This window comes from Mesorhizobium sp. WSM4832 (genome assembly GCF_055811115.1).
In genome coordinates this window covers 51,504-157,605 of sequence record NZ_JBVVQH010000014.1, presented here as the reverse complement: position 1 = coordinate 157,605, position 106,102 = coordinate 51,504, and the positions used below count along the sequence as shown (strand labels likewise).

Sequence of the window (106,102 nt, the reverse complement as noted above, 5' to 3'; positions counted from 1 at the left end):
TTCAGCGGCCAATGCAGGCGTCGCCGGCTCTTATCGTCTCGAAAAGGCAACCCACGGGATCGTCGGTTTTCAAACGATTTGCCGACCGCACCTTATCAAATTCATCCCCCCAATCCGACCTCACGGTCTTGCTCTCTTCGACGCCGGCGACGGGTATCTTGACGGCCGAAATTGGCAACCAATATTTTTTGGCGGGCGGCCGCAATCGGCCACGCCCATTGCAAACTCAAATGTTCGTTCGACTTGGAGGATCTTATGAACGACCGGATATTCGACAGCCCTGTTTTCGTTAAGAGCGGAAACAGTCTCGTCCAGGAAATCGCGTGCCTGGAGGACGCCTTGGAATTTCTCTACGAATGGCCCAAAAACCGACGCGGCAACATCTATGAAACCGCTCTGCGCGCATGCCAAAGAGCGTTTGACGGCACCTACCCGCTGTCGGCCGCCAGGGAAGCGTTTTGCGGCTTCGCAAGGTCGGCCAGAATCCATGAGGAAGTTACAGCAGCCTTGCCCTGGATGATCGGCAACCGCGGCCAAGGTGGCGGAATGGCTGTTTAGGCAACGTGAGAGGAGGAGTTCACGATGCTATCCCAACCCTTTGAAAAGCCAGTCCGGGTATGGGTCGGACTCGGCTTTCCACGCCAGCTCAACACGGTCGCCGACGCCTATCAGTTCGCGGTCGATTGGTGTGGCAACAGCCCGGAACAGAAGGCGGCGATCCGTGCCTGCAAAGCCGCATTGGCCGGAGATGTCGACGTCGAGACTGCAAGAGGCGTTTTCATAGCCTTTGCCCGCAAGAAAGACATTCTGCTCGAGGACGGCGCAATGCCCCTGCTTTCGGGAAAAGTGCGACCGAGACACGTCTGACGTCGCTGGAAACGAGCGGCGGCCGGCCGGCCGCCGCCATCATCATCTTTACCTCATAGCGAAGACCAGACGGGGGCGCCGGATATCCCGGCGGCCTGGATCAAGATACTGAACGAAGCAGCCGGCTGGGATCGCAATCGCGCGGCTTCCGCGTTGATGTATCTGGCGGCAAAGAGGCTACGGTCCCCCTGATCAAATCTGCTCTTCGGCGATGCCGCCTTCCTCGCCAGCCAACTCGGCTGGCGGGCTCCGCCGGGTCCTTGAACAGGGCAACCGACGGCGCGGGTGGGGGGCGTTGGGGTGCCGCCGGTTACCAGGAGGAGGGGCCATGGAATGAGAAGATGCGTAGGCCCTGAGATGATAATGCCACCTCTCCGCGTTCTTGGAAACTGATTTCTGGCTTAAAATTCAAACATATATGGGAGGGAGTTTACACATGATGACCTTCGGGCGGCTGCCCGCGACAGGAACCGGATCGGCCGTGCCGCGTCATAGAGACAGGTTCTTGTCTCGATTCGGGAGTGACGTCGGTGGCCAGGTTCCTTCTTGTCGTCGCGCTGGCGCTCGCATTCGCCTGCGGTGGGACGCGAGCTGCAAAGCTGGACCTCGATGCGGTCAACCAAGCGCAATTCAGCGACGGCGAGCCCCATGGCGTCGATCCGATGCTGCTCAAGGCGCAGATCCTTCTGGATCGGGCCCGTTTCTCCCCCGGCCTGATCGACGGCCGCCTTTCCGACAATTTCACCAAGGCCGTCGCGGCCTTCCAGGCTGCGAACGGACTGCCCTCCGACGGCAAGCTCACGCGGGAGACCTGGGACAAGCTCGCGGCCACCTTCGCCGGGCCGGTGCTGACAAACTACGAGATTGCGGCCAAGGATGTGCGCGGACCTTTCACCAGGCACATCCCGGCTCGCATGGAGCGGATGGCCCATCTGAAGCGCCTCGGTTATCGCAACGCACGGGAGGAACTGGCGGAGCGTTTCCACGTCAGTGAACAAGTGCTGAGCCAACTCAATCCCAAAATCGGCTACAGGAAGGCTGGCACCAGCCTGGTCGTGCCCGACATCGGTCGAGGCGATCCTCCTGCCGGGATAGAGAGCGTCGAGGTCGACAAGGCATCCCGCCAGGTGCGCGCCCTCGATTCGTCGGGCAAGCCGATTGCGGTCTACCCAGCCTCGATCGGCAGCGAGGAAAAGCCGGCGCCGAGCGGCGCGGCGCAGGTCAGGCGCGTGGTGCACAACCCGACCTATCACTACAATCCGAAATTCGCCTTCAAGGGGGTGAAGACCAGGCGGCCCTTTACCATTGCCAAGGGGCCGAACAACCCCGTCGGATCGGTATGGATCGACCTCTCCATCGAGAGCTATGGCATCCACGGCACGCCCGATCCCGGCAAGATCGGGACGACCTTCTCGCATGGCTGCATCCGGCTGACCAACTGGGACGCCGAAGACCTCGCCGGCATGGTCAAGCCGGGCACGAAAGTCGACTTCAAGGACGAGACGGCGCAGGACGGGCAGCCTCAGTGAAGCCGGCAGGCCGCAAGCCAGCCGCAAGACCCGCTGCATAAATCCAACTTATCATGACCCCTAATTTTTGAAGGCGTTACACGGCCTTTTCTCGCCTGTAGCTTCGACCGCGATCTTTCTCAGCTCCGTCGAAAATTGGTGGTTTGATGCAGACACATGCGCGGGTGGTGATCGTCGGCGGGGGATGCGTCGGCGCAGGCATCCTCTACGGGCTGGCCAAGCGCGGCTGGACCGACGTGGCGCTGCTGGAGCGCACGCAGCTGACGGCCGGCTCGACCTGGCATGCGGCGGGGCTGATCCCGTCCTACGCCCGCAACGTCAATGTCGGGCGGATGATCAACAAGACGATCGATATCTATGAGGGTCTGGAGGCTGAGACCGGGCAGCCGGTCGGCTGGCACAAATGCGGGCAGCTGCGCATCGCCAATTCGAGAGACCGGCTCGACGAGTTCAAGAGCTATATGAGCGTCGCCGAGGTGCAGAACATGCGGGCGCAGTTGCTGACGCCTGACGAGGCGCGCAAGCTCTGGCCGCTGCTCGACAACAAAGAGATGCTCGGCGCGCTCTACCATCCCGACGACGGCCATATCGCACCGGCCGACGTGACGAATGCCATGGCCAAGGGCGCGCGCGATCTGGGCGCCAAGGTCTATCTCAACACCGAAGTCACAGGTTTCAAGCGGACGCCGGGCGGCGAATGGCTGGTTGAGACCAACAAGGGCGACATCACCTGCGAGCATGTGATCTCGGCCACAGGCAATTACGCGCGCCAGACCGGCGCGCTGCTCGGCCTCGACATCCCCGCGATCCCGATCCTGCACCAGTACTGGATCACCGAAGCGGTGCCGGAAGTGGTGGAGCGCAAGCGTGCGGGACGGCCCGAAATGCCGATCCTGCGCGACGAAGGTTTCGAAGGCTATCTGCGCGAGGAAGGCGATGGGCTGATGTTCGGCCCCTACGAGCGCACCGCTAACCTGAAGCTGTTCGCCGAGGACGGCGTTCCTTCGTGGTTCGGCGCCGATCTGCTGGAAGAGGATTTCGAGGCGGTGTCGTGGAACTGGGAGCAGGCGCTGCAGCTTGTGCCGGCACTAGGGCGCGTCGGCATCAAGGCCAACGTGCGCGGCCCCTTCCAGATGACGGCGGACGAGCTGCCGCTGATGGGACCGGCCTGGGGCCTGCCCAATGTGTGGCTGGCCGAAGGCGTGCCGGGCGGCATCCTGTGGGGCGGCACGATCGGCTATTATCTGTCGGAGCGGATCGTCGAAGGCGGCAACAGCCTCGACACTTCCGACCTCGATCCGCGCCGCTTCGGCGACTACGCCAACAAGGAATGGACGCGCAAGAAGGTGCGCGAGGCCTGGGGCACGCATGCCGAACAGAAATATCCGGGGCAGGACATGCCCGCCGCGCGGCCGCAGAAGACCGCGCCTTCCTATGACCGATTGACAGAGCTCGGCGCCGTCTGGGGCGTGCTCAACGGATGGGAAATGCCGAACTGGTTCGCGCCCAAGGGCGTCGAGGCCAAGGACCAGTATAGCTGGCGCTGGACACCCAAGGGGAACTTCGTCGGCGAGGAGGTGCAGGCGGTGCGCAACGCCGTCGGCCTTGTCGAGATGACGCCGATGACCAAGTTCGAGGTGTCGGGGCCGAACGCAGCTGCCTGGCTGGACAGGATCATCGCCAACCGCCTGCCCGCGGTCGGCAAGGTGACGCTGGCGCATCACCTCACGGCGAAGGGCGGCGTGCAGGCGGAGTACATGGTGGCGCGTCTCGGCGAGGACTCGTTCTACCTGATCTCGACGCCGCGCGCCGAGCGCTGGAATTTCGACGACCTCTCGAGACTGCTTCCCGCCGACGGCAGCGTGAGCCTGAAGAACGCCACCAACGACAGCGGATGCTTCACGGTTGTTGGCCCCAAGGCGCGAGAGGTGCTGCAGCCGCTGACCGAGATCGACCTGTCGAACGAAAGCTTTCCCTGGTTCGGCGTCAAGACCGGCTGCGTGGCTCTCGCCAGCGACGTGCGGTTGCTGCGCGTCAACTATGAGGGCGAGCTCGGCTGGGAACTCTACCATCCCCTGCCCTACCAGCGGCAATTGCTCGACGCGATCCTGAGGGAGGGCGAGAAGCACGGCATGCGGCTGGTCGGGCTGCATGCGCTGGAGTCGCTGAGGCTGGAGAAATCCTATCGCGCCATGTACCGCGACATGAACCCCGAGCTCAACGCGATGGAGAGCGGGCTGGAGCGTTTCATCCGCCTCGACAAGGGCGATTTCGTCGGGCGCGACGCGGTTCTGAAATACAAGGAGCGCAACGACCAGCGCCGCTCGGTGACGCTCAAGATCGACACTGATGGCGCAAGCTCCCTTGCCAATGAAGGGCTCTATAGCGACGGCGCGCTGGTCGGGCGCATCACGTCCGGCGGCTATGGCTACGCCCTCGGGCACGATGTGGCGCTGGCGCTGCTGCCGGAGCGGTTTTCCAGGCCCGGCACCAAGCTCGACGTTGCGATCCTCGGGGAATGGAAAGTCGCCGAAGTGATCGCGGATTCGCCCTACGATCCCACTTCGGCCAGGGCGCGGATGTAACAGTCGGAGCCTCTCGAGGCCCCGTGGAGGATGCGTTCTTTGAGGGGAGCCGTGCATGCGCATCGATCGGATCAACGTCTATTCGGCGCAGCTGCCGGTCAAAGGCGGCGTCTACCGCATGGCCAGCGCCGATGTGGAGGCGCTCGACTCGACGCTCGTCGAGGTCGTGACGGATGACGGTTTTGCCGGCTGGGGCGAGACCTGCCCGATCGGCCCGGTCTACCAGCCGCATCATGCGCTGGGCGCCCGCGCCGCGATTGCCGAAATCGCTCCCGGCCTCATCGGGTCGGAGATCGCTTCGATCAGGCTGCTAGCCAAGCGCATGGACGAGCACCTGAACGGTCACGGCTACGCCAAAGCCGCGTTCGACATGGCGTTCCTCGACCTGCTTGGCCAAAAACTCGGCGTGCCGGTCTCGACGCTGTTGGGCGGCGCGCTGACTGACCGTGTGCCGGCCTATTATTCGCTGATCGTCGGCCCGCCGGACGAGACGGCGAGGATCGCCGCCGACAAGGTAAAGGCCGGCTATCCGCGCCTGCAGGTCAAGATCGGCGGGCGTAATCTTGAGGAAGACGTGGCCACGGTCCACAAGGTCTGGGAGGCGGTCGGCTACAAGGCGCGTATCGCGGTCGACGGCAACCGGGGCCTGACGGTGGCCGCCGCGATCCATCTCGACCGGCTCTGCCAGGCGATCCCGTTCGTCTTCGAGCAGCCTTGCAACACCATGGACGAGATCGCGACGTTGAAAGGCCGCGTGACGCATCCGGTCTATCTTGACGAGAGCACCGAGGACCAGAACGCGGTGCTGCGGGCGATCTCGCTGGGCATCGCCGACGGCTTCGGCTTCAAGGTGACGCGCCTCGGCGGCCTCACCAGGATGACGACGGTGCGCGACCTCTGCGCCATCCGCTCGCTGCCGCATAGCTGCGACGATGCCTGGGGCGGGGACATCATCGCGGCGGCCTGCGTGCATTTGGCCGCGACGGTCGAGCCGCGCCGCATGGAAGGCGCCTGGATCGCTCAGGAATACATCAAGGGGCATTTCGACGCGAAGCATCCGGTCGTCATCAAGCAGGGCCACATCGCCGTGCCGCAGCGGCCGGGGCTCGGCGTGAAACCCGAGCCCGGCATGTTCGGCAAGCCGGTCGCGATATATGGGCCCTGAGCGGAAGCGGCCGAGACAAGCTCACGGTTTCGGATCGGAATGGCCGCCGGCGAGGCGATAATCATCAGCGCCGTCCCCGCTCGGCAAAGCCGAGACGGAGTGGGTGAACCACCTATGCGATTGCCGTACAAGGCTGGACGTTTCGACCTGCTGCGCGCATCGCGGATCGTTCCGCCCTGTCCTGCGTTCTTGTGACACGTAAGGAGGAAACGGCAATGGACGACGATCGGACCGAGAAGATCAGGCAACGTGCCTATGAGATCTTTCAGCGCGAGGGCGGCATCCTTGGCAATCACGAACGGCATTGGCACCAGGCGGAGATGGAGATCGACCGCGAAGCGGCGCTGCCGCTGACTGCGGACGATGCGCTGCCCGAAACGCGCGAGATCGACAGCGCGGATGTGCTGACGGTGGAGGCGCTTGCCATGCGCACCGGCATTTCGGGCGACGAGGCGCAGGAACTGCTCGACCGGCTGGGCAACGACCGCGCGGCGATCGAGCAAGCGGCACGGAGCCTGCAGGCAAAGCGGCGGAGCTGATCCGCCGACAAAGCTCAGGCGGCGGAATTCGATTGGCCGCCAGCCGCCGCCATACTCCCTTCCGGGTTGACAGGAAAAACTCATCGCTCTAATTTCGCGTTAGTGATGACTAACGCGAAATACTGGACAGCGCTCGGCGATACGACACGGCGCACGATCTTCGAACTGCTGGTCGACCGTCCCAGTTCGGTCAGCGGGCTCGCCAACGTGCTGCCCGTGACGCGGCCGGCGGTCTCTCAGCACTTGAAGGTGCTCAAGGATGCCGGGCTGGTGGCCGACACGCGCTCCGGCAAGGAGCGCATCTACCGGATCGACCCGGATGGCCTCGCGGCGTTCCGGGCGGAAATCGACCAGTTCTGGATGAAGACGCTCGCGGCCTACAAGCTGGCTGTCGAAAAACCGACAAAGGACGAGCCATGATCAAGCAACCCGGACCCGCCCCCGTAAAACATTCCGTCGTTGTCGAGGCGCCGATCGCGCGCGCCTTCAAGGTATTCACCGAGGACTTCGGCAGCATCAAGCCGCGCGAGCATAATCTGCTCGCCGTCCCGATCGCCGAGACCATTTTCGAACGACGGGCCGGCGGTCACGTCTACGACCGCGGCGTCGACGGCAGCGAGTGCCGCTGGGCCCGGGTGCTGGCTTACGATCCGCCGAACCGGCTGCTTCTGAGCTGGGACATCAGCCCGCGCTGGCAGATCGAAACCGACCTCGCCAGGACGAGCGAGTGGGAGGTCCGCTTCACGGCCGAGGCTGAAAACCGGACCCGGGTCGACATCGAGCACCGCCATATCGAACGGCATGGCCAGGGCTGGGAAGGCGTGCGCGGCAGCGTCGACAGCGATCAGGGCTGGCCGCTCTACCTGCAGCGGTTCCAGGAGCTTTTTGCCCGGGCGGCCTGACAGTAGCGCCCCGTACTGAAGAGCCTGTTGCGTTCGCTTCACAGAAATCTCGCATCCGCGAGATTGTTCATGTCCGTGTTACAAGCTCTCATTGTACTTGCATATCGACCTTCTGGTCCGGAGAGGCATGGCGATGAGGTGGAAAGCCGCGGCGGCATTTTCCCTGGTGATGTCGATAGCTGGGACAATGTGCAGCCAGGCGCTGGCCTGGGGGCCAGGAAGGGCATGCTCAACGAGACGCTGGCGGCGGACAAGTAGGCGGCGCAGACGCCCCACTCAAATCTGTCCGTATGTAGGCAACCTTCTCGCCATCCTCCTTGACGAATTCGCGCACCGGATTGTCCAGAAGCGGCAGCACCGCTTCCGATGGTCGGCAGAGCCTCGTGCCCTTCGGTGTTTCGACGATCGGCCGGTTGATGAGGATCGGATGGGCGAGCATGAAGTCGATCAGCTCGTCATCGCTCCATTTCGGGTCGGCGAGGCCGAGCTCGGCGTAAGGCGTTCCCTTCTCGCGCAGCAGCGCGCGCGGGGCGATGCCCATCGCGCCGATCAGTTCGAGCAGCCGTTCGCGGCTTGGCGGCGTCTTCAGATACTCGATCACGACGGGATCTTCGCCGCTGGCGCGGATCATGGCGAGCGTGTTGCGGGAAGTGCCGCAATCGGGGTTGTGGTAGATCGTGACCGTCATGGCTCTGCTTTCAAAGGTTGCTGGATGATCGCGGGCCGCAGCAGCCAGCCCATCAACGCAAGCGCGATCAAGGCGCCGAGCAGCTCGGCTATGATGAAGCCGGGCAGATCGAGCGGCCTGATGCCGGAAAAAGTGTCGGTCAGCGAACGCGCCAGCGCGACGGCTGGATTGGCGAAGGACGTGGACGCCGTGAACCAATAGGCGGCGGTAATGTAGAGTCCGACCAGCCACGGCACGGCCCGCCGCTCGAAGCGCAGGCCGGCGAGAATGACAGCGACAAGGCCGAATGTCGCGACAATCTCCGAGAACCATTGCGCCGGTCCGGCGCGCAGCTTCGTTGCGACTTCCAGAACCGGCAGGCCGAACATGAGATGCGCGCCGATGGTGCCGGCGATGCCGCCGATGAATTGCGCGGCGAGATAGGCCGGCAGATCGCGGGCCTGCAGCGATCGATTCAAACACAAGACGAGCGAGACGGCCGGATTGAAATGCGCGCCGGAGACCGGCCCGAGGATGGTGATCAACACCACCAGCATGGCGCCGGTCGCGAGCGTGTTGCCGAGCAGCGCCAGCGCCGTGTCATGCGTCAGCGTCTCGGCCATGATGCCGGAGCCGACCACCGTTGCCACCAGCAGGTCGGTGCCAAGGGCTTCGGCGGCGACGCGGCGCGGCAGATCGAAGGTGTTCATCGGTTGACCTTGGGCAGCGGACTTGACGGTCATTGCCGGGTCCTCTCGCCCGGCTGGCAGCAAGGCGCGGCAAGCGCCGGCGCGCAGATTTCCGGACGGCCCGAGCAGCAATCCTCCATCAGGAACCGGATCAGCCCGGACAGCGCGTCGTATTCGGCGCTGTAGACGATCGAGCGGGCATCACGCCTCGCAGTTATGAGGCCGGCGCGCTCCAGTTCCTTGAGATGGAAGCTGACATTGGAGGGCGAGACTTCGACTTGTTCGGCGAGCGAGCCGGCGGCAATGCCTTCCTGTCCGGCAACGACCAGCAGGCGCAGCAGGCGCAGGCGTGTGTCCTGCGACAGCGCGCCAAAGGCGATCAGGGCCTGACGTTCGTCCACGTTTCAACAATCCTTGAAATGTTGAAATGAGGAATAGCCGACATGCCCCCTTCCGACAATCGGAAAAATGTCGTGCCGATGGAACCCCTCCGACCTGACCATCGGCAACCTGCTGGGCGCGCTGGCCAGCCGTGCCGCGGAGCGAGCCGCTGCTGACCCAGTGAACGGCGCCGCGCGCCGCCGCTGTCTCAGAACCGGATCATGCCATTGGCCCGCAACAGGTAGTGGCCCACCAGAGCGATGGCGATCAGGGCCACCCAGACGGCTGCCCTGCTCATGCACGAAATCCCTGTTGATCAACGGCACTGAACGCGCGCCGCGGTTGCGTTCCAAATAGGCGCGCGGTTGCACACCGTTTCAGGCTGGATCAACTCACGAATTGCTGCACCGAGCGCGTCCGTGCATAATACCGTCGGCGGCGCTTGGTCGAGGCCGGCGAAATGGACGACAAAGCTGACAATCCGGGCGTCGCGGTGTTCCCGCCGCTGCTCTTTCTCGTGGTGCTGATCATAATGCTGGCGCTACGCTACATCTGGCCGCTTAGGATCGGAGGCCGGCCACTCACCATCGTGCTGGGCATAGCGCTGGCGGCACTTGCGATTGCGATCATTGCCTGGGGACGCTCCGTGATGTTGCGCGGCGGCACCAATGTGAACCCGACGCTGCCAGCCACCGCGATCATCACCGGCGGCCCGTTCGGCTTCACCCGCAATCCGCTCTATGTCGGCCTGATGGGGCTGCTGCTCGGGATCGGGCTCCTCTTCGACAGCTGGTGGGCCGTCGTGGCCGTCATCGTGAGCTTCCCCGTCCTGCATTATGGCGTGGTGCTGCGCGAGGAAGCCTATCTGGAGCGTAAGTTCGGCGAACCCTACAGGGCCTACAAAGCGAGCGTGCGACGCTATCTCTGAGCGTCAGTCCTTCAGCTCATTGCTGTAGAGCGCCACGCCGATGCGGTCGTTGCGCCGCCACCGCACCAAGGCACGATAAGTCGTATCGTCGGCTGGAACCTCGAGCAGGAAGCGCTCCGGGATGTCCACATCGGCAGCGACGCGCAATTCCGCGCCATGGTGGTGCTGATTCCTGACCGAGCAGCCGATCCTGACGCCACCGGCAATGATCGTGGCGTCCTTGAGCACGAATTCACGCGCATGAAGACGGCGCTCGGTTTCGGGATAATCGGCCATATCCGGCGGCTCCTCGGGCGGGGTTCTCCTCGCCACGGAAGAGCATCGTAGCAACAAGGCGTTTCCGTTCCGTTAGCGGTCTCTGAAACGACGAGCCTGATATCCCCGGCGGACCGTGCCGAAGCTTGGCAGGTCATCCGACGGATCTGTCACGCTTGAGTGTTCAGCCAGCGACGACGCCGCTCGCATGCAGCACCCAGCGGCGGCCGTCGCTACGGAACTCGGTGATCGACAGCGGCTCGATGTCGACCTTCCAGACCGAGGACAGCGGCGCGCCCAGCACATGCACCATGGCGGCACGGATCGGCACGGCATGCGTCACCGCGATGGTGTGGCCGCTCTCGCCGGCCAGGCGGTCCACCAGCGCGGCGCCGCGCCGGGCGACGGCGGCAAGCGATTCGCCGCCATGGGGTGCCGCGTCCGGATCGGAAAGCCAGGCCGCCATGCCTTCCGGGTCCTCGGCCTGCACCTCCTCGAAGCTCTTGCCGGCCCAACGCGCGAAATCCTGCTCGGCAAGCAGCGGCTCGACCGTCGCGTCAAGGCCAAGCGCCTCGGCCGTCTGGCGCGCGGCAAGCGCCGGACTTGTCCAGACGCGGTCGGCGCGGCGCAGCGAAGCGGCCAGCGAGGCGGCGCGGCCGAGGGCCCGCGGCTCCAGCGCCTCGTCGCCCGGAAACCGGCCCTTGCGCGCGGCCAGCGTCGCCCTGCTTGCGATCATCGTCAGGCGGGCGAGCATGAAAAACTCCGTGGCACAGTGAAATTAAGCCCCACGAAGCCGTGCCGGCCATTACAATTCGTTGACAGGCGAACGAAGTGCTGACAAGTGTTTTAGCGCGATACGGGATTGGAAGCCGGTGCGAGTCCGGCACGGTCGCGCCACTGTGATCGGCACCAGCCGAAAGTCAGGCCTTATCCCGCAGCATTGTTCGATCAACGGGACGCAGTATCCCACGGGAGGTCAAAATGTCCGACACCACCTTCGCCACCACCTACGGTCCGGTGCCGATTCCGGTTCGCGAGCTTCTGCCCTGGGCCATCTTCGGTGGGCTGCTGCTGATGCTGGCGATCTATTTCATCGGTGCGGAAGAAGGCGCGACGTCGCTGATCCGCGGCATGTATGTGCACGAATTCGTGCATGACGGCCGCCACCTGCTCGGCTTTCCCTGCCACTAAGGCGGTTCAGCGAAAGTTGAACTCGCTTTCGATTCTGGTCTAACGCAATTCCGGACGGAAAACCGCTACGCTGTTTTCCTGGGATTGCTTGAAGGGATTCTGACATGGTCGGAAAACTTTTGCTGCGCGGCATGCTTGTCGGGCTGGTTGCGGGGATTCTGGCATTCGCCTTCGCCCGCGTCTATGGCGAGCCGCAGGTCGACAAGGCAATCGCCTACGAGGAACAGCAGGCCCAGGCGGCCGGCGAGGCGCCGGAGCCCGAGATGGTCAGCCGCGCCGTGCAGGCCGGCATTGGCCTGGCAACCGGCGTGCTGGTCTATGGCGCCGCGCTCGGCGGGCTGTTCTCGCTGGTCTTCGCTTACGCTTACGGCCGCTTGGGCTCGCTCGGCCCACGCGGCACCTCGGCGCTGCTGGCGCTGCTAGGCTTCCTTGCCGTGATCGTGGTTCCCAGCCTCAAATATCCGGCGAACCCGCCGGCGGTCGGCAATCCTGAAACGATCGGCTACCGCACCGAGCTGTTCTTCATCATGATCGTGATCTCGATCGCGGCGATGGTGGCGGCAGTGGGTTTGGCGCAGCGGCTGTGGAATAGGCTCGGCGCCTGGAACGCCTCGATCGCAGCAGGGCTCGCCTTCCTCGTGGTCTTCGCGCTGGTGAAAGCAGCACTTCCCGACATCAACGAAGTGCCGGAAAACTTCTCGGCGAGTGTGCTGTGGCAGTTCCGCGTCGCTTCGCTCGGCATCCAACTCGTGCTGTGGACCGTTGTCGGACTGGGCTTCGGCGCGGTTGTCGAGCGCGTGGTCGCGGTGCGCGATCAGCGCGGCCCGGCACGCCGCTACGCTTGAACTCCGATGCGTTGGCTGCCACGGTTCCTCGCCCTGGCGGCTAGCTTCCTTTTGGCGGCTGCACTGCCGGTCTTACTGGCGGCACCGGCGCAAGCGCATAGCGGATCCTCCGCCCCGCCTCCCCCCGGCGTCCAGATCCCCAGTCTCACGCATGGCCAGATGGCTGTCATTGCACGCTACCGCGGCGATATCCTGGACCTGGCCCAGCGCCAGACCGTGACCGACCCGACGTTCAGGCGGCTCTACAATCACGGCAACCTGCAATTCACCTACTGCCTGTGGGGCCTGATGCCGGGGAGCCTTGGCGACGAAGAGAGCCCGTTCAACGAATGCAGCCATGCCTATCTGGCCGCCGCCAAGGCGCTGCTCACCCATATGGCGACGATGCCCTCGGCTGCGCGTGACGCGAAGGCCCTGATCTCCGACATCGATGCAGACATGGTGCGCAGCGGCGCGTCCTGGATCCTGTGCCAGTTCAGCGGCGAGAGTTTCAGCACCGGCGCGGTCGTCGAGCCCAGATGGCGGGACATGTTTTTCCACCTGCCGAGCCTCGCCGTGCTGCTTGCAACGATAGCGGCGCTCATCGCCGCCGCATGGTCGATCTTCGGCGCGAGACGCGCACGCGGCTTGACTGACTCAGGCCGACTGATCTCCTTAAGATAACAGGCGACGTAGCGCGGCTCGTTGTGCTCCGCAGAGCGCCAAGCAGCGCGCCTACTTCGAGCGCACACCATAGGCGGCAAGGAACGCTTCGACCGAGGCATCGGCGTGCCGCTCAAGGTCGGCTTTCGAGCGCGGGTTGCTTCCGGTGAACATGGCTTCGTTCATCGGGATCCAAAGCAGCATTCCAAACAAATGGCTGGCCGCCAAACGGGGATCATCGGTCTGCAACAGGCCTCGGCTGGTGAGCTTTTGAAAGCACGCCGCCACCGAGGCAAGCATGCGCTCAAAACCTTTATCGTACCAACTGCGGCCAAGCTGCGGCATCCGATCGGCGTTGGCGATAATCAGACGCCGCAGCTTCAGCAACTCGTCGTTCATCAGCGTCGTGGTCAATCGCCGGGCAAGCTGCTGCAGGCCGCCTTCCAGGAATTTCGCCTCGGAAAGCAGCGCCGTCACGGACTCGACAACGTCGTTGGCCTGAGACGCGGTGGACTCCACGACTTCGCTGAAAAGCGTCTCCTTGTCCGTGAAATGCTTGTAGACCGTCTGCTTGGAAGCGCATGCCCTGGTGGCGATCTCCTCCATGCTGGTCCCATCATAACCCTTGGCGATGAACGCGGCCGTCGCCGCCTCGATGATTTCCCGATCCTTGCGAGCCGATCTGGTCTCAACATCAATTTTCATAGCGCCTCTCGATCAGTACTAGACGGTACCGTTCCCGCGTGATAGCTGTCCAGAGTACTAGACTGACTAGTACCGGTCAACGAACTGGAGGATTCAAACCGATGACTCAAATGCTCTTCCTCAATCTGCCGGTGAGCAATCTGCAAGCAGCGACCAAGTTTTATCTCGCGGTCGGGGGCACGCTCAACCCGCAATTCTCGAATGATCAGGCCAGCTCGATCATGTTCTCCGAATCGATCGGAGTCATGTTGCTGACGCACCAGCACTACAGCCAGTTCACGGCCCGGCCGATCGGCGACGCGAAGCGCGAGAGCCAGATGCTGATCGCGCTGACCGTCGATAGCAAAGAAGCGGTCAACGCGGTAATCGAGAAAGGCGTTGCGGCAGGCGGCCGCGCCGATCCCAATCCGGTGCAGGATCTCGGTTTCATGTTCAACCGCCACATCGAAGATCCGGATGGCAATGTCTGGGAGTTCCTGTGGATGAATCCCGCAGCCATGCAATAGACCGTCTGGGCATCCCCGATGCCGGAATCACACCACGGAAGCGACGGGCACCCGCCCCGTCGCTCTCATGTCCGGGCAATGCCGCCGTCGTCCTCGACCAGCCTTGACATCCCGGTGTCCGCCCAGCCTGCACCTGCCGAGCCTCGCCCTGCTGCTTGCCGCGATAGCGGCGCTCATCGCCGCCGCATGGTCGATCTTCGGCGCGCCGCGTATCCGTATAGCCACGGCGGAGGGGCTGACGCGACAAAGCCGACGGCCAAACCCACCAGGCATGCATCACAATTCTGCGAGCGCGTTGGTATTTCGGAGCGGCAGACGTTTTCCATTTGGGCACCTGGGCTGAACACAGGAGCAGATCATGCATGGAAAAATCATAGCCGGCCTCGCGTTTGCAGCCTCCCTTGGATTTGTCCAGCCTTCCCTTGCCGCACCTGACTGGAAGGCGGTGGCGCAGGCGCTCGGGAAATCTGGCGCAGAGGTACCAGGAGGCGTCTACCGCATCGGGCTGCCTCGTTCGGACCTGAAAGTCACTCTCGACGGAGTGCAACTCAAACCGGCCTTGGCGCTCGGCTCGTGGCTCGCATTCAAACCCATGGGCGATCACGACGCCATGGTGATGGGCGATCTCGTGTTGACCGAATCCGAGATCAGCCCGGTGATGATGAAAATGATTGAAAGCGGCATCGAGGTCACCGCGCTCCACAATCACCTGCAGAGGGCGCAACCGGAGACGATGTACATGCATGTTCTGGGGCATGGCGATCCGGAAAAGTTGGCTGCCGCGCTGCATTCGGCATTGCAGCAAAGCGGAACACCGCTCTCAGACGCACCGGCGAACGCTGCCGCTGCTTCGAAGACTGATCTCGATACGTCGATCATTGACCAAGCGCTCGGCCACAAAGGCAAGGTCAATGGCGGTGTCTATCAGGTCAACATCCCGCGCGCAGAGTCTATCAAGGATGACGGCATGGAAGTGCCGGACGCAATGGGCTCCGCGATTGCCATCAACTTCCAGCCGACCGGGAGCGGCAAGGCAGCGATCACCGGAGATTTCGTTCTGATCGCCTCTGAAGTGAATCCGGTGCTGCGAGCCTTACGGGAAAGCGGGATAGAGGTGACCGCCGTGCACAACCACATGCTCGACGATCAACCCCGGCTGTTCTTCATGCATTTCTGGGCAAATGACGACGTGGGGAAGTTGACCAAAGGGCTGAAGCTGGCGCTCGATCAAGTACATCTCAAGACGGGCAGCTAGTCTTGAGATGCTCGGCCACCGCCAGGTAGATTTCACGCTGATAATCGAACAGTCCCTGTATCATCCATGCACATGCTCGTCGTGGTGATGCCCTTCCGGCTCCGCCATGGCGAAAGGTAGATCCTCGCTGTCGGGACCGGCCGCCAATTGCAGCCTGGCGCTGAATTCATGCGGTTCGGCCGGTGCGACCAGGCTTTGCAGATAGTGATGGTCGCCGCCGACCGGAGACAGCGGCAGGCTTTCGACAGCCCCGCCGGCGCGTTCGATGGCGACGTTTGCCCGCAGGCCCTCGGCGTGACGCGAGAGCCGCAACCGCATGCGCTCGCCCTGTGGCGTATCGACGATTTCGAGCAGCCCGCTGGCGAGCTTGCCCGATACCAGGAACGGGTCAGGCACGTGATGATGCCCGCCCTCCGTCTCCGGCTCGGCAAAGCGCACCGTGGCGACGTCGAGCGCGGGAATATGCGCGAAGAGTTCGGTCTTCAGCGACGCGGCGATGTTGTTCGCGGCAGCAAGCAGCAGCCCATCATTGACCGCAATCTCCACATCGACATGCAGCTTGTGGCCAAGCCAGCGGGCCTTCGCGTCGACCATCTTTTCGATCCCCGCAACATGTTCGGCGGCATGATGAACCTCATCGACAAGCCCCGGCTCCACGCCATCCAGCATGCGCGTCAGCACCGAGCGCGCCGACTGCCAGACGATGCCGAAGATGGCGACGGTGATGAGCAGGCCGATGACCGGGTCGGCGAGCGGATAGCCAAGCCAGACGCCGATCGCGCCGATGACGACGGCAAGGCTGGTGAGCCCGTCCGTGCGCGCGTGGCAGCCGTCGGCGATCAGGGCCGCGCTGTTGATCTGGCGACCGACGCGGATGCGGAATACGGCCACCGCCTCATTGCCGAGGAAGCCGATGATGCCGGCTGCGGCAAGCCAGCCGAGGAACTGGACCGGCTGCGGGTTGAACAGGCGATTGACCGCCTCATATCCGGCGACGAGCGCGCTCGCCAGGATGATGAGCACGATGACTAGGCCGGCAAGGTCCTCGACCCGGCCAAGGCCGTAGGTGAAAATACGGGTCGGCTTGCACCGCGCCAGCACGAAAGCGATCCAAAGCGGTATGGCCGTGGTCGCGTCGGCGATATTGTGGATGGTGTCGGCGAGCAGCGCCACGCTGCCCGAAACCACGACGACGGCGATCTGCAGAGCGGCCGTTATAGCCAGGATGACGAACGACCATTTGATCGCCCAGATGCCGCGATCGGTGGTGGCGATGGTCGCATCGATCACACCATGGGTGTGGCCGTGCGGCCCGTGACGGTCGTGGCCGTTTCCGCCATGATCATGTCCGTGCGGACCGAAGCCGAGCCAGTCCAGAACTTTTTCCCACATCGCCGCCTCACAGATATTTGGTGAGCTGCTTCAGCTCCTTGAGCGTGTCCCTCGTCGGCTCGCCACCTTCGACAAGGCAATGCTCCATATGGTCGTGGATCAGCTCCCGCTTGGCGTTGCCGACGGCGCTTTCGACGGCATGGAGCTGTTGCGCGAGGTCGAGGCAGGAGCGGCCCTGTTCGAACATGGCGAGCACGGCGGCAAGATGGCCGTGCGCACGCTTGAGCCGGACGATGATATCGGGGTGGGAGCTGTGTATTGTCATGCCGATATCCTATCCTCCAGGGTAGGATGGTGCAAATGGCCAATGCGTACCGCAAGCGGACAGAATTCAATTCTCATTCATACCTGACACCCAGTCGGCGCTGACCACCAGGGAAATCGATGTCGCCGAGGGCGTTTGGCGAGCCGTCAACTACAGGACCGGCACGCTGCGCTTCCCCCGTGGGGGGCCGGGTGCGGTCGCCCTGCCGCGGGCTGCGTAAGGGCTTCGGAGCCGCGCTCCTACAATTTGTCGGGCCAGCGTTGGGCGCCGTGCATGACAGTCACGACCTCAACCGCCGAGGCCGTGACGCGATAGGCGACAATGTAGGGAATATCGGCGAACACCAGTTCCCGGGTTCCTTTGATACGGCCGGGGCGCCCCATGCCCGGCTGCTCGCCGAGTTTGTCCACCGCCAAGACGATCCGCGCGATGACCCGGCTGGCAGCGCCCGGATTGTCCTTGTGGATGTGACCGCCAATCTGGTCCACCCGCAAGGTCGCCCTGCGGGTCCAGCGGACGATGCGGCGGCTCATGAACTGGGCTTGACGTATTTGGCGACAACGCTGGCGAGTTCGTCCGGGCCGGCGAAGTCACCGGCGTCTGCCTCGGCAAGCCCGGCCTCGATTTCGGCCAATTGCCATTCCTGGCGGGCAACATATTCCTCGATCGCTTCGGCTGCCGTGTAGGATCGGGATCGATCCATCTTCAGCGCGATCTCTTCCAGCTTTTTTGCTATGTCGTCGGACACGCGGACTGTAAAGGCGGCCACGATGAACTCCTTTGGTTCATATTGATTTTGGAAGAACCTTTTCGATCCGTCAAGGTTCAGGGTGACCCGCAAAACCTTGGCCGCCTCCCGGTCTGATCAAGTCCTTTCTCGCTTCCCAAAGGCAGCGCCTCCGCGTGCGACATTGCGGCCGGATTTTCTGCAGCCGCGGGGGTCAAGCCCTCGCGGCGACAGGCAATCCAGGGCAACCAAATGCTTGTTTTCGCGTTTATTTCAGCGGCTGCTGGCGCTCATCAGCCGGCTTCGTCGGGCGAGGAACCGCGCGGAGCTGAAAGGAGATCGCAATGACACGCCCGGCAGTGGAGATAGGTGACCGCGTGGCTGTCATCGCCACGGTGGTCGAACGTGTCGGCGACCGCGTGACGCTGGAACTCGAGAGCAATGCCCATCGCTATTCAATGGTCGAGCCCAATGCCAAGCCAGGCGACAAGCTCAGACTCGAGGGCGAAGTGGTCCATGTCGACGAGGGTCTTGGACGCACGACTGTGCAGGTGCTGGGGCGCGTGACCGTCGACACCAAGTCGGTCGAGATGGTGACGAGACGTTGCGACCTCGACCATATCGGCTCAAACGTGCCTGACAATCCTCGCCCGCGCACCCAGCCGAGACCGCACGGGTGAAACCAGGACCGCAATCCTTCCCGCCTGCAACGGTGACCGCTCCTAAAGCGCGTTACGTTGAAACGGATTCAATCGACGCGCTTTAAAGTCTTTGTTTTTGATGCATGTCGGCCCCCCAAAACCGCTGCGCACTTTTGGGCGACATGCATTAGTGACGCTTGAAATACTGCACTTCGCGTTCGTGCTTTTCAGCGGCTTCGCGCGATTTGAAGGTACCGAGATTGCGGCGCTTGCCGGTTCTCGGATCGACTTTGCGCGAATAGAGGCGGTATTCGCCGGATTTCAGTTTGCGGATCATGGCGCCCTCCTGTGCGAGCCAGGACTCTAACCCGCCGGGGCCGTCGCGGGTTCCGGGCAGACCATTTCGGCAGCTCCCGGCAGAGAACAAAAACGCCGCTGTCGGTGAACCATTTCACGGACGCAAACGACCCAATGTCGGAATCGACATCGTAGCGACACGATTGAGTCGGATTATTTGTATTCAAATGACTTTCGCGACGTTATGCGAACGTTGCTGGTGTGCCGGATCTGAGGAGGGTGAGATGGTGACGGCGAAGCTTCACGGCGTTGAACTCGTCAGGGGCCAGAAGTGGACGGTGCGCGTCACCGCCTACGGCACCACGCTCATTTTCCCCTTTGAAGCCGAGCAGTATGCACGCTCCTATGCCGATGGCCAGGCCTTCCGTCTCGGTGTCGAGGTTGTCGAACTGAAAGACTGCGCCTGAAGAGGCCCAGCCGGTGATCGCCAGTGGTCTGACGACCCGCACAGCCGTATATAATAGGCGCATGTCGGCTCTCGCCTCGGCAAAGCAATGGGCGCGCGGAATCAAGCGTGATGTAGTGGCGCTGTGGATTGCCGCCCGTGATCCGCGCGTGCCCTGGTATGCAAAGGCCACCGCGGGCGCCGTCGCGGCCTATGCGCTGAGCCCCATCGATCTCATCCCGGACTTCATCCCGATCGTCGGCTACCTGGACGACCTGCTGATCGTGCCGGTCGGCATCATGCTCGCGGTCAAGCTTGTGCCGGTCAACCTGATGCAGGAATTCCGCGAAGAGGCTACGCGCCGCGAGAAACCGGTCAGCAGGGCCGGTCTCGCCTTCATGATCGCGCTCTGGGCGCTGGCGGCGCTGGCGCTCGCTTGGTTGTTCTGGCCGAAGACGGCCTAGATGCCAGCTTCGAGTTCGATTGGGCTCGACCCAACTGCATATGCGTCAGTAGCGGTGCACTCTCACACCGCTCCCGCTTGAGCGATACCAGCGCTCGCAGGCGATGCCGTCATGGTCGGCATCATGCGTCGGCCAGTAGCCGGGCTGTCCAGCACGCGCCGGAGCGAGGCTGACCAAGCGGGCTGTGGCGCAGTTGGGAAAGGCTGCGAGATGGCGCAGCAGCGACCAGGGCGAAGTGAAGTGGATGCCAATCGAGCCGTAGACGATGTAGACAGAAAGGAGGATGAACGGCGCGCCGAGCGCCATCCATTTCCATCTACCCAGCCGGCGGCGCTGATAGGCCGACGGCCAATGGAAAAACGGCAGGAACAACCCGCCCCCCTCACTGATAATCCAGCATTAAATTAGCAATCTCTTGTGTTTGACGCAAATCAGGATCATGCTTGTCGAGAGCGCGAAACGACATGCGCAACGGGTGGGTCAAAGGGGGTCCGGCTTGATGGAGTTTGCAGTCTGCTACGACCACAGCGGGTTCGATCTGGCGTGGTCGATCTTCCTCGATGTCACGGCCTTCTTTGCGCTGATGACGCCATTGGCGATCGCGCGGCTGGTCGAGATATCGCGAGAGGATGCCGTAGCCGAATTGCAGGCCGCGTGAAGGGCTGAAAGCCGCCGAGTTCTAGCCCTCGCCATCGACCTCTCGGATCGACAGGTCGCGGAGCAGCGCCGAACAGTCGATCTCCTCCTGGAAACGCGCCTGCGGATCGAACACCAGCCACGAAGCGTGGGTGCGAAGGTTTTTCAGCCTGGAATTCTTTTGCGCGCGCGCCAAGCGCTCGGCCTCCACAGTCGAGGCCTGAAAAGACCTTTCGGCCTTGTGATGGTGAGGAGCCCTCGGCATCACCGCAAAAACGCGCTTGCCCGGCCTTCGTTCCGTCGAAATGGAGGGATCGGGTGCCTCCCCGCCTTATTCATCACGGGTTCCGCGGTCGGCGGCTGGATGACCGAGCAACGGCGCGTTGCAATGATCGGTATGGGCCACGACTGCCGGCATGGCATCGCGCCACTTCCCTCGGCACCGTGGCTCACGCCATATCGAGCATGGGAAGGCAGTTGGGGTAGCCCGGCTTGCCTTGGCGGCAAAAGAGTACGGCTCTTTGACAGGCAAGCCGGGCTAAAGCGACGACCATTGGGTTTCCTTGGGGGGAGGCCGACGCAGGGACAGAGTGTCCGTTTCCAGCTACGCTCGCAATTGTGGCTGAGGTCTTATGCAGCAGCGCAAAGGTCCGAGCGGGTCCGCCGCTATATATTCGTATCTACAACGACGGATGAAAAGACAGGACCGACCACCGCAGCTGCGGCGTGTCGCTATATTCCGTGGGGCATATATCTTTTGCTCTGGACCCAGGGCTCGATTGGTGGTTGTGTCGGCGTTGCGAAAAATGATCCCGTGAATTCAGGTGGCAACCGGCCCGCGTCTTCCCCGTCGACAGGAGTGGCGCGGGCTTTACTTCTAAGAATGAGGACGCTCGTTGCGAATCCGGGCCTGCCCGCCGGCGTACGCGAACCCAACCGCCGGCCATTAACCTTCCCCACGGGCACGGACCAAGGTCGGTGTCGCAATTGCCTCCCCTCACCTATACTCTCGCTGACGGGTGGGTGAATGGTGCCGATGTTTGGGAGGTATTTAAAACGACTTGCACGAGTCTGGAGTGGGCTCTCGCTGGCCTGGCAGTTCGTGATCGCGGGCGGCATCGGCCTTCTGGCCGTGATGCTCGTGGTCGGGCTGTGGGTGACATCGCAGATCCGTGACGGCGTCTTGCACAATTCCGCCGCCACCACCGCACTCTATGTCGACAGCGTGATCGCCCCTCTGCTGCCCGACATGCGCAAGAGCCAGGAGCTCGACGACACCGTCAAGCGGGCGCTGGACGAGACGCTGGGCCAGGGCGCGCTCGGGAAGAGGCTGGTCTCGTTCAAGCTGTGGCGGCGCGACGGAACGATCCTCTACTCGAAGGACGCCGACCTCATCGGCAGGCAGGTCAAGCCCAACGCCAACCTCCTCGCCGCTTTCGCCGGCAATGTCATGGTCAAATACAATAGGCTCGAAGACGAGGAAGACGACAAGGAACGGTCGATGGGCATGCCGCTGCTGGAAATCTACAACCCGGTGCGCGAGCCCTGGTCGGGCGAGGTCGTGGCCGTCACCGAATTCTACGAATTGTCCGGCGATTTCGAGGAGTCCCTGCACTCCGCCCTGTTGTGGAGCTGGCTGGTGGTGGCGGCCGCCACGGCGGCGGCGCTTGCCCTGCTCTCGGGCATCGTTTTCCGCGGCAGCCGCACCATCGTCACGCAGCAGGAAGCGCTCGAGGCCAAGGTTTCCGAATTGCAGGCGGCGCTGGCGCAGAACTCGTCGCTGCGTCAGCGCGTTCAGCGCGCCTCGCGCCGCGCCACCGCCCTCAACGAGCGGTATCTGAGGCGCATCGGGGCCGACCTGCATGACGGGCCGGCGCAACTGGTGGCGCTCGCCGCGCTGAGGATGGACAGCCCGGCGCTGGTCGATCCGGCCACATCGAGCACGCTGCGCGAAGCCGAGATCGCCGGCATACACAAGACGCTGGGCGAAGCGATGCGCGAGATACGCGGCATCTGCAACGGGCTGGTGCTGCCGCAGATCGAGGCGCAGGCCATTGCCGATATTTTGCGGCTGGCGGTAGCCGAGCATGAGCGCCGCACCACCACCAATGTGTTGCTAACGCTACCCGAGCGCTTGCCGGAACTCGGCACCTCGGAAAAGATCAGCATCTATCGCTTCGTGCAGGAAGGCCTGAACAACGCCTTCCGTCACGGCAAGGGCAAGGGCCAGCAGGTCAGAGCCACGACGAAGGGCGGCAAGCTCCTGGTCGAGGTGCTGGATACCGGCCCCGGTTTCGATCCGGCGCGAAGCGAAGGCCTTGGGCTTGCGGGCCTCAGGGAACGTATCGAAAGCATCGGGGGGCAGTTCGAAACGCTGACCGGCCCCGGAGGAACCAGACTGGTAATCACCTTGTCTGTCGAGGAGCAACCGTGAGCACATCCATCCGCATCGCAATAGTCGACGACCACCCACTGTTTCGCGAGGGCGTGGCGCGCAGCCTCGGCGAGATAGGCGGCTTCGAACTTGTTGGCGAAGGCGCCAGCGCCGAGGACGCCGAAAGACTGGTGCGCGCCAGCACGCCCGATATTCTCCTGCTCGACATCAGCATGCCGGGCGGCGGCCTCAACGCGCTCGGCGGCATCCTTTCAGCGGTGCCCGACCAGAAGGTCGTCATGCTGACGGTGTCGGAGACCAACGCCGACGTCGCCCACGCGCTGAAGGCGGGCGCACGCGGCTATGTGCTGAAGGGCGTCGGCTCCAAGGCGCTGGCCGAGATCCTGCGCGATGTCGCCAACGGCCAGAGCTATGTGTCGCCGAGCCTCTCGGCCAGGCTGCTTTCCGATCTTCTGCAGCCGACCGGCAGCAAGCCCGATCCGCTCGCCCAACTCACCACCCGCGAGGCCGAAATCCTGAAACTGGTCGGGGAAGGGCTGAGCAACAAGGAGGTCGCCGCCCGGCTGTCGCTGCAGGAAAAGACGGTCAAGCATCACATGACCAGGGTGCTCGCCAAGCTCAACGTGCGCAACCGCACCGAGGCGGCGCTGCTGATGCATGAGGCGAGGGAGAGGAATTAGGTGTTTTAGGCAGCAGGGAATAGGCAGTAGGCAGTAGAGAAACCACCTATTGCCTATTGCCTATTGCCTATTGCCTATTGCCTACAACAAATCACCCGCCTCAAGGGACGGGGGTGACGCGCGAGGGCGCCGAAAAAGGGGTAGCTCCTCCAGGCCCTCATAAGTTCAGCAGGCGCGAGACGTCCTCCTGCGTCGCCTGGCGGTCGATGATGGTGCGGCCTTGCGCGTCCGTCATCTCGAAGCGGCCGTTTTGGACTTGCTCCTTCATGCCGTTGCTATGGATGACGGTGATCTTGTCGCCATCGATAGACAGCGTGTCGCCGGTCGCCGCGTTGCTGAAGCTGTTCTTGCCAGCGGGATTGGTCTTGCCCTTGCCGCTGTTGTTGCCCGGGCCGGCATTGGGGTTGCCGCCGCCGGCGTTGCTGTTGCCGCTATTGCCGGAATTCGAGCCGCTGGCCGAGCCCGAATTCGACCCGCCGGCGGAACCCGAATTGCCGCCACTGCCATTGCCGCCATTGCCACCGTTGCCATTGCCGGCATAGGCGGCGGATACGAGCTTGGTCACGTTGTCCGGCCCCAAAAGACCGGGCGCGACGACAAGCGCCAGCGCGGCAGCGACGTGCAGCGTGAGGTGGGCTAGCCTTTTGCAAGCGGGTTGGGGCATTCCGTGCTTTTCCTACCGGTTCCACCTCGGCATGGGCCGAAGTTCCGCTCGCGGCACAAGCAAGGCGGAACCGGGCATTTCAACGGGGCAAGGATTCACATTCCGACAGAGCGACGAAAGCGGCCCACGACCCATGCCCCGGCCAGTCGGACCATTTCCACCGTCATGGCTGACCAACGTCGCAACCGGCAAGCCGCGGCCGGGGCTTAAAGCGTATCGCGTCGAAACCGATTCAGGCGACGTGCTTTAAGCCCTAGTTCTGATGCAAAGTCGTTCTCCCAAAACCGCTGCGCACTTTTGGGCGACATGCATTGAAAAAATTACCCCCGCACGGAGGCGGGGGTAAGGTGAGTAGCCAAGTTTTATCGAAAGACGATCAGGACCGCGGAGACGAAGCAAAAGGTGGCAACCTGATTTTGCAGCGCTGACCTTCGGTCCCTTAAGATCTAATCCCGATAAAACCTCGCTCTCACAAACTGCGTCTCACAAACTCTTCAGGCGATTGAGATCGGCCATGGTGGCCTTGCGGTCGACGATGGTGCGTCCGTATTTGTCTTCCATCCTGAACCGGCCGTTCTCGATCTGCTCCTTCATTCCGTTGCGGTGCGTGACCTGGATTCTGTTGCGAGTGGCCTCGACCTTGTCGCCGGTAAGGGCGTTCAAATGACTATCGACGTCCGCGGTGCTTGTCGCGCTGGCGCTATTGTTCTTGCCGCTGTTCCCTTTGTCGCCGCTGCTGTTCCCGTTTCCGTTGTCGCCGCCGCTGTTGCCGTTGCTTCCGCTATTACCGCCGCTATTACCGCTGTTGCCCCCGCTCCCGCCATTGCCGCCGCCGTTTCCACCACCATTGCCGCCGCCGTTGCCACCACCATTGCCGCCTTTGCCGGCATAGGCCTTGGCCACGACGGGACCATCGATGGAGAGACTGAAAGGCGCGACAACAAGCGCCAACGCAGTCAGCGCTTGCAAGGCCAGCCTGCAGCCCCTGCGCGATGCGCGCATTCCGCTCTCCCCATGCCAGCCCTTCAGCCCGTCGGCCGAACTACCCCACCGGCAATGTCGCAGCATAAGCATCCCCAATCCGCTCATCATAAGGAAGTGGCCCACGACCCTTGTCTTGTCCACTCGGACTTATTGCGACATCTTTCTAGGACCTAAGTCTTATTTCAACCAGCGGATGTAGCTGGACGTGGCCCCGCGCGGATCGATTTTTCCAGGCCGGGCAACCCTTTAGACGGGCAGCGGGGCGCTGGCGCACGACCAGCTTCAGAGGAGTCAGGCCGGCGAAGGCAGCGGGCGCCGCGCCACGACCGCCGTGCCGAAGGCGGCGGCAATGACGGCGGCGATGCCGGCGCATTGCGGCAGGTTGAGCTTCTCATGCAGGAACAGGAAGCCGGTCAATGCGCCGCCCGCCGGCTCCAGGCACACCAGCATGCCGTAGACCTTGGCCGGCATGCGGGCCAGCACCAGCATTTCCAGATAGAAGGGCAGCGCGCTGGAGAACAGGCCGACAACGGCGGCGCCCGCCATGATGTGCGGGTCGGCGAGATAGGGCTCGGCCGCGCTGAAGCCGAAAGGCAGCGCCAATACCGCGGCGATCGCCATGCCATAGGCGGAGGTGCGCACGCCGAGCTCGGCGCCGGCCTTCTGGGCGAAGATGATGTAGAGCCCCCAACAGGCGCCCGCAGCGAGCGCCAGCGCCACGCCCAGCGGATCGAGCCCTCGGCTGGCGTCGGCAAAAGGCGAGAGCAGCACGATGCCGGCGACGGCCAGCGCCACCCAGACGAGGTCGAGCAGGCGCCTGGAGCCGAGCATGGCGACGAACAGCGGCCCGGTGAATTCAAGCGCCACGCAGATGCCGAGCGGAATGCGCTGGAGCGCGGCATAGAAGAGCATGTTCATGGCGCAGACGGTGATGCCATAGGCGGCAAGCCAGGGCAGGCTTTTCCGCGAGGGCAGCACCTTCCATGGCCTGAGCACCACCGCAAGCATCAGCGCGCCGATGGCGAGCCTCAGCATCGTCGTGCCTTCCGACCCCAGCACCGGGAAAAGGCCCTTGGCAAAGGCGGCGCCGACCTGCACCGACAGGATCGCGCCGAGCAGGCCGAGGACGGGTAAGGCGCCCACAGCAGGAACTGAACTGACGGCCGGCGAGGACATGCATTCTTCTCCCTTATCCCGTCCTGGCGCGACGGGATCGATAGGGCTTACTGCGAGGCACGGCACCTGTCGTGAGGCAGCGAGAGACGGTCGGCTGGGACAAGGGATGGTTGCGCCGCAGACGCCGCCGGAACCCACCGAAGGAATACATTGCACTGCGGCAAGGTCGCTGCCGCAGCGCACAACACCTTGAACTTAAAGCGATTTTAGCCAAAAGTTCGCAATTTCTTTGAGTACAAACCTCAGCGCGCCGACGTTATCCTCAATACTCTATCGTTGGTTGCAGATATTACTTTAACATACTTCACTAATAATTACCCACACTCTCGGGACTAAAGTCCTATATACTTTAGGACCACAGGGGCATCTCCTAAAAAATTCGAGGGAATTCATAACGTTCCGCGCAATGATCACGATTTTGTTTCAATCGTGAAAGCATTGTGTGTTGCGCCGCAACATCGCGGCGACAATCGTTCGCGACAGGCATAGTGGAGGATTCCGTCATACACGTGACAATGGGCATTGCGCTGACCGCTGCCGACGATCAGCATTTCGGGTGCGGCAGGCGACGCTTGCCGGCAGGGCCTTGTGTCATCCCTCCTTCGCATAACGGGAGACATGCGGCCCGCGGAAGCCACTGATGGCCAAGACGCGCGACATCCAGCTTGATTCGCTGCGGGCCATTGCCGTGACGCTGGTGCTCTACTCGCATTTCTTCGCGCCCGGCGGCTCGTCCTTCGTCGGCCATCTCGGGGTCAGGCTGTTCTTCGTGCTCTCCGGCTTCCTGATCACCCGGCTTTTGCTGGAGGCGCGTGACGCCGCCCAATTCGAGGCCGGGCCGGCGCTGCGCTCCTTCTATGCCAGGCGCATGATCCGGATATTCCCGCCCTACTTCGCGGTGCTGGGACTCGTGTGGCTCGCCTCGGAACAATCCAGGGCCTCGTTCGCCTGGCATGCGCTCTACCTGTCGAATTTCTGGTATGCGCTGCACGACGACTGGACGCCCTGGCTGCTCTGCCAATTCTGGAGCCTCAGCATCGAGGAGCAGTTCTACCTCGCCTGGCCGCTGATCGTGCTTCTGGCGCCGCGCCGGCGCATCGAGGCGATCACCATTGGCGTCATCGCCTTCTCGCTCGCCTATCGGTTCTACTGGCCGATCACCGCCAACCCGGCGCTCGCCCGGGACCTGCTGCCGCCGGCTTCGATGGATGCGCTTGGTTGCGGCGCCCTGCTTGCCGTCCGCCGCGCCAGGGGCGTAGACGCGCCGCAATGGATGCGGCTTGTCTGGCCGGCCCTGGCGGCGATGTTCCTGTTCGTCGTCTGGTCCGATCCGGGGTCGGTGAATTCGGCCTGGGAATGGCCGCGCTGGGCGCTGGTGCAGGTGCTGCCGCTGGTACCGATGCTGGCAATCGTCGCCGCGTTCTCCAATGGCCTCGGCGGCACGCTGGGCAGGTTGGCCGAACTCCCCCCGCTGATGGGGCTTGGCCGCATTAGCTATGGCGTCTACCTCTATCATTCGATCCTTCTGGCCTGTGCGGTCAGGGCGCAGTCATGGATCCCGGTCAACGTCTCGGAACAGGGGCCGGGGCGGTTCCTCGTCGCGGGCGCCGCCACGCTGGTGGTCGCCTCGCTCTCCTGGGTGTTTTTCGAGAAGCCGCTCAACGGCCTCAAGCGCTATTTTCCCTATGTCGCGCCCTCGCGCCCACGCGGCGCGAGCGAGGCCCGCCGGTTTGGCGCGGCACCGGCGCTCGATCTGCGGCCGACGGACCGCAGCCGACCATGACAGCCGCGCCCCTCATCTCCGTGCTCTTGCCGGTCTACAATGCCGAGCCCTATGTGGCCGCTGCTATGCAGTCGATCCTGCAGCAGGACTACCGCCGGATCGAGGTCATCGCGATCGACGACGGATCGACCGACAAGTCGCTGGAGATCCTCGAACGCTGCCGCCGGGACGACAGCCGCATATCCATCATCTCACGGGAAAACCGCGGCCTCGTCGCCAGCCTCAACGAGGGACTGGCGATCGCGCGGGGCGAGCTCGTCGCGCGCATGGATGCCGACGACTTCGCCTATCCCTGGCGGCTGTCGCGGCAGGCGGCGCTGTTTGCCGCGCGGCCGGAGCTCGGCTTCTGCGGCGCGCTCGTGGATACGCTGCTGCACGGCCGCGTCGCCAAGGGCCGGCTCGATCCGGTGTTCCGTCTCAGCCTTCCCGTGCTGTCGAAGTTCTTCACCATCTTCATGCACCCGACGGTGGTCTACAACCGCAGGATCATCGACGAGGCCGATCTCCATTACGACGGCGCTTACCGGCATGCCGAGGATTTCGACCTCTTCCGGCGGCTCGCCGAGCGCTATCCGGCGGCGCTGATGCCGGAAAGCCTGCTGGTCTACCGCGTCCATCCCGGCAGCGTGACCAGCCGGCACGGCAAGGAGATGCGGCGCACGCATCTCAAGATTGTCGGCGAGAACCTCGCGCGCCTCGGGTTGGCGCAGGACTGCGAGGACCTGCGCGCCATCGGCGATCGCGTCTCCTTCGAGACCGTGCGCCGGGCGGCCGCCTTCATCCGCGCGCTGGAGGCGCGGATCGCCGCATTGCCTGATCCTGCGCGGCCGAGCTTCGAGGCCGGCGCGCTGAACCTGTTCTATTTCCTCTACCAGCTGGTCAACGACGAGGAGCGGCCAGCGCTGGCGCATGAATTGCTGACGCTGACGGGGAAATGGAACGCGATACGACGGCGCGAGAAATACGCGCTCGGCCCCGGCGCCTGGGCGCCCTGGCTGAGCCAGGCCTCGATGTGGGCGGGCAAACGCGCGGATTGGGTCGCCTACCGCTTCAAATCCACGCCAGCGGCGCCAGTGCTCGCGCCTTACAGGATGGGGGCTGCATGAACGCCGAGCGCCGTCCGTTGCTGCAGCACCTTCGCCCGGCCCTGCCCGTCCCTCCCTGGCCCAGACAGCGGCCGCAGGTCTCCTTCATCGTCTGCACACGCGACCGCCTCGCCGTGCTGGAGGCCTGCATCGATTCGATCCGCGCCGCCTGCCGGGCGCATCCGGCCTTCGCGGCCGAGCTGGTGGTGGTCGACAATGGCTCGCGCGATGGCACGGCCGAGTACCTGTCGGTGACCGCTGCTACCTCCGACATCGTGCTGACCGCAATCTGCGAGCCGCGGCGCGGACTGGCGGCGGCGCGCAATGCCGGGCTGGCGCAGGCGCGCGGGCGGGTGCTGGTGTTCGTCGACGACGACTGCAGGCTCGACCGCGGCTATCTCGTCGACCTCGAGCGGCATTATGCGAGCGGCGAGAGATGGCTGATCCGCGGCGGCCGCGTCGACATCGGCGACGCGCGCGACCTGCCCTTCACCGTCAAGCGCTGCGACAAGCGCGAGCGGCTGACGCCGGCCGTCCATCCCGGTGGCTTCGTGCTAGGCTGCAACATGACCATGCACCGAGAGGTCGCCGCCCGCATCGGCCCCTTCGACGAGCGCTTCGGCGCCGGCGGGGCGCTGCGCTCGGCCGAGGACACCGACTATCTGGTGCGGGCGATGCTTGCCGGCATGGCGGTGGAATACGTGCCCGACATGACGATCTTCCACCATCATGGCCGGCGCGACCGCGTGGCGATCGACCGGCTGCACCGCGACTATCATTTCGGCAACGGCGCGCTCTGCCTGAAGCATTTGCGCCGCGCGCCGTGGCTGCTGCGCCATTTCTACTGGGCGGTCCGGGCGGCCACGCGCGAACTCGTCGGCGGCCAGCGCTTCGACCAGGAGCTCAGCCTGTCGCACTGGCCGATCGTTGCCATGAACCTCGCGGGCGCGGCGAAATTCATGGCGCTCGTGCTCACCGGACGGTCGCAGCGGCAGGCACGGCCGAGCAAGGAGGCCACCGACGCCAGGGCGGAGGCCGGCGTGCGATGAGCGGGCGCCCGACGCTATCGATGCTACGCCATGCGCTCCACCGGCGGCAGTTCGGCCTGCTGCCGATCGTCGTCGTGCTTGGGCTTGCAAGTGCTGCGCTCGAAGGTTTCGGTATCGGGCTGATCATCCCACTGCTCGGCATCATCATGGGGCATGGCGACACCGCCGGCATGGCGGGCTTCTCGGCCCTGTTGCAGAAGGTCGGCGCGGGGCTTGGCGAGCGCGAGCGGCTGATCGCGATTGCGGCCGCGATCCTTGGTTCGATCCTGCTCAAGAACCTGCTCGCCTTCGCCAATTCGGTGCTCACCGCCCATATCTACGGCAAGGCCAGCCAGGCGATCCGCGGCGCGCTCGCCGAGCGGCTGCTCAGCGTCGGCTACCCTTTCTTCCTCAAGGAAAGCCCCGGGCGGTTGCTCAACATCATCTCCAGCGAATCCTGGCGCGCCTCCGACGCCATCCAGGCGATGCTGGGCTCGATCGTCAGCGCCTCGGCGGCGCTCATCCTGCTCGCCTTCCTGATGCTGCTCTCCTGGCAGATGACGCTGCTGGTGATGCTCGGGCTGGCGCTGGTGCAGATGGCGCATATGGCGCTGTCGGCGCATCTGCGGAAGCCTAGCCGCAGCGTCGCGGCGCGCAACAGCGCCCTCGCCTCACGGATGCTTCACCTCGTTCATGCCGGCCGCCTGATCCGCATCTTCGGGCAGGAGGCGCGCGAGAAGGCGGCATTCGAGGCGGCGTCGGACGGCGTGCGCCGGGCAGCCTTCCAGCTTTCCAACCGCCAGGGCGCGCTGGGACCGTTGACGGAGGTGCTGCACGCCATGCTGTTCCTGACGGTGGTGATTGGCGCCTGGCTCGCGGGCTTGAGCTTTCCGTTGGTCGCCGCCTTCCTGATCCTGCTTTACCGGCTGCAGCCGCATGTGCGGGCGCTGCAGATGACTTGGAGCCAGTTGCAAGGGCTTTCCGGCTCGCTGGAAGAGGTGACCTGGCTGCTCGACCCCGAGGGCAAGCCAGCGGCGCCGCAAGGCAGCAGGCCGTTCGCCGCCTTGAGCAAAAAAATCGCCTTCGAGGGCGTGAGCTTCAGCTATGCAAACGAAGAACAGCGAGCGGCGGTGCTGCACGCCGCGAGCTTCGACATCCGAAGCGGCCGCTCGACGGCGCTGATCGGCCGTTCCGGCGCCGGCAAGACGACCATCGTCAACCTGCTCTGCCGCTTTGTCGAGCCGGACGGGGGCCAGATCCTCGTCGACGGCACGGCGCTCGGCGAGATCGACCCGGTCGCATGGCGGGCGCACATTGCCTTGGCCAGCCAGGAGCTGGAGCTGGTGGACGGCACCATCCTCGACAACATAATCTACGGCAAGGACACGGCGAGCGTGCAAGAGGCGCGGCGCGCCGCCGAGCTCGCCGAGGCGCATGAATTCATCGAATGCCTGCCGCAAGCTTATGAAACCGTCGTCGGCTATCGCGGCGTCAACCTGTCGGCCGGACAAAGGCAGCGTATCGCGCTCGCCCGCGCCCTGCTTCGCGATCCCGACATACTGATCCTCGACGAGGCCACCAACGCGGTGGACGGGCTTTCGGAAGCGGCGATCGTGGAAACGCTGAAGTCGCGCGCCGGCCGCCGCACGACGATCGTCATCAGCCACCACCACTCGACGATCTCGTTCTGCGACGACCTGGTGATCCTCGATCATGGACGGGTGAAGAAGCAGGCGCCGTTCGCCGAGCTGGCAGCGCGCAGCATGGATGAGTTGTATCATCCGAAGTGAGATTGCGCTCAGCCGATTTCGCCAATCTCCGAGGCTGCAGGAGCGGCGCCGGCGCCCTACCTTGTAGGGAGGTCGGACCGAAGGTGGGGGCCGGCACAGCCCCCTCCCCGCTGCTTCGCAGCGACCCTCCCCACACGGGGGAGGGTAAAGCTCACCCCGTCATGGCCAGCGGCGCAGCGCTCTTGTTGGGGATCTGGATGTCGATCTCCAGCGTCGACATGGTCGCGCCGCGGTCCATCGAGACCTGGAGGTAGTCCTGGTCGATCTGCACATGCCTGGCAATGACCGCCATGATCTCCTCGCGCAGGATCGAGACGAGATCGGGCTGGCCGCGGCTCTGGCGCTCATAGGCGAGCAGCAGCTGCAGCCGCTCGCGCGCCACCGGCGCGCTGGTGCGCCGCTTGAAGAGATCGAGGATGCTCATGCGGCCCTCCTTCCGAGCAGCCGGTCGAGGAAGCCCTTGCGTTCGAAGGGGATGACCACCGGCAGGTCTTCGCCTTCCAGGCGTCTTGCCGCTTCAAGATAGGCCTTGGCGGCGGAATTCAGCGGTTCCGAGAGCGTGACGGGCGCGCCGAGATTGGAGGCCCTCAGCACGTCCTGGCTTTCCGGGATGATACCGAGCAGCGGCGTCGAGAGTATCTCCAGCACATCGTCGATCGACAGCATCTCGCCGCGCGAGGCGCGCGCCGCGTCATAGCGCGTCACCAGCACGTGTTTTTGCACCACCTCGCCCTGCTCCGCCTTCATGGTTCGGGCGTCGAGCAGGCCGATGATGCGGTCGGAGTCGCGCACCGACGACACTTCCGGGTTAGTGACGATGACCGCCTCGTCGGCGAAGCGCATGGCCAGCTGGGCGCCGCGCTCGATGCCGGCCGGGCTGTCGCAGAAGACGTAGTCGAACACCGAGCGCAGCCTTGCGATGACTTCGGCCACGCCCTCCTCGGTCAGCGCATCCTTGTCGCGCGTCTGCGAGGCCGGCAGCAGATAAAGCGTTTCCAGCCGTTTGTCGCGGATCAGCGCCTGCGAGAGTTTCGCCGTGCCCTGGATGACGTTGACGAGGTCGAACACCACGCGGCGCTCGGCGCCCATGATGAGGTCGAGGTTGCGCAGGCCGACGTCGAAATCGACCAGCGCCACCTTCTTGCCGGTCTTGGCCACGGCGGCGCCGAGCGCGGCCGTCGAGGTCGTCTTGCCGACGCCCCCCTTGCCCGAAGTGACCACGACTACCTTGCCCATATATCCAGCCTCCATTGGCGGTTTTTGTTCTCTGGCCGTGCACCGCACGGCGGGACTCTTTCATTCTTGTTTTGGCGCATGTCGTTCTCCCAAAACCGCTACACACTTTTGGGCGACATACACCGAACCTCGCACGCGAAACCGGTCCGAAGCTTGCGGCCAGAAAACTCAGCCGAGCGGCACCACGCACAGCGCATCGTTGTCGAGGAAGGCCTGCACGGCCTTGCCGCGCGACACGCCCTCCATCTCCTCGGCCGTCGTGTACCATCCGTCGACGGCGAGCAGCTCGGCCTCGTTCTTGCGGCAGAAGATGCGCGCCGAAATATTGCCTTCCGAGCCGGCGATCGCGCGTCCGCGCAGCGTGCCATAGACATGGATCGAGCCGCCGGCGACGATTTCCGAACCGGACGCGACCGAGCCCAGCACGATGACGTCGCCTTGCGGATGGAAGACCGACTGCCCCGAGCGGATCGGCGCCTTGATCATCAGCGTGCCGGCCGAAGGTTCATGCCGCACCGTGTCGGCGCCCTGTCCGGGGAGCGCCTCGGCTTGCGCCGGCTCGATCCGCACCGCTTCGAGTCTTGCCAATTCGGGATCGACCGGCTCGTCGCTGGACAACTCAATCTGGGGAACCCCGTCTATCCGGGCAAACCTGTCTACCTGGGAAACTTGCGCCGGCGCCGCTTCCTCGCCAGCCTGCGCCCGCTCCTGTGCGGCGGCTTCCAATTCCTCCGCCCTCGCCTGGCGCGCGGCCCTGCCCAGCAGGCCCTCGGCGGTCGCCTCCTTGGCGCCGGCAAGCAGCGGCGGCAGTTCAGGCCCGAGCTCGGCGCCTTCGAGCTCGACGGCATAGACGCGGATGCCGCGTGAGCCAAGCACGCCGACAAGCGCCGCGATCTCCTCCGGCCCCGGCTGCAAGGTGTTGAGATCCAGCACCACCGGGCGGCCGTTGAAATAGCCGGGAGAATTGGCGATCCAGTGGTCCAGCCCCTCCAGCCAGTCGGCAATCGGCGCCTCCGGCGTCAACGTGAAAGCGACAAAGGAGCGGGCGCGAAAGCGGATGGATTTGTTCTGCAAAGGGGCGGCGAAGGTCACGGTCAGGCGAATCCTTACTCAATGGTTAAAGGGTGCCGGGGCAATGGTTAACAAAAGGTTAATTTCGGGGGTGCGGGCCGTTAAGGAAGTGGCGCGGCCAAGTTCTGTGGCGGGGTGGCCACACAGCCTCCCGCCGGCCGCGATCCATCGAAGACCGGGGCCCAATCGGCCGGCCATGTGAAATTCCTAATATACGAAGGCGGGCCGCGCAGGCACCATCCTGCCTGGATACTTCCATTCTCCAGGGCAAAGGGGACGAGGCATGCGCATGAATCAAACTGATACCAAACTGGCACTCGGTCGGCAGGCAAGCAAGGCAGGCGCGGCAATCGGCGCGCTGCTGCTTCTTGGCGGATGCATGATGAGCGGCAGGGACCAGACGGGCAGCATCGCATACCAGGGCAAAGACCAGTGGCTGACGACCGAGGACGCCAACAAGGCAGTCGACGCCATGGCGGCGAAGGGAATGACACCGGCGACCATCGACTGCCAGTTCGTCGACACCACGCCGGGCCAGTTGGCCTACGCTTCGAAATTCACCTGGAAGCGCGCGCCGGCAAACACCCGCTACCATTGGGAAGTCGGCGACCCGGCCTATCTCGCGAGCAACGAAGTCAAGGTCAACAGAGTCGGGCTACGGCAGGTGTTTGCGAAGGTGGTGCGGGATCCGGCGACAGGGCAGAAGGTTGGGTGCTCGATCTGGACGAGTTAGGGCTGCTGCAGACCGTGGCTAGGACGGCTAGTAGTGTCGCAGCCGAGTTGCGTTGCAGATCGGTGATCGAGCCCTCCAGCCGGTTCCCCTTGGTCCCCACCGGCGCCGCGCTTATCAATGGTTCCGCTGGCCAGAAGGGAATCATCGGCGCACAATGAAAACTCGCTGGTGCGGCGAGGACAGTCCGGCCTGATTTCTTGCTGCCGGTCGGGCTGTCCGGAAGCTTCGCTGTCGTCTTGCATCGACGCGGAAGGCGGCCCGCGGGGGACCTTCTGGCCAGCGTATTCGTACGCCCGAACGATCCGATCGACATTGCCGTCCGACGGATCCGCCAAGAACAGCGCTTGCTATGTTGCGCGCGCCAGCCTAAGCCCGGTGATGGCAAATGAAAAATTCGACCAGCCGGTGATAATTGTCGCCGATCCGGCCAGCGGCGGGCAAGAGGCAATCGGCGATGCGGCCGCCTGCCTGGACTTCCTGCTCAAGAGATGGCGCGGCAAGCGCAGCGAAAAGCACCGTGCGGCCATTCAGGCATGTTCCGATACGAGTAGCGGGCGCCGGCCACCCTCGTTCGCGCGCAAGGCATTCATCGTTGCCGCCCGCGAGGCCGCCATTCTGGTGACGCCCTAAAGCGCGCCGCGTCCAGACGGATTCAGGCGACGCGCTTAATCTTTGTTTGGATGCAGGTCGTTGTCCCAGAACCGCTGCGCGCTTCTGGGCGACACGCATCAAGGTTTGTCACGCGACCTGAAATTCCTGCTTTCAATATCGATGATGTCGCCGCAATTTTCGCACTCCATCTGGGTGTGCGTGCGAATCCAGCCCACGAGCGTCCTGGCCTGGTGATGACACCGCGGGCATTCGACGTCGATCTCGAAGTGGTCGGACTCTCGCTCTGTCATCGCAGTCCCAAGGCTGGCCTGACGCGGCATCAGCCGTTGTCAGTATTCGGCTCCCGCTCGTCTTCCTGCTCCACTGTCTTGTCTTTCACCTCCTTGGCCGCGAGCTTCGCCTCCTTCTTTGCGGCTTTCGCCTGGTCGCGCTTGTTGCGCTCGAATCGATAGTTGGGCTTCATCGCCATAGCGCTTCTCCTGCTTGGGCCATGGTAAGCTTGTATCCGGGCAAGCGGGGTCAGGAAAGACCGGCGCCGCGTCAACCCGCCCGAATGTCAAATCAGGCGGTTGCGTTCCGCGACCTGGCGTGCCCGCCGCACTGCGCCGTCGGTGTCCGCGAGCTTGCGCCTTGCCGCCTCGTCCTTCCTGATCGTCAGCCGCGCCGACATGATGCTTGAGGGTATGGCCGCCAGCTCGATCGCGATGGGCGCGGCCTCGGGGGTTTTCATGGAGCGCATTGGCATTATCCTTTCACGTAAAATGGCAGCTTTGAGCTGCCGCATCGCTTGCCTGCATGCCTGTTCCTTCGAGCTTCCCGCCTATCGGAAATTGGCGGGGGTCAATGTGTAGGCGTCCCGGCGCCCGGGTACATATGCCTTGCGGGCGGCGTTCTGGATGGAAGCGCGCAAGGCGTCGAATGCCGAAAGATATGCGATCTCGGCAGTTTCCTTGCCTTCACTACGGCGTTCAAATGTCCCCAGCGCCTCCACCTCGACGAAGAAGCGGACCTGGAACATACCGTCATGGCCGATGAAACAGACGGCGTTGCGCGTTTCATCGAAGCTGCGGCTGGGATTTGGAAAAGCGAGCGTCATGAGCGCCTCCCCTGCATTTCAGGGTGTCCAGGCGCCGACATGGCTCCGGCCCACGCCTTGCGGTCCTCGGCATTGCGGCGGTTGAGATCCAGCATGCTCTTTGTCGCCTGCATGCGGGTAAGGCCAACCAGCTGGGCGCCGTCGACATGCGCCGGAATTCCGGTGAAGACATGGTAGACAGTCCAGGAATGGTCGGCTTCGACCCGGCGGCCATATTGGCGATCCCTGAAGCCGTGGCCCGACACGCCATTATGCTGCAAACCGTCGAATTCGGCGTTGTGAGCCCACTCGGTTTCGCCATTGGCGATGGTTCTATTCATGCTGTCCTTCCTCGCCTTGCTGCGCGGCAATGATCTCCGAGTAGAGCGATGCGCCGTCGGCTTCCGAGATTGTGACGGCATCCGGCCATTGCGGCATATTCAGCGTCCTCGCCAGAAGCCGCGCAATCGCGATTGCATCATCGAGGTCGGTCGCCAGCGCCGTCTCACGACCGATGACGGCATGCGCGTCGTCGGCGATGCGCGTGCGATAGAATTCGATCACGACCTTCACCGGGGCCGCCGCGCGCAGTCAGCCCTTGCCCTTGGCCTGAACATTGCCGACGGCGCCCTTGATCTGGCTGCCGAACTGGCTCTCAGGCTTGACCGGAACCTTTGCCTGCTTCGGCTTGCGGATCTCGCGGCTCGAGCGTTTCTGTCCCTTGGCCATGTCCGAACGTCCTTTCGATGAGGGCAATGCCGTTGTCCGATGCAGACGTGCCGGCGCGTTCCAAACTGTCTTCGGTCACCACGCGCTCATGCGGTTCGCCCTCGCTGCGGATGCGATATTGCGGCGAGGTTCCCTTCGGCGGCAGTGTGCCGGTGACACGATAGATCTCGTCGGACTTCGGACCGACGCCAACACCGCCCTTCAGCCGGACCGCTTGTCCGATGTCGAAAAGACGTGCCGGGGCCCCGTGCTGGATGGGGCGTGTGTTGCGTCGCAGGAGGGTTGTCATGGTTGTCTCCGGTCCTCGACGAGCGCGGCCTCGAGCGTGGCCGGTTCGATCGGTACCATTTGCCGCGTGAACCCCTTCGCGGAGATCGCCGGCAGGTGAATGAAGGCGGCCACGCGGCGCCATGCGGTGCGCGAAGCTCCTTCGAGGGGTTCCTCGTCGAGATCGACGCGATACTCGCCGGGCGGCTGCGGCGCATCGAAGCCCGGCAGCATAAACGCCGCATTGAAGCGAATGACGGTCGGCGTGGTGCGAGTGGTCACTTGCGGCTTTCCGCGGAAACGCGCGCTGCGCCTTCCGCTCCAATTCCAGCCGAACCGCCGAAACAATGTCCGATGCTGCCAGTACATCCGTGGTCAGCGCCGGCATCATTTCAGGGTTCGAATGAAGCGAGCTGCCGCGCCGGAGCGGCGCAGTGCATTCGCTATCGAAAATTCGGAGGCGGATGGCGAGGCTTCACTGTGACGAAAGCCACCTCGACCAAATCAACGAATTTTATATATGCACCCCAATTGCGCTGCGGACAAGGCAGCGACGTCGCTTTATTTTTCTTGGTTAAATAAAAAGCCTGGCTTTGAGCCCTTAAAACGAACGGAAATTCTTTCCATCCCCACTGATATTTTCCGAGTCTCGCAATTATTCGACCAGATATTTTGCGGCATCCGGTTGTTCATTTCGGCACTCCTATCTATCGCCTGTCAGGCCGTCTATAAGAACAGGCATCGTCGCGCTTGCCGACACGGGAAGAAGCACCCCTTGAAATCCGCTCAGCCAAACAGCCACGTCATCCGGCGCGTCGCTCACGTCACCCGGTACCACCTCGATGGTGAAGGCCTGAAGCGACCGGCACTCGTCGCCGAGGCGCGCCAACGAAAGGAATATGAGCATGGCAAACCGCTACGCGCTCCGGATGGATAGGCCAAACAGCTGGACCGTCTTCGACATCTTCACCGGCCAGCCTGCCGAGGTCGAGCGGAAGGTCATGGTCGGCATCAAGACACGCCGCGCCGAAAAGCTGGTTGTCGAACTGAACATCCAGGACGTCAAACGGCGGGATGACGCCCACAGGTGATCCTGCCAGGCGGATGACTCCAAGGCTTTGCTGCGCCGGAACTGCCGATCTCCCCCTTGAGGGGGATCTCCGGCAGGACAGAGGGGGCGCGACAGAACGCGGCGCTGGTCTAGCTAGGGTTCCCCCGTCACCGCCTCTTATCAAGCCGCCAATTGCACTTCCCGCGCCGCCGCGATCATCACGCCGGCGAGCAGGTTGTAGGCCTCTGTCCAGGCTTCGCGCACCTGAGGCGTGAAAGCCTCGCCGAGGCCCGCCTCGAGCGTGTCGATCAGCGCCTGGCCGACGGTCGGATAGTGATGCTCCTCGACGCCGTAGCCGACATGGCGCCTGGCGAGATCCTGGATGGCGGGCACGATGGTTTCGGCGCGCGACAGCCCGTGCACCACGAAGCCCAGGGCCGCCATCAGCTTGGCGCCCTGCTTTTTCATGTCGGTTTCGCGAAACAGTGCCTTGAGGCTGCCGTCGATGGCAAACAGCTTCTCGTAGAACAAGGCGGCGGCCGTTTCCCTAATCGGGACGACCTCGCGAAAACTCTCCTGCACAAGCTTGATCTGGTCGGGTGTCATCGGCGCTCCTCCGCATTTGTAAGCCTGCGCGAGCATCACGCCCGGTCGTTTCGCAGGCATGCCGGTTGTGGCGCTGGTGTGTTTCCATTTGGTTTCAGGTTGTATTCGATTGGTTTCGCACGCGGCTTCAAGGTCGCTTCGCCGGCCCTTTCGCGCCCACCGTTACACGCCCTGGTTTCCGAGCCGGTCGTCCACAAGCCTGTTCGTGATGCCGGTAACCGAAAAGAGCGGCCATCGCGGCCGGGGATTGGGTCTTATTTCACGTAATCCTAATGTAAGTCAGCCTGTGTTGAGGTACACTCGCAGCTTCAAGGCGGCGCGTTGGAACAGCTTTTTGCGGCGCGCTTCAGGGTCTTGTTTTTAAGCATGCCGAAACAGCGGCATTCTTGGCCGGCATGCGTCAGGCAAAGGGATGCTCCCGATGCTGCTCGAGCGAGAGGGTCCGCTTAAAACCTTGTTGGCGACCGCGGCCAGCGCCGTCGATGGCCGCGGCGGTATCGTGCTGCTCGAAGGCGAGGCGGGCATAGGCAAGACTTCCCTGCTGCAGGAATTCGCCGGGCGGGGGGGCGCCGGCTGCCGGGTGCTGTGGGGCTGGTGCGAGGCGCTGTTCACGCCGCGTCCGCTCGGCCCCCTGCAGGACATGGCGCGGGCGCTCGACCCCGAGGTCGCGTCGTTGCTCGACCAGGGGGCCGCGCAAGAGCGGCTGTTTCCCGCGCTGCTGAACGCGCTTCAGCATGCCGGGGGAACAACCGTGCTCGTTTTCGAGGACGTCCATTGGGCGGATAACGCGACGCTCGATCTCATCAGATATCTCGGCCGCCGCATCTCCGTGCTTCGCGCCATGCTGGTGCTCAGCGCGCGCAGCGACGAACTGGTCGCCGACCATCCGCTCACGCACATAAGGGGCGACCTGCCGGCGGCATCGCTGACCCGCATATCGCTTAAGCCGCTTTCGCCCCAGGCGGTCACGACACTGGCCGAACAGTCGAGCCGCGCCGGCGCCGACCTCTACCAGATCACAGGGGGCAACCCCTTCTTCGTCTCCGAGCTTCTGGCGAGCAGCGAGGCGGAGCCCGGACATGTTCCCGATTCCATCCGCGACGCGGTGTGGTCGCGGCTATCGCGCCTGACGGGCGGCGAGCGCGAGGTGCTGGAGATGATGAGCATCGAGCCCGGCAGCGTGGAGCCATGGCTGATCCGCGCCCTTCTCGGCGCCAAGGCGGACGCGCTCGCCGACCGTTGCGTGGCCCGCGGATTGCTGCGGCGGGACGCTCAGGGGTCGCTCACCTTCCGCCACGAGCTTGCCAGGCAGGCGACGCTCGAGCGACTGTCGCCCAGTCTTCAGCGGTCGCTTCATGCCAAGGTGGAGGCGGCGATGGCAAGGCTCCCGGCGGCCCAGGCAAGCGCCCAGCTTGCACGCCGGGTGCACCACGCCGCCGCTGCCGACAACGGAGCGCGTGTTCTGGAACTCGCGCCGCAGGCCGCGGCGCAGGCCGCGCATCTCGGCGCGCATCGTGAAGCCGCAGCGCATTTGGCGACGGCGCTCAGATACGTTGCCGATGCGCCGCCGGCCGAGGCCGCCCAGCTTCACGAATCCTGGGCTTGCGAGGCCGGGCTGGCGCTTCACGTCTATGATACGATCATCGAGGCGGTGCATCGCGCCATCCAGTTCTGGCGCGAGCTCGGGCGCCCCGACAAGGTCAGTCTCAATCTGCGCAGCCTTTCGAGGCTGCACTGGCGCCGCGGCGAGGGCGATCTGGCGGAGCACTTCGCCAACGAGGCGGTGCGCGAGGTGGAAAGCCTGCCGCCCGGGCCGGAACTGGCGATGGCCTACAGCACGCGCTCGCAGCTGCATATGCTGCACTATCGGTTCGATGAGGCTATCGAGTGGGGCCTGCGCGCCATCACGCTCGCCGACCAGCTGGGCGAAGTCGAAACGCGCGTGCATGCGCTCAACAATGTCGGCACGGCACTTCTGTTCGACGACCGTCCGGGCGGCCGCGAAAGGATGGAAGAAAGCCTGGCGCTCGCGCTCGAGCACGGGTTCCACGACCATGCGGCGCGGGCTTACACCAACTATGCCGAATATGCGGTGGTCTCCAAGGACTTCGCGCTTGCCGAGCGGCTGCTCTCCGACGGCATCGTGTTCGCCGCCAGGAACGACCTCGATTCGCCGGCGCAGTATCTGCTTGGCCGGCAGGCGCAGCTGCGCATGGAACAGGGCCGCTTTCGCGACGCTGAGACAATAGCGCAGGGCGTGATGAAACTGGAGCGCCTGCCCGTGGTCATGCACCTGCCGGCGCTGACCGTGCTTGGCAGGGTGCGCGTGCGGCTGGGCGAGCCCGGCGGCCCTGCCCTCTTGCAGCAGGCGCTGGAGGAGGGACTGCCGACCGGCGAGCTGCAACGCATCGTGCCTGTCCGCATGGCGCTGACCGAGGCCGCCTGGCTTGCCGGGGACCGCGCGGCCGGCCATGAGCAGCTGACGGCGCTGGCCGCGATGGACCTCGCCAACTTCCGCCCTTCCGACCTCGGCGAGCTTGCCGTCTGGTGGCGGCGATGCGCGATGGAGCAGCCGCTGCCGGCGCCGACGACACGGATTCCGTGGCGGCGCGCGGTCGAGCTTGGCGGCGATCCGTTGGCGGCGGCCAAGGAATGGGAGCGCCTGGGCCTTCCCTACGAGGCGGCGCTCGCGCTGATGCAGGTGCGCGGCGGCGATGCCGCGACGGCGTTGGCGGACGCGGTGACAAGTCTGGAGGCGCTCGAGGCGCGTCCCGCCGCGATGCTGGCGCGCAAGCTGGCGCAACGCCTGGGCATCGCCGACCGGCTGCCGAAGATGCGCCGGGGCCCTTACACGGCCGCCCGCCAGCACCCGCTCGGCCTGACCCAGCACGAGCAGCAGGTGCTCGCCCTGATCGCGGAGGGCAAGAGCAACAAGGAGGTCGCCCGCACCCTGTCGCGATCGCCGCGCACGGTCGAGCACCAGGTTTCGGCCGTGCTCGGCAAGTTCAACGCCGCCAACCGGATGGAAGTGCTGCTCAGGCTGCGAGGCGAGCCGTGGCTGCTCGCCACCGCCGCGCCCTGATCCTTGCGAAAATGGGAGTGCGGCAGCCGAAATATGGGTGATCGTACCGATGCGCACGCAGGCCGCCGCGCGTAGCATCAGGCGACGCTCATGGACGGGGGGCTTCCTGTTCAGGAGATCGCCGAACCGAAGGAGGGATAGCGATGACCAGATATATTAGCGCATTTGCATTTGCCCTACTCACCGCGACGGGTAGCGCTGCGGCATCGGAACTGGCGCCGGCGAACGGCCACAGCATCCAGCTCGGCAGCTTCAGCGGCGCCGTCTACTACACGGTCGAGCCGGACGGCTACCGGGTCGTCGCGACCATGGCTTCCGGGGCCGAGCAGCAGCCGGTGCGGATCGTCTCCACGCTCGCGGCGGGCCAACGGATGATGATCTCCGTGCCTCAGGCCCTCGGCCAGCCATCCATCGATTTCGAAATAGTGCGGGACGGTAAGGCGCTGCTGGTCAGCGACCCGATCTTCGTTCCGGCAACCGCCTTGGAGAACGACCTGACCCTGGACAGCGCCCAACCGACGACGGTATCGGCCACCGCGCCGTGATCGGGCTGGTCCGGAGAAGGCGCCGCGTTGGGGAGGCTTCGGCTTATCTCGAATGTTGGCCTGCGGCAAAATGCTGTGCTGCGCCGTCCTGGGTCTGGTGGCCAGCGCCGGCGCGTCGGCGCAGGATGCCGCCGCTCCCGGCAAATTCTACCGGGTCGTGGACGGCAAGGTCGATGCGCGGACCTATGACGGTTTCCGGCGCTATCATGCGGGCTGCGACCGCTGCCACGGGCCGGACGGCGTGGGCTCGACATTCGCGCCGTCGCTCGTCAGCCGCTTGCCTGACGTCGACGCCTTCCGGCGCGCCGTGCTGAACGGCCAGGCCGGTAGCGGTTCGGTGATGAAAGGCTTTGCCGGCGACCCTAACTTCGCGCCCTATGTGGACGAGATCTATGCCTACCTGCAAGCGCGCGCCGACGGCGCGCTCGGCCGCGGACGGCCCGGCCGGCTGCAGCCGTAGAGCGGTTCGGATCGCGGTGCGCGAGTGTGGCGGGGCGCCGCAGGACCTGGGTTCTTCGTCCCGACGAAGTTACCGGGGCGAGCAATCTCCGACAGCCACCAGCCGCTTCGCCGCATCCGCCGCGGCGCTGCAGTAGCTGCGGTCGCCATGGATCAGGATCATCACCATGGCGCCCTCGATCAGCAGGGAAAGCTCGCGAGCCCGCGCCTTGGGCGCCGGTACATTCGCCTGCGCAAGCAGCGTTTCAAGATGCTGCTCCATCAGAGCCTTGTGCTGGCGCGCGATCGAGCGCGCCGGATGGCCCGACAGGTCGGCCAGTTCGATGGCCAGGCGGGTGAAGCCGGAGCCCGCCCAGCGCGGCTTGGACGACCATTTGACCAGACCGCCGAACAGCTTGTCGATCAGCTCGGCCACGCCGCCCGACAGGTCGATGCCGTAGTTCTGGAAGTCGGCGAAGGTGCGTTCGTGCTGCGAGGCAAGCACGGCGGTCAGCAGTGCGTCCTTGCTGTCGAAATGATAGTAGAGCGTGCGCTTGGTAACGCCAGCAGCATCGGCGATCTCGTCCATGCCGACACGGAAGAAGCCTCGGCGGCGAAACAGCTTGTAGGCCGCCTGCAATATCACGGGCCTTGTCTGGCCGGACGCTCTGGGCATGGGGCGCTGCCGTCGCCGATGAAAGTATACTCGCTAGTGAATTTACATCAGCGGGCACGCGGCGTCCAATGATCAGCATCAGCTAATATCGATGGGAGGACGACGATGGAAAGAGTAGTCCCCACGGTGCTCGATATCCCGACAGGCATCGTGACGTTGCCGGACAGCATTGGAACAACGGCGACCGCGCCAAAGCTCATGGCGAACATGACCTGCATCGAGGATCTGCGCAGGGCGGCGCGACGCCGGGTGCCGCGCGTCTTTTTCGACTATGCCGAGGCCGGCTCCTATGCCGAGCAGACGCTGCGCGCCAACCGCACCGATCTCGAGCACATCACGCTTCGCCAGCGTGTCTTGGTCGACGTCTCGCAGCGCGACACGGCAACCACGATCCTCGGCGAGACCGTGTCTCTGCCGGTAGCGCTCGCGCCGATCGGGCTCGGCGGCATGCAATGGGCCGACGGGGAAATCCTCGCCTGCCGGGCGGCCAGAGCCGCGGGCATTCCCTACACGATGAGCACGATGTCGATCTGCTCGATCGAGGATGTCGCCGAGGCGGTCGGCAAACCGTTCTGGTTTCAGCTCTATGTTATGAAGGACCGCGGCTTCGTGCGCTCGCTTATCGAGCGCGCCATCGCTGCCCGCTGCAGCGCGCTGGTGCTAACCGTCGACCTGCAGGTGCTGGGGCAGCGCCACGCCGACGTCAGGAACGGGCTTTCGGTGCCGCCGCAGCTGAAGCCGCGCACGATCCTTGACCTTGCCAGCCGGCCGGGCTGGGCTGCTCGCATGCTGACTGCAAGACGCTGGACCTTCGGCAACCTTGCCGGCCATGTGAAGGGCGAGGACAGCGTCGCGGCAGTGGCGGACTGGGTGTCGCATCAGTTCGACGCGACGCTGGGCTGGCGCGACGTCGAATGGATCAGGAGCCTCTGGCCGGGCAAGCTGATCATCAAGGGCATCCTCAATGTCGACGACGCGCGCTCAGCCAACAAGGCAGGCGCCGACGCCATCGTGGTGTCCAACCATGGCGGTCGGCAGCTCGACGGCGCGCCCTCGACCATCTCGATGCTGCCGAGGATCGCAGAGGCGGTTGGCTCCGAAGTCGAGGTGCTGTTCGACGGCGGCGTGCGCTCGGGCCAGGATGTGATGCGGGCGCTGGCCCTTGGCGCCCGCGCGTGCCTGGTCGGGCGCGCCTATGTCTATGGCCTCGGCGCCGGCGGCGAAGCGGGCGTGGCGACAGCGATCGACATCCTGCGCAACGAGTTGTCTGTCACCATGGCGCTCACCGGCACACGGAGCGTCGAGGAGATAGATGGGAGGGTGCTGAACTAGCGCGACACCCCCGTTCACGGCGTTCACGGGGAGAAGATGCCCGAGGGCGGATGAGGGGCGCGCAAACCTTGGCGGCTGCGCACCAAGCGCAAGCTTTCGAAGGACGGCGATGCCCCTCACCTGCCTGCCGGCATACTGACAAGGAGAGGGAGGCTCTCGCCGGCGGTTTCGCAAATCGCAAACGCCAAGGATAGAGCGAGGAAAGCGCCGACCTATTCGCACTGCCGGCGCGGGCCGCCGTCATAGGGCTGGTAGGTGTTATCCTCAGGCCGGTAGGACTGGTAGCGGCTGAAGCAGTAGTCGACATGGTCGCCGGAAAACTGCCGGCCCAAAAGCCGATCCCTGGGGACCTGCTCGTCGGGTGAAACCTCTTCCGGCGGGCCACCATAGGTGGTCGCGTAGCCATCCCGTGTCACTGCGTAGCCTTCCATCTCGGCCTGGTCGTCGGTGACCTCGCCTTGATCGGCCTGCTCATTCGGGCGCGTGTCGGTCGAGGCCGCGCCGCCCGGATCGAAATAGGGCGAGACGCAGGGGCGCAGTTCGCCGCTGTAGGAGCGGTAGCTGTTTTCCTCTGGGCGGTAGCTGCGATAGCGGTTGGCGCACCATTCGAGATGAGCGGCGGGCAATTGCGCCTGCTGTTGCTGGACCGGCGCTTGCCGCGAAGGCTGGGCGGCATTGGCATCGGGCTCGGGTTGGCCTAGCTGGGAGACATCGGGCAACGGCTGCAATTGGCGCGGCGGTGCGGGAGGTGGCGTCGCAAGTGCCGTGGTCTGCGTGCCGGTGTCCGCCTTGGCCGTTTCGTCCGCCTTGGCCGGCGCGCCAGTGGCCTGCCGGGCGGGGATGCGTTCAAGTTCCTGCTTTTTCGGATCGACCGGCTGGGCGTCCTTGGTCCACAGCTCGGAGACGCCGATCGCCGGGGTCGCCTGGCGCACCGGCTTGGCGGCCAGCAGCCAGGTGGCGAAGGCGAGCCCTGAGGCAAACACGGCCAGGGTCAGCACGAAGCCGCCGACGATTCCCAACAATGCCTTCACGCTGCGCTCCTTTAAGCCCCCGCTCATAGAATGCGGCGAGCGGGATGGGAGTTCCTCGCCCCCTTGAAATGAGGGAAGGAAAGGAATTAGGCGACCACCTCGCGATACTCCCGCACCGTCCCGTCCTGCCCGCGAATACGCCACGTCTGGCCGTCGCGGCCCTCGATATGGCTCGCCGCCAGCGGCACCTTGCCGCCGCCGTCGGGCAGGTCGATCACATAGGTCGGATTGCAGATGCCGGAGAGGCGCCGGCGCAGTTCCGCGACCAGCGCCTGGCCTTCGGCAATCGTGGTGCGGCGGTGCGCCATGCCGCGCGCGAGATCGCCATGGTGGAGGTAATAGGGTTTCACGCCGAGACGATACATCAGCTCGCGGCAGAGCTCCTCCAGCACCTCGACATTGTCGTTGACGCCCTTCAGGAGAACGCTCTGGTTGAGGAGCACGAAACCCGCCTGCCGCATCGTGAGGCAAGCCGCTTCGGCCGCTTCTGTAAGTTCTCGCGGGTGGTTGAAGTGGGTGACCACCGTTACCATCAGCCGGCCATGCAGCGCTTCGACCAGGCCGGGCGTGATGCGCGACGGCAGCGCCACCGGCACGCGGGTGTGGACGCGCAGCAGCCGCAGATGCGGGATCGCCTCCAGCCGGGCGCGGATTTCTGTCAGCGCCTTGTCGGGCAGCGACAGCGGATCGCCGCCGGTCAGGATCACCTCGCGGATTTCCGGGTGCCCGGCGATGTAGGCCAGCGCCGGCTCCAGCGCTTCGCGCGTATAGCCGCGGCCGATCGACGTCAGCGATTCCTTGCGGAAGCAGAAGCGGCAATAGACCGCGCATCGATAGGTTGGGAACAGAAGCACGCGGTCGGCATGGCGATGCGTCAGCCTGGGGACCGGGCTGAAGGCGTGATCGCCGATCGGGTCGTCGAGCTCACCCTCGGCCGCGACGAGTTCTTGCGGCGACGGGATCACCTGGGCGCGGATCGGGTCGTTGGGGTCGCTCCAGTCGATCAGGTCGAGATAGGGCTTGGGCACGCGCACCTTGTGGGCGGCCGCGGCCTCCTGCGCGGCGGCGCGCTCGGCCGGCGAGAGCGGCAGCGGGGCAAGGTCGCGGACATGGCGCACGCCGGCGCGGATTTCGGCTTGCCAGGTGGTGTCGGGATGGCGAGCGGCGGCTGGTTGTTTGAGGTCTGCGGTCATCGAGGGTCCCGGGACGATTTTGCGCGGGATATCGGCTGGATGGGCGGCCAGGTCAACCGCCACCGTTGCCGCAGAGCGGCAGATGCGGCTTCTCGCTCTCTATCCTCGGATAGTTGTTTCGGCGGAATGGTATTAGTCTGTGTTGTCCGGGGGCGAGACAAATGGATTTCAGCGCAGGCCATGGCTATCTTCTCATCGGCGGGCTCATCGTGGTCGGCGCCGGGCTGCTGATCCTTTCGCTGATCGTCAATCTTCATGTGGCGCACAGCGTGCGCGACGACAAACGCCATCGCGAAAAGCTGCTGGAATATTACCGCAACGTCTTTTCCCAGCTGGGCGTGATCCTGATCGGCATCGGCATTTCCCTGTTCATCTTCTTCTTCCAGCAGAACTATCAGGACCAGCGCAAACGCGAGACCGAGCTTCAGCAGGTTCTCGCCAAGCTGGCGGCACGTATTGCCCGTGGCGCCCCCGTCATCGAAACGCTCGGAGAGTTCGACGAGGTGCTGGATGAGGGCGGCGCTTATGTCAGTCCCGAACACGGCGGAAGCAACGCCGCAATCACTGCCAAGGGAGCGGAGCTCGGCAAGCAGGTCGAAAAGATCCTGCTGGTCGAACGTGACGTCGATGTTCAAGACTTCGACATCCTGAACCTGTCGCGCGACCTCGAAGCCACTTTTGTCGTCAACGAGCTCGATCCGACGCTGTGGTTCAACATCGTGCGCGACGAGAACGAGATCAAATACGCCACGACCCAGCTCGGCCTCGACTACAAGGACCTGCATGACGCGATCGGCAACGAACCGGCCGAGGCGGCGGTCGCCAAGCCCGACAAGGAACAGAAGATCAAGCACGAGGTGCTCGACATCCTCTATGACGCCGACCTATTGCGCCAGCGCAGCAGGCGATTCCTCGCCCGCGCGTGCTGGCTCTTCAGCAAGGGGCGAGGTTTCGTCACCCTCCCACCGATCGATGCGATCGAAGCCGACGCCAAATCGCAGCAGGAATGGATCGACCGCGCGAAACCGGTGTTGGCGCAGTCGATGTCGGGTGGCAGCGATTGTTTCAAGCTGCTCCGCTACGGACAGGCATCCTGAGCCCGCTGCTTTAGCTAGTCCGCGACGCGCCGCAGTGTGCCGAGATGATTGTCGTCGAGGAATTCGATGGTCATTGCCGACGCCTTTCCATCGGGGCCAACGACGAAGCTCACGCCCGTCGGCCTTTCCGGCGTCTCGGCGTCGGGATAGGTCAGGAACAGGTCGCCATCGTAGTGCGTCAAGGAATAAGACCGGGCACCTGACGGGCCTACCTTGAGGACAAGGCCGTCCCCCGCGCCCGACACGACCGCGTCGCCAATGAAGTCATTGGCATAGCGGCCCGTGTAGGCACCGATCCGCCCGGCCGGCCGGACCGGAGACGACGGTGCGGCAAATCTGGCCTTGGCCGCCTCGACCGCCGGGCCGAACATGCCGGAATAGATCGCGTTCCACGCCTCGATCCAGTCCTTCTCGACTTTGCCTTCGAAGACCAGATCGGCGAAGCTGTCGGACAGCCCCTCCGGCACGCCTGTCGGGAAGGCGTTGGCAAGAATGACGATGCCGAGCTTCTCCTTCGGGAAAATCGTCACCAGGCTGCGCGCGCCGACGCTGAAGGCGCCCGCATGGCCCCAGCTCAGGCCGTGTCGGCCGAATTCGACATTCCAGCCGAGACCGTAGAAGGAGTCGCCACCGGAAACGGGATTCTTGCCCCGCGTCATCAGCGGAACATGCGTCTGGTCCAAGGCGTCGGCGGCAATCAGCGTCTTGCCGGCATAAACGCCGTTGCCCAGCAGCAGGCGCAGCCATTGCGCGAGATCGCGCGCGGTGGAACTGACGCCGCCGGCAGGCGCCTGCGCATCCGGATCGCGCTTGATCTTCGCGGCCCAGGCGCCGTCGACCCTGACATGGAGCGCCGCGCGATCGGCTCGCTTGACGAAATCGGCATTGCGGGAGCTGGTCGAGACCATGCCAAGCGGACGGTAAAGCTTCTCCTCGGCGACCTCCTCCCAGGACTTGCCCGCCGATCTGGCTGCGGCGACAGCGCCTTCGGTCAGCCCGAAATTACTGTACGAATATCCGGCGCGAAAGCTCGACAATGGTGGCACGAAGCGCAGGCGACGCAGGATGGTGGCGCGGTCGTAGCCTATGTCCTCGAGGTCATCTCCGGCGGTGCCCGGAAGCCCGCTGCGATGCGCGAACAGATCGCGGATGGTAAGCTCGCTGGTCGGATAGGGATCGGCGAGCCTGAAGCCCGGATCGAGGTCGGCGACCTTCGAGTCCCAGGACACGACGCGATCGCTGACCAGCGCCGCCACGACCGTGGCGGAGACCGGCTTGGACAGGGAGGCGATCTGGAACACGGTGTCGGCGTCGACGGCTTCCGGCTTCCCGGCCTCGCGATGGCCGAAACCCTTCAGGAAGATAACCTCGTCGTCGTGAACGACCGCGATGGCGAGGCCGGGCACGGCGCCGTCCGCGACAGCACCCTGCGCAAGCGCCTCGAGCTTTGACAGGGCGACCGCGATCCGTTCGGGCGTGATGGCGTCGGCCGGCGCCGCGTTGGGCCAAAGCGCCATCACGGCAACGAAAGCCCAAATCCTCAAATGGCAGAGATGCCAATCAGGCCGCATGCTCGCGCCTCCCCCTCCCTGCATTCACCCGACCAATGTACAGTGTGGCGCCGGCGAGGCCAAGCCTGGCGGCAATCCGCAGGAGGATGGCGGCCCCTAAATATCCGCATAGATCTCCAGAACATTGCCGTCGGGGTCACGGATGAACAGCGTGCGATGGCCCCAAGGCTGGTCGGTCGGTTCCATCTCGATGGCGACGCCCTGCGCGCGCAGCGCCTCGGCGCATTGGTCTACCTCGGCTGGCGCCACACGGAAGGCGAGTTGCGCGGAGAGCGCCCCTTGGGGCGTCGGCGCGTCATTGAACATGACGCCGCGCTTGGTCAGCGCCAAAAGGCAGGAGCCGACCTGATAGGCGGTCCAGCCCTCGCCGAGGCTCGAATGGACGGGAAAGCCCATCACGTCCTCGTAGAAGCGCCGCATGCGTTGCATGTCGCGGGCGAAGATGACGGTGTAGTCGATATTCCTGATCTTTTTCAGCGCGTTCATTTTCGAATCCCTGGCAGCTCGGTTGCGCCGCGCAGCCGGTGTGTTGTCTGATGCGCCATCCCATTTATACTGGTAGTCAGGTGGTACAAGATGAGCGGCACTACTGGTAGCGCCGCTACTCCTTTCGAGGCAGCGGACATGCTGGAACGGACGGCTGTGGCCGCCAGACGCAAGGAACTCGGCCGTTTCCTTCGCGCCATGCGCGAGCGGATCGAGCCGGCACGGCACGGCATCAGCACCGGCACGCGGCGGCGCGCCTCGGGCCTGCTGCGCGAGGAGGTCGCGCTGCTCGCTGGCATCAGCGCCACCTGGTACACCTGGCTGGAACAGGGGCGCGAGGCCAACCCCTCTGCGCAGGTACTCAACGCGCTGGCCGACGTGCTGAAGCTCTTGCCGGTCGAGCGCGAGCATCTGTTCAAGCTCGCGAAGCCGGAATGGCTGCCCGAGCCCTCCCGGGCGGGAGACCCCTCGCCCGATCCATGGATAGCGGACCTGCTTGTGGCGCTCTCGCCCAATCCGGCCTATGCGCTCAACCGCGCCTGGGATTTCGTCGGCTGGAACGACGAAGCCTCGGTCCTGTTCGGCGGGTTCGATCCGGACGATCCGGCGAAGCGCAACCTGCTCAAGCGGCTCTTCCTCGATCCGGCCTGGCGGGCGCTGTTCGCCGACTGGGAGGCGGTGGCGCGCTCCGCCATCGCGCAGTTCCGCGCGGCGACGGTCGGCTACGCGGCGGCTGCCGACATTCGCGCAGTGCTTGATCCGCTCAAGGCGCTCAGCCAGGAGTTTGATCGGCAATGGGCCGAGATGCGGGTGGAAGAAGCGCCGGTCTGGTCGAAGGGGCTGGTCGGGCCGAGCGGCGAAGTCGTGACCTACGATTATTTCATGCTGACGCCGGCGGGGGTGGGCAAGGAGACGACAATCAGTCTTTATCGGAAGCGTGGGTAGGCGGCTCAGACGCTGGGTCCGGAACGGGCGTTAGCTTGCTGATTGGAAAGGGCTTGAGCGCAACCCCCGCCGCCTATCTCACTCGACTTTCGCCGCAATCGACCGGCGCCGCGTTTTCGGGCAATCTCTCGTCCAACCTACGCTATGGGGAGATGGCGTGGCCAAGGGAGGATTGCCATGATCGAGACGCAAGCGCTGCCGCGCTATGAGGATGCCGTCGAGCGCTTCCGCATTGGGGACGAGATCGCGCGCCTTCACGGCGATCCGGCCACCGGTATCAACGCCTATGTCGAGTGCTGCGGCCGCTATACCGGCACGAACCGGCTGGCGCTGCGCGCGATCTCGGCCGGCGGGGAGCTGCGCGAATACTCCTTCGACGATCTGGCCGACATGTCTGGCCGCGTCGGCACCTTGCTCGAGGGTCTCGACGTCGGCCCTGGCGACACGGTGGCCGGCATGCTGCCGCGCATCCCGGAACTGGTAGCGCTGATCCTCGGCGCGTGGCGCGTCGGCGCGGTCTACCAACCTCTGTTCACCGCCTTCGGCCCGAAGGCCATCGAGCACCGCCTGAGCTACAGCAAGGCGAAGCTGGTGGTGACCAACCCTGCAAACCGCGGCAAGCTCGACGAGGTGGAGAACCGGCCGCGCGTCGCCACCATCCTGGCTCCCGGCGATGGCCTTCCGGAAGGCGACATCGATTTCCGGGCGGCGCTCGCAGTCGCCTCTCCCGACTGCGAGCCGGTGATGCGCAAGGGCTCGGACCTGTTCATGATGATGTCGACCTCCGGCACCACCGGGCACCCGAAAGGCGTGCCGGTGCCGCTCAGCGCGCTGCTTGCCTTCGGCGCCTATATGCGCGACGCGATCGGGCTTCGGTCCGACGACATCTTCTGGAACATCGCCGATCCCGGCTGGGCCTATGGGCTCTACTACGCCATCACCGGGCCGTTGCAGCTCGGCATCGCCACCACCTTCTACGAAGGCGCCTTCAACGCCAAAAGTACCTACGACATCATCGAGCGTCTGGGCGTCACCAGCCTTGCCGGCTCGCCCACGGCCTACCGGCTGCTGATGGCGGAAGGGCCGGAGGCCGCAGCCCGCGTCAAAGGCAGGCTGCGCGTGGTGAGCAGCGCCGGCGAGCCGCTCAACCCGGAAGTGATCCGCTGGTTCGACGCCCATCTCACCGCGCCGATCCACGACCATTACGGCCAGACCGAGAACGGCATGATGGTGAACAACCATCACGGGCTGGCGCACACGGTGCGCGCAGGCTCGGCCGGTTTCGCCATGCCGGGCTACCGCATGGTGGTGCTGGACGAGGCGGGCCGCGAGCTCGGCCCCAACCAGCCCGGCGTGCTCGCGGTCGATATCGCCAGATCGCCGCTGCGCTGGTTCGGCGGCTACCACGAGGCGGAGACGCCGGCGATCGCGGGCGGCTACTACCGCACCGGCGACACGGTGGAATACGAGCCGGACGGCTCGGTCTCCTTCATCGGCCGGGCCGACGATGTCATCACCTCGTCCGGCTACCGCATCGGCCCGTTCGATGTCGAAAGCGCGCTGATCGAGCACCCGGCGGTCACCGAGGCCGCGGTGGTCGGCGTGCCCGATCCGCAGCGCACCGAGATCGTCAAGGCCTTCGTGGTGCTGGCGCCCGCCTTCAAGGGCAGCGAGGCGCTCGCCGAGGAACTCGCCCAGCATGTGAAGAGGCGGCTGTCGGCGCATTCCTATCCGCGCGAGGTCGAGTTCGTCAGTGAACTGCCGAAGACGCCGAGCGGCAAGATCCAGCGATTTCTGTTGCGCAAGGCCGAGGTGGAGAAGCGAGAGGGGTGAATTGGGCGCGACGCGGGAACTGCTAATCTCCCCCTTGTGGGGTTGTTTAGCAGCGTCTCCGCCGGCGCCCTCAGTCTTTTTTTGGCCCAATCTTGCCTGCAAGACACCCATACAGTTTTGGGCGGAACGGGGGTTGCAGCATGCGGTTGGTCTTGACGCTTCTCATTGCATTGGCGGGCAGCACGGCACTCGCCGCCTCGCCGGAGGACGATTATATCGCGGCGCGCGACAAGGCGATTACCGATATCACCGCGCAGGAAAGCGCCAACGCGGCAATCGAAACCATCGATGCCCAGAACGAGAAGGCGCTCGCAGATCTCCAGCAGCGGCTTGCCACTATTCTGGGCCCGCTTTCGGTCAAGGATTTTCCCACCACCGGCACGATCAACCTTCAAAGCCTCAACGCTGCCGATATCGGCTTCGGCATGCTCGACGGGCTGCGATATGCCCAGAGCGAAGACGGTCCGAGCATCGTCGCCTCGACGCGCGGCCTCACAGAGCGCTGGCTCAAGTCGAAATCCGCCGAGACGGAAGCGGATTTCAAGCTGCCCACCGACATCGGCGGGGCGTTGAAGCTGGATAGCTTCTACACCCAGGCCATAGGCAGCGACGCCGCATTCTCCGGCACGCTCGACTTTTCGCTGAAGAAGCCCGACGGCGCCGACGCGGTGGTGGCCCGGCTGGGCGGCTGGACGCAGGATGTCGGACCAATCTACGACCAGCATGTCGTCGTGGCGGTCGTCAAAGGCGACCGGGTGCTGGTTGCCGAGGCGCCCGCCTCGCCCGCCGTACCGAAGATCGCGGCGTGCGATTCGCTCTGGGCAGCCGCCGACGCTGCCGCACAGAAGGCGCAGCAGGCCGATCAGGGCTCGGACCAGGACAACCCGCAGGCTTCCGATCCCGCCAACGCCGCGTGGGAAAAGGGCGACGCCGATTACCGCGCCTGCGTGGCCCAGCGCCTGCCCGGCGACCCTTCCTTCCCGGCGCTGCTCAAGCAGGCGCAAGACCTTGCCGACGGCATGGCGGGCAAGTAGCCCGGCCGGACGTTCGGCGACTCGCCTGAAACTCGGGCGTCAGTTCCCCGTGGCGCGCATGTTGCGTTGACGGCGCGCCGTGGGCCGCGCCGGCTCCACCGCAAGCCCATTGGCAGCATGTCCGTTGGTTGCGGGAACGAGGTCCTTGCGCAACCGTGCATCGGTTACCCTGTGCAGCCGCTCGTAAGGCAACAGTTCCTTGATGCGGGCATTGAGCGCCACAATCTCGGCGCGCAGATCCTCGCATTCCTGTTTCTGGATATCGAGCTGGATCTGGTCGGATGCCTGCTGCATGGAAAGCTGCGAAAGATTCGTGCTGACCGCGGAAAGGCTCTTCTTGTCGATTTCGCTCTCGTTCTTCAGCACGGCCAGCCTTTCCTCGGCGATCTGCCGCTCGATCAACGCGTCGTTCAACTGCGTACTGAGCCTTGTCATCTCGGTCGCGGCCTCGCTCTTGTCATGCGAGGCCTGCTCCAGGCGCGCCTGCAGTTCCTGGATCTCGGAACGCAGACCGCGCAGCTCCGCGTTGCTGCGCGCCAGCTCGGCCGCGCCGTCGCTTTCGGCGATGCTGGCTGCCTCGGTCAATTCCGCAAGCTTGGCCTGGGTTGCCTCCAGCGACTTCTGCAGCCGGGTTTCTTCCTTCTCGTGCCTGCCGAGCTGCGCAAGCAATTCGGCGACATGCGCGGTTTCGCTGGCATGGGTCGCGGCGAACTCGTCCAAATTGTGCCGGGCCTCCTCCTCGCGCTTCAGCGCCTGTTCCAGATCGATCGAAAGACCCACCTGCTTTTCGCGCAGCAGCTTGTTTTCACTGGCGCGCCTGTCGGCCTCGACGGTCTTGGCGGCCAGAGCCTGGGCGACCTCGCCGAACTCCGCCTCGCGCCGGGCGCTTTCATTGCCCATTTCGACAAGTTCGAGCCGCACCGCGGCAAGCGCATCGCGCAGCGACTCCCGGTCCTGAACAAGGCTCGCCTCGCGCTGCTGCCAAACCTCGGCAGCGCCTTCGCGTTCACGCTGCTTCCTGAGGGAATCGAGCAGCTGATCCGAGAGGGTCTTGTGCTCCGCGGTCAGAGCGGCATTCGCCAGCTCCAGCTCGTTGGCGCGCAACACGTCGCGATGCAGGACATTCAGAACTTCGCGCGTCGTCTGATGCGCTGTGGCGATTTCAGCCAGCTTAGCCCCGATTTCCTCAATATGCCCCTGCCCGTCACGGAAGAGGCCGGCCACGGCTTCAAGCGCGGCCAGCCGCGTCTGGGTGTGAGCTGACAGTCGCCAGGCCATTGGTTCAGGCTGGACGGGATCCGGCGGATCCTCGCCGCTTGCCGCCGGTTCCTCGCCGGAGTCGGTATCACCCTGTGAGGCGGTCTGTTCCTCATCAGCAAGACACTCGTCAAATGCCTCGGCGAGATCCGATTGGAACTCCTGAAACTCCTTGTCGACGTCTTCGGCCCGCTTGATCAGAGACTTGAAATTCATAACGGCATACCTCTTACGCTCACACCCGCCGTATTACTTAACGAATGACTAATGTAGCTCTTTACCTTCCGCGCGGGAAGCCTATCCAAAAGGAGGAAGAAATTAAGGTTATCATGGATTTCCAGACGCTTGCGCGAGGTTCCGCCAGCGGCATCTGCGCCAGGCGTAGCAAGTGCTTCTCCTTGACGTGCGATGTCATGCACCCGGGCGACCTAAGATGTGCCGACGATGCCCCCTTGCACTTCGATGGCGCGGCAGCGGCATCGAGCCGGCGTAGCGCATCCATGATCTGGTCGAAAGAGACGGGCTGGTCGCTTCCCGGCGGCTGGCGCAGCGCCGGGACGGATTCAACGGCGCAGGCATCCGAGGCCCAGGACGAGAGGATCACCCGCTTTTCCTGAAGGTCGCGGGTGTCGTCATTCAAGACCTCGTCGGGATGCCTGAAATGCCTTGCCGTCGGCAGCAGCGGGTCCAGAGCAAGGCCGGATGTTTCGGGGTCGAGAGAAGCGGCGATCGGCGAGGGATCCTGTCTGCCCACCTTGGTCCTCCGTCTTCCAAAAAACTCCCTTTGGCGGTTCCGGGTTCAACGCCGTCGCTCGGTAGCGAGGGTTCAAATCATTTTTGTTCTGCCGTTGAAAAATTCAAGTGTAAGGCACAGCCGGCGTTCCAATTAGGCCTATGTTTTCAGGCGACTAGCACTCGGCCGCGGCGAGTGCCAAAAAATTTTCAGCGACCTCTTGAAACCCGAATGGACAAAACCAAATCCACATGCGCGATGCCGAAAGGATCGCGGGCTCCGCTCCGATCCTTCCCGGTTCGGAGCGGAGGAACCTCTCACAATCTGTTTGTCCAGAAGGAGAACGATATGACGTTCCGTCCATTGCACGACCGTCTGCTCGTCCGCCGCACCGAGGCCGAGGAGAAGACGGCCGGCGGCATCATCATTCCCGACACGGCCAAGGAAAAACCACAGGAAGGCGAAGTCATCGCCGTCGGTCCGGGTGCCCGCGACGAGAGCGGCAAGCTCATCCCCCTTGACGTCAAAGTCGGCGACCGGATCTTGTTCGGCAAGTGGTCGGGCACCGAGATCAAGCTCAACGGCGAAGACCTGCTCATCATGAAGGAAAGCGACGTGATGGGTGTGATCGAGCAGACATCCGCGTTGGAAAAGGCGGCCTGAACCCGGCTCGGCCGCAACTCGATCCAGTCAATGAAAGCTGCCTAGTGAAGGAGTGATCCAATGGCTGCCAAGGAAGTGAGATTCCATTCCGACGCCCGCGAGCGCATGCTGCGCGGCGTCAACATCCTCGCCGACGCGGTGAAGGTGACGCTCGGCCCCAAGGGCCGCAACGTCGTCATCGACAAGTCGTTCGGCGCCCCGCGCATCACCAAGGACGGCGTCACCGTCGCCAAGGAGATCGAGCTCGAGGACAAGTTCGAGAACATGGGCGCGCAGATGGTCCGCGAAGTCGCTTCGAAGACCAGCGACATCGCCGGCGACGGCACCACGACCGCGACCCTTCTCGCCCAGACGATCGTCAGGGAGGGAGCGAAGGCGGTTGCCGCCGGCATGAACCCGATGGACCTGAAGCGCGGCATCGACAAAGCCGTCGAGACTATTGTCCAGGAGCTAAAGAACAACGCTCGCAAGGTGACCAGGAATGACGAGATCGCCCAGGTCGGCACCATCTCGGCCAATGGCGACGCCGAAATCGGCCGCTTCCTTGCCGAAGCGATGCAGAAGGTCGGCAACGAGGGCGTCATCACCGTCGAGGAAGCCAAGACCGCCGAGACCGAGCTGGAAGTCGTCGAAGGCATGCAGTTCGACCGCGGCTATCTCAGCCCGTATTTCATCACCAACCAGGACAAGATGCGCGTGGAGCTCGAAGAGCCCTATGTGCTGATCCATGAGAAGAAGCTGTCCAACCTGCAGTCTCTGCTGCCGGTGCTGGAGACCGTGGTGCAGTCCGGCAAGCCGCTGCTGATCATCGCCGAGGATGTCGAGGGCGAGGCGCTGGCGACGCTGGTCGTCAACAAGCTGCGCGGCGGCTTGAAGGTTGCGGCCGTCAAGGCGCCGGGCTTCGGCGACCGCCGCAAGGCCATGCTGGAAGACATCGCAATCCTCACCGGCGGTACCGCTATCAGCGAGGATCTCGGCATCAAACTTGAGAATGTCACGCTGGAGATGCTCGGCCGCGCCAAGAAGGTGGTGATCGAGAAGGAGAACACCACCATCGTCGACGGCGCCGGCAAGAAGGAGGATATCCAGGGTCGCGTCACGCAGATCAAGGCGCAGATCGAGGAGACCACCTCGGACTACGACCGCGAGAAGTTGCAGGAACGTCTGGCCAAGCTCGCCGGCGGCGTCGCCGTGATCCGCGTCGGCGGCTCGACAGAGGTCGAGGTCAAGGAGCGCAAAGACCGCGTCGACGATGCCATGCATGCGACGCGCGCAGCGGTCGAGGAAGGCATTCTTCCGGGCGGCGGCGTGGCGCTTCTCAGGACCGCCAAGGCGCTCGACGCGGTGGCCGTCGACAACCCCGACCAGAGATACGGCGTCGACATCGTGCGGCACGCCATCGAGGCTCCGGCACGCCAGATCGCCGAAAACAGCGGGGCGGAGGGCTCGATCATCGTCGGCAAGCTGCGCGAGAAGACCGACTTCGCCTATGGCTGGAATGCCCAGACCGGCGAATATGGCGATCTTTACAGCCAAGGCGTCATCGACCCCGCCAAGGTGGTGCGCACCGCGCTGCAGGACGCCGCCTCGATCGCCGGCCTGCTCGTCACCACCGAGGCGATGGTGGCGGAGAAGCCGAAGAAGGAAGCTGCACCCGCCATGCCCGCCGGCGGCGCCGGCATGGACTTCTAAGACCCTGACCAGCGGCCCGCTCCCGGCAACGGAGCGGGCGCTCTACGACAGATGGGAGGTTATCATGGATGTGACGAGCGGTACCGGTCCAGTCCCGGCGCCGACACATGCGCCAAGCGAGTTCCTCGCTTATGAGGCGGAGTGCCGCAACGCTTTGCAGCCGATGCTTGCGGGTTTGCTGGACGCGGCCGAAGCCGCCGGTTGGAGCCGCCGTACCGCCGCCTCGACGCTGATGTTCCTGGCGGCGCAGCAGGTCTCGGCAGCGGCGACGCCGGCCAAGGGCTGAACGGGAGGCTGGCCCCGCCTGAGCAGGCTGGGTCATCGAGCCAACTACGCCGCATCGGTGGAACGGCAACTGGTGCGGCGTGCCAAAAGGGGACGACCGTGTTTGCAGGACGTTTGCGTGAATGCATGAGGTTGCTGAGATGGCAAGCCGCCGACCTGGCTGAGGAGCTGGATCATCCCCTAAGCGAGGTGGCGCGCTGGCTTGACGGTCGCGCGCGGGCGCCGCTTGTGGTCGCCGCCTGGCTGGAGGCTCTGGTCAAGGCCCACAAGGCGCTGCCGCCGCCGGGACTGAACCAGCCCAAATCCATGGCGCAGGCTAACTCGATCGAAGCGGTTCAAGCCTCGGCGCCTGAGATCAAGCTTCCGGAGCCGCGCGGCGTCGTCTTGCAGTTGCCCTATCCGTGTCGCCACCCCCTCGCCGAGGGTCTTCGCCGCGGTCCTATGGCGCCGCAATCGAAAGGAGCTTCGGACCATGCGACCCGACCGCTTTGAAGAGCCTGTCACCATTCTCGTCGGCATGGGTTTGCCGGTACGGATCGAGACGTCAAGGCGACCCTGGTTGCCTTCGCCCGCCGCCACGATATTCTCTTCCCGACATGGCTTCGCCGGCACCCGCGGCGCGGGCAGTGCTTCCAGCACATGCAGCAATGGTTGACCGATTAAGAACCCGGCGCGTGCTGGCGCGGCGGACAGAGCGCAGGAATTTTTGAATGACGACGGACACCAAACAGGCTGAAACCAGGACATTCGAGGCGGACGTCTCGCGACTGCTGCACATGATGGTGCATTCGGTCTATTCGGACCGCGATGTGTTCCTGCGCGAGCTGATCTGCAACGCGGCGGATGCCTGCGAGAAGCTGCGCTTCGAGGCGGTGAGCCGGCCCGAGCTTTTGGGCGACGACGCAAAACCGCGCATCACAATCGCCGCCGATCCGGACAACAAGCAGCTTGTCGTAGAGGACAACGGCATCGGCATGAGCCGCGACGAGATGGCGGAGGCGCTGGGAACGATCGCGCGCTCAGGCACGCGCGCCTTCATGGAGCGCGTCGAGGCCGGCAAGGCGGCGGAGGACACGCAGCTCATCGGCCAGTTCGGCGTCGGTTTCTACTCGGCCTTCATGGTCGCCGACCGCGTCGACGTCATCAGCCGCCAGGCCGGCAGCGACGAGGCCTTCCGCTGGTCGTCCGACGGCAAGGGCACCTATGAAATCGCGCCGGCGCCGCTCGCGGCGGCACCCAGGCGCGGCACGCGCGTCGTGCTGCATCTGATGGAAGACGCCTCTTCCTACACCACGCCCTACCGGCTCGAAGGGATGGCGAAGTCGCAGTCGGGTCACGTGCCGGTGCCGATCACGCTCGTCGAGAAGCCTGGCGCGGAGCCGCGCGATGTCGCCGACGGCACGGCGCTGTGGGTGCGGCCGAAAAGCGAGATCAAGCCGGAGGAATATACCGATTTCTACCGCAGCATTGCCGGCCAGTATGACGAGCCGGCCTCGACTATCCATTTCCGCGCCGAGGGCCGACAGGAATACAGCGTGCTTGCCTTCGTGCCTGGATCGCGTCCGTTCGACCTGTTCGACCAGGACCGCAAGGGTGGCATGAAGCTCTATGTGCGGCGCGTCTTCATCACCGACGATGCCGATGTGCTGCCGCGTTATCTGCGCTTCGTGCGCGGCCTGGTCGATTCCGCCGACCTGCCGCTCAACGTCTCGCGCGAGATGATCCAGGAAAGCCCCCTGCTTGCATCGATCCGCAAGGGCGTGACCAACCGCATTCTCGGCGACCTCGTAAAGCTCGCCGACAACGATGCCGAAGCCTACGAAAAAATCTGGGAAAATTTCGGCGTTGTCCTCAAGGAAGGGCTCTATGAGGATTACGAGCGGCGCGAGCAGTTGCTGAAGCTTGCCCGCTTCCGCTCGACGGCTTCGGGCGAAGGCTGGCGCAGTCTTGCCGATTACGTCGCCGCGATGAAGGAAGGCCAGAAAGCGATCTTCTTCATGGCCGGTGACGACCGCGCACGGCTCGAAGCCTCACCGCAGCTTGAAGGTTTTCGCGCGCGCGGCATCGAGGTGCTGCTGCTCACCGATCCGGTCGACAGTTTCTGGACGACGATGGCGCCGGAATTCGACGGCAAGCCGTTCAAGTCGGTGACGCAGGGCGGCGCCGACCTTTCCGATATTCCGCTGCCCGACGATGCCGCGAAGCCCGAGGCCGAGACATCATCCGACATCGCGACATTCCTGGCTTTCGTGAAGACGACGCTTGGCGACGAGGTGTCGGAGGTGAAGGCCTCCGACCGGCTGACCGAAAGCGCCGTCTGCCTTGTCGCGCCGGAGCATGGCCCCGACCGCCAGTTCGAGCGCCTGCTCAACGCCGCCGGCCGGCTCGACAAGGCCGCCAAGCCGATCCTCGAGATCAACCCGCGCCACGAGCGCGTGGCGGCGCTGGCAAAACTCGGCGACGACGAAAAGGCGTTCAAGGAAGACGCCGCGCATCTGCTCTATGACGAAGCGCGTGTGCTCGACGGCGACAAGCCGGCCGACGCCAAGGCCTTTTCGGCGCGCCTTGCGCGGCTGATCGATCGCGGGTTGGCGAAGGGGTGAGCCGTAGCGCTGCCATTGGTTGACGCCACAATGCCAGAGCGTCCAGTCGGAAGTGGACGCTGGCACATTCGCGACAGCTCGCTAAGCTTTATCGTATTCCCGCGGAATGAGCGGCAGGAGCCCCCCGATGAAGCGCATTGTTCTCGTCAGGCACTCGGAAGAACCGGGCGACGATCATGTCCAGACGACGCTCACGACGAACGGCCATGCGGTCACGACCGCGATGCCGTTCAAGGGCGAACCGATCGATCTCGAAAGTGTCGACGGTGCGGTGATCTATGGTGATCCGTTCAATGTCTTCGACACCGACAAACATCCATTCCTCGATGACGAAGCCGCGCTGATCGAGCATTGCCTGGAGAACGACCTGCCGCTGCTCGGCATCTGCCAGGGCGCGCAGCAGATCGCCTGGCATCTGGGCGCGGATGTCGGGCCGGTGGAGAGCGGCATCAGGGAATTCGGCTATTTCGAGATCACGCCCACGGCCGAGGCCGGCGGCTTCCTCGACCGGCCGCTCTTCCTGCCGCAGAACCATTTCCATACCTTCGCCCTGCCGGATGGCGCCGTGCACCTGGCCTCGAGCGAGACGTTCCCCAACCAGGCGTTCCGGATCGGCGACACGACCTACGCGCTGCAGTTCCACGCCGAGCAGGGCCCGGCCGGCTTTCGGCGCTGGCAGGAGCGGCAAGGCGCGCCTTACGGGACGCTCGGCGCACAGGACCGAGGCGAACAGGACAGGCTGATGGAAGCCCACCACGCAGCGCAGCTTGCCTGGTTCAGCGACTTTGTGACCAAACTGTTCGGTTGAGGCGCTTGGAGCCCCTCGGAGCGATTGTCAGCTCCTCAGCCCCGGCGCTTCCTGGCCGGTGCGCGCCACATATTCGGTATAGCCGCCGCCATAGGTGTGGACGCCGTCTGGCGTGAGCTCCAGCACGCGGTTGGAGAGCGCCGCCAGGAAATGGCGGTCGTGCGATACGAAGAGCATCGTGCCTTCATATTGCGACAGCGCCTCGATCAGCATCTGCTTGGTCGTTATGTCGAGGTGGTTGGTCGGCTCGTCGAGCACCAGAAGGTTGGGCGGATCGAACAGCATCAGCGCCATCACCAGCCTGGCCTTCTCGCCACCAGAGAGCACGCGGCACTTCTTCTCGATCTCGTCGCCGGAAAAGCCGAAGCAGCCCGCGAGAGCGCGCAGCGGCGCCTGGCCGGCCTGCGGGAAATTATCCTCCAGTGTCTGGAAGACCGTGCGCTCGCCGTCGAGCAGTTCCATGGCGTGCTGGGCGAAATAGCCCATCTTGACGCTCGGCCCGCGCGCCACCGTGCCCGTGTCCGGCTCGGAGGCGCCGGCGACCAGCTTCAGAAGCGTCGACTTGCCGGCGCCGTTGACGCCCATGACGCACCAGCGCTCGCGGCGGCGGATCTGGAAGTCGAGGCCTGAATAGATGTTGCGGCTGCCATAGGCCTTGTGGATGCCCTTCAGCGTCGCCACGTCCTCGCCGCAGCGCGGCGCCGGCTGAAACTCGAAGCTCACCGTCTGGCGTCGCTTCGGCGGCTCGACGCGGTCGATCTTGTCGAGCTTCTTCACCCGGCTCTGCACTTGCGCGGCGTGCGAAGCGCGCGCCTTGAAGCGCTCGATGAAGGCGATCTCCTTGGCCAGCATCGCCTGCTGACGCTCGAACTGCGCCTGCAACTGCTTGTCGGCCAGCGCGCGCTGCTCCTGGTAGAATTCGTAGTTGCCGGAATAGGAGGTGAGCGCGCCGGCGTCGATCTCGATGATCTTGTTGACGATGCGGTTCATGAACTCGCGGTCGTGCGAGGTCATCAGCAGCGCGCCGTCATAGTCTTTCAGGAATTTTTCCAGCCAGATCAGGCTCTCGAGGTCGAGATGGTTGCTTGGCTCGTCGAGCAGCATCGCGTCTGGGCGCATCAACAGGATGCGGGCGAGCGCGACGCGCATCTTCCAGCCGCCGGAGAGTTTCGAAACGTCGCCGTCCATCATCTCCTGCGAGAAGCCGAGACCGTCCAGCACCTCGCGCGCGCGGCCGTCCAGCGCATAGCCGTCGAGCTCCTCGAAGCGATGCTGCAACTCGCCGTAGCGCTCGATGATCTCATCCATCTCGCCGGCGCGGTCGGGATCGCCCATGGCGTGCTCGAGCTCACGCATTTCGGCCGCCACCGCGCTCACCGGCCCGGCGCCTTCCATGACTTCGGCGACGGCGCTCAAGCCGCCCATATCGCCGACATCCTGGCTGAAATAGCCGATGGTGACGCCGCGATCGACCGAGACCTGGCCCTCGTCGGGCTGCTCCTCGCCGATGATCATGCGGAATAAAGTCGTCTTGCCGGCGCCGTTCGGACCGACCAGCCCGACCTTCTCGCCCTTCTGCAAGGTGGCCGAGGCTTCGATGAAGACGATCTGTCGGCCGTTCTGCTTGCCGATATTTTCGAGACGGATCATGGAGGGGAGTCCGGACAACTGCGCTGACGTGGCGGGATTTGCCCGGGGCATACGCGAATGAGGAGGCGGAGGGAAGAGCGCAAACGCCGCAGCCGAAGCGTTGGAGATTGGCGAAGACAGACGCGACGGCTGATCCCCCCCCTCGTGGGGGAGATGTCCGGCAGGACAGAGGGGGCGCTGTCCCGCCGACGTTTCCATCTTTTCCTGCGTGTTCTTCGGCCAATACGCGTGCGGTCGGTGCTTACGAAATCGAGCGCCGCGATCCTTCGCGCCCCCCTCTGCCCTACCGGGCATCTCCCCCACAAGGGGGGAGATTGAGCGCTCCATCGCCGCGCCTTACTTCGCGTCGTGGAAGATGATGCCGACCGTATGCCGCTGCCCCGACCGCAAACGGCTCACGCCGTGGCGCAAGTTGACGCGATAGAAGCCCTTCGTGCCCTGCACCGGTCGATTGTGCACCGCAAATATCACCGCGTCGCCGCGCCTCAGCGGCACCACTTCGGCGCGGCTCTGCATGCGCGGGCGCTGTTCGGTCAGGACGAACTCGCCGCCGGTAAAATCCTCGCCGGGCTCGGACAACAGGATCGCCACCTGCAGCGGAAAGGCGAGCGCGCCATAGAGGTCCTGGTGCAGGCAGTTGAAGTCGCCGCGGCCGTATTGCAGCAGAAGCGGCGTCGGCCTCACCTGGCCTTCGTCGTGACAGCGCTTCAGGAAGGCGTCGTGCTCGGCGGGATAGCGCAGCGCTACGCCCATCTTCCCGTTCCAGTCATTGGCGACCGTGGCGAGCCTCGGATAAAGGGCTGTGCGCAGACCCTCGATCAGATCGGGAAGTGGGTATTTGAAGTAGCGATATTCGCCCTTGCCGAAGCCGTGGCGGGCCATGACCACATGACTGCGGAAATGCTCCTCATGCGCATAGAGACCGGCGATGCCGGCGCATTCCTCGGCCGAAAGCAGACCGGGCATGACGGCGCAGCCATGGGCGTTGAGGTCGGAGACCAGGGTGCGCCAGTCCTGCGCGGCGACGCGGGATTCGGCTGAGCGGCTCGCGCGCTTAGTGTTCAGGGAATGGACGGTCATGGGTTGGCTCCTTACTTACCCTGAAGATGGGGCGCGCGACGGAAGGGAGCCACCCGATTCATGCGGAGGTAGGCGCGGCTTCCCCTTCTCCCCCTTGTGGGAGAAGGTGTCGCCGAAGGCGACGGATGAGGGGTGTTGGAAGGAATGAGGCGGTGGCAATTTCAAGCCTATTGCCAAGCTGGAACACCCCTCATCCGTCTCGGCGCTGCGCGCCGATCCACCTTCTCCCACAAGGGGAGAAGGGGAAGCCGCGCTTCACCGCCTCCGATATCCCTCCAGCTCCGGATCGAGATCCACCTTCACCGCGTTGGTGAACACGCAGGTCGCCACCATGATGCCGGCGAAGGCGGTGAGGTTGACCAGCAGCGTCTCGTCATAGCGCGCCTTGAGCGCGGCCCAGGTTTCATCGGACACGGCATTGGCATCGGCGGCGACCGTGTTGCCGAATGCGATGAGCAGCGCCTCGGTCGCGGTCGGCTGAATCGCTTCGGGATCGAGGCCTGAGTCGATCAACGCGCGGCGGAAGAAGGTTACCGGAACCTCCGCGCGCATCATCTCGGAAATCGCCTTCGAGAACAGCCAGATGGCGCGGTCGTCGAGCGTCGGCCTGAGCAGGTCGCGCAGCGTGAACCATTCGGCGTAGATGCGGTGGGCGGCCGGCGAATGGAGCAGGATGCGCTTCATGTTGGTCATGCGGCCGCGCAGCGCGAGCTCGCGGTCGTGCTCGTCGCGGATTTCTTCCGGGGCGGTGGCGTAGTTGATGGGAGACAGATGCGCCATCGCCCTCATCCCAGCGTCGCGTGAAGCGCCGGCGCGCCGCGCAGCGTGTTGGAGACGGTGCAGATGTCCTCGGCGTCCGCCAGGATCCGCTGCTTCGTCGCGGCGTCGAGGTCGCCGGCGATTTCCAATTTGACGGTGAAGGTCTCGACCCGCGACGGCTCGTCCTTGGCCTTCTCGCCACCGACATCGGCGCTGACCTCGCCGAGCCGGTCGGCGACGCCGAGGCGCGTGGCGGCGATGCGGGCGCTGAGCACCATGCAGGCGGCCAAAGAGGCATAGAGCAGGTCGAGCGGGTTGAAGCCGGGCGCGCTCACCTGGGTCACGACATCGACCGTGCCGCCGGTCGGGGTCGTGACCACCGGCAGGCCGCCCGGCGGCAGGACGGCAAGCGCGCCGACCGTTCTGGTGCGTAGCTTTAGGTCAGCCATTGGCTCTTTCCCTCAGTGGTCACGCTGATTCGCGGCTTGCCGACGTGGCGTCAAAGACGTCGCCAGATCATCCTAAGTGGCGAGCCGATCACACGTTCAAGGGCGTGCAGCTTGTCGTCGGCCACGGACGAGACGCCAGGATTCGAAACCGATACCGCAAAACTGCCGAACGCTGCCGGCCAGATATAGTTGAGGTCGTTGAGGGAGGACGCCTTGCCGCAGCAAGGCATCGCGACAACGAGATCTTCAAAACCTGAAGCCGCCGCGCCATCCATTGCCTCAGCCCACCAATCAGCGACGTCGCTGCCGCAGAACGCACATTCAATGCTTTCCGTATTCGCGCCTGCGTCGAAGAAGGTCACCTCGTCTTTTTTTTCGACCGTGACCTGTTCTGCCTGGGGAAAAAATTCCCAAGCCAGCTTCGCCGCCTCTTCTGCCGCTGTTTCGTCAGGCCGCCAGTGAGGATCGAGAGGAACAAAGCTCAGGTTATTGTCGGACATCGTACTTTCCTGGGCAAAAAGCCCAGCCAAGGCAAGTACTTTCAGCCGGGTCTGAAACGCTACTTCGTCAGATCAAGCGCTGCCGTCAGATCGCCCATCGGCGGCTGGTCGTTGTTGCGCAGCGCCTTGTCGCGGGCGACGATGCCCGGTAGCACCGGCAGGTCGTAGCGGTTGGTGATGAAGCGCAGGATCGAGGTCGTGTCGTACTGCGTGTGGTCGACCATGCCCATTTTTGCGTAGGGCGAGATGATGATGGCGGGGACGCGGTTGCCCGGGCCCCAGCGGTCGGCCTTGGGCGGCGCGACGTGATCCCAGAAGCCGCCATTCTCGTCATAGGTGACGACGACCAGCATATGTTGCCATTGCGGGCTCTTCTCCAGATGCGAAACAAGGTCGGCCAGATGCTGGTCGCCGGATGTCACGTCGGCATAGCCGCCGTGTTCGTTGAGATTGCCCTGCGGCTTGTAGAATGTGACGGCCGGCAGCTTGCCGTCGTCGATCGCCTTGATGAACTCGACCCCGTCGAGGCCACCGTCCTTGAGGTGTTCGGCCCGCGCGGCCGTGCCCGGCGCGTAAGCCGCGAAATAGTTGAAGGGCTGGTGGTGGAACTGGAAGTTCGGCACGGGCGTGGCGTTCTTGCCGTCGAGCGTGGCCTGCCACGCGCCGCCATACCAGGCCCAGGAAATCCCCTTGAGCGAGAGCAGATCGCCGATGGTGATGTCGTGCTGCGGCGGCAGCGTGCTCGGCTGCGCCGGATCGGCGAGCGCCTTGTCGCCGCCCTCGGCCGGCTTGTTGGCGCTCGGCTGGTAAGGCGGCTGCATGGTGTTGACGACGTAGAAGTCCGGGGCGATCGCCCCGTCATTGACGAATTTCGGCACGCCGCCGAGAGCCGAGGCCGGCGAATTGTCTGCCACCTTCAGCGTCACCCCGTCGGGTTCGACGGCCGCGATCTGGCCCTTTGCCGGGCCGGTGTCGGCATGCGGGTAGACAGGCACGCAGGCGCAGGCGAGCATGATATGGTTGAGGAAGGAACCGCCAAAGGCGCCCTGGAAGAAATTGTCGGCGAGCACGTATTTCTTGCCGACCGCCCACATCGGCAGGCTCGAGCCGTCATAATGGCCCATGACCAGCGAGCCGGAATCGGCCCAGGCGACGAACTTGTCGTTCTTGCCGGCGTCGATCTGCATCTGCTCCTGGTAGAAGCGGTGCCAGAGATCATGGGTTATGACGTTGGGGCCTTCGTTGAAACCCTTGGGGTCGTCGATCGAGAACGCGGCATTGGCGAGATGCGCGGTCTGGGCTTCGGTCACGGCCGGCGTCACGCCCTTGCCGGTCAGCCCGCCCCAGGCCGGCGGCAGTTCGGCAAGCTGCGTGCCGTCGCGGTCGAGTTGACGCACCTGGCCGGCGGTAAGATTGGCGAGCCCATTGGCGCCGGGGAAGCCGCCATAGAGATTATCGAAGCTGCGGTTCTCCGCGTAAATGACGACGACGGTGTCGATCTTGTCGTAGCCGGGAGGGGCGGCCTGCGCGACGGCAACGAGCGATGCCAGCGCCGTTGAGGCGAGGCAAAGGGAAAGAAAGGACCGGATCATTGGAGATGCCTCGTGGCTTGGGAATGGCTGGAGGACGGCAATGCAACTACATCAATGCCCAGCTACTTGGGCGCCTTGTCACCTTTGTGACAGTTGCTCCCCAGCCGAACACGGTTTCGTGAGCGAGAAGGCCGGTCATCAATCCGTTGCACTCGATCCTTACGTCGCAAAAGAAATCGGGCCTTACGTCGCGAAAGAAATCGGGCGAAGAAATCAGGGATGTCGCCGAGGACGATGGGACATCGGAAAAATCACGCAATCGCCATTGCAGCGGCCTTGACGGCCGGCTTCACCGCGCCTGCCAACACCGCGGAGCCTTCCGGTGTCCATCCCGGCCCGATGTCGCGCCAGGAAGCCTTTGCCCGCGCCGATGCGCTGACGGCGCTCGGGCGGCAGATGTTTTTCGACCCTTCGCTTTCGGCCTCGGGCAGACAGGCCTGCTCGTCCTGCCACGATCCCAACCATGCCTTCGGGCCAGCGTCGGCCGCGCCGGTCGAGATGGGCGGACCGAAGCTCGACCAGCCCGGCGTCCGCGCCGTGCCGTCGCTGCGCTACCTGCAGGCGGCGCCTGCCTTCACCGAGCATTTTTATGACTCCGAGGACGAAGGCGACGAGAGCGTCGACAATGGCCCGACCGGCGGCCTGACCTGGGACGGCCGCGCCGACCACGGCAAGGACCAGGCGAGGATCCCGCTCTTGTCGTCCTTCGAGATGGGCAACAAGGACGAGGCCCAGGTGGTCGCCAGCCTGCGCAAGGCGCCCTATGCCGATGCCTTCAAGGCCGTGTTCGGCGCCGATGTCTTCGACCATCCGCGGGACGCCTTCGACGCCGCGGTGGAAGCGCTCGGCACCTTCGAGCAAAGCAGCGCCGATTTCTATCCCTATTCCAGCCGCTACGACGCCTTCCTCGCCGGCAAGGCGCAGCTCTCCGCGCAGGAGTTGCACGGCCGCGCACTGTTCGAGGACGAGGCGAAGGGCAATTGCGCGAGCTGTCATCTCAGCGAACCGGCCAATGACGGCGAGCCGCCGCAATTCACAGACTACGGCCTGATCGCGATCGCCGTGCCGCGCAATCCGGCGATCGCCGCCAACGCCGATCCCGATTATTTCGACCTCGGCCTGTGCGGGCCGCTGCGTACCGACTTCAAAGGACGGACGCAGTATTGCGGGCTGTTCAAGACGCCGACGTTGCGCAACGTGGCCCTGCGAAAAAGCTTTTTCCACAACGGCTATTTCCACACGCTGCGCGAGGCGGTGGCCTTCTACGCCAGCCGCGACACGGATCCCGGCCGCTGGTATCCCAAGAAGGCCGACGGGGAGGTCGACAAATTCGACGACCTGCCAAAGGCTTACTGGCCGAACCTCAACACCGACCCGCCCTTCAACGGCAAGAAGCCCGGCGGCAAGCCGGCGCTGACTGACGCCGAGATCGACGACATCGTCGCCTTCCTAGGCACGCTGACCGACGCCGACCAGGCGGGGCAGTAAGGCCGAGCTGCCAAGCACACAGTCGGGGAAGCAACGTGGCGCGGCTCCAGTCGGAACTGCCAGCTATCCACCGCATTTTGTGTGCCAATGTGAGGCATGTCATAGGAACGTCGAACCGCGCCTGCTATATTGCTGCCATCGTCACAGATGGAGTCTCCCCATGAGGTTCGTCGCGGTGCAGGAGCCGCCCGGTAGCAGCTGGACGGTGTTCGATGCGGGCAATGGCGTGCCTGCCGAATATGCCGGCCGGGTGCTTATCGGCCTGACGTCGCGCGAAGCCCGCTGGTTCGCCGCCGTGGGCAACGACCACTGGCCACGATCCGACCGGCCGGCCGTGCAACTGCGGCTGGTCAGCGGAGGCAGTTGCCTGCCGACCCCGGAAAGGCACAGCCAAACAAGCAGTTGAGAAGCCGCGCTGCCAGATTGATTCAGGCAATATCGGTTGTCTCTCATCCCGCCGGCGCATAGCGGCTCACCACCATGCCGCTGGCGTAGGCCTTCGAGCCGAGTAGCTTGAGCCTGCCGAACCCGCCCTTGTCGAAGATGCGGCGGCCGCTGCCCAGCACCGCCGGATTGATGAAGAGCTGGAACTCGTCGACCAGGCCGGCGGCGATCAGCGCCGAGGCGAAGCCGGCGCCGCCGAACACGGCGATGTTGCCGCCGTCGCCTCGCTTCAGCGCGTCGACCTCGCCCGGCAGGTCGCCGCTGACGACCCGCGTGCGCTCCCAGCGCGAGGCCTCGAGCTTGTCGCTCGCCACCACCTTCTGTGCCTCGACGATGCGCTGCGCGAAAGCATAGGAGCGGTCCTTCGGATATTTCCTCGCCGCATTGCTCCAATGGGCCAGATACCCCTCCTGCGCCATCTTGCGGCTCAGCAGGATGGTGTCGATGGTCTTGAAGACGGCGTTGAAGTCCTGTTTCAGATCCTCGTCCCAGGCGCTGTCGTCGCCCCATTCCCAAAGCTGCCAGCGATGGTCCTCGTCGGCGCCGACAAAGCCGTCGACCGACATCTGCATCTGAAGGATGAGCTGTTTCATTGTCGTTGTCCTCGTCTGGATTTTCGGGGTTCAGACGGCGTTGCGGGTGCGGGCGAAGTTTTCAGCCCAGGCTTCGAAGCTGGTCGGCGTGGCGTTTTCAACCGACGGCGCTTCCAGCGCCCAGCGCTCACCCTTGTTGAAGCTTGCCGCCGTTTCGCCGAGCGCATCAGCAAAATTCGGCGATATGCCGTTGGCGACCATGCGGGCCCGCGCATCGGCGAAAGAGGTTTTATAATAGGCGACATCCTTGCCGATCGCCCGGCCCAGGATCATTGTGGCCTGTTCGAGCGTGTAGTAGCCGCCACCATGCAATTCGACGACGCGCTGGGCGGGAAAATGCTTGGTGTTCAACAACGCGGCGGCGCGCTCGCCAATGTCCTTTTCGGAAATCAGCGGCATCGGCAGGTCGCCGCGAAAAGGCGCGGCAAAAACGCCAGACGCCGCCTGTTCCACGAAACCCATGCCCTTGACGAAATTCTCCATGAAGAAGGAGGCGCGCAGATAGGCAAGCTCCTCCAGGCCGAGTGCTGCGAGGCGCTCCTCCATCAGTGCCGCGCCGAGCGAGGTGCCCTTCTTGAGATGGGCGTTAAGGCCGCTGAGCAGGACGACGCGGCGCAGGCCGGCCTTGGCAATAGACGATGCCAGCCGCGCCCCGACCTCGTCCTCGAAGCGATGCAGGTCAGGCGCCGTGACGTCGAAGGGGATCATCACATAGGCGCTGTCGGCGCCAGAGAAGGCGGCGTCGAGCGCCGCCTGGTCGTCGAGCGGGATACCGAGGCTGCGGGCGACGCCGCGCACCCTGTGCCCTGCCCTGCTCAACCTTGTCGAGACCTCGGCGCCGACGTCGCTGGTTGCGCCGACGACCACGACGGTGTGGTTTGTTTGCTGGTTCACATCGGCCTCCTCTTCGCTCAATTGCTTTACTTTTGGAACCATTTGACTCAGAATTCGAATGATGTCAATAGTAAAGTGATTTAAAAATGGAACCATTGATGTCGACCAAGGGACGGTCCGGCTGCCCGATCAGCCTCTCGCTCGAATTGCTCGGCGACCGCTGGACGCTGCTGATCATCCGCGACCTGGCCTTTGCCGGGAAAAGGCATTTTCGCGAGTTTCTGCAATCCGACGAAGGCATCTCGTCGCGCACCCTGGCCGAGCGGCTGCAGACGCTGGTCGACGAAGGCATCCTCACCCGCAGCGACGACCCGACCCATGGGCTGAAGGCGATCTACCGGCTGACCGAAGCCGGCATCGAGCTGTTGCCGGTGCTGGCGACGCTAGGCGCCTGGGGCAGCAAACATCGCAGGGCCGACAAGGCCCTCAGCCGGATCGCCGATGAGCTCGCAGCCGGCGGGGAGACGGCGCTTCGGCGGATGAAAGAAAAGCTCAGGGCCGGGCATTTGCGGTAGCAAAAAACCCAAGCGGATTCGTTCATCCGATGCCGCGCGCCGACGATTGGCGAAGCCGCGGCGGGGCACCCTTCTCCCCCCTCACCATACCGGGAGAGGCATGTTGGGAAGACGCTACGCCAACGTCGGAACGCGTTCCCCCTCGCCCGTCAGCGAGCCCGTCCGCGTCGCAGCGGCGCGGCCGGTTCCTCGGCCGGCGGTTCCCCGGGCAGTCCCAACCGCAGCCGTTCCTCCTCGGCGAAGCTCTCGGCCTGCGCGTGAATGTCGAACAAATTCTGCGTCAGCCTGCCACCGTCGACGACGCGCACGATCCATTGGCCATTGACGGCTTTTACGCGGACACTGTCTGGCTCGTCCGTTACCATGTACAGCTCCTGCTCTTCGGCCCAAGTCTCTTCGGCCCAAGTCTCTTCGACCCAAGTATTGGGTGTCCGACCCAATACGATCTAGAGCGCCTGGAGTTGCCGGAAAGCGGAGATGATTGGCCTTTAGTGCAAAAGCACTCACCAATATTCAATATATTTGTGAGGCTTACTGAATAAAAACGATTTATGGCGAATGGGCACGCGCCATGCGAGAGCGGCATAACTTGCGGCGCGGCGGCGGCCCGGCAGCCTTGGGGGGGTGATACTGGGTTCGGCGGCCGGGCCTGACCGGAGTTTGCGAGGCCGCCGGCTGTCACAAACATGCGCTTGCGCCTCCGCGAGGACAAGAACGACCTAGGCCCTAGGACCAAAGCTGCATGGTCCAGACGACCAATTACAATCGGATCGACCGGACGCGCCGAAAGGCTTGCCGCGTCAAAAGCCGAAGAACTGCCGACCGACGAGATAGCCGACCGCCGCGACCACCAGCGGAAACAACGCCGGCGCCGTCTTGCTGAACAGCGAGGGGTTCATCTCCTTGGCAGGAGCGCTGGGTTTGGCATTGCCGAGGTTTTTCGTCATGAGCTCACTACCGGTTGGGGGCTAAAGCGCGTCGCGCCGAAACGGATTCAGGCGACGCGCTTCAGGTCTTTGTTTTGATGCATGTCGTTGCCGCAAAACCGCTGCGCACTTTTGCGCGACACGCATTAGCTGCCGGCTGATCCGTTACATTAGAAATCGCTTATTAAGTTTCCGACAAGGCCAACGCTACAATTCGCGGCAATTTATTCCAATTGCTGGGTGCGTTCGGCAAGCGCGAAGGCCTGGAGGTTGCGCGACTTGCCGGGGTCCTCGTCGGCATTGGCGATGATGGCGTGGAAGGCGGCGCGGGCGATGTCCTTCTTCTTGGCGCCGGGGTGCTCCTTGCGCACAGCCTTGACCAGTTCCTTCGGCGTCATGTCGGGGGTGACGAGGCGCATCAGCGTATCGCCTATGGCCCGCAATTCGCTGGCATCCATAACGATGAACCCTGTTTTGGCGGCATGAGCCTAGCATATAGCGGGGTGAGCGCGTCAGTTTTGTGATGCGCGCCGAAGCAATTGGAGCCGCGTCTTTCAGGAATTTCGTGGCGAAAGCGACGTGAAAGGCAGCACGCCGCCACGTCGCGCCTGATCACGTCCGGCCTCACTCGACTTTGCGCCGGAACTTCGAATGGCAGCTGGCACAATCCTGCAGGATGAGGTGCAGGAGATGTTCCGCCGGCATCCTGGCCGGATCGGCTTCGGCGGCGCCGGGGCGCTTGCCGAGCAGGCTGCCGCCATCCATCGGCAGGCCGGTCATCCGCATGTCGGCGGTGATTTCGGCCGGCGCGTTCGCGGCCTTGACTGCGAGCGCGTCTGCAAGCCGGCCGATATGGCGGGCAAGCGCCTCGAATTCCGGCCGGGCCTCGTCGATTTCCGGCCTGGCGCCGGACGGCGCACCAAGCGTGCCCTGCGGGAATTCGGCAATCAGGGCAGCGCCGGCGCGGGTGCTGAGCGCGTCCGCCGCCGCCTGGAAGGCGTGCCGCTCATAGGCGCGCTTGCCGTCGAACATTTCAGCGATCGCCTTGGCGGCGGCCGCCATCTCTTTCATTGAGGCCTGGCGCGCCGCCACAATGGGATCGCCCATACCCGCCGCCAGCGACGGAGCAGAGACCGTTGGGCCGGCGAGCGCCAGCATCGCCGCCGCTAGAATGACGCGGAACATCACGCCTGCACGTCGACTATACCCATCATGCCGAGCTGCTCATGCTCGAGGATGTGGCAGTGATACATGCGCGCGCCCGGCCGCTCCTGGCGCGTGACGAGCCGCACCGTCTCGCCGCGCGCCACGTTGACCGTGTCCTTCCACGCCAGATAGGGCGACTTGGAGACCTTGCCGCCGCGCTCGCGCTCGACCACCTGGAATTGCGTGCCGTGGAGATGGAACGGATGGTCCATGTCGGCCTGGTTGACGATTTCCCAGAGCTCGGTATCGCCGGCCCTGGCGACGATGTCCACGCGCCCCGTGTCGAATGCCTTGCCGTTGATCAGGAAGCCCATCTCCATGCCGGTGGCGTTCATCACCATGGTTTCGGTGAAGACGAGACGGCGGCTGACCGTGGGCCGTCCAAGCGGCGCGATCGGCCTTAGCAGCTCGGGCAATGGGGGCATCGCCTCAGCCGGCGCGTCGGAGACATCGACCGTCAGCAGTGTCAGCCCGGCGTCCGCCGGCCGGCCCGGCCCCATCCAGCCGCGGTCGTAGTCCAGCGTGGTGAGGGTGGCGACGCCCGGCCTGTCGAAGGCGACCACCAACTCGACGCGCTCGGCCGGGCTGAGCAGTATCTCCTCGACCGCAACAGGCGCCTCCAACAGGCCGCCATCGACACCGATCACGGTCGTCGCGGCGTTGGCGAAGGCGAGCCTGAGGAAGCGCGCATTGGTGGCGTTGTAGAGCCGCAAGCGCCGTTTCGCACCCATCGCGACGGCCAGCTTCGGATTCTTCTGGCCGTTGACCAGCACATGGTCGCCAACCCGGCCGTTCATCAGATCGGTCATGGTGTTGGCAGGCATCGAGCCGTCGGCGGCAAGGCGAAGGTCGGTGAGTACGAGCACCGTGTCGCCATAGGCGGCCGGTATCGGATCGGCCTTCGCCTTGACGACGAAGGCGCCGGCAAGGCCGCGATAGACCTGCTCGGCCGTCCGGCCATGCGGATGCGGGTGATACCAGTAGGAGCCGGCCGAGCCCTCGGGCAGCTCGAAGGCGTAAATGCGGTCGGCGCCAGCCGCCACCGGGTCCATCGGATTGCCGTCCTGATCCGCCGGTACCGGCATGCCGTGCCAGTGGATGGTGCTCGCCTCGCCGACCCGATTGGCGAAGGCGATCTCGACGCGGTCGCCTTCAAAGGCCTCGATCAGCGGCCCCGGGCTCGTGCCGTTATAGGCGAGGATCGGGGTGTCCTGGCCCTCGGCAAAGCGCGCCGTGGCGGGCTCCGCCGTCAGCCTTGCCCTGAACAGCCCGGACCGGCCGGCTTCGTTGGCAAGCAGCGGCAATTCACGCAGCGCCGCGCCCTCGGGCAACGCGGCGGGCGCTTGCGCCATGGCGCCCATGTCATGGCCCGCATGACCGCCCTTATCCATCCCCGGCATCGAATCCATGTCCGACATGCCGTCCATGTTCATCTGCGCGAGTGCGCGAGAGCCCGACAGGACCGTTGCCAGGCCCGCCACCAGAAAGCCGCGTCGGTGCATTTCTTCGCTCCTCGATCTCGATTGGAAGATCCCGCCGAAAGACCTCGCTCCCGACGCTAAAGGTTCCAGTTGCTGGAAGGTCAAGCGGGTCGAGCGGCCGGAGCCGAAAATTCCGGTGGGTGGATCGTAATGGCTTGGGCTGCGTTCATCCGCAGGTACAACCAGCCGTTTCATAGACCAGATCGAGAAGCCGGATCATGCTCGTCCAACCGATCGACTATTTCCTTGTTGCCTGGTTCGTGCTGGCGCTAGCCTCGACGCTCTATGTCGGCTTGGACCAGTATCGCAACAATCCCGAGCCAGTGGTGATGAAATGGGGCTTCATCCTAGTGACGCTCTATATGGGCCCGCTCGGCCTGCTGCTCTATGTGCTTGCCGACAAGGAACCGCGCCCCGGCGAGCATGAGGTCTTCACAAGGCCGCTCTGGAAGCAAGGCGTCGGCTCTACCATCCATTGCGTCGCCGGCGATGCAACCGGCATCATCCTTGCGGCAGTCGTCACCGCCACGCTCGGCTTGCCGATGTGGCTCGACCTCATCGTCGAATACCTCGCCGGCTTTGCCTTCGGCCTGTTCATCTTCCAGTCGCTGTTCATGAAATCGATGATGGGCGGCAGCTATTGGGAGAATGTGAAGAAGAGCTTCCTGCCCGAATTCATCTCCATGAATTTCATGATGGCCGGCATGGCGCCGGTCATGAGCTTTCTGATGATGGGCCGCGACATGCGCGCCATGGAGCCGACCGAGCTTCTGTTCTGGGGCGTGATGTCGCTCGGCGTCATCGCCGGCTTCGCGCTCGCCTATCCCGCCAATGTCTGGCTGGTCGCGCGCGGCCTGAAGCACGGGCTGATGACCGAGCGCTCGCAGCAAGCTGAAGCGGGCGGGCACGGGCCTCATCGGCAGGGTCACGAACCGGCGGCCGGACAACACTCTGCCGGCCATCATATGCGCTCGGACGCCACCACGCCACAGATCGCGGCGCTCGGCGCGGTGTCGGCGCTGGCGTTGGCGCTCGGCATGGCGGCGCCTGCGAACTGGCTGAACCTGAGGCTCTCGGCTCGCGACGTCGGTGGGGTGATCATGCCCCAGGGCATGATCATGGATCGCGACACGTCGGCCGACGCCATGCGCGACATGGCGGCAGCCGATCCACGCCTGGTGACCGCGTCCTACGGCCTATCGGCCAGGGGCGACCAGGAATTGCCGTTCCGCATGGAGAAGGGTGTCAAGGTGTTCGAACTTAAACCGTCGGTGATACGCTGGCAGATCCTGCCGGACGTGACGGTCGACGCCTATGCCTATAACGGCCAGATACCGGGGCCGCGCATCCATATCCGCCAGGGCGACCGCGTGCGCATCAATGTCACCAACGCACTGCCCGAAGAAACCACCGTGCACTGGCACGGCCTGATCCTGCCCAATCAGATGGATGGGCCGGCCGAGATCACCCAGGCCCCGATCGAGCCCGGCCAGGCCTATTCCTACGAGTTCATCGCCACCCAGCACGGCACCTATTTCTACCATCCGCACGCCAAGCCCGACCGCACCCAGGCGCTCGGCCTCTATGGCGCTCTGACCATCGATCCAGCCAATCCCGCCGACGAGGTCGCCGCCGATCACGACTACGCCATCGAGTTGCAGGAATGGTTGGTGCGCGAAGGCCTCACCTATCCGTCGATGCCGATGGACGGCGGCATGCCGAACTTCTTCACAATCAACGGCAAGGCCTATCCCTCGACCGATACGATCCGCATGAAGGTCGGCGAGACGCTGAAGGTCCGTTTCATCGGCACCAACAACGCCTTCATCCACCCGATGCACATCCATGGCGGCCCGTTCGAGGTGGTCGCCCGCGACGGCGAGACCATTCCCGCCACCGCACGCTTCCTTGCTGACACGATCAATGTCGGGCCGGGCCAGCGATATGACGTCGTCTGGACGGCGAGGCGTCCGGGCAAATGGCTGATCCACTGCCATATCCCGCATCACACCACGAACAACAATGCCGAGGAAAAGGGCGGCGGCGGGCTGATGGTGGTCATCGAGGTCACGTGATCGCGGCAGGTCGCTCGGCAATCCGGCGAACGAACGTGGCTGGAACCCTTGCCGCCCTCGCAGGGTTTATGTGAGAGGCGAACTGCCATGGAAGACGAACCGCCCGCCGAAACTTGGGAAGGATCGTCGCGCCGCACTGGCGGCCTGCCTCATCGCCTTGTTCTTTATCCGCCTTCGGATGTTCGGAGCGCGATCAAGCCTTGAAGTTTTGCCTGCCGGGCTGAAGGTTCGTGCCGTCTCCAGGCTCTTGCGGCACGGCGCCTTTTCGGGTGCGGAAAAGGCTGTAACGCTTTGATTTACCTATCATCCTTGCGAACCTTTAGGCTCGGGATCATGCGCCAGGAAGAAACAGGTTTTCCGAAACGTTTATCGAATAGGCAACGCTCAAAGCCAGGCACCCGTTGCCGATAAGCAGAGCCCTCCGACAGCAGCGCCACGGTTGGACCGTGCCCGACGCCCAGGAGACAGAACATGACCGCCAAAGCCTATATCAACCGGATCGCGACAGCGGTTCCGGAGCATGAAGTCCATCAGTTCTACCTGCGCTACGCGGCTTCCATGCTGGCCGCCGACCGCCGCAGGATTTTCGAACGCATGGCCGGCCTTACTGGCATCGAGCACCGCTTTTCCTGCTTTGCGCCGGCTCTCGATCCCGAAGGGCCCTCGGCCGACCTTGCCGGGATATTCAGCCGCGGCGCGTTTCCCGGAACGGCCGCCAGGATGGCAATGTTCAGCCAAGCAGCGCCCGCCCTGGCGCAAAAGGCCGTCGACGGACTACGGCTTGGCGACGAGGCACCGCGCATCACCCATCTCATCATCACCACCTGCACCGGTTTCTCCGCGCCGGGCATCGACCTCGACCTTGCCGCGCGCTGCGGGCTGCCGGACGGTATCGAACGTACGATGATCGGGTTCATGGGCTGCTACGCCGCGGTCAACGCCCTCAAGCTTGCCCGCCACATTGTCCGCTCCGACCCGCGGGCGAAGGTCCTCCTGGTCAATATCGAAGTCTGCACCCTGCATCTGAGAGAAACCACCGAGTTGGAGAAGCTTTTGTCCTTCTGCCTTTGGGGCGATGGCTGCGCGGCGACGCTCGTCACCGCCGAGCCGCCCGGCATCGAGCTCGACAGCTTCCGCTGCGCCGTCGCGGACGAGCGGCGGGAGCTGATGACCTGGGATATCGGCGACGATGGCTTCGACATGTTTCTCTCCGGTCAGGTACCGGCGGCGATCCAGGAGGCTCTGCGCGCCAACCAGGACGCCATCCTTGGTGGCCGACCACCGGACGCGATCGACCTCTGGGCCGTGCATCCCGGCGGACGCACCATTCTCGACGCAACCGAGAGGGCGCTGAACCTCGCGCCCTCAGCGCTCCAGCCGTCGCGCGAGGTGCTGCGCCGATACGGCAACATGTCGTCGGCGACGGTCATGTTCGTGATGGAAGAGATGCTGAAGGCGCCGAGCGAACTGCTCGGCTGCGGCATGTCGTTCGGACCCGGACTGACGGCCGAGACCATGTTGTTCAGGACAGTCTCATGAACGCGCTCGATCGAAGGACACTGGTCCCGGAAATCCTCGATCGCCTTGCCGCGGACGATCCGCGGGCGCTCCGCTCGCGGCGCGATCTCGCCCGCATCAACGCGCTGATGTTCCAGGCGCCGATCATGACGTCGCTCATCAGGAAATTCATCGCCAGAGCACCCGGCCGCATCCTTGAGATCGGCGCCGGCGACGGCACCTTCATGTTGAAAGTAGCGCGGCGCATGGCAAGGGACTGGCGCGAGGTGCAGCTGACGATGCTCGATCGCGTGGATCTCGTCACGCCGAAGCTCTCGGCGGATTTCGCCGCGCTGGGATGGACGGTCGAAACCATCACCGCCGACGTCTTCGACTGGGCGGAAATGGCGGATGGCAGGCCCTTCGACGCGATCACGGTCAACCTGTTCCTGCATCATTTCGACGATTCCGGGCTGCTGCGCCTGTTTTCGCTTTTGCGGCGCAAGGCGCCGCTGCTCGTGGCGACGGAACCACTGAGGACGGGCTTTGCGCTCGCCGCCGCGCGGCTTCTGCCGGCAATCGGCGTCAACGACGTCACCCGGCATGACGCGGTGGAGAGCGTCCGCGCCGGCTTCCGCGGCAGCGAGCTTTCCGACCTCTGGAGCGCCGCTGGCGGCAGGCCGCTTGAAGAGCAGCGCGCCGGTCCTTTCTCCCATGCCTTCGTCGGCGAGGCGCGGATATCGGCGGAGGGCGCGTGATGAAGCAGCCTTCCACCCGCGATGCGATCGTCATCGGCGCCGGCCCGTCGGGCACGTCGGCGGCCCTGGCGCTGGCCCAGCGCGGATGGGCCGTCGCGATCGTGGAAAAGAGTGCGTTTCCGCGCAGAAAAGTATGCGGCGAATACATCTCCGCCAGCAATCTCACACTCCTCGACCGGCTGGGGGTCGGCGATGCGTGGCGGGCGAAGGCCGGTCCCGAAATCCGCCGGGTTGGTCTCTTTTCCGGCGACACCCGCGTCGAGGCGCCGATGCCGGGCGCGAAGCTCGGGGCCGCGGCAAGAGACGGGTTTGGCCGGGCGCTTGGTCGCGACGTACTGGACTCGCTGCTGCTGGATGCGGCCCGATCGGCCGGCGCGGAAGTCTTCCAGCCTTGCCGCGCCGTCGCCATCGAACGCGATGGCGCCTGTCAAGCAGTTCGTATCCAGGCCGGAGCCGGGAATTCTCGCGACGAGGCGACGATCCTGCGGGCACCGGTGATCGTCGCCGCGCATGGCTCGTGGGAACCGGGACCGTTGCCGAGTCAGCTCGAAAAGAAAAGCCGCCCCTGGGACCTGCTCGGCTTCAAGGCGCATTTCACCGGGTCGACGCTGCCGCCCGACCTGATGCCGCTGCTGACGTTTCCCGGCGGCTATGGCGGCATGGTGCTCGCCGACCATGGCCGCATGTCCATCTCCTGCTGCATAAGGCGCGATGTGCTCGCCCGGTTGCGCGGCAGGCATGCCCGCGAGCACGGTGGCCATGTCTCGGCGGCCGAAACTGTCGAGCGTCATCTCAGGGCGACATGCCGCGGCGCGCGAGACGCGCTGGAGGAAGCCCGCCTCGACGGTTCGTGGCTGGCCGCCGGCCCGATCCGGCCAGGCATCCGCGCCGGCTACGAAAAGGACATCTTTCGCGTCGGCAACGTCGCCGGCGAGTCGCATCCGATCATCGCCGAGGGCATATCGATGGCGCTTCAATCCGGTTGGCTTCTGGCCCTGGAACTCTCTGCGGCGGCAGGCGGTCAGGCGGAGCGCGAAGCGGTCGGCAGACGCTACGAGAGGGCCTGGAGAGGATTGTTCTCGACCCGGGTCCTCGCCGCTGAGGCCATTGCGGGCATCGCCCTTGGCCATGGCGGCGCCGCTATGATGGGAGTGGTTGTCCGCAATTTTCCGCAGGCGCTGACCTTGGGAGCGCGGCTCAGCGGCAAGACGAGAGCGGTGCCGGGTTTTGGCTGACAGGGCGCGCTTTCAGTCTTGATGTCGCCTCCGCCCTCTGGCGGAGGTGACTTTTTTGGGTGATCCCGGCGCTGCAATGTGTTCCGTCGGCTTTGGCGGCTGGTCCACTGATCTCTGGCTGGCTTGTTCCAGCGCCAGGCTATAGGCCGCATTTCGACCCTAATCACTCCATAGGCGGCCCGGATTGCTGCGGTTCTAACCCTTACGGTTTCTTGACAGGGGCTACAAAAACGGGCAGCAAAGCGGGTGAGGAAGGGCATTTCTACCGTGGCGAAGACCATGGCGGGCTCTTTTTTCGTATGGACCGTCGCCAAATCGGCGATTGGTGGAGGGATTGGTTAACCAACTTTGTCCATCTTTTGAATCAATCGGCAACAGACGCGTGAAGGTGCAGGGGGCACCAGCGAACTGTGATCGTGACGGGTGCCCGGTCCGCAAACCGGCATGCCGATTGAGAGTGGTCGTATGGCGTTTTTGCGTTTGAGAAACCGGGGTGACGCTCCTGATGGGGAGATAACTTCGAAAAAGTCTGGTCACCGTTGGGTCGCGGTGCCTGCTGTCGGCGCCGCCCTCGCTCTATGGTCCGTCGCCACCTTGGCGGGGCTCTATTCGGTGAGCACTTCGCTGACCGCAGCTTCCAATGGATTGCCGCAAGGCCTGCTTTCGCCGCGCAGCATCGCGCTTGGCGACCAGCGCCGGCAGATCGCCAATGCCTGGGCGCCGCGCCTTGCCGCCAATGGCGGCTACAAGGCGGGCTCGCTCGTCGGTGGCTGCGACGCCGGCTGCTTCAGCCTCGCAACAAGTTTCAGACGTGACGGCAAGGCCGTCGACAAACCGACGAGTGAAGACCAGATCCACGACGGCAAGACGGCGCGCCTCAAGCTGCGGGCGCCCGACAGCGTCGCGCATGAGAAAGTCGTGGTGGTGGCTTCAGCCGCCGGGGCCGCGGACCGTTTCGACGGCGTGGTGAAGCGCGCGGCACTTTCCCCGCAAAAGCTCGCCGAGGCCTTTGCCCGGGCCGAGAACGCGCCGTTCCTGCTTGCCAGCCTGCCTTCGGCGAGCCGCTTCGGCGGCGCGCAGCCGGAGGCCCCGATCGAAGCCCGCTTCGGGTCGCAACCGGCCGAAATCGCCGGCGCTTCCGAACTGGCGCTGGCGCTTGCCAACGCAGCGCCAGAAGATACGGCGGATGTTCCGACGGCCGTCGCGCTCGAAAACAGCGATGTGCCCGATCCCGCCGGCAATTCGGACAATGGCCAGGGCGGCGACTACCAGGTCGCCTCCCTGCCGCCGCAGGACGATTTGCCCGACACCATTGCCGTGCCCGGCCTTCGCCCGCGCACCACGCTCGAGCGCGCCACCGAGGCGCCCGAACAGAACGCGGCCAAGCCGCAGAAGCCCGAGATCGAGAAGCCGCAGGCCGCCAAGGCCAAACCGCAGCCAGCCGCTGCCGACACTACGCAAAGCGCGCCGACAACGGCCTCGCCGAGAAGCGGCAACCAGGCCCTGCCGGGAGTGCCGGGCTCGAAGCCTGTGGTAGCCGAAACCAAGCCCGGCAAGCGCAAGGCGCAGGCGTCCGAGATGCTCGCCTATGCCAAGCCCGACACGCCGGAGCGCGGTGGGCTCGGCAACGCTTTCCGCAACCTGTTCAGCGGACCCTCGACGGGCAACGGCGTCGCCGTCTACGATATTTCGGCGAGAACCGTTTACATGCCTGACGGCTCGAAACTGGAAGCGCATTCGGGACTGGGCTCGATGGTCGACCAGCCGCGCTTCGTCAACCGCAAGAATGTCGGCCCGACGCCGCCGGATACCTACAACCTGACGCTGCGTGAATCGCGCTTTCACGGCGTCGAGGCGATCAGGCTCACGCCGGCCAGCGGCAGCAACAAATATGGCCGCAACGGCTTGCTTGCCCACACCTACATGCTGCGCGGCGGACGTGCGGAATCCAATGGCTGCGTCGTCTTCAAGGACTATCACCGCTTCCTTGCCGCCTACAAGAACGGCAAGATCAAGCGTCTTGTCGTCGTCCCGCGGCTGACAAGGTCCCCCACTCGGGTCGCCCAGGAAGGCCGCCAGGGTTAAGCCGGCCGGCGACTTGGTCGCCGGCACTTGCTAATCCCCACTTACTGATCCGATGCCTTGGCGCCCACATCGCGCCCGGTATTTGGCAGGCTGTTGCCGCTTCAAGGCAGGGCGGCGATCGCAACTCGCGTCGGGGAAGCGATAACGACCTCTTCCCAGAACATAAATATGGCGCGGCCCGGGCTTGCGGCAAGCCCCCCGCCATGGCGTATCAACGCTGCTCCGAAAAACGACAAGGAGCGTGGAATGCGGATCTTGTTATCGACTTACGGCTCGCGCGGCGACGTCGAGCCGTTGGCGGCGCTGGGCGCGGCGCTGCAGGCGCTCGGCGTCGAGGCCAGGGTGAGCGCGCCCGGCGACGAGGAGTTTGCCTCGCTGCTCGCCCGTGCCGGCGTGCCGCTGGCGCCGGCCTTCGCGCCGGTACGCGAATGGGCGAAGGAAATGATGCGCCGGTCACGATCGGCTTCGCCCGAGGACCGAGCCAAGCTCATTTCCGGCCAGGCGGCCGAGATTGTCGCCAGGCAATATGAGGCGCTGACCGCGGCCGCCGAGGGCTGCGATGCCGTGGTGGCGTTCGGCCTCTTTCCTTCCTGCGCCGCGGCGCGGCTGGTCGCGGAGCGACGCGGTATGCGCTACATGCTCGGCACGTTCTGCCCCGTCTGGCTGCCGTCGCCACACAACCGGCCGCATGAATATCCGGGCCACCCACTGCCATCCGGCGTGACCGACAACCGGCTGCTGTGGCAGATGGACATCCAAACCAAGAACGCGCTTTTCGGCGAGGCGATCAACGGCCATCGCGCTTCGCTAGGACTGACCCCGGTGCAAAATGTCCGGGACTATGTCTACGGCGATACCGTCCTGCTCGCCTGCGACCCGACACTGGGGCCTTGGCTGCCCTCGGACCTGATCGATGCCGTGCAGACCGGAGCCTTCATCCTGCCGGACCAGCGGCCCCTCCCCGACGGGCTCGAAGCGTTCCTCGATGCCGGGTCACCGCCGGTCTATGTCGGCTTCGGCTCGATCGCGGTCGCCAGGGAGGCCGGACGCGCGGCCATCGAAGCGGTCCGCACCAAGGGCCTCCGCGCTGTGGTCGCCCGTGGCTGGGCCGAGCTCGGCCTCATCGACGACCGTGGCGACTGCTTCGCCGTGGACGAGGTCAACCAGCAGGCGCTGTTCGGACGCGTCGTCGTCGCCATGCATCACGGCGGCGCCGGCACCACCGCCGCTGCCGCGCGGGCGGGAGCGCCGCAAGTGATCGTGCCGCAGATCGGCGACCAGCCCTATTGGGCCAAGCGCGCCACCGAGCTCGGCATCGGCGCCGCGCATGACGGCCCGGTGCCGACGGCGGACTCACTGTCGGCGGCGTTGGGGATTGCCCTGACGCCGGCGGTCCGGACTCGCTCCCGCGAGGTGGCGGGCGAAGTTCGCGCCGATGGCGCCGAGAGGGCCGCGAAGTGGTTGATTGAAGCTTTGAGCCGGCCGTGATCTCACTGCTCCAGTTCCGCCAGCGCCCGCTGCAGCGGCGCTGGCGAAACCTGGATCGGCCCGGAGAATGGCGTGTCCATGTCCATGATCAGATAAAGTGCCGCGGCCGCCAGCACGCCTGAGACGATGAAGGTGCCGACGATGGTCGCGTTGCGCGGCGCGCGGAAGCCAAAGCTGGCGAAGATCAGCATCAGCCAGGCCACCAGCAGCGCGATCAGCGACACGGGGATGACGCCTTCGGACTGGCCGACCAGCACCCAGCGCTGTTCGATGACCTTCTGCAACTGCTGCGTCGCGGTCTGCAGGGTCGCGGCGTGCTTGGCTTCCGGCGGCGTCAGCTCCGCCAGCTGGTCGCCGACCTTGTTGAGGAGCAGTTCCGACAGCCGGTTGGCGACCGCGGGCGTCTTCTGCGTCGGCGAGGTGGCGTCGACCAGCCGCTGCAGATAGGCGGTGAGCGTCGCTCGCGCGCCTTCCGTCTCCGGTCCATACAGGCGCATCGAGCGGTCGAGAAGGATCAGCTGCGTAGCGAAATTGTGGACGTTGTGATCGATCGTCTCGAAGGTGTTCTTGGCCGAGTTGATCATCAGGCCGAGCACCAGCGACGACATCACCACGAACAGGTTTGCGGCAAGCCTGACCACCGCGCCGGTGTCGTCCTGGCGGTGGTGCTCGGGGAAACGCGGGTAGATCATCAGGCTGGCCAGCGCTGCCCCGGCCAGACATGCAAAGATCATCATCCCTACAAGCACTTCACCCATCGCTAATATTGCGCACGGGAAAGGTCGCTTGCCAATCGGGTACGAAGACACGGGAGCGGGGTTCGAAAACCGCTTTCAATACCGGGCGAAGGCGCTATCTATGGCGCGGGGCGGCTCCCAATCACTCACGAGGCTATCCATGACAATTCGCGCTGTCGTCTGGGGCGAGAACATCCATGAGCGGACCAATGAGGTGGTCGCCGGCATCTATCCGGAAGGCATGCACACGACCATCGCCAAGGCGCTGAACACGGATGAGGCAATCTCCGCCTCTACCGCGACGCTGGAGCAGCCCGAGCACGGCCTGCCTGAATCCCGCCTCGCCGAAACCGACGTACTGGTCTGGTGGGGCCACAAGGACCATGGCGCGGTGGCCGACGAGGTGGTCGAGCGGGTGGCGCGAAGGGTCTGGGAAGGCATGGGGCTGATCGTGCTCCATTCCGGCCATTTCTCGAAAATCTTCAAGCGGCTGATGGGTACGCCCTGTACGCTGAAATGGCGCGAGGCCGGCGAGCGCGAGCGGCTCTGGGTGACGAGCCCCAGCCATCCGATCGCCGAAGGCGTCGGCGAGTTCTTCGAGCTCGAGAACGAGGAGATGTATGGCGAGCAGTTCGCCGTGCCGGAGCCGCTGGAAACGGTCTTCATTTCCTGGTTCCAGGGCGGCGAGGTGTTCCGCTCCGGGCTGACCTACCGGCGCGGCGCCGGCAATGTCTTCTACTTCCGCCCCGGGCACGAGACCTATCCGACCTATCACGATGCGACGGTCCAGAAAGTGCTGCGCAATGCCGTGAAGTGGGCTCACAATCCGCAGGGATCGAAGCCCGCCATCCTCGATGCGCCGAACGTGCCGGTCGAGAGGGCGCTGGAGCCGATCGAGGAGCGCGGCGGCAAGTTGCATGCCTCGGGCGAGGCTGGTTTCCGCTAAAAAAAGCGTCTCTCTTCTTTTGCCTGGGATTGCGCAGAAATAGCGCTTGGATCACATTTGTTTCCGATTATTGAATCGAACCAAATCGCTCGGAGAGCAGAAAAATGCGGCTTTTGATATTGGGTACCGGCTGGATGGCGCAAGAACATGCCCGCCGCTTCAGCGCCATCGAGGGCGTCGATATCGTCGGCGCGGTTGATGTCGATCCGGCCCGCGTCGGCTAATACGCCGACGCCCACAAGATCCCGAAGCGCTTCACTTCGCTAGAGGCGGCGCTCGACTGGGGCGATTTCGACGCGGTCGCCAATGTCACGCCCGACCGCATCCACCACCCGACCACCATGGCGCTGGTCGCGGCTGGCAAGCCGGTGCTGTGCGAGAAGCCGCTGGCCGAGAATTTCGGCAAGGCCAGCGAAATGGCCGACGCCGCGGAAGCCGCCGGCGTCGTCAACATGGTCAACCTCACCTATCGCAATGTGGCGGCGCTCCAGAAGGCGCGCCAGATGGTGCAGGCCGGCGAGATCGGCACGGTGCGCCATGTCGAGGCGTCCTATCTGCAGAGCTGGCTGGTATCGAAATTCTGGGGCGACTGGCGCACCGATCCGAAATGGCTGTGGCGGCTGTCGCGCGGCCACGGCTCCAACGGCGTGCTCGGCGATGTCGGCATCCACATCCTCGATTTCGCCAGCTATGGCGCGGCGCTCGACATCGACCATGTATTTTGCCGGCTGCGCGCCTTCGACAAGGCGCCGGGCAACAGCATCGGCGACTACCAGCTCGACGCCAATGACAGTTTCGCCATGACGCTCGACTTCGCCAACGGCGCCTTCGGCGTGGTGCATGCCAGCCGCTGGGCCACCGGGCACATCAACGAATTGCGCCTGCGCATCCATGGCGACAAGGGCGCCGTCGAGGTGGTGCATAATCTCGTTAGCTCGACGCTGAAAGCCTGCGTCGGCGGCAATGTCGAGAACGCCAAGTGGGAAGAGCTCGATGCCGGCACGGTGCCCACCAATTACCAGCGCTTCGCCGAGGCCGTCGGCAGCGGCGTGCAAACCGAGCCGAACTTCCGCCACGCGGCGGGCCTGCAGAAGGTGCTGGACCTAGCCGTGGTGTCGGATGAGAGGCGCGCGGAGTTGAGGGCCAACGCGGATACGCAGTGAAGGCGGAGTGCTAGTCTGCCGGCTTCGGGGGAGACTGGCGGTTTCCGCGCACAATTCTTTCAACGATTTCTTGAAGCATGGACGGACCGCTGCGTGGTTTGATGTGGCCACGAATTCGGGAGGGAGGCTTCATTGACCGATTACATCGCGTTGCCGAAGGCAGAAGTGCATATCCACGTCGAGGGCTGCTTCGAGGCCGACGACGTGATCAGGAATTGCGAAGAGGCCGGCATTCCGCTACGCGCGCCGCGCGACAGGCTGTTCGAGGCGCACGACCTGAAGAGCTTCCTCGAGATGCTCGACTGGCTATGCGGCACGTTCCGCACCCGTGAGCAACTGGCCATCACCGCCTACAAGTTTTCGCGGCGAATGGCCAAAAGCGGCGTGCGCTACGCCGACGTCATCGTCAACCCGACCCATTGGCCGCACTGGCACAGCAACATCCCCGGGATGATCGACGCGTTCGACGCAGGCTTCGCGGCTGCCGAGCAGGATGGCTACCCGCCGGTCGGGCTTTGCGTCAGCCTCTTGCGCACCCAGTCGGCCGAAGACGCGATCGAGCTGGTGGAGTTGCTGGGCAGGATCAGGCACCCGCGCGTCGTTGCCCTCTCGGTCGACGGAAACGAAGCGGCCGCCGGCCGCACCGGCTCGCGCTTCGCCGAGGCGTTCCGCCGCGCCGCGGCGGCCGGATTGCGACGGACCGTCCATGCTGGCGAGTCGAGCGGTCCCGAAGGGGTCCGTGATGCAATCGAATTGCTTGGCGCCGACCGCATCGACCATGGTGTGCGGGCCATCGAGGAGCCGGCTCTGGTCGAGCTGCTTGCGCAGAGACGGATTCCCCTTGGTGTCTGCCCGATCTCCAACGTCGCGCTCGGCGTCTATCGGTCGCTTGCCGAACATCCGATCGACGCCCTGCGCAAGGCAGGTGTGCCTGTCTCGATCAACACCGACGATCCGGCGCTGCTCGACACGACGCTCGAAGCCTCTTACGCAGCCTGCGCGGACACCTTCGGCTGGGACGGAGAAACCATCCGTCAGCTCGCCGCGACGTCGGTGCATGCCAGCTACGCCGACCCTGCGCTAAAGGCGCAGATACTGGCGGATTTGATGGTCTGGCGGGCCTGAAAAGCTCGACTTCTCGGTGTCTCGGAGAAGCGGGTTGGCATTCTACGGCCTACGGCGCCGCTCTGTTCTGCCGACGCGGCCAGGCATCTACCCGGTGCGATAAATCCCCACAGCCGCTGCCACCAGCGCGGCGTTGCCATTCGCCACACTCCCGTCCGGCAGTTCCTTGCCGTCCTCCAGCCCGACCCGCGTCGAGAACTTCCGCGCGGCCGCGCGCTCGACGAACGGCCACACTGTGGCGTTCTCGCCATGCAGCAGGATGGAGCGGCGGATGCCGGCTTGTTCCAGCACTTTCTCGATGCCGTCCGCTACAGCGAAGGCCTCTTCGAGCGTCTGCTCGGAAATCTCGATCAGCACGCGCAGCACCCGGCCGCCATGGTCGAGGCCGACCAAGCGCTCGGCGTCGGCGACGGACGCCAGCCCGGCCTCGACGCCGATGCCGCGCTGCCGCAGGCTTTCCATGACGACGGCTGCTGCCGTCTCGCTGAGATTGACCGAGGCGTAGTCGGGCAGCTCGCGCCATCCGGAGATAGCGACCAGGGTGCGAAGGTCGTCCTTCTCGATCCAGGCGCCGGTGGAGACGCCGATCAGCGTGCCCGGGCAGGCGCGGCGGAGTGCTGCGACCGTCCTGTCCATCGCTTCCGGCGCCAGGCTTTCTCGGCCGTCGGCGCCGCGTGCATGGACATGCAGCTCGGCCGCGCCCGCTGCGATCGACGCCGCGGCGTCACGCGCCATCGCCTCGGCATCGAGCGGCAATGCGTGGTGGAAATCGGCGGGACGGGCGCCGTTGATGCAGGCCTGGACGATCATCTTCGCGGCAATCCTGTTTCGGCTGGCGAAAGCCTAAATTAACGCAGGGCCAGGGCGACCGGAATGGGTGGCGAGGCGCCTCCTGACAGGTAGCGACATGTCCGGGCGAAGCCCCTGGTCGGCTCGACCAGGGGAACGCTGCCTGCCGGCGATTGCCGGACTTCGAAAGCCCGTTACGCCGGCACGCGCTTCAGCGCCTGCGCCATGCAGTGGATGCCGCCGCCGGTCTTGGAGATCTCGCTCATGTCGACGGCCGCGACCTCGAAGCCCTGCGCCTTCAGCTTTTCGATCAGCGTCTTGCTGGAGGTCGGCGCTATCACCCTGTCCTTGCCCAGCGACATGAAGTTGCAGCCGAGCGCCATCGTGTCCTGGAAGGGTACGTCGATGATCTCGTGGCCCTTGCCCTTCAGCCAGTCGACGATGCCGGGCTCGGTGCAGGCGAGGCAGACGGCGGTGAGCTTTTCGGCGATCGGCACCACCATCAGGTCGATATGGACATAGTATTCGTCGATGAAGGCCAGACGCGTCTCCCAGCCTTCCTTGTCGAACCAGGCCTGCACCTGACGCGCGCCCTCTTCCTGGGTGCGGGCGCCGCCGCAGCCGATCAGCACAACGCCCTCTTCGATGACGTTGAAGTCGCCGCCCTCGAAGGTGCCGGCCGTCACCATGTCGTAGATCGGGATGCCGAGCTTCTCATAGGTGCGGATCGCGGCATAGTTTTCGCCGCGCCGCCACCAGTTGGCCATGGCGGTGATGAAGGCGCCGTAAGGCGTCATGACGCTGGAGTCGCGCGAATAGACCTGCATGGGCAGTTCCGGCGTCGGCTCGTGCCAATGGATGTTGACCCCGAAATGCTCATAGGCGGCGACGAGGTCCTTGTGCTGCGCCTGCGCGATCTGGACGTTGCAAGGCGCCTCGCGCAGATGTTTTCTCGACAGCGAGCTGGTCGACAGGTGCCTGAGGAAATTCGGCGAGCCGAGCAGGACGTCGGTCAGCACGTCGGTTTCGTTGGCGAAGCCCCAGGCGGTCAGCGGCTCGGTGCCGCCGGCGGGGTTGCGGCGCTGCAGCGAGAAAGGCTCGGCGACGATGCGGTCATGGACGGTCATGGGGTTCTCCTCGAGCTAATGTTGCGTGTTCATGCGGTGGACGCGGCCGGTATCCACCAGTCGCGCCCGCGCGGCGTGGTGACATATTCCGGCCAGCGGAAATGGATCGGCGGTTCGTAGTCGCAGAGCGGCGCGACCCAATTCGAGCCGCCGACGCCGCCGCCGGTGCGGGCGACGAACTCCTCCATGGCGGCATCGCGCGCGGCCTTGTCTTCCAGCAGGCGCAGCGCCGTCAGCGCGACCGTCTTGGCGGCGCAGGTGACCATCGGGTCGATCGTGGCGGGAATACCGCCCAGCGCATTCATCACCCAGGCCGGATAGGCACGGCCGTTGGCCGAGCGCAGCGCCGGGCGGGCGACGTAGAAGCGCGACGTCGGCGCGTGCCAGCTCATGTCGGTGTAATCGTCCGAGGTGGAATTCACCTGCGACGGCGGCAGGTCGCGGCGCAGGATCGCCTCGGCCTCCCGCGGCGAAATCAGCCGCTCCAGCTCATCGATGAACGGGTTCTCGGTCGCCTCGCCACCGGCATTGACCTGGACTTCGCGAGCAATGGCTTTCGCCTCTTCACTCCACTGTGGCGCGCCAACGGTGGACAGCGCCGCATAGGTGACCTCCGCCATGGCGTGGTTGGCCAGCCCCGGCCGCGACTTCGAGACCCAATGGCGCTCGTGGCGGCAGCCGCTCATCTTGGCCGCCGCTTCCGCGTTGCGGTCGAGCACGGCGGTCACCTGCTCGGCCATGGCGATGGTCGGCACGCGGATCATGTACTGGATCTCGGCCAGACCGGCCGGCAAATTGTCGGCGGTCGCCTGCCCCGCGGTCAGGATCGCTTCGCTGATCGACCAGCCGCCCTGATGCGTCAGCATGGAATCGCGCAGCGCCTTGGAGGCCATGTACATCATCATCAGCGCGTCATTGGCGCCCGGCGCCCGGACCGCCGAATGCGCCTGCGGGATGGGTGCCGCATCGCCTGCGCGCGCCCAATTTTCGGGTTCGTCGCAGACGAAGCGGTAGATCATCGCGTAGGCAGCGCCGCAATGCGTGTCCCAGCGCGCGGTGTTGCAGAGCGGCAGCATGTAGAAGGGATGGAAGGAGATCATGCCGGCAAGGCCGTCATAATAGCCCTTGGCGGCATGGATCGGCTTCGAGCCCCTCACCTTCTCCGCCGGCTCGCCGGTGAAGCGCAGCGTGCCCTTGATGCCGTGCTCCAGCATCGCCGCCTTGGTGGCTAAAAGGCCGCCAAGGCTGCCGAGGCCGAGGCCCGAATGCGGATCGGTGTGGCCGCCCGCCTCGACACCCAGACCCGGCCGCGGGCGCTTCGTCGTCGCGGCATCCTGGCAATTGCCGGGCACGGCGTCATATTCGCCATACATGCCGATCATCGGGCCGTCGCCATTCGTCCAGTGGGCGCAGAAGGCGGTCGGCATGCCGCCCGAACCTTCCTCGACCGAAAAGCCCTCGCGCTTCAGCCGCTGCACATACCAGGCCGCCGACTGGTACTCGCGCCAGGCCGTCTCGCCGAAATCGAAGATGGTGCGCGTCCAGGCCGACAGCAGCGGCTGGATGCTGTCGATGCAGGCAAGCGCGGTTTCCTGCGCGGAACTCGTCACCGGTTTCTCCATGGGGCCAAGAAAAGCAGTGAAGCGGCTCATCAAAAAGTGATATGTTTTCCCGGTTCGTGCAAATTCGGTTCACCTGAGGCCTCTTGCGAATACCTTCCACGCAGGCGCTGCGCGCCCTCGACAGTTTTGCGCGTCACGGCAGCGTGTGGCGCGCCGCCGACGAGCTCCACCTCACCCGCAGTGCCGTTTCGCATCAGCTCCGGCTGCTTGAACGCGATCTCGGCTTCGATCTGCTTCAGCGGATCGGCAAGGGGGTTGCGCTCACCCCGCGCGGCCAGCGCTACGCCGCCGATGTCAGGAAGGCGCTGACCGTGCTCGGCGACGCGGGGACGCAGAATGCCGGTACGGGCGTCAGCGGCTCGTTCGCGGTTTCCTGCACGCCGGGCTTCGCCTCGCTTCTTCTATGCACCCATATTGCTGAGTTCCGGCAGATGTATCCGGATGTGTCGCTATCGATCCTGACGCCCAGGCGGCTCGACGACGTCAGCAATCCGGACGCGGACGCCTTCATCGCCTTCGGCGTCGGCAATTGGCCGAACCGGGCGGTGGAGCTGCTTTGCGAAGTCTCCTTCACGCCGCTCTGCAGCCCGACGCTGCTCAACAAGGTCGGCGGCTTTTCCAAACCCGCCGATGTGCTGCGCGCCAATCTGCTGCATCTCAGCGACACCGAGGACTGGGCGCGCTGGCTGGCGCTGTCCAAGGTGGAAAATCGCGACACCGAAGGCGGCATCTTCTTTTCCGACATGAACCTCGTCTTTTCGGCGGCGATCGCCGGCCAGGGAATTGCCTTGGGCGACGAGTTGACCGGCCGCCGGGCGCTGAGCGAAGGCCGGCTGGTCAAGCCGTTCGAAGCCTCGGTCCCGTCGCCGCGCTCCTATTACCTGGTGTTCGAGCATGCCAAGGCGGGCCATCCGGTGCTCGATGCCTTCAGCGAGTGGTTGAGGGCAAAGCTGTCGGAGAACAGGCTTTAGGCGCGTTGAGACTGCCGACACGCCGAAGGTGTGCGACGGAGCGCCAACCTTCAATTCGTCATCCTCGGGCTTGACCCGAGGATCCATGCCGTGACGTTGCCGAGGGCGCAGCGGCACAGAAATTCCGAACCGCTGCGGCGCTCGGAGATCACGGCATGGATTCCAGGGTCTGCGCGCGTCGCTTCGCTCCTTGCTCCGCCCTAGAATGACGACGGCATGAGTGCTTTCGCCAACCGCGAACGCGGAGGGCGCGCCGAACGCCCGCACCTGCGGTCGCGCCATCCACCCGTGAATCAAATTTGCCGATCAGGCGAAAACTATTCGGTTGCGGTGAACCATCGCCCTGCCCTACGCTCAGGTTCGGACTGAGGAAAGAGGCAGGATGCAGCAACCCGGCCGGGCCGCAGAGATCAAGGCGAACGGGATCGGCAAGAGCTTCGGCTCGTTCCGGGCGCTGGATAATCTCACGCTCGATATCGGCCGTGGCGAGTTCCTGACGCTGCTTGGGCCCTCAGGCTCCGGCAAGACCACTTTCCTGATGATCCTGGCAGGCTTCGTGCAGCCGAGCGAAGGCAGGCTTTTCAGCGACGGCGTCGACATCACCGACCGGCCCGCCGAGCAGCGCGCCGCCGGCATGGTGTTCCAGGGCTATGCTTTATTCCCGCATATGAGCGTCGAGCAGAACATCGCCTTCCCGCTCAAGGTGCGCAAGAAATCGGCCGCCGATGTCAAACGCCTGGTCGGCGAGATGATCGAACGCGTCGGCCTCAAGGGGCACGAGAAGAAACTGCCGGCGCAGCTTTCCGGCGGCCAGCAGCAGCGCGTGGCGTTGGCCCGCGCGCTAGTGTTCGAACCGGGCGTGTTGCTCCTCGACGAGCCGTTCTCGGCGCTGGACAAGAGCCTGCGCGGCCAGATGCAGGCCGAGATGAAGCGGCTGCACCAGGAGACCGGCACCACCTTCGTCTTCGTCACCCATGACCAGAGCGAAGCGCTGGCGCTGTCCTCGCGCGTCGCCATCTTCAATCATGGCAAGCTGTTGCAGGTGGGCAGGCCGGACGAGGTTTACGATCGGCCGGACAACCGCTTCGTCGCCGAGTTCCTGGGCGAGATCAACATGCTGCCGGTAAAGGGCGTCAAGCCTGCCCACAACGGTGCCACCGGTGTTTGCGAGGATCGCGCTGTCAACATGCGCTGCAAGGCCGAAAAGGTTCGCGGCGACGCCATCCTCGCCATCCGTCCTGAGCACATGTCGATCGCGCCGGAGGCAACCGCAGGCGAGAACGGCATCGCCGCCACCGCGGTCGCCTCGACCTATCTCGGTGCGGCAACCAAGCTCGACCTCACCACGCGCCAGGGCGCGAAGGTCACTGTCTCGGTACCGAACGAGGTCGCGGCGGCGGCGTTGAGCAAAGGCAATTCCGTCTGGCTGACCTGGCCGGCGGAGAAGGGTTTCCTCCTTCCGGACGGAGGACAATAAGCATCGCCGCTGCGGCCTGAGGTCGCCGCACCGGCTTCCGGATCAGATCAACGAAAAAACAAGGGGAACTGACATGAACGACACCAAGAAGCAGACGATTGAATCCCTCGCCGAGAGAATCAGGCGCGGCGAGATCTCGCGCCGCCAGTTCGCGCAGCTCGCGGGCCTCGTGCTTGCCGGCACGCCGATGCTGTTGCGCTCGACCCAGTCTTTCGCCGAGACCAAAGGACTGGTGCTGGTGAACTGGGGCGGCGACGCCATCACCGCCTATGACGCCGCCTACGGCCAGGCCTTCACCAAGGGCACCGGCATCCCGGTCAAGATGGACGGCTCGGGCCCGACGGAAGGCGCGATCGCCGCGCAGTTCAAGAGCGGCGCGCCGACCTGGGACCTGGTCGACGTCGACCCGTTCTCGGCCATCACGCTGGGCGGCCAGGGCATGCTGGAGCCGATCGACTACAAGATCGTCGACAAGAGCAAGATGCGGCCGGGCTTCGGCTGGGAATATGCCGCGTCGACCTACTTCTTCTCCTATGTGATCGCCTACGACTCGCAAAGATTCGGCTCCAACGCGCCGACCGGCATGGCGGACTTCTTCGACGTGAAGAAATTCCCCGGCAAGCGCTCGCTCTATAAATGGGGCGTGTCGAGCTGGGAAGCCGCACTTCTTGCCGACGGCGTGGCACCGGCCTCGCTCTACCCGCTCGATCTCAAGCGCGCGCATGACAAGATCGCCGCCTTCAAGGAAAACGTCGTCTCCTATTGGGGCGGCGGCGCCGAAAGCCAGAGCGTGCTGCTCAACGGCGAGGCCTCGATGGCGATCGTGTGGTCGACGCGCGCCTCGCTGATCGAGCAGGACTCCGGCGGCCAGATCAAGTTCATCTGGGACCAGGGCCTGATCTCGCCCGGCGCGCTCGCCGTGCTGAAGAACAATCCCGGCGGCAAGGAAGCGGCGATGAAGTTCATCGCCAGCACCCAGGACCCGCAGAAGGAACTGGTGATGTTCGACAAGCTCGGCCAGGGTCCGGCTAATCCTGCCGCCGACGCGCTGATCCCGGCCGACAAGAAGCGCATCAACCCGGTCGATCCGGAGAACATGAAGAAGCAGATCCCGCTCGACATGGACTGGTACGCCAAGAACTACGGCAAGGCGCTGGACGAATACACCAAGATCATCTCTGCCTGAGCAGGCGCGGATTCTCGGATCGATGAGGGGTACCCTCTCCGACAGGACGGGCGCGGCGCTGCTGATGGCGCCGCTGCTCCTGTTCCTCGTCCTTGCCTATGCCTGGCCATTCCTCGGCGTGGTGAAGTGGAGCTTCACCCTGCCAACGCCAGGCCTCGGCCAGTACCACGCCTTGCTCACCGACGACCTGGTTCAGTCGGTGTTCATCCGCACGCTGCGCATCGCGGCGATCGTCACGATCGTCTCGGTCACCGCCGCCTACGTGATTACCGTGGTGTGGGTGCGCGGCAGCCCGGTGCAGCGCGTGCTGGCCGAATTCTGCATCCTGGTGCCGTTCTGGATCTCGGTGCTGACGCGCGCCTTCGGCTGGGTGGCGCTGCTCTCCAACCGCGGCCTGATCAACACCTGGCTGCAATCGATCGGCTTCATCTCCGAGCCGCTGACGCTGGTGCGCAACGAGTTCGGCGTCATCGTCGGCATGTCGCATTTCCTCATCCCCTTCGCGGTGTTCCCGCTGGCTTCCGCCATGCGCAGCCTGGACGAGCGCGTGCTGCTCGCGGCGCGCGGGCTGGGCTCCAGCCGCATGCGCACCTTCTGGACGGTGTTCGTGCCGATGACGCGCTCCGGTATCATCGGCTCGGCGCTGATCGTCTTCGTCTTCTCGCTGGGTTTCTTCGTCACGCCGGCGATCCTCGGCGGCGGCCGCAGCGTCATGATCGCGGAGCTCATCTATCTGCGCATCTTCCAGAGCCCGGATTGGGGGCTGGGTGCTGCAATCAGCGTCGTGCTCGTGGTGTTCGTCGGCGCGCTGATGGCGCTCTTGTTCCGCTACGTCAAACCGAAGCAATTGGTGTAGCGCGATGCCGACCTACCGCCCAGGTCCCGTCTCGCTCATCCTGGCCGTACTGGTGGCGCTGTTCCTGCTAATGCCGCTGCTCGCCGTCATACCGGTGTCACTTACGCCGAGCCGCATGCTGACCATGCCGACAGGTGAATTGTCGCTGCGCCATTACCGCTCGCTGATCGAGGATCCGCGCTGGCTGGAGTCCATCCTACTTTCGCTCAGGATCGGCATCGTCAGCAGCGTCTTCTCCACCGTGCTCGCGCTTACCTTCAGCCTGGGCGTCTGGATGTTCCAGCCGCGTTTCACCGCCGCCCTGGTCGGCTTCGTGCTGTTGCCGATGGTGGTGCCGCCGGTGGTCTCGGCGGTTACGCTCTATTTCCTGCTCACTTCTGTTTCCGGCATCACCTCGTTCTTCGGCTACGACACCTGGCTGGGTGTCGCCATGGCGCATTCGGTGATGACCGTGCCCTTCGCCACGGTGCTCATCCTGGTGTCGCTCAGCCAGCTCGACCGGCGCATCGACCTTGCCGCGCGCGGGCTGGGCGCCGGCGTGTGGGAACGCGCGACACGCGTCATCATGCCCAACATCAAGTTCGGCATCGTCACCGCGGCGCTGCTTTCCTTCGTGCTCTCCTGGGAAGAGATCGGCGTCACCCTGTTCATCACTTCGGTCAACGCGATCACCCTGCCCCGCCTGATGTGGATGGGGCTGCGCGACAACATCGACCCGGCGATCGCGGCGCTTTCGGTGATCCTGATCGTCATCACGGTGCTGGTGCTGGCAGTGAGGAGCGTGGTCAACAGGCAGCGCACCGGCAACTAATGCATGTCGCCCAGAAGTGTGCTGCGGTTCTAGGACAACGACATGCATCAAAACAAAGACTTAACGCGGGTCTAATCTGTTTCAGCGCAACGCGCTTTAGGGCAATTCCAGGAAAAATGTGTAACGGTTTTCCGCCCGGAATTGCGTAAAAACAAAGAGATAGAGCGGTTTGCCGTTTCCATGAAACGCTCGTCCGACCACAACGCAATCGATCCACACAGAAAATCCGCGGCATTCCCGATCCTTGTGTGACGGGCGTCATGGAAGGCCGGTACCTGGCAACCTATCCAGCCGCATGGAAACCCTGCCGCTGGTGACGCTCGCCTTCATATCGGTGCTGGGGATGGCTGTTCCAGGACCGGATGTCGTGCTCGCCATCAGCAACGGATCCCGCTACGGGATCAGGCGCGCCTTGTTTGGCGTGGCCGGTGTGGTGCTATCCGACATCATCCTGATCTGCGTGGTGGCGTTCGGCTTCGGAGTGCTTCTGGCGGCTTCGGAATTCTACCTGTCGGCCGTCAGGATGGTGGGCGCCATCTATCTGTTTTTCATCGCCGTTGGCTCGCTCCGCACATCCACCGGTTTGCGCCATGCAATCGATCGGGACTTTCACGAGAAGGTCCACTCGACAAAGGCACTGATGTTTCGCTGCTTCATGGTGGCCGTCACAAACCCAGGCGCATGGCTGTTCTTTCCCGCGGTCCTTCCGCCCTTCGTCGACACCAGTGAGCCTATCACCGTGCAATACGCAGTTCTGGCCGTCATCATCGCCGTGGCCGACGTCTTCGTGCTGATGCTTTACGCCATGCTGGGGTCGCGGGCGGCGAAGCTTCTGGCCGGCCCGAACGCAATGTGGATCGACCGGCTGTACGGCATGGCCCTGCTTGGTTTCTCAAGCGTTCTGCTCCTGCAATCGCTCGGGCACCTCTGAGGCGCGGGCTGGTGCTGGCCGTGCGCGGCCTATCCTAGTGGTCAAGCAGCATGGAGCGCACTAAAGCGTGTCGCGCTGAAACGGATTCAGGCGGCACGCTTTAGGCCTTTGTTTTTATGCATGTCGTTGTCCCAGAACCGCTACACACTTCTGGGCGACATGCATTAGACAAACCTAACCGAGACGCGACCAAACCTGCCTAGATCGCCGGTGACTTCATCGCCGGGCTCGACGCTTATCGGCGTAACGCAGGTGCCGGTTATCACCACCTGCCCGGGCCGCAGCGCGATGCCCAGACCCGACAATTCGTTGACGATCCACGCAAGGGCGATGCGGGGATCGCCCAGCACGGCCGCCCCCGTTCCGTCATGGCGCGATTTTCCGGTAACGAACCCGACCACCGGGTGCTTCGCCAGATCGACATCACGCCAATCGTCCTCCACGGCCTCGCCGATGACAAACAGATTGGCACAGGCATTGTCCGCTATGAGCTGCGCCGCACCGACCGTGCAGAAATCGTCATAGCGCGAGTCCGGTATCTCGATCGCCGGGTGCAAAGTCGCCACGGCATCCATCACCTCAGCAATGTCGTAAAGCTCCGCGCGTGGCTGCAGCTCGCGGCCGAAACGAAAGGCGAATTCGATTTCGGCCACGCGCATCCTGCTGGTCGCCAGCGAAGCAGTTCCGCCGACCTCAACCGCCTTCTCGGCCAGCAGACGCCCCGCCATCGGACCGTCGACGTTGATATGCCTTTGTCCGGCCAGGCTGGTTGCGGCAATCTTCCAACCGAAAAGCGGAGCCGCCGAGCGGTCCATCACATGCGACTGGATGGCATAGCCTTCGGCGCGCATGTGCGGCCGCAAGCCCTCGGGTATCGCATCGAGGCGGGTGCCGTTGTCCCAATGACCCACCAGCAGCCGCGAAGCGGCCCTGGCCTTTTCTGTATCGAGCATCGTCAGCACCGAAGATCAAAAATGCCGCGCCGCCTGCATCGGAAGCCCGGTACGGATCACTGCGCACTATGAACCCACGAGACGATAGGTGACCGGGAATCGAGAGTCCAGATTTCCGGACAGGTGAGGGAGTTTCGCGACGACGCCAACCCGGCGATCACCTCGGTGATCCCGGCCGCTATCGTTGCGCCTATCGCGCGTAGCGTGATCTGCAGGCGGCAAAGCAGGCCGGGCCCAAAACGAAAGAGACCCACCGGGAGCGGCGGGCCTCTTACGGAGCCGAAGTGGAAGCTCGGCACCGTCATGATCCGGGGGTGTGGATCGCTTCGAAGGTTAGCCAACAGGGCTTGGCCGTGCGACTTACAAATCTGTAATCTTCGGCTGATCCGGACGCCGCCCACGCGAGAAAAGCCTGTTCTATCCGTGCCTTGCGCGGAGAATCCGATCTCGAAGCACCGCCTCTCAAAGAAACGTGATGAGACGCCTGGCCGCAAACGGCCCGGCGGGATCGGCTTCAAGGTTTAAGGAAAGTGCCCAGCATCGCCATGCGACCGTCTGTTCGCAGGTCTGCGCCGTCGAGGCGCCGCGCCGGACGAAGGCCCCCCGGCCTCGTCCGTGCGTTGCAGGCGGTTCAGGCGGCCTGCGGCCGACGCAGTCTCTCGACAAATGCCTGCCTTGCCGGTCCGGCAAGCGGCTTGTCCATGGCCAGCAGGCCATCGAGCAGCGCCAGAAGTTCGCGCGCTGCCGAAGACTTGCAGGAATAATAGACCATCTGACGATCGCGGCGGGTTTCGACCAGGCCAAACCTGCGCAGTTTGGCCAAGTGTTGCGACAGCGCCGATTGGCTGAGTTCGACCTTGTCGGCGAGCACGCCGACAGAGAGTTCGCCCTCGGCCAGGTAGTTCATGATGAGCAGACGCTTCTCGTTGCCCATCACCGCAAGAAAGGCTGCCGCGCTTTCTGCGTTGGCGGTAAGTTTTTTGGTGACCATCGATTTCCCCATGGTTCATGCTCTTCCGAAGGCCATGGGGGCAATGGCTTCAGAGTTCCAGAGCGTTGGTGGGCATGCCCCGATTTGGACACGGGACCTGCCCTGCTTCTTTTCGACCAGAACCCCTTCGTAACCCGGTTGCCACCACGTCGGGGTTGCTGGTCTCGGACGGACTGCGCGTCGCCTTTCTTGCCGCAAGTCAATGCAGACTCGGAAAAATTCCGCGCTGCTAATGCGTATCAGCGTAGCGCTCATTCGGCAAGCATAACGAGGCCGGCAAAGGAGCGGCGAGCCGCGGGCGAAGGGCGTGAGCCAAAGCGCCCAGCGGGAGACCTCGCCGCGATATCGCCGCGACTCACGCTCAATCTCGAAGCATGCTAATATTAGCCGGATAAAGGAGGGGTCGGGCTGGAGGAGAAAGCCATGTCCAGTGTGCGCAACACATTCACCCCCGCCGAGACGGCCATGCTTGGCCGGGTCTATGCGAACGGCAACATCGAGGGCGAGACCGCCGAGCAGAAGGAAGCGCGCGCCTCGCGCATCATAGCCAATTACATGGCGGGCATCACCGACGAGGCGGAGTTGATCGAGCTTTCGCGGAGGCCGCTTGGAAGATGAGCAGCGTATGCCGTGGTCGCGAGACGGCATCACGCTAAGTTGACGTTCCAGCACGGAACTCCACGTTAAAATATCGTGTTCCGACATATTCCGGGAGGTTTTTCGATGATCCAGGGATGGTTTTCCAGGCCGGTCGAAGTCGCCGTCGGTCTTTCGGGCTCGATCCGCCATATATCCAATGCCGAGCAGGCCGTCGAACTGCTGACCGGCCAATGGCGCGACGCCGGCAGCGCGCCGCATGGCGAGGCGCTGCGGGCCTGCCGCCGGGCGATCCGCGGCGACGTCGCGGCGGACAACGCCAGGGAGGCCTTTGTCATCGCCGCGCGCGAGGCGCATGTGCTGGTGGAGTGAGTGTCGTTTCACGACGTGATGGGACGCCTCGCCCGAGCGCAAAAAATCTTCGGAACCTAACGCGCGCTGGTTGGTTAACGCGCGGGTCCGCTGATGACGGACCTGCATCGGGCGCCATCCGGCGCCGATTGCTTGCTCAAAAGACCACCATAAGAACGGAGGAAGTGATGAACGATGTCTGGTTTTCCGAACCAGTCGTGATCGATTTCCAGCCAAACGGCCAGCGCAAGGTCTCAACCTGCTTCGAGGCCATGGAATGCCTCGACCAACGCTGGCCGAGACAGGCGCGCGACGGCGCCTGGCGCTCGGCGAACCGCGTCTGCCGCGACGCGCTTGACGGCCTGCGCAGCCCTGTGGAAGCCCGCAAGACGCTGCGCAAGGCAGCTAAAGTCGCCGGCCTGCTGGCGTAGTCTCGATTTCCTCAGGCGTCCCACCGGACGTCGCCAGCCCGTCGCGGTTTCCCATTGCCGCGGCGGGCTTTTGTTTTCAACGAGGGCAAAAAGCGACGGCCGACGCATACTTCGGAACACGTTAAAGCACGCATTCCGTGGGGCACATGAAAACGCCGGCCGCTGGGCTTCGGGGTGCCTGACGGGTTCAGGCCGTTTCATTTCGGCGAGTCGGGCGCCAGGCCGCAACGTGAGCAACGGAGCGTGGTAAACAGGCGGTTACTATCCACAGCGCACGAGTCAGTCAGGTAAACGGGGAGGCAGACGGGCCTGGTCAGGCGAAACCGCCAAGCACTTCCGGAAACTGGACCGCCATCGCACCTTCATCCGCCTGCCTGGCATAGATCCGGTGCATCTTCGTGCCATCATATCTGGCCCGGCGGCGTTGCACGTCCTTGCCGAAAAAGCCGGCAAGGGCGTCGAACCGCCGGAAGAAGCGTTTCGTGACGCCGCGTTCGAAAGGTATGCGCTGCTCGAAAGGTCTGCCCCAAGGCGTGGCTCTTGCCAGGTCGCGCCAGATCCCGAGCGCCTCGAGTTCGACCCCGACCTGATTGCCCCACGGCTTGCCGCCGGCGAAATGCCTGGCCCAGGCTTGCGAGAACCGGAACTCCCTTGTCCCAAGCGATTGCAGGTTCCAGTTCGGATGCATGGTCTGCCATTTGCCCTCGAAGGCGACGTTGAGCGCATTTTGATCGTTCATCTGACCTTCGACAGCGAGCTTACGGGCCTCCTTCATAAGCCCCTGTTCGCGCACCGGCGCCATGTTGAACACGATGATACCGGCGTTGAAGTAGGGCGCGCCGGGCTGCATGGACATTCTTTCCCGATAAGCCGGTCGGAAATACATGTAGTCGTCATGCGCAGCGAGCAACGCGGCGTGAATGGGCTGCTCCACGAGGTCGGCGATGTCCCGGTTGAAAAGAACGTCGCAATCGATATGCGCAATGTGGTCGTACTGAGCGAACTCTGCGAACTGATCGACAAAGAGCCGGATGAATGTCGCAACGCTGCCCGGGCGAAAGCGGTAGCCAGACGCGGCCATGAATTCCGTTACATCGACCAACTGGACGCGATCTTTCAACAGACGATCGGCAACCTTCTTGTCGGCGTCGCTGGCGCCGAGATGAAGAATGAAACCATCCGTCGGTTCTTGCGAAACGTCCAATATCCGGCGGGCCGCCAAGCATGCATAAGGAAAGTAGGTGGCGTCAGCCGCTATAAAAAAGCAGGACTTCGTCATTCGTCTCCATCTATCTGGAACGATTTGGTGGCAGTGCCTGCCACAAAATGCCGGGCTACGAAAGTTTCAATTGGACCGGTGAGCGCAGCCGCCTCGCTTTTGATCTTCTCGTCGTCCCAATGCCACCATCGGATAGTGAGCAGCTTTGAGATAATGTCCTGCGAGAAGCGGTATCTGATCAACCTGGCCGGAGAGCCTCCGACAATCGCGTATGGCGGCACGCTCCTGGTAACCACCGCCCCTGCCCCAACCACTGCGCCGTCGCCGATCTGGACGCCCGGCAGGACTATCGCGCCATGCCCGATCCAGACATCATTGCCGACGGTGATGCCGCCTAGTCTGCCGCCGTTTGCGATCGGCTCGGGCTGTTTCAGCAATCGGCTGTAGATCGGGAAGGACGTTGCACTCCCAGTCAGATGCTGGCCCGCGCACATGAAGAGCATCTGGCCGGCGACCGAGCAGAAGGCACCGACTTCTAGCGGAGCGTCTTTCGAAGGGAACAACACCTTTCGCCATGTCACGCCGTAGGTGTGACGGCCAACGGTCACATGCTCCGGTATTTTGGATCGGACATCCTTCAGCCATTTGGAAAATCTCGACATTCGCAATCCTCCCCCTCGGCCCTTGAACGACATAGCCGCAGATCAGTCGAAGCAGCAAGCCCAAGAAGTTCCGAAGCTTCACGTCGAAGCGACCATGGAAGCACGGTTGATACGCGATCAAGCCAAGACTATACCCGCATCGGTCAAAAGGCGGGTGGACAGTGTTACAGGAAAGCTATCTCGAATTCGTGCTGCGCTGGCATTTGTACCGCAGATGGCACCGGCCACCACGGCCCAAAAGGCAGGCTGAATTCAATTTCCATCAACTGATGAAAACCATCCCCGCGGGCGGCTTGTTCATTGATCTTGGCGCCAACGTGGGAGATGTCACACGTCATGCCCTCGGTTATGGCATGAGAGTAATCGCCTTCGAACCGGACCCCACCGCGCTTGAAGTGCTGACGCGTCGCTTCGGCAGAGACAAGCGCGTGAGGATCGTGCCGAAAGCGGTCGGGGGAACGGCAAGGAAGGCAACTTTGCATCAGCGCCCGGATACAAGCAACATCCGGATGACGGAATGGTCATCCCTTTTCGAGGTATTCGCCCACGCAAAGGGACCCACTTTTGCGGTCGAGGTAATCGATCTCGTCGAATTCCTGAAAGACATCCAGGAACCCATCGCCATCGTCAAAATGGATATCGAGGGCGCCGAGGCGGAATGCATCGAAGCCATGCTGGACGACGGCATCTACCGTTCCATAGGCCGCATCTTGGTCGAGACCCATGAGAGGCTATCGCCCGACCTTGCCGCTAGGATTCGAGCGCTCCGCGACCGCATTTCCGGCGAAAATATCGCTAACATCGACCTGGATTGGGGCTGATGAGAAGCCGAACCCGCTTTGGATGGATCAGAGAAATTCCAGCCGCTTGATTTTCCAGCGGCGCCGGGCAAAGAGAACGTCGGGGGGGTGCCGCTATTGCGAGGCAGCCTTGGCATTCAAACCGATCGTTGACAGATTGAGCCGAAGCCGGACGGTAATCCGGGTAAAAACGCTCAGAAACCAGTTCGTCTACAAGGTCTTCGAATATCGGGGGCGCGCATCCGGGCGCCTGTTTGCGAAAGAATTACAGGACGCCGGAGTATCGCGCCTGTGTATTACGATCGCATTCAATGTACCCTGGGTGATCGACGCTTTGACGAAAGCGTGGGAAATGCGGCCGCCGGGAATGACGCTGGTCGTCGTCGATAACTCAACGAAAGTTGCTGTGAGAGAAACAATTGCGCGTATCTGCAAAACGCGCGGCGTACCTTACCTTGCGCTGCCGATGCGGGTCGAAAAGCACCTGTCGAGATCGCACGGCACCGCCATCACATGGGCCTTCCACAACATCGTGCGCCACCTGAAGCCGGAACTCTTCGGCTTCATCGATCATGACTGCTTCCCAGTCGCGCCGTTTGACATCCCATCCAAGCTGACCGGCAAAACCGTGTATGGCCGCAGGGCGTACGGAAACGAGAACCACGTCTACAAGGCCAAGCCGGACGATCGGCACTGGAATCTATGGGCAGGCTACTGCTTCTACCGGTTCTCCGCCGTGGCGGCCTGCAAATTGGATTTCGACCCCCGCTTGAGCCTCGGCCTCGACACCGGCGGCGCCAACTGGGCGATCCTCTATTCGAAACTCGCCGAAGCGGATGTCGCCGTCGCAACCGT

118 protein-coding genes, 1 pseudogene and 1 riboswitch (1 of these 120 running past the window's edge) are annotated in these 106,102 nt (G+C 64.3%); of the genes and pseudogenes, 64 read left to right on the top strand and 55 right to left on the bottom strand.

Annotated features, from left to right (window positions below; translation table 11 throughout):
• Positions 1-255 precede the first annotated feature (255 nt).
• The 8 genes from AC0L2L_RS20550 (at position 256) to AC0L2L_RS20515 (ending at position 7,587) form a co-directional block, all read left to right on the top strand.
• Positions 256-558: a DUF982 domain-containing protein gene (locus AC0L2L_RS20550; RefSeq protein WP_473580665.1), complete on the top strand. Its 303-nt coding sequence runs from the start codon at positions 256-258 to the stop codon at positions 556-558.
• 24 nt (positions 559-582) lie between these two features.
• Entirely contained in the window at positions 583-867 is a 285-nt protein-coding gene (locus AC0L2L_RS20545) for a DUF982 domain-containing protein (protein WP_473580663.1), read from the top strand.
• Positions 868-1,397: 530 nt separating this feature from the next.
• Positions 1,398-2,396 carry a L,D-transpeptidase family protein gene (locus AC0L2L_RS20540; RefSeq protein WP_473580661.1) on the top strand — a complete coding sequence of 333 codons (999 nt, stop codon included), beginning with the start codon at positions 1,398-1,400 and terminating at the stop codon, positions 2,394-2,396.
• Positions 2,397-2,542: 146 nt separating this feature from the next.
• Positions 2,543-4,981: a GcvT family protein gene (locus tag AC0L2L_RS20535; RefSeq protein WP_473580659.1), complete on the top strand. Its 2,439-nt coding sequence runs from the start codon at positions 2,543-2,545 to the stop codon at positions 4,979-4,981.
• A gap of 55 nt (positions 4,982-5,036) precedes the next feature.
• Positions 5,037-6,146: a mandelate racemase/muconate lactonizing enzyme family protein gene (locus AC0L2L_RS20530; protein WP_473580657.1), complete on the top strand. Its 1,110-nt coding sequence runs from the start codon at positions 5,037-5,039 to the stop codon at positions 6,144-6,146.
• Between the two features lie 215 nt (positions 6,147-6,361).
• Positions 6,362-6,685 carry a DUF2934 domain-containing protein gene (locus tag AC0L2L_RS20525; protein ID WP_473580655.1) on the top strand — a complete coding sequence of 108 codons (324 nt, stop codon included), beginning with the start codon at positions 6,362-6,364 and terminating at the stop codon, positions 6,683-6,685.
• 105 nt (positions 6,686-6,790) lie between these two features.
• Positions 6,791-7,105: an ArsR/SmtB family transcription factor gene (locus AC0L2L_RS20520; RefSeq protein WP_473580653.1), complete on the top strand. Its 315-nt coding sequence runs from the start codon at positions 6,791-6,793 to the stop codon at positions 7,103-7,105.
• Complete coding sequence (locus AC0L2L_RS20515; RefSeq protein WP_473580651.1) at positions 7,102-7,587, top strand: SRPBCC family protein; 486 nt, start codon at positions 7,102-7,104, stop codon at positions 7,585-7,587. The genes AC0L2L_RS20520 and AC0L2L_RS20515 overlap by 4 nt, the downstream gene beginning before the upstream one ends.
• A gap of 229 nt (positions 7,588-7,816) precedes the next feature.
• Here the strand turns inward: AC0L2L_RS20515 and arsC are convergent, their stop codons facing one another.
• From arsC to AC0L2L_RS20500, 3 genes are read right to left on the bottom strand one after another with little or no spacing between them, the layout of a single operon-like run.
• Positions 7,817-8,275 carry an arsenate reductase (glutaredoxin) gene (gene arsC / locus AC0L2L_RS20510; RefSeq protein WP_473580650.1) on the bottom strand — a complete coding sequence of 153 codons (459 nt, stop codon included), beginning with the start codon at positions 8,273-8,275 and terminating at the stop codon, positions 7,817-7,819.
• Complete coding sequence (locus tag AC0L2L_RS20505; RefSeq protein ID WP_473580734.1) at positions 8,272-8,964, bottom strand: aquaporin; 693 nt, start codon at positions 8,962-8,964, stop codon at positions 8,272-8,274. Before AC0L2L_RS20505 ends, arsC begins: the two co-directional genes overlap by 4 nt.
• A gap of 29 nt (positions 8,965-8,993) precedes the next feature.
• Positions 8,994-9,344 (bottom strand): ArsR/SmtB family transcription factor, encoded by a 351-nt coding sequence (locus AC0L2L_RS20500; RefSeq protein ID WP_473580648.1) that lies wholly within the window; start codon positions 9,342-9,344, stop codon positions 8,994-8,996.
• A gap of 440 nt (positions 9,345-9,784) precedes the next feature.
• On the opposite strand from AC0L2L_RS20500, the gene AC0L2L_RS20495 reads away from it, so the two are divergent.
• Positions 9,785-10,252, top strand: coding sequence for a methyltransferase family protein (locus tag AC0L2L_RS20495; protein WP_473580646.1), 468 nt, complete (start codon positions 9,785-9,787; stop codon positions 10,250-10,252).
• Between the two features lie 3 nt (positions 10,253-10,255).
• Here the strand turns inward: AC0L2L_RS20495 and AC0L2L_RS20490 are convergent, their stop codons facing one another.
• A complete protein-coding gene (locus AC0L2L_RS20490; RefSeq protein ID WP_473580645.1) occupies positions 10,256-10,528 on the bottom strand; it encodes a PilZ domain-containing protein in 273 nt (90 codons plus the stop codon).
• Between the two features lie 163 nt (positions 10,529-10,691).
• On the bottom strand, positions 10,692-11,261 hold the full coding sequence (locus tag AC0L2L_RS20485; RefSeq protein WP_473580643.1) for a histidine phosphatase family protein: 570 nt from the start codon (positions 11,259-11,261) through the stop codon (positions 10,692-10,694).
• Positions 11,262-11,344: 83 nt separating this feature from the next.
• Positions 11,345-11,488: riboswitch (adenosylcobalamin (AdoCbl) riboswitch) on the top strand.
• Here AC0L2L_RS20485 and AC0L2L_RS20480 point away from each other — a divergent pair.
• The 3 genes from AC0L2L_RS20480 to AC0L2L_RS20470 all read left to right on the top strand — a co-directional run bounded on the left by AC0L2L_RS20480 (position 11,489) and on the right by AC0L2L_RS20470 (position 13,206).
• A complete protein-coding gene (locus tag AC0L2L_RS20480; RefSeq protein ID WP_473580641.1) occupies positions 11,489-11,698 on the top strand; it encodes a CbtB domain-containing protein in 210 nt (69 codons plus the stop codon). It begins immediately after the preceding riboswitch.
• A 104-nt stretch (positions 11,699-11,802) separates the two neighbouring features.
• Entirely contained in the window at positions 11,803-12,543 is a 741-nt protein-coding gene (locus AC0L2L_RS20475) for a CbtA family protein (protein ID WP_473580640.1), read from the top strand.
• A 159-nt stretch (positions 12,544-12,702) separates the two neighbouring features.
• Positions 12,703-13,206, top strand: a complete 504-nt coding sequence (locus AC0L2L_RS20470; protein ID WP_473580638.1) for a hypothetical protein — start codon at positions 12,703-12,705, stop codon at positions 13,204-13,206.
• A 51-nt stretch (positions 13,207-13,257) separates the two neighbouring features.
• On the opposite strand, the gene AC0L2L_RS20465 is transcribed toward AC0L2L_RS20470, so the two are convergent.
• The gene (locus AC0L2L_RS20465) at positions 13,258-13,890 is read right to left on the bottom strand and encodes a TetR/AcrR family transcriptional regulator (protein ID WP_473580635.1); all 633 of its coding nucleotides are present in this window, start codon (positions 13,888-13,890) and stop codon (positions 13,258-13,260) included.
• 101 nt (positions 13,891-13,991) lie between these two features.
• On the opposite strand from AC0L2L_RS20465, the gene AC0L2L_RS20460 reads away from it, so the two are divergent.
• Positions 13,992-14,396 (top strand): VOC family protein, encoded by a 405-nt coding sequence (locus AC0L2L_RS20460; protein WP_473580634.1) that lies wholly within the window; start codon positions 13,992-13,994, stop codon positions 14,394-14,396.
• 358 nt (positions 14,397-14,754) lie between these two features.
• Positions 14,755-15,651, top strand: a complete 897-nt coding sequence (locus AC0L2L_RS20455; RefSeq protein ID WP_473580632.1) for a DUF1259 domain-containing protein — start codon at positions 14,755-14,757, stop codon at positions 15,649-15,651.
• A gap of 60 nt (positions 15,652-15,711) precedes the next feature.
• Here AC0L2L_RS20455 and AC0L2L_RS20450 read toward each other — a convergent pair whose 3' ends face one another.
• The 4 genes from AC0L2L_RS20450 to AC0L2L_RS20435 form a co-directional block, all read right to left on the bottom strand.
• Complete coding sequence (locus AC0L2L_RS20450; RefSeq protein WP_473580630.1) at positions 15,712-17,043, bottom strand: cation diffusion facilitator family transporter; 1,332 nt, start codon at positions 17,041-17,043, stop codon at positions 15,712-15,714.
• A gap of 7 nt (positions 17,044-17,050) precedes the next feature.
• Positions 17,051-17,308 carry a metal-sensing transcriptional repressor gene (locus AC0L2L_RS20445; RefSeq protein WP_473580628.1) on the bottom strand — a complete coding sequence of 86 codons (258 nt, stop codon included), beginning with the start codon at positions 17,306-17,308 and terminating at the stop codon, positions 17,051-17,053.
• A 239-nt stretch (positions 17,309-17,547) separates the two neighbouring features.
• Entirely contained in the window at positions 17,548-17,841 is a 294-nt protein-coding gene (locus AC0L2L_RS20440; protein WP_473580627.1) for a type II toxin-antitoxin system RelE/ParE family toxin, read from the bottom strand.
• Positions 17,838-18,080, bottom strand: a complete 243-nt coding sequence (locus AC0L2L_RS20435) for a CopG family ribbon-helix-helix protein (protein ID WP_473580732.1) — start codon at positions 18,078-18,080, stop codon at positions 17,838-17,840. Before AC0L2L_RS20435 ends, AC0L2L_RS20440 begins: the two co-directional genes overlap by 4 nt.
• A 299-nt stretch (positions 18,081-18,379) precedes the next feature.
• Here AC0L2L_RS20435 and AC0L2L_RS20430 point away from each other — a divergent pair, with 299 nt between their 5' ends.
• On the top strand, positions 18,380-18,715 hold the full coding sequence (locus AC0L2L_RS20430) for a hypothetical protein (RefSeq protein ID WP_473580625.1): 336 nt from the start codon (positions 18,380-18,382) through the stop codon (positions 18,713-18,715).
• A gap of 148 nt (positions 18,716-18,863) precedes the next feature.
• Here AC0L2L_RS20430 and AC0L2L_RS20425 read toward each other — a convergent pair whose 3' ends face one another.
• Positions 18,864-19,013, bottom strand: a complete 150-nt coding sequence (locus AC0L2L_RS20425) for a hypothetical protein (RefSeq protein WP_095770090.1) — start codon at positions 19,011-19,013, stop codon at positions 18,864-18,866.
• A 244-nt stretch (positions 19,014-19,257) separates the two neighbouring features.
• Between AC0L2L_RS20425 and AC0L2L_RS20420 the strand changes: the two genes are divergently transcribed.
• Both AC0L2L_RS20420 and AC0L2L_RS20415 read left to right on the top strand, forming a co-directional pair.
• Positions 19,258-19,440: a hypothetical protein gene (locus AC0L2L_RS20420; RefSeq protein ID WP_036258067.1), complete on the top strand. Its 183-nt coding sequence runs from the start codon at positions 19,258-19,260 to the stop codon at positions 19,438-19,440.
• A 61-nt stretch (positions 19,441-19,501) separates the two neighbouring features.
• Positions 19,502-19,882, top strand: a complete 381-nt coding sequence (locus AC0L2L_RS20415; protein ID WP_473580623.1) for a YkvA family protein — start codon at positions 19,502-19,504, stop codon at positions 19,880-19,882.
• A 45-nt stretch (positions 19,883-19,927) separates the two neighbouring features.
• Here the strand turns inward: AC0L2L_RS20415 and AC0L2L_RS20410 are convergent, their stop codons facing one another.
• Positions 19,928-20,254 carry an excalibur calcium-binding domain-containing protein gene (locus AC0L2L_RS20410; RefSeq protein ID WP_473580621.1) on the bottom strand — a complete coding sequence of 109 codons (327 nt, stop codon included), beginning with the start codon at positions 20,252-20,254 and terminating at the stop codon, positions 19,928-19,930.
• 124 nt (positions 20,255-20,378) lie between these two features.
• Between AC0L2L_RS20410 and AC0L2L_RS20405 the strand changes: the two genes are divergently transcribed.
• The gene (locus tag AC0L2L_RS20405) at positions 20,379-20,540 is read left to right on the top strand and encodes a hypothetical protein (RefSeq protein ID WP_473580620.1); all 162 of its coding nucleotides are present in this window, start codon (positions 20,379-20,381) and stop codon (positions 20,538-20,540) included.
• Positions 20,541-20,561: 21 nt separating this feature from the next.
• Here AC0L2L_RS20405 and AC0L2L_RS20400 read toward each other — a convergent pair whose 3' ends face one another.
• Positions 20,562-20,714 carry a hypothetical protein gene (locus AC0L2L_RS20400; RefSeq protein WP_473580619.1) on the bottom strand — a complete coding sequence of 51 codons (153 nt, stop codon included), beginning with the start codon at positions 20,712-20,714 and terminating at the stop codon, positions 20,562-20,564.
• A gap of 840 nt (positions 20,715-21,554) precedes the next feature.
• Between AC0L2L_RS20400 and AC0L2L_RS20395 the strand changes: the two genes are divergently transcribed.
• Both AC0L2L_RS20395 and AC0L2L_RS20390 read left to right on the top strand, forming a co-directional pair.
• Positions 21,555-22,952, top strand: coding sequence for a sensor histidine kinase (locus AC0L2L_RS20395; protein WP_473580617.1), 1,398 nt, complete (start codon positions 21,555-21,557; stop codon positions 22,950-22,952).
• The gene (locus AC0L2L_RS20390; protein ID WP_027165707.1) at positions 22,949-23,593 is read left to right on the top strand and encodes a response regulator; all 645 of its coding nucleotides are present in this window, start codon (positions 22,949-22,951) and stop codon (positions 23,591-23,593) included. Before AC0L2L_RS20395 ends, AC0L2L_RS20390 begins: the two co-directional genes overlap by 4 nt.
• A 157-nt stretch (positions 23,594-23,750) precedes the next feature.
• Here AC0L2L_RS20390 and AC0L2L_RS20385 read toward each other — a convergent pair whose 3' ends face one another.
• From AC0L2L_RS20385 to AC0L2L_RS20375, 3 genes are all read right to left on the bottom strand, one after another.
• Positions 23,751-24,257 (bottom strand): hypothetical protein, encoded by a 507-nt coding sequence (locus AC0L2L_RS20385; RefSeq protein WP_473580615.1) that lies wholly within the window; start codon positions 24,255-24,257, stop codon positions 23,751-23,753.
• Between the two features lie 483 nt (positions 24,258-24,740).
• Positions 24,741-25,259: a hypothetical protein gene (locus AC0L2L_RS20380; protein ID WP_473580613.1), complete on the bottom strand. Its 519-nt coding sequence runs from the start codon at positions 25,257-25,259 to the stop codon at positions 24,741-24,743.
• Between the two features lie 273 nt (positions 25,260-25,532).
• Positions 25,533-26,417, bottom strand: coding sequence for an EamA family transporter (locus AC0L2L_RS20375; protein ID WP_473580611.1), 885 nt, complete (start codon positions 26,415-26,417; stop codon positions 25,533-25,535).
• Positions 26,418-27,057: 640 nt separating this feature from the next.
• Here AC0L2L_RS20375 and AC0L2L_RS20370 point away from each other — a divergent pair.
• The 4 genes from AC0L2L_RS20370 to AC0L2L_RS20355 are packed head-to-tail and all read left to right on the top strand — an operon-like array spanning position 27,058 to position 32,103.
• Entirely contained in the window at positions 27,058-28,200 is a 1,143-nt protein-coding gene (locus AC0L2L_RS20370; protein ID WP_473580609.1) for an acyltransferase family protein, read from the top strand.
• Positions 28,197-29,306: a glycosyltransferase family 2 protein gene (locus AC0L2L_RS20365; RefSeq protein ID WP_473580607.1), complete on the top strand. Its 1,110-nt coding sequence runs from the start codon at positions 28,197-28,199 to the stop codon at positions 29,304-29,306. Before AC0L2L_RS20370 ends, AC0L2L_RS20365 begins: the two co-directional genes overlap by 4 nt.
• Positions 29,303-30,334, top strand: a complete 1,032-nt coding sequence (locus tag AC0L2L_RS20360; RefSeq protein WP_473580605.1) for a glycosyltransferase family 2 protein — start codon at positions 29,303-29,305, stop codon at positions 30,332-30,334. The genes AC0L2L_RS20365 and AC0L2L_RS20360 overlap by 4 nt, the downstream gene beginning before the upstream one ends.
• The gene (locus tag AC0L2L_RS20355) at positions 30,331-32,103 is read left to right on the top strand and encodes an ABC transporter ATP-binding protein (protein WP_473580603.1); all 1,773 of its coding nucleotides are present in this window, start codon (positions 30,331-30,333) and stop codon (positions 32,101-32,103) included. Before AC0L2L_RS20360 ends, AC0L2L_RS20355 begins: the two co-directional genes overlap by 4 nt.
• Positions 32,104-32,254: 151 nt before the next feature.
• On the opposite strand, the gene minE is transcribed toward AC0L2L_RS20355, so the two are convergent.
• From minE to minC, 3 genes are all read right to left on the bottom strand, one after another.
• On the bottom strand, positions 32,255-32,527 hold the full coding sequence (gene minE / locus AC0L2L_RS20350) for a cell division topological specificity factor MinE (RefSeq protein WP_473580601.1): 273 nt from the start codon (positions 32,525-32,527) through the stop codon (positions 32,255-32,257).
• Positions 32,524-33,339 carry a septum site-determining protein MinD gene (gene minD, locus AC0L2L_RS20345; protein WP_027165698.1) on the bottom strand — a complete coding sequence of 272 codons (816 nt, stop codon included), beginning with the start codon at positions 33,337-33,339 and terminating at the stop codon, positions 32,524-32,526. Before minD ends, minE begins: the two co-directional genes overlap by 4 nt.
• A 168-nt stretch (positions 33,340-33,507) precedes the next feature.
• Entirely contained in the window at positions 33,508-34,431 is a 924-nt protein-coding gene (minC, locus tag AC0L2L_RS20340; protein WP_473580599.1) for a septum site-determining protein MinC, read from the bottom strand.
• A 268-nt stretch (positions 34,432-34,699) separates the two neighbouring features.
• Between minC and AC0L2L_RS20335 the strand changes: the two genes are divergently transcribed.
• Both AC0L2L_RS20335 and AC0L2L_RS20330 read left to right on the top strand, forming a co-directional pair.
• Positions 34,700-35,143 (top strand): hypothetical protein, encoded by a 444-nt coding sequence (locus AC0L2L_RS20335; protein ID WP_473580597.1) that lies wholly within the window; start codon positions 34,700-34,702, stop codon positions 35,141-35,143.
• A 117-nt stretch (positions 35,144-35,260) separates the two neighbouring features.
• On the top strand, positions 35,261-35,773 hold the full coding sequence (locus AC0L2L_RS20330; RefSeq protein ID WP_473580595.1) for a DUF982 domain-containing protein: 513 nt from the start codon (positions 35,261-35,263) through the stop codon (positions 35,771-35,773).
• A 301-nt stretch (positions 35,774-36,074) separates the two neighbouring features.
• Here AC0L2L_RS20330 and AC0L2L_RS20325 read toward each other — a convergent pair whose 3' ends face one another.
• The 7 genes from AC0L2L_RS20325 to AC0L2L_RS20295 all read right to left on the bottom strand — a co-directional run bounded on the left by AC0L2L_RS20325 (position 36,075) and on the right by AC0L2L_RS20295 (position 38,108).
• Entirely contained in the window at positions 36,075-36,224 is a 150-nt protein-coding gene (locus tag AC0L2L_RS20325; protein ID WP_156913404.1) for a hypothetical protein, read from the bottom strand.
• A gap of 87 nt (positions 36,225-36,311) precedes the next feature.
• Positions 36,312-36,494 (bottom strand): hypothetical protein, encoded by a 183-nt coding sequence (locus AC0L2L_RS20320; RefSeq protein ID WP_473580593.1) that lies wholly within the window; start codon positions 36,492-36,494, stop codon positions 36,312-36,314.
• Positions 36,495-36,575: 81 nt separating this feature from the next.
• Entirely contained in the window at positions 36,576-36,851 is a 276-nt protein-coding gene (locus tag AC0L2L_RS20315; RefSeq protein ID WP_027165692.1) for a DUF1488 family protein, read from the bottom strand.
• Positions 36,848-37,171, bottom strand: a complete 324-nt coding sequence (locus AC0L2L_RS20310; protein WP_473580591.1) for a hypothetical protein — start codon at positions 37,169-37,171, stop codon at positions 36,848-36,850. Before AC0L2L_RS20310 ends, AC0L2L_RS20315 begins: the two co-directional genes overlap by 4 nt.
• Positions 37,164-37,403, bottom strand: coding sequence for a hypothetical protein (locus tag AC0L2L_RS20305; protein WP_473580590.1), 240 nt, complete (start codon positions 37,401-37,403; stop codon positions 37,164-37,166). Before AC0L2L_RS20305 ends, AC0L2L_RS20310 begins: the two co-directional genes overlap by 8 nt.
• Positions 37,404-37,485: 82 nt before the next feature.
• The gene (locus AC0L2L_RS20300) at positions 37,486-37,848 is read right to left on the bottom strand and encodes a hypothetical protein (RefSeq protein ID WP_473580589.1); all 363 of its coding nucleotides are present in this window, start codon (positions 37,846-37,848) and stop codon (positions 37,486-37,488) included.
• Complete coding sequence (locus tag AC0L2L_RS20295) at positions 37,845-38,108, bottom strand: hypothetical protein (RefSeq protein ID WP_473580587.1); 264 nt, start codon at positions 38,106-38,108, stop codon at positions 37,845-37,847. The genes AC0L2L_RS20300 and AC0L2L_RS20295 overlap by 4 nt, the downstream gene beginning before the upstream one ends.
• Before the next feature lie 623 nt (positions 38,109-38,731).
• On the opposite strand from AC0L2L_RS20295, the gene AC0L2L_RS20290 reads away from it, so the two are divergent.
• Positions 38,732-38,917, top strand: coding sequence for a hypothetical protein (locus tag AC0L2L_RS20290; RefSeq protein ID WP_473580585.1), 186 nt, complete (start codon positions 38,732-38,734; stop codon positions 38,915-38,917).
• Between the two features lie 140 nt (positions 38,918-39,057).
• Here AC0L2L_RS20290 and AC0L2L_RS20285 read toward each other — a convergent pair whose 3' ends face one another.
• On the bottom strand, positions 39,058-39,483 hold the full coding sequence (locus tag AC0L2L_RS20285) for a globin family protein (RefSeq protein ID WP_473580583.1): 426 nt from the start codon (positions 39,481-39,483) through the stop codon (positions 39,058-39,060).
• 421 nt (positions 39,484-39,904) lie between these two features.
• Here AC0L2L_RS20285 and AC0L2L_RS20280 point away from each other — a divergent pair, with 421 nt between their 5' ends.
• From AC0L2L_RS20280 to AC0L2L_RS20270, 3 genes are all read left to right on the top strand, one after another.
• Positions 39,905-42,565 carry an ATP-binding protein gene (locus AC0L2L_RS20280; RefSeq protein WP_473580581.1) on the top strand — a complete coding sequence of 887 codons (2,661 nt, stop codon included), beginning with the start codon at positions 39,905-39,907 and terminating at the stop codon, positions 42,563-42,565.
• Positions 42,566-42,708: 143 nt separating this feature from the next.
• A complete protein-coding gene (locus AC0L2L_RS20275; RefSeq protein WP_473580579.1) occupies positions 42,709-43,110 on the top strand; it encodes a hypothetical protein in 402 nt (133 codons plus the stop codon).
• Between the two features lie 52 nt (positions 43,111-43,162).
• Positions 43,163-43,570 (top strand): c-type cytochrome, encoded by a 408-nt coding sequence (locus tag AC0L2L_RS20270; RefSeq protein WP_473580577.1) that lies wholly within the window; start codon positions 43,163-43,165, stop codon positions 43,568-43,570.
• A 69-nt stretch (positions 43,571-43,639) separates the two neighbouring features.
• Here AC0L2L_RS20270 and AC0L2L_RS20265 read toward each other — a convergent pair whose 3' ends face one another.
• On the bottom strand, positions 43,640-44,224 hold the full coding sequence (locus AC0L2L_RS20265; RefSeq protein WP_473580575.1) for a TetR/AcrR family transcriptional regulator: 585 nt from the start codon (positions 44,222-44,224) through the stop codon (positions 43,640-43,642).
• A gap of 198 nt (positions 44,225-44,422) precedes the next feature.
• Here AC0L2L_RS20265 and AC0L2L_RS20260 point away from each other — a divergent pair, with 198 nt between their 5' ends.
• Positions 44,423-45,556: an alpha-hydroxy acid oxidase gene (locus tag AC0L2L_RS20260; protein WP_473580730.1), complete on the top strand. Its 1,134-nt coding sequence runs from the start codon at positions 44,423-44,425 to the stop codon at positions 45,554-45,556.
• 212 nt (positions 45,557-45,768) lie between these two features.
• Here the strand turns inward: AC0L2L_RS20260 and AC0L2L_RS20255 are convergent, their stop codons facing one another.
• On the bottom strand, positions 45,769-46,587 hold the full coding sequence (locus tag AC0L2L_RS20255) for a BA14K family protein (protein WP_473580573.1): 819 nt from the start codon (positions 46,585-46,587) through the stop codon (positions 45,769-45,771).
• Between the two features lie 86 nt (positions 46,588-46,673).
• Positions 46,674-47,780 carry a KamA family radical SAM protein gene (locus AC0L2L_RS20250; protein WP_473580571.1) on the bottom strand — a complete coding sequence of 369 codons (1,107 nt, stop codon included), beginning with the start codon at positions 47,778-47,780 and terminating at the stop codon, positions 46,674-46,676.
• 161 nt (positions 47,781-47,941) lie between these two features.
• On the opposite strand from AC0L2L_RS20250, the gene AC0L2L_RS20245 reads away from it, so the two are divergent.
• Positions 47,942-48,877, top strand: coding sequence for a hypothetical protein (locus AC0L2L_RS20245; RefSeq protein ID WP_473580569.1), 936 nt, complete (start codon positions 47,942-47,944; stop codon positions 48,875-48,877).
• Positions 48,878-48,891: 14 nt separating this feature from the next.
• Here the strand turns inward: AC0L2L_RS20245 and AC0L2L_RS20240 are convergent, their stop codons facing one another.
• The gene (locus AC0L2L_RS20240) at positions 48,892-50,448 is read right to left on the bottom strand and encodes a serine hydrolase (protein ID WP_473580567.1); all 1,557 of its coding nucleotides are present in this window, start codon (positions 50,446-50,448) and stop codon (positions 48,892-48,894) included.
• 96 nt (positions 50,449-50,544) lie between these two features.
• Entirely contained in the window at positions 50,545-50,934 is a 390-nt protein-coding gene (locus AC0L2L_RS20235; RefSeq protein ID WP_473580565.1) for a VOC family protein, read from the bottom strand.
• A 90-nt stretch (positions 50,935-51,024) separates the two neighbouring features.
• Between AC0L2L_RS20235 and AC0L2L_RS20230 the strand changes: the two genes are divergently transcribed.
• From AC0L2L_RS20230 to AC0L2L_RS20220, 3 genes are all read left to right on the top strand, one after another.
• Positions 51,025-51,879, top strand: a complete 855-nt coding sequence (locus AC0L2L_RS20230) for a helix-turn-helix transcriptional regulator (RefSeq protein ID WP_473580563.1) — start codon at positions 51,025-51,027, stop codon at positions 51,877-51,879.
• A gap of 177 nt (positions 51,880-52,056) precedes the next feature.
• Entirely contained in the window at positions 52,057-53,712 is a 1,656-nt protein-coding gene (locus tag AC0L2L_RS20225) for an acyl-CoA synthetase (RefSeq protein WP_473580561.1), read from the top strand.
• A gap of 140 nt (positions 53,713-53,852) precedes the next feature.
• On the top strand, positions 53,853-54,746 hold the full coding sequence (locus AC0L2L_RS20220; RefSeq protein ID WP_473580560.1) for a hypothetical protein: 894 nt from the start codon (positions 53,853-53,855) through the stop codon (positions 54,744-54,746).
• Between the two features lie 39 nt (positions 54,747-54,785).
• On the opposite strand, the gene AC0L2L_RS20215 is transcribed toward AC0L2L_RS20220, so the two are convergent.
• Positions 54,786-56,219 carry a coiled-coil domain-containing protein gene (locus AC0L2L_RS20215; RefSeq protein ID WP_473580558.1) on the bottom strand — a complete coding sequence of 478 codons (1,434 nt, stop codon included), beginning with the start codon at positions 56,217-56,219 and terminating at the stop codon, positions 54,786-54,788.
• 61 nt (positions 56,220-56,280) lie between these two features.
• Positions 56,281-56,757, bottom strand: coding sequence for a hypothetical protein (locus tag AC0L2L_RS20210; protein ID WP_473580557.1), 477 nt, complete (start codon positions 56,755-56,757; stop codon positions 56,281-56,283).
• Positions 56,758-57,084: 327 nt separating this feature from the next.
• On the opposite strand from AC0L2L_RS20210, the gene groES reads away from it, so the two are divergent.
• From groES to AC0L2L_RS20180, 6 genes are all read left to right on the top strand, one after another.
• Positions 57,085-57,399: a co-chaperone GroES gene (groES, locus tag AC0L2L_RS20205; protein WP_125003032.1), complete on the top strand. Its 315-nt coding sequence runs from the start codon at positions 57,085-57,087 to the stop codon at positions 57,397-57,399.
• 60 nt (positions 57,400-57,459) lie between these two features.
• The gene (gene groL, locus AC0L2L_RS20200) at positions 57,460-59,091 is read left to right on the top strand and encodes a chaperonin GroEL (protein ID WP_473580555.1); all 1,632 of its coding nucleotides are present in this window, start codon (positions 57,460-57,462) and stop codon (positions 59,089-59,091) included.
• Positions 59,092-59,155: 64 nt separating this feature from the next.
• Positions 59,156-59,377: a hypothetical protein gene (locus AC0L2L_RS20195; RefSeq protein WP_473580553.1), complete on the top strand. Its 222-nt coding sequence runs from the start codon at positions 59,156-59,158 to the stop codon at positions 59,375-59,377.
• A 125-nt stretch (positions 59,378-59,502) separates the two neighbouring features.
• Positions 59,503-59,868 (top strand): hypothetical protein, encoded by a 366-nt coding sequence (locus AC0L2L_RS20190; protein ID WP_473580551.1) that lies wholly within the window; start codon positions 59,503-59,505, stop codon positions 59,866-59,868.
• A 218-nt stretch (positions 59,869-60,086) separates the two neighbouring features.
• Positions 60,087-61,979 carry a molecular chaperone HtpG gene (gene htpG / locus AC0L2L_RS20185; protein WP_473580549.1) on the top strand — a complete coding sequence of 631 codons (1,893 nt, stop codon included), beginning with the start codon at positions 60,087-60,089 and terminating at the stop codon, positions 61,977-61,979.
• A gap of 127 nt (positions 61,980-62,106) precedes the next feature.
• Positions 62,107-62,787, top strand: coding sequence for a type 1 glutamine amidotransferase (locus tag AC0L2L_RS20180; protein WP_473580547.1), 681 nt, complete (start codon positions 62,107-62,109; stop codon positions 62,785-62,787).
• 27 nt (positions 62,788-62,814) lie between these two features.
• On the opposite strand, the gene AC0L2L_RS20175 is transcribed toward AC0L2L_RS20180, so the two are convergent.
• The 6 genes from AC0L2L_RS20175 to AC0L2L_RS20150 all read right to left on the bottom strand — a co-directional run bounded on the left by AC0L2L_RS20175 (position 62,815) and on the right by AC0L2L_RS20150 (position 68,817).
• Positions 62,815-64,437 carry an ABC-F family ATP-binding cassette domain-containing protein gene (locus AC0L2L_RS20175; RefSeq protein ID WP_473580545.1) on the bottom strand — a complete coding sequence of 541 codons (1,623 nt, stop codon included), beginning with the start codon at positions 64,435-64,437 and terminating at the stop codon, positions 62,815-62,817.
• Positions 64,438-64,773: 336 nt separating this feature from the next.
• Positions 64,774-65,517: a 2OG-Fe(II) oxygenase gene (locus AC0L2L_RS20170; RefSeq protein WP_473580543.1), complete on the bottom strand. Its 744-nt coding sequence runs from the start codon at positions 65,515-65,517 to the stop codon at positions 64,774-64,776.
• 255 nt (positions 65,518-65,772) lie between these two features.
• Positions 65,773-66,297, bottom strand: coding sequence for a carboxymuconolactone decarboxylase family protein (locus tag AC0L2L_RS20165; RefSeq protein ID WP_473580541.1), 525 nt, complete (start codon positions 66,295-66,297; stop codon positions 65,773-65,775).
• A gap of 5 nt (positions 66,298-66,302) precedes the next feature.
• On the bottom strand, positions 66,303-66,725 hold the full coding sequence (locus tag AC0L2L_RS20160) for an OsmC family protein (RefSeq protein ID WP_473580539.1): 423 nt from the start codon (positions 66,723-66,725) through the stop codon (positions 66,303-66,305).
• A gap of 50 nt (positions 66,726-66,775) precedes the next feature.
• Entirely contained in the window at positions 66,776-67,225 is a 450-nt protein-coding gene (locus AC0L2L_RS20155; protein ID WP_473580537.1) for a hypothetical protein, read from the bottom strand.
• Positions 67,226-67,284: 59 nt separating this feature from the next.
• A complete protein-coding gene (locus AC0L2L_RS20150) occupies positions 67,285-68,817 on the bottom strand; it encodes an acid phosphatase (RefSeq protein ID WP_473580535.1) in 1,533 nt (510 codons plus the stop codon).
• Between the two features lie 219 nt (positions 68,818-69,036).
• Here AC0L2L_RS20150 and AC0L2L_RS20145 point away from each other — a divergent pair, with 219 nt between their 5' ends.
• Entirely contained in the window at positions 69,037-70,305 is a 1,269-nt protein-coding gene (locus AC0L2L_RS20145) for a cytochrome-c peroxidase (protein ID WP_473580533.1), read from the top strand.
• A gap of 160 nt (positions 70,306-70,465) precedes the next feature.
• Entirely contained in the window at positions 70,466-70,711 is a 246-nt protein-coding gene (locus AC0L2L_RS20140; protein WP_473580531.1) for a hypothetical protein, read from the top strand.
• A gap of 43 nt (positions 70,712-70,754) precedes the next feature.
• Here the strand turns inward: AC0L2L_RS20140 and AC0L2L_RS20135 are convergent, their stop codons facing one another.
• Both AC0L2L_RS20135 and AC0L2L_RS20130 read right to left on the bottom strand, forming a co-directional pair.
• A complete protein-coding gene (locus AC0L2L_RS20135; protein WP_473580529.1) occupies positions 70,755-71,342 on the bottom strand; it encodes a dihydrofolate reductase family protein in 588 nt (195 codons plus the stop codon).
• A 30-nt stretch (positions 71,343-71,372) separates the two neighbouring features.
• A complete protein-coding gene (locus AC0L2L_RS20130) occupies positions 71,373-72,236 on the bottom strand; it encodes an NmrA family NAD(P)-binding protein (RefSeq protein ID WP_473580528.1) in 864 nt (287 codons plus the stop codon).
• 98 nt (positions 72,237-72,334) lie between these two features.
• Between AC0L2L_RS20130 and AC0L2L_RS20125 the strand changes: the two genes are divergently transcribed.
• Positions 72,335-72,751 carry a winged helix-turn-helix transcriptional regulator gene (locus tag AC0L2L_RS20125; protein ID WP_473580526.1) on the top strand — a complete coding sequence of 139 codons (417 nt, stop codon included), beginning with the start codon at positions 72,335-72,337 and terminating at the stop codon, positions 72,749-72,751.
• Between the two features lie 149 nt (positions 72,752-72,900).
• Here the strand turns inward: AC0L2L_RS20125 and AC0L2L_RS20120 are convergent, their stop codons facing one another.
• The 5 genes from AC0L2L_RS20120 to AC0L2L_RS20100 form a co-directional block, all read right to left on the bottom strand.
• A complete protein-coding gene (locus tag AC0L2L_RS20120) occupies positions 72,901-73,116 on the bottom strand; it encodes a hypothetical protein (protein ID WP_473580524.1) in 216 nt (71 codons plus the stop codon).
• A gap of 435 nt (positions 73,117-73,551) precedes the next feature.
• A complete protein-coding gene (locus AC0L2L_RS20115) occupies positions 73,552-73,698 on the bottom strand; it encodes a hypothetical protein (protein WP_473580522.1) in 147 nt (48 codons plus the stop codon).
• Between the two features lie 203 nt (positions 73,699-73,901).
• Positions 73,902-74,096, bottom strand: coding sequence for a hypothetical protein (locus AC0L2L_RS20110; RefSeq protein ID WP_473580520.1), 195 nt, complete (start codon positions 74,094-74,096; stop codon positions 73,902-73,904).
• 205 nt (positions 74,097-74,301) lie between these two features.
• Positions 74,302-74,862 (bottom strand): cytochrome c, encoded by a 561-nt coding sequence (locus AC0L2L_RS20105; RefSeq protein WP_473580518.1) that lies wholly within the window; start codon positions 74,860-74,862, stop codon positions 74,302-74,304.
• On the bottom strand, positions 74,862-76,385 hold the full coding sequence (locus AC0L2L_RS20100; protein WP_473580516.1) for a multicopper oxidase family protein: 1,524 nt from the start codon (positions 76,383-76,385) through the stop codon (positions 74,862-74,864). Before AC0L2L_RS20100 ends, AC0L2L_RS20105 begins: the two co-directional genes overlap by 1 nt.
• 197 nt (positions 76,386-76,582) lie before the next feature.
• On the opposite strand from AC0L2L_RS20100, the gene AC0L2L_RS20095 reads away from it, so the two are divergent.
• From AC0L2L_RS20095 to AC0L2L_RS20070, 6 genes are all read left to right on the top strand, one after another.
• Positions 76,583-78,439: a multicopper oxidase domain-containing protein gene (locus AC0L2L_RS20095; RefSeq protein WP_473580514.1), complete on the top strand. Its 1,857-nt coding sequence runs from the start codon at positions 76,583-76,585 to the stop codon at positions 78,437-78,439.
• A 471-nt stretch (positions 78,440-78,910) separates the two neighbouring features.
• Entirely contained in the window at positions 78,911-79,978 is a 1,068-nt protein-coding gene (locus tag AC0L2L_RS20090) for a type III polyketide synthase (protein WP_473580512.1), read from the top strand.
• Positions 79,975-80,694, top strand: coding sequence for a methyltransferase domain-containing protein (locus AC0L2L_RS20085; protein ID WP_473580510.1), 720 nt, complete (start codon positions 79,975-79,977; stop codon positions 80,692-80,694). Before AC0L2L_RS20090 ends, AC0L2L_RS20085 begins: the two co-directional genes overlap by 4 nt.
• Positions 80,694-81,929, top strand: a complete 1,236-nt coding sequence (locus AC0L2L_RS20080; RefSeq protein WP_473580508.1) for an NAD(P)/FAD-dependent oxidoreductase — start codon at positions 80,694-80,696, stop codon at positions 81,927-81,929. Before AC0L2L_RS20085 ends, AC0L2L_RS20080 begins: the two co-directional genes overlap by 1 nt.
• Before the next feature lie 612 nt (positions 81,930-82,541).
• Positions 82,542-84,014: a DUF2778 domain-containing protein gene (locus tag AC0L2L_RS20075; RefSeq protein ID WP_473580506.1), complete on the top strand. Its 1,473-nt coding sequence runs from the start codon at positions 82,542-82,544 to the stop codon at positions 84,012-84,014.
• Positions 84,015-84,260: 246 nt separating this feature from the next.
• Entirely contained in the window at positions 84,261-85,502 is a 1,242-nt protein-coding gene (locus AC0L2L_RS20070; protein WP_473580504.1) for a glycosyltransferase, read from the top strand.
• A gap of 2 nt (positions 85,503-85,504) precedes the next feature.
• Here the strand turns inward: AC0L2L_RS20070 and AC0L2L_RS20065 are convergent, their stop codons facing one another.
• Positions 85,505-86,260 carry a bestrophin-like domain gene (locus AC0L2L_RS20065; RefSeq protein ID WP_473580502.1) on the bottom strand — a complete coding sequence of 252 codons (756 nt, stop codon included), beginning with the start codon at positions 86,258-86,260 and terminating at the stop codon, positions 85,505-85,507.
• 139 nt (positions 86,261-86,399) lie between these two features.
• Between AC0L2L_RS20065 and AC0L2L_RS20060 the strand changes: the two genes are divergently transcribed.
• The 3 genes and pseudogenes from AC0L2L_RS20060 to add all read left to right on the top strand — a co-directional run bounded on the left by AC0L2L_RS20060 (position 86,400) and on the right by add (position 89,473).
• Positions 86,400-87,185, top strand: coding sequence for a ThuA domain-containing protein (locus AC0L2L_RS20060; protein WP_473580501.1), 786 nt, complete (start codon positions 86,400-86,402; stop codon positions 87,183-87,185).
• Positions 87,186-87,289: 104 nt separating this feature from the next.
• Positions 87,290-88,348: pseudogene (locus AC0L2L_RS20055) on the top strand (Gfo/Idh/MocA family protein).
• Between the two features lie 132 nt (positions 88,349-88,480).
• Complete coding sequence (add, locus tag AC0L2L_RS20050) at positions 88,481-89,473, top strand: adenosine deaminase (RefSeq protein WP_473580500.1); 993 nt, start codon at positions 88,481-88,483, stop codon at positions 89,471-89,473.
• Positions 89,474-89,560: 87 nt separating this feature from the next.
• Here add and AC0L2L_RS20045 read toward each other — a convergent pair whose 3' ends face one another.
• The 3 genes from AC0L2L_RS20045 to AC0L2L_RS20035 all read right to left on the bottom strand — a co-directional run bounded on the left by AC0L2L_RS20045 (position 89,561) and on the right by AC0L2L_RS20035 (position 93,011).
• Positions 89,561-90,283 (bottom strand): 3-keto-5-aminohexanoate cleavage protein, encoded by a 723-nt coding sequence (locus tag AC0L2L_RS20045; protein WP_473580499.1) that lies wholly within the window; start codon positions 90,281-90,283, stop codon positions 89,561-89,563.
• Positions 90,284-90,456: 173 nt separating this feature from the next.
• On the bottom strand, positions 90,457-91,389 hold the full coding sequence (locus AC0L2L_RS20040; protein ID WP_473580497.1) for a dimethylarginine dimethylaminohydrolase family protein: 933 nt from the start codon (positions 91,387-91,389) through the stop codon (positions 90,457-90,459).
• A gap of 29 nt (positions 91,390-91,418) precedes the next feature.
• The gene (locus AC0L2L_RS20035) at positions 91,419-93,011 is read right to left on the bottom strand and encodes a zinc-binding metallopeptidase family protein (protein ID WP_473580728.1); all 1,593 of its coding nucleotides are present in this window, start codon (positions 93,009-93,011) and stop codon (positions 91,419-91,421) included.
• 83 nt (positions 93,012-93,094) lie between these two features.
• On the opposite strand from AC0L2L_RS20035, the gene AC0L2L_RS20030 reads away from it, so the two are divergent.
• The 6 genes from AC0L2L_RS20030 to AC0L2L_RS20005 all read left to right on the top strand — a co-directional run bounded on the left by AC0L2L_RS20030 (position 93,095) and on the right by AC0L2L_RS20005 (position 99,243).
• Positions 93,095-93,982 (top strand): LysR substrate-binding domain-containing protein, encoded by an 888-nt coding sequence (locus AC0L2L_RS20030; RefSeq protein WP_473580496.1) that lies wholly within the window; start codon positions 93,095-93,097, stop codon positions 93,980-93,982.
• A 382-nt stretch (positions 93,983-94,364) separates the two neighbouring features.
• Positions 94,365-95,459, top strand: a complete 1,095-nt coding sequence (locus AC0L2L_RS20025) for an ABC transporter ATP-binding protein (RefSeq protein WP_473580494.1) — start codon at positions 94,365-94,367, stop codon at positions 95,457-95,459.
• Positions 95,460-95,532: 73 nt separating this feature from the next.
• Complete coding sequence (locus AC0L2L_RS20020) at positions 95,533-96,645, top strand: ABC transporter substrate-binding protein (protein WP_473580492.1); 1,113 nt, start codon at positions 95,533-95,535, stop codon at positions 96,643-96,645.
• A gap of 22 nt (positions 96,646-96,667) precedes the next feature.
• Positions 96,668-97,501, top strand: coding sequence for an ABC transporter permease (locus AC0L2L_RS20015; protein ID WP_473580490.1), 834 nt, complete (start codon positions 96,668-96,670; stop codon positions 97,499-97,501).
• A gap of 4 nt (positions 97,502-97,505) precedes the next feature.
• A complete protein-coding gene (locus AC0L2L_RS20010) occupies positions 97,506-98,312 on the top strand; it encodes an ABC transporter permease (RefSeq protein WP_473580488.1) in 807 nt (268 codons plus the stop codon).
• A 295-nt stretch (positions 98,313-98,607) separates the two neighbouring features.
• Positions 98,608-99,243: a LysE family translocator gene (locus AC0L2L_RS20005; protein WP_473580486.1), complete on the top strand. Its 636-nt coding sequence runs from the start codon at positions 98,608-98,610 to the stop codon at positions 99,241-99,243.
• Between the two features lie 164 nt (positions 99,244-99,407).
• Here AC0L2L_RS20005 and AC0L2L_RS20000 read toward each other — a convergent pair whose 3' ends face one another.
• Both AC0L2L_RS20000 and AC0L2L_RS19995 read right to left on the bottom strand, forming a co-directional pair.
• Positions 99,408-100,196, bottom strand: a complete 789-nt coding sequence (locus AC0L2L_RS20000; RefSeq protein ID WP_473580484.1) for a 2-keto-4-pentenoate hydratase — start codon at positions 100,194-100,196, stop codon at positions 99,408-99,410.
• 631 nt (positions 100,197-100,827) lie between these two features.
• On the bottom strand, positions 100,828-101,187 hold the full coding sequence (locus tag AC0L2L_RS19995) for an ArsR/SmtB family transcription factor (RefSeq protein ID WP_027165638.1): 360 nt from the start codon (positions 101,185-101,187) through the stop codon (positions 100,828-100,830).
• 423 nt (positions 101,188-101,610) lie between these two features.
• Here AC0L2L_RS19995 and AC0L2L_RS19990 point away from each other — a divergent pair, with 423 nt between their 5' ends.
• The 3 genes from AC0L2L_RS19990 to AC0L2L_RS19980 all read left to right on the top strand — a co-directional run bounded on the left by AC0L2L_RS19990 (position 101,611) and on the right by AC0L2L_RS19980 (position 102,566).
• Positions 101,611-101,805, top strand: coding sequence for a hypothetical protein (locus tag AC0L2L_RS19990; RefSeq protein ID WP_473580482.1), 195 nt, complete (start codon positions 101,611-101,613; stop codon positions 101,803-101,805).
• Positions 101,806-101,910: 105 nt separating this feature from the next.
• The gene (locus tag AC0L2L_RS19985; RefSeq protein WP_473580480.1) at positions 101,911-102,156 is read left to right on the top strand and encodes a DUF982 domain-containing protein; all 246 of its coding nucleotides are present in this window, start codon (positions 101,911-101,913) and stop codon (positions 102,154-102,156) included.
• A 167-nt stretch (positions 102,157-102,323) separates the two neighbouring features.
• Complete coding sequence (locus AC0L2L_RS19980) at positions 102,324-102,566, top strand: DUF982 domain-containing protein (protein ID WP_027165635.1); 243 nt, start codon at positions 102,324-102,326, stop codon at positions 102,564-102,566.
• 313 nt (positions 102,567-102,879) lie between these two features.
• Here AC0L2L_RS19980 and AC0L2L_RS19975 read toward each other — a convergent pair whose 3' ends face one another.
• Together AC0L2L_RS19975 and AC0L2L_RS19970 are read right to left on the bottom strand one after the other, a co-directional pair.
• Positions 102,880-103,845, bottom strand: a complete 966-nt coding sequence (locus tag AC0L2L_RS19975; protein ID WP_473580478.1) for a glycosyltransferase family 8 protein — start codon at positions 103,843-103,845, stop codon at positions 102,880-102,882.
• Positions 103,842-104,279: a DapH/DapD/GlmU-related protein gene (locus AC0L2L_RS19970; RefSeq protein ID WP_473580726.1), complete on the bottom strand. Its 438-nt coding sequence runs from the start codon at positions 104,277-104,279 to the stop codon at positions 103,842-103,844. The genes AC0L2L_RS19975 and AC0L2L_RS19970 overlap by 4 nt, the downstream gene beginning before the upstream one ends.
• A gap of 329 nt (positions 104,280-104,608) precedes the next feature.
• On the opposite strand from AC0L2L_RS19970, the gene AC0L2L_RS19965 reads away from it, so the two are divergent.
• Both AC0L2L_RS19965 and AC0L2L_RS19960 read left to right on the top strand, forming a co-directional pair.
• A complete protein-coding gene (locus AC0L2L_RS19965; RefSeq protein ID WP_473580476.1) occupies positions 104,609-105,268 on the top strand; it encodes an FkbM family methyltransferase in 660 nt (219 codons plus the stop codon).
• A 109-nt stretch (positions 105,269-105,377) separates the two neighbouring features.
• A protein-coding gene (locus tag AC0L2L_RS19960) for a hypothetical protein (protein WP_473580474.1) crosses the window boundary here: on the top strand, positions 105,378-106,102 show its 5' portion. The gene runs 202 nt beyond the window's last position; 725 of the gene's 927 nt are visible here — the first part of the coding sequence; the start codon lies at positions 105,378-105,380; the stop codon falls past the right edge of the window.

Excerpts from the sequence above, each read along its gene's own strand:
- AC0L2L_RS19995 (WP_027165638.1), bottom strand. The coding sequence starts at position 101,187 with ATGGTCACCAAAAAACTTACCGCCAACGCAGAAAGCGCGGCAGCCTTT.
- AC0L2L_RS20195 (WP_473580553.1), top strand. The coding sequence starts at position 59,156 with ATGGATGTGACGAGCGGTACCGGTCCAGTCCCGGCGCCGACACATGCG.
- AC0L2L_RS20365 (WP_473580607.1), top strand. The coding sequence starts at position 28,197 with ATGACAGCCGCGCCCCTCATCTCCGTGCTCTTGCCGGTCTACAATGCC.
- AC0L2L_RS20180 (WP_473580547.1), top strand. The coding sequence starts at position 62,107 with ATGAAGCGCATTGTTCTCGTCAGGCACTCGGAAGAACCGGGCGACGAT.
- minD (WP_027165698.1), bottom strand. The coding sequence starts at position 33,339 with ATGGGCAAGGTAGTCGTGGTCACTTCGGGCAAGGGGGGCGTCGGCAAG.
- AC0L2L_RS20420 (WP_036258067.1), top strand. The coding sequence starts at position 19,258 with ATGGTGACGGCGAAGCTTCACGGCGTTGAACTCGTCAGGGGCCAGAAG.
- AC0L2L_RS20315 (WP_027165692.1), bottom strand. The coding sequence starts at position 36,851 with ATGACGCTCGCTTTTCCAAATCCCAGCCGCAGCTTCGATGAAACGCGC.
- AC0L2L_RS20015 (WP_473580490.1), top strand. The coding sequence starts at position 96,668 with ATGAGGGGTACCCTCTCCGACAGGACGGGCGCGGCGCTGCTGATGGCG.
- AC0L2L_RS20005 (WP_473580486.1), top strand. The coding sequence starts at position 98,608 with ATGGAAACCCTGCCGCTGGTGACGCTCGCCTTCATATCGGTGCTGGGG.
- AC0L2L_RS20310 (WP_473580591.1), bottom strand. The coding sequence starts at position 37,171 with ATGAATAGAACCATCGCCAATGGCGAAACCGAGTGGGCTCACAACGCC.
- AC0L2L_RS20495 (WP_473580646.1), top strand. The coding sequence starts at position 9,785 with ATGGACGACAAAGCTGACAATCCGGGCGTCGCGGTGTTCCCGCCGCTG.
- AC0L2L_RS20460 (WP_473580634.1), top strand. The coding sequence starts at position 13,992 with ATGACTCAAATGCTCTTCCTCAATCTGCCGGTGAGCAATCTGCAAGCA.
- AC0L2L_RS19975 (WP_473580478.1), bottom strand. The coding sequence starts at position 103,845 with ATGACGAAGTCCTGCTTTTTTATAGCGGCTGACGCCACCTACTTTCCT.
- AC0L2L_RS20505 (WP_473580734.1), bottom strand. The coding sequence starts at position 8,964 with ATGAACACCTTCGATCTGCCGCGCCGCGTCGCCGCCGAAGCCCTTGGC.
- AC0L2L_RS20395 (WP_473580617.1), top strand. The coding sequence starts at position 21,555 with ATGTTTGGGAGGTATTTAAAACGACTTGCACGAGTCTGGAGTGGGCTC.
- AC0L2L_RS20040 (WP_473580497.1), bottom strand. The coding sequence starts at position 91,389 with ATGACCGTCCATGACCGCATCGTCGCCGAGCCTTTCTCGCTGCAGCGC.
- AC0L2L_RS20480 (WP_473580641.1), top strand. The coding sequence starts at position 11,489 with ATGTCCGACACCACCTTCGCCACCACCTACGGTCCGGTGCCGATTCCG.
- AC0L2L_RS20515 (WP_473580651.1), top strand. The coding sequence starts at position 7,102 with ATGATCAAGCAACCCGGACCCGCCCCCGTAAAACATTCCGTCGTTGTC.
- AC0L2L_RS20080 (WP_473580508.1), top strand. The coding sequence starts at position 80,694 with ATGAAGCAGCCTTCCACCCGCGATGCGATCGTCATCGGCGCCGGCCCG.
- AC0L2L_RS20070 (WP_473580504.1), top strand. The coding sequence starts at position 84,261 with ATGCGGATCTTGTTATCGACTTACGGCTCGCGCGGCGACGTCGAGCCG.
- AC0L2L_RS20215 (WP_473580558.1), bottom strand. The coding sequence starts at position 56,219 with ATGAATTTCAAGTCTCTGATCAAGCGGGCCGAAGACGTCGACAAGGAG.
- AC0L2L_RS20430 (WP_473580625.1), top strand. The coding sequence starts at position 18,380 with ATGACACGCCCGGCAGTGGAGATAGGTGACCGCGTGGCTGTCATCGCC.
- AC0L2L_RS20465 (WP_473580635.1), bottom strand. The coding sequence starts at position 13,890 with ATGAAAATTGATGTTGAGACCAGATCGGCTCGCAAGGATCGGGAAATC.
- AC0L2L_RS20325 (WP_156913404.1), bottom strand. The coding sequence starts at position 36,224 with ATGGCGATGAAGCCCAACTATCGATTCGAGCGCAACAAGCGCGACCAG.
- AC0L2L_RS20160 (WP_473580539.1), bottom strand. The coding sequence starts at position 66,725 with ATGGCTGACCTAAAGCTACGCACCAGAACGGTCGGCGCGCTTGCCGTC.
- AC0L2L_RS20520 (WP_473580653.1), top strand. The coding sequence starts at position 6,791 with ATGACTAACGCGAAATACTGGACAGCGCTCGGCGATACGACACGGCGC.
- AC0L2L_RS20125 (WP_473580526.1), top strand. The coding sequence starts at position 72,335 with ATGTCGACCAAGGGACGGTCCGGCTGCCCGATCAGCCTCTCGCTCGAA.
- AC0L2L_RS20140 (WP_473580531.1), top strand. The coding sequence starts at position 70,466 with ATGAGGTTCGTCGCGGTGCAGGAGCCGCCCGGTAGCAGCTGGACGGTG.
- AC0L2L_RS20100 (WP_473580516.1), bottom strand. The coding sequence starts at position 76,385 with ATGCACCGACGCGGCTTTCTGGTGGCGGGCCTGGCAACGGTCCTGTCG.
- AC0L2L_RS20150 (WP_473580535.1), bottom strand. The coding sequence starts at position 68,817 with ATGATCCGGTCCTTTCTTTCCCTTTGCCTCGCCTCAACGGCGCTGGCA.
- AC0L2L_RS20045 (WP_473580499.1), bottom strand. The coding sequence starts at position 90,283 with ATGATCGTCCAGGCCTGCATCAACGGCGCCCGTCCCGCCGATTTCCAC.
- AC0L2L_RS20265 (WP_473580575.1), bottom strand. The coding sequence starts at position 44,224 with ATGCCCAGAGCGTCCGGCCAGACAAGGCCCGTGATATTGCAGGCGGCC.
- AC0L2L_RS20190 (WP_473580551.1), top strand. The coding sequence starts at position 59,503 with ATGAGGTTGCTGAGATGGCAAGCCGCCGACCTGGCTGAGGAGCTGGAT.
- AC0L2L_RS20300 (WP_473580589.1), bottom strand. The coding sequence starts at position 37,848 with ATGACAACCCTCCTGCGACGCAACACACGCCCCATCCAGCACGGGGCC.
- AC0L2L_RS20235 (WP_473580565.1), bottom strand. The coding sequence starts at position 50,934 with ATGAACGCGCTGAAAAAGATCAGGAATATCGACTACACCGTCATCTTC.
- AC0L2L_RS20470 (WP_473580638.1), top strand. The coding sequence starts at position 12,703 with ATGGCTGTCATTGCACGCTACCGCGGCGATATCCTGGACCTGGCCCAG.
- AC0L2L_RS20355 (WP_473580603.1), top strand. The coding sequence starts at position 30,331 with ATGAGCGGGCGCCCGACGCTATCGATGCTACGCCATGCGCTCCACCGG.
- AC0L2L_RS20115 (WP_473580522.1), bottom strand. The coding sequence starts at position 73,698 with ATGACGAAAAACCTCGGCAATGCCAAACCCAGCGCTCCTGCCAAGGAG.
- AC0L2L_RS20065 (WP_473580502.1), bottom strand. The coding sequence starts at position 86,260 with ATGGGTGAAGTGCTTGTAGGGATGATGATCTTTGCATGTCTGGCCGGG.
- AC0L2L_RS20060 (WP_473580501.1), top strand. The coding sequence starts at position 86,400 with ATGACAATTCGCGCTGTCGTCTGGGGCGAGAACATCCATGAGCGGACC.
- AC0L2L_RS20545 (WP_473580663.1), top strand. The coding sequence starts at position 583 with ATGCTATCCCAACCCTTTGAAAAGCCAGTCCGGGTATGGGTCGGACTC.
- AC0L2L_RS20245 (WP_473580569.1), top strand. The coding sequence starts at position 47,942 with ATGGATTTCAGCGCAGGCCATGGCTATCTTCTCATCGGCGGGCTCATC.
- AC0L2L_RS20490 (WP_473580645.1), bottom strand. The coding sequence starts at position 10,528 with ATGGCCGATTATCCCGAAACCGAGCGCCGTCTTCATGCGCGTGAATTC.
- AC0L2L_RS20105 (WP_473580518.1), bottom strand. The coding sequence starts at position 74,862 with ATGTTCCGCGTCATTCTAGCGGCGGCGATGCTGGCGCTCGCCGGCCCA.
- AC0L2L_RS20370 (WP_473580609.1), top strand. The coding sequence starts at position 27,058 with ATGGCCAAGACGCGCGACATCCAGCTTGATTCGCTGCGGGCCATTGCC.
- AC0L2L_RS20095 (WP_473580514.1), top strand. The coding sequence starts at position 76,583 with ATGCTCGTCCAACCGATCGACTATTTCCTTGTTGCCTGGTTCGTGCTG.
- AC0L2L_RS20035 (WP_473580728.1), bottom strand. The coding sequence starts at position 93,011 with ATGGAGAAACCGGTGACGAGTTCCGCGCAGGAAACCGCGCTTGCCTGC.
- AC0L2L_RS20445 (WP_473580628.1), bottom strand. The coding sequence starts at position 17,308 with ATGACAATACACAGCTCCCACCCCGATATCATCGTCCGGCTCAAGCGT.
- AC0L2L_RS19985 (WP_473580480.1), top strand. The coding sequence starts at position 101,911 with ATGATCCAGGGATGGTTTTCCAGGCCGGTCGAAGTCGCCGTCGGTCTT.
- AC0L2L_RS20280 (WP_473580581.1), top strand. The coding sequence starts at position 39,905 with ATGCTGCTCGAGCGAGAGGGTCCGCTTAAAACCTTGTTGGCGACCGCG.
- AC0L2L_RS20090 (WP_473580512.1), top strand. The coding sequence starts at position 78,911 with ATGACCGCCAAAGCCTATATCAACCGGATCGCGACAGCGGTTCCGGAG.
- AC0L2L_RS20335 (WP_473580597.1), top strand. The coding sequence starts at position 34,700 with ATGAATCAAACTGATACCAAACTGGCACTCGGTCGGCAGGCAAGCAAG.
- AC0L2L_RS20175 (WP_473580545.1), bottom strand. The coding sequence starts at position 64,437 with ATGATCCGTCTCGAAAATATCGGCAAGCAGAACGGCCGACAGATCGTC.
- AC0L2L_RS20440 (WP_473580627.1), bottom strand. The coding sequence starts at position 17,841 with ATGAGCCGCCGCATCGTCCGCTGGACCCGCAGGGCGACCTTGCGGGTG.
- AC0L2L_RS20000 (WP_473580484.1), bottom strand. The coding sequence starts at position 100,196 with ATGCTCGATACAGAAAAGGCCAGGGCCGCTTCGCGGCTGCTGGTGGGT.
- AC0L2L_RS20145 (WP_473580533.1), top strand. The coding sequence starts at position 69,037 with ATGTCGCCGAGGACGATGGGACATCGGAAAAATCACGCAATCGCCATT.
- AC0L2L_RS19990 (WP_473580482.1), top strand. The coding sequence starts at position 101,611 with ATGTCCAGTGTGCGCAACACATTCACCCCCGCCGAGACGGCCATGCTT.
- AC0L2L_RS20415 (WP_473580623.1), top strand. The coding sequence starts at position 19,502 with ATGTCGGCTCTCGCCTCGGCAAAGCAATGGGCGCGCGGAATCAAGCGT.
- htpG (WP_473580549.1), top strand. The coding sequence starts at position 60,087 with ATGACGACGGACACCAAACAGGCTGAAACCAGGACATTCGAGGCGGAC.
- AC0L2L_RS20110 (WP_473580520.1), bottom strand. The coding sequence starts at position 74,096 with ATGCGCCTCGTCACCCCCGACATGACGCCGAAGGAACTGGTCAAGGCT.
- AC0L2L_RS19970 (WP_473580726.1), bottom strand. The coding sequence starts at position 104,279 with ATGTGCGCGGGCCAGCATCTGACTGGGAGTGCAACGTCCTTCCCGATC.
- AC0L2L_RS20550 (WP_473580665.1), top strand. The coding sequence starts at position 256 with ATGAACGACCGGATATTCGACAGCCCTGTTTTCGTTAAGAGCGGAAAC.
- AC0L2L_RS20290 (WP_473580585.1), top strand. The coding sequence starts at position 38,732 with ATGGCAAACCGCTACGCGCTCCGGATGGATAGGCCAAACAGCTGGACC.
- AC0L2L_RS20385 (WP_473580615.1), bottom strand. The coding sequence starts at position 24,257 with ATGCCCCAACCCGCTTGCAAAAGGCTAGCCCACCTCACGCTGCACGTC.
- AC0L2L_RS20170 (WP_473580543.1), bottom strand. The coding sequence starts at position 65,517 with ATGACCGTCCATTCCCTGAACACTAAGCGCGCGAGCCGCTCAGCCGAA.
- AC0L2L_RS20375 (WP_473580611.1), bottom strand. The coding sequence starts at position 26,417 with ATGTCCTCGCCGGCCGTCAGTTCAGTTCCTGCTGTGGGCGCCTTACCC.
- AC0L2L_RS20010 (WP_473580488.1), top strand. The coding sequence starts at position 97,506 with ATGCCGACCTACCGCCCAGGTCCCGTCTCGCTCATCCTGGCCGTACTG.
- AC0L2L_RS20455 (WP_473580632.1), top strand. The coding sequence starts at position 14,755 with ATGCATGGAAAAATCATAGCCGGCCTCGCGTTTGCAGCCTCCCTTGGA.
- minE (WP_473580601.1), bottom strand. The coding sequence starts at position 32,527 with ATGAGCATCCTCGATCTCTTCAAGCGGCGCACCAGCGCGCCGGTGGCG.
- AC0L2L_RS20260 (WP_473580730.1), top strand. The coding sequence starts at position 44,423 with ATGGCGAACATGACCTGCATCGAGGATCTGCGCAGGGCGGCGCGACGC.
- AC0L2L_RS20020 (WP_473580492.1), top strand. The coding sequence starts at position 95,533 with ATGAACGACACCAAGAAGCAGACGATTGAATCCCTCGCCGAGAGAATC.
- AC0L2L_RS20165 (WP_473580541.1), bottom strand. The coding sequence starts at position 66,297 with ATGGCGCATCTGTCTCCCATCAACTACGCCACCGCCCCGGAAGAAATC.
- AC0L2L_RS20230 (WP_473580563.1), top strand. The coding sequence starts at position 51,025 with ATGAGCGGCACTACTGGTAGCGCCGCTACTCCTTTCGAGGCAGCGGAC.
- AC0L2L_RS19980 (WP_027165635.1), top strand. The coding sequence starts at position 102,324 with ATGAACGATGTCTGGTTTTCCGAACCAGTCGTGATCGATTTCCAGCCA.
- AC0L2L_RS20120 (WP_473580524.1), bottom strand. The coding sequence starts at position 73,116 with ATGGTAACGGACGAGCCAGACAGTGTCCGCGTAAAAGCCGTCAATGGC.
- arsC (WP_473580650.1), bottom strand. The coding sequence starts at position 8,275 with ATGACGGTCACGATCTACCACAACCCCGATTGCGGCACTTCCCGCAAC.
- AC0L2L_RS20085 (WP_473580510.1), top strand. The coding sequence starts at position 79,975 with ATGAACGCGCTCGATCGAAGGACACTGGTCCCGGAAATCCTCGATCGC.
- groES (WP_125003032.1), top strand. The coding sequence starts at position 57,085 with ATGACGTTCCGTCCATTGCACGACCGTCTGCTCGTCCGCCGCACCGAG.
- AC0L2L_RS20025 (WP_473580494.1), top strand. The coding sequence starts at position 94,365 with ATGCAGCAACCCGGCCGGGCCGCAGAGATCAAGGCGAACGGGATCGGC.
- AC0L2L_RS20360 (WP_473580605.1), top strand. The coding sequence starts at position 29,303 with ATGAACGCCGAGCGCCGTCCGTTGCTGCAGCACCTTCGCCCGGCCCTG.
- AC0L2L_RS20450 (WP_473580630.1), bottom strand. The coding sequence starts at position 17,043 with ATGTGGGAAAAAGTTCTGGACTGGCTCGGCTTCGGTCCGCACGGACAT.
- AC0L2L_RS20530 (WP_473580657.1), top strand. The coding sequence starts at position 5,037 with ATGCGCATCGATCGGATCAACGTCTATTCGGCGCAGCTGCCGGTCAAA.
- AC0L2L_RS20135 (WP_473580529.1), bottom strand. The coding sequence starts at position 71,342 with ATGAAACAGCTCATCCTTCAGATGCAGATGTCGGTCGACGGCTTTGTC.
- AC0L2L_RS20525 (WP_473580655.1), top strand. The coding sequence starts at position 6,362 with ATGGACGACGATCGGACCGAGAAGATCAGGCAACGTGCCTATGAGATC.
- AC0L2L_RS20320 (WP_473580593.1), bottom strand. The coding sequence starts at position 36,494 with ATGCGCTCCATGAAAACCCCCGAGGCCGCGCCCATCGCGATCGAGCTG.
- AC0L2L_RS20330 (WP_473580595.1), top strand. The coding sequence starts at position 35,261 with ATGGTTCCGCTGGCCAGAAGGGAATCATCGGCGCACAATGAAAACTCG.
- AC0L2L_RS20250 (WP_473580571.1), bottom strand. The coding sequence starts at position 47,780 with ATGACCGCAGACCTCAAACAACCAGCCGCCGCTCGCCATCCCGACACC.
- AC0L2L_RS20275 (WP_473580579.1), top strand. The coding sequence starts at position 42,709 with ATGACCAGATATATTAGCGCATTTGCATTTGCCCTACTCACCGCGACG.
- groL (WP_473580555.1), top strand. The coding sequence starts at position 57,460 with ATGGCTGCCAAGGAAGTGAGATTCCATTCCGACGCCCGCGAGCGCATG.
- AC0L2L_RS20425 (WP_095770090.1), bottom strand. The coding sequence starts at position 19,013 with ATGATCCGCAAACTGAAATCCGGCGAATACCGCCTCTATTCGCGCAAA.
- AC0L2L_RS20380 (WP_473580613.1), bottom strand. The coding sequence starts at position 25,259 with ATGCGCGCATCGCGCAGGGGCTGCAGGCTGGCCTTGCAAGCGCTGACT.
- AC0L2L_RS20535 (WP_473580659.1), top strand. The coding sequence starts at position 2,543 with ATGCAGACACATGCGCGGGTGGTGATCGTCGGCGGGGGATGCGTCGGC.
- AC0L2L_RS20475 (WP_473580640.1), top strand. The coding sequence starts at position 11,803 with ATGGTCGGAAAACTTTTGCTGCGCGGCATGCTTGTCGGGCTGGTTGCG.
- AC0L2L_RS20220 (WP_473580560.1), top strand. The coding sequence starts at position 53,853 with ATGCGGTTGGTCTTGACGCTTCTCATTGCATTGGCGGGCAGCACGGCA.
- AC0L2L_RS20270 (WP_473580577.1), top strand. The coding sequence starts at position 43,163 with ATGTTGGCCTGCGGCAAAATGCTGTGCTGCGCCGTCCTGGGTCTGGTG.
- AC0L2L_RS20225 (WP_473580561.1), top strand. The coding sequence starts at position 52,057 with ATGATCGAGACGCAAGCGCTGCCGCGCTATGAGGATGCCGTCGAGCGC.
- AC0L2L_RS20485 (WP_473580643.1), bottom strand. The coding sequence starts at position 11,261 with ATGCTCGCCCGCCTGACGATGATCGCAAGCAGGGCGACGCTGGCCGCG.
- AC0L2L_RS20155 (WP_473580537.1), bottom strand. The coding sequence starts at position 67,225 with ATGTCCGACAATAACCTGAGCTTTGTTCCTCTCGATCCTCACTGGCGG.
- AC0L2L_RS20240 (WP_473580567.1), bottom strand. The coding sequence starts at position 50,448 with ATGCGGCCTGATTGGCATCTCTGCCATTTGAGGATTTGGGCTTTCGTT.
- AC0L2L_RS20285 (WP_473580583.1), bottom strand. The coding sequence starts at position 39,483 with ATGACACCCGACCAGATCAAGCTTGTGCAGGAGAGTTTTCGCGAGGTC.